The following is a 115,343-nucleotide window of genomic DNA, read 5'->3' as shown; positions in this document are numbered from 1 at the left end:
CGCTACGCTCAGATGCGAGCCGACCCTCCCCCTCCAGGGAAGAGGCGCCGGCATCACCTACCTGAAAACGTGCAGCGCGGCGTATTGCAGCAGCATGATCGCCTTGGCGTCGATGATGCGGCCGTCCGCGATCATCGCCAGCGCCTCGTCGATGCCGAGCTCCAGCACCTCGATGTCCTCGCCCTCATGCGCGAGGCCGCCGCCGTCGCTCACCCGCATCGAAGGCTCGTACTCGGCGACGAAGAAATGCAGCTTCTCGGTGATCGCACCGGGGCTCATGAAGGCCTCGAACACCTTGTGCACATGGTGCAGGCGATAGCCGGTCTCCTCCTCCGCCTCGGCGCGGATGCGCTCTTCCGGCGAAGCATTGTCCAGCACGCCGGCGGCCGCTTCGATCAGGAGATCGTCGTAGCCGCGGATGAATGCCGGCAGGCGGAACTGACGCACAAGGATCACGCTGCGACGGGCAAGGTTGTAGGGCAGCACGGCCGCGGCGTTGTCACGCTCATAGGTCTCGCGATGCTGGGTCTGCCATTCGCCATTGGCGCGGCGGTACTCGAACGTGGTGGTCTTCAGGGGCGTCCAATTGTCCGAGAGCACGCGGACGTCCTTGATGCGGACGCGGTCGGAAATGGTCATGGCTGTCCTTCTTTTCTTCACCTCGCCCCGCTTGCGGAGCGAGGGAGAGCGCAGCTGCGCCCGGGGCCGCAGCTCAGTTGCTTGGCGTGGTCGCGCGCCCGTCGAGCCACTTCTGGAACATCACGGAGGTGGAGAGCTCGAAGCCGAGCGAGCTATAGAACGCATTCGCCCGTGCATTCTCGCGCCGGACGAGCAGCTGGAGCTTCGAAATCCCGGCCGCCCGCAGCCAGTCCTCGGCCGCCGCCATGATGACGCGGCCGTAGCCGCGCTTCTGGCACTCGGGGTCGACGGCGACGTAATAGACCCAGCCGCGATGGCCGTCATGGCCGACCATGACGGTGGCGACGATCGCGCCACCATCGCGGCCGATCAGCACGGTCGAGTTGTCGCGCCGGCGCGCCAGCGCGATGTCGGCATGCGGATCGTTCCAGGGCCGCGTCAGGCCGCAGCGCTGCCACAGCGCCACGACGTTCTCGACGTCGGCATCCCCGATCGCATCGATCGCAAGAATACTCACAGCACCTTCCCCGGATTCATGATGCCGAGCGGATCGAGCATCGCCTTGATCGACCGCATCAGCTCGATGGCGGTCTTGTCCTTGACCTCGGGCAGCTCGTCGCGCTTGAGCACGCCGATGCCGTGCTCGGCCGAGATCGAGCCGCCCATGCGCAGCACGATCTCGAACACCACCGCGTTCATCTCGTGCCAGCGCGCGAGAAAATCCGCCGTGTTGGCGCCGATCGGCTGGCTGACATTGTAGTGCAGATTGCCGTCGCCGAGATGGCCGAACGGCACCGGCCGTGCGCCCGGGATCAGCTTGACGACGGCAGCATCGGCCTCCGCGATGAAGGCGGGCACGGCGGCGACCGGCACGGAGATGTCGTGCTTGATCGAGCCGCCCTCCGGCTTCTGCGCCGCCGACATTTCCTCGCGCAGCTTCCAGAAATTGTTGCGCTGGGCGAGGCTGGCCGCGATCACGGCGTCGTCGACGATCTCCTCCTCCATGGCGCGGGCCAGGATCGTCTCCAGCGGCGTGCGGGCGTCCTCGCTCGGCGAGGACAGCTCCATCAGCACGTACCAGGGATGTTTTTCCGCCAGCGGATCGCGCACGTCGATGCCGTGACGCACCGAAAAATCCACCGCCATCTGCGAGAGCAGCTCGAAGCTCGTCAGCGCGTTGGCGGCCTCGCTCTGCGCGATCGTCAGCAGCTTGAGCGCCGCCTCCGGCGACTTCAGCCCGACATAGGCGGTCTCGACCGCCCGCGGCTTGGGGAACAGCTTGAGCGTCGCCGCGGTGATGATGCCGAGCGTGCCTTCGGCGCCGATGAACAGGTTATGCAGATTGTAGCCGGTGTTGTCCTTCTTCAGCTTCGACAGCACGTTGAGCACACGCCCGTCGGCGAGCACCACTTCCAGCCCCAGCGCCATCTCGCGCGCGACGCCATAGGCGAGCGCGGCGGTGCCGCCGGCATTGGTGGAGAGATTGCCGCCGATGGTGCAGCTGCCTTCGGCGCCGAGCGACAGCGGAAACAGCCGGTCCGCGTCGGAGGCCTTCTGCTGCGCGACCTGCAGCACCACGCCGGCCTCGCACGTCATGGTGTTCGAGGCGGTGTCGACCTCGCGGATCTTGTCGAGGCGGCGCAGCGACACCACCACCTCGCCATTGTGCGGCGTCTGCCCGCCGACGAGACCGGTATTGCCGCCCTGCGGCACCAGCGCGATCCTGTGCTGGGAGACGAGCTTGCAGATTTCGGAGACTTCCGCGGTCGAGCCCGGACGCAGCACCAGCGGCGTGCGGCCGTGGAACAAATTGCGCTCTTCGGTGACGTAGGCCTCGATGTCGGCCGCATCGGTGATCGCGTGGCGATCGCCGACGATCTTGCGGAATTGCTCGATCAGCTCGGGCGCAAGCGGAGGGGCGGCGGATTGATTGATGTTCATGTCGTCTTCTTTCATCCCGCGTTCTAAAGCATGATCCGGACCCGAAGGGCCGCGTTAGCGCAAAGTGCGAAGCCGTTTTCCGGAAAGATCATGCGTAAACAGCAACCTAAAGCGCGATGACGATTCATCCAATGCTCATCGCGCTTTAACGCGCAACTGCCGCGCGCCGCAGCCGGTCATTGATCGCTTCGCCCAAGCCTTCCTCGGGGATCGCCATCACTGCGATCGCCTTCGGTGCCTTCGCATCGAGCGTGCGAAGATAGCCGAACAGATTGGCGGCGGCTTCATCGAGATCAGCCGCGAGCGACAGATTCATGACGGCCGCGGCCGCCTCCATGCCCGGCAGACGCGCAGGCCCGAACGCCAGCAGCGCTTCACCCGGCGCGACGTCCTGCGCGTGCAGCCGCACATGGGCGCGCGGCGCGTAATGCGAGGCCAGCATGCCCGGCGCCAGCGGCTGGCTGTCGTCGCTCTCGGCGTCCGCCGGTGGCCGCGCCAGCGGCGCGCCGAGCACGGCCTCGATCCGCTCGCGCGACAGCCCGCCTGGCCGCAGCAGCATTGGCGCCTTGAAGCAGCCGACGATGGTCGATTCGACGCCGACCGCGACCGGCCCGCCGTCGATGATCAGGTCGATGCGCCCGGCAAGGTCGCTGGCGACATGCGCCGCCAGCGTCGGCGAGACGTGCCCGGAGATGTTTGCCGACGGCGCCACCACCGCTCCGCCAAAAGCGCGCAAAATCGCCTCGGCCACGGGGTGGGCGGGAATGCGGATCGCGACCGTGTCGAGGCCCGCGGTGGCGAGATCAGACACCGGGCAGTTCTCCGTCTTCGGCACCACCAGCGTCAGCGGCCCCGGCCAGAACGCCTCTGCCAGCTTCAGCGCGCGGCCGTCGAGCCGGCCGATCCGGCACGCAGCGGCGATATCAGGCACGTGCGCGATCAGCGGATTGAACGCCGGCCGGCCCTTGGCGCTGTAGATATGGGCCACCGCGGCGGCGTTGGCGGCATCCGCGCCGAGCCCGTAGACCGTCTCGGTCGGAAACGCGACCAGCCCGCCGGCGGCCAAGGTCCGGGCGGCGGCTTCCGCGCCGGCCTCGCCGGCCGGCAAAATCAGTGTCTCGAGACCCGTTCTCACAGGGACAAAATTCCTCGGCTCGGCCGCTTGCAGTGCGTCAAACCCGACGCTATAAGCCGCCTTCTTGTCGGAGTGTGGCTCAGCCCGGTAGAGCACTGCGTTCGGGACGCAGGGGTCGCAGGTTCGAATCCTGCCACTCCGACCAGAAATCATTAGGTTTTTCCTTCTGATCGCTGGTCCTTCCCGAGTCAACCACCGTTTCAACCACCGAAACATACCGGCCTTTTTGGCCAATGGCGGTGGCCGCCCCCTGCAGAAAGTCTGGGTGGTGGTGGCCGTAGGTGTCCTGCAGGACCTCGGGAGACATGCCCAGGAACCCTGCCGCCTCCCAGATCGCCACGCCACGCTGCATGAGCCATGTCGCAGCCGTATGCCGTAGGGTGTGGGGTGTCACTTTCCCCGGAAGGCCAGCAAGCCTCACAGCGGTCTTGAAGCCCTTTTTTACCGAGGCGACTGGCTTGCCGTTGAACTCAACGAAGCATTCGGCGATCAGCTTACGGTTCCACCAGCGTCGAAAGTGGGCGAGCAGCCGGGGCGGTATGGGGGCTGGCGTCTGACGCTTCTTGGTAGAGCGCTTGCCAATGGCCTTGCGATAAAAAATGCCGCGCTCCAGATCCACGTAAGAGCGCCCGGTTATCGCATATGGCGATGCCGACGCTATCGCGCCCGCGCGAGTGCCGGTGTACAGGCCGATCAGGATAAACCGAGCAATATGACGCAGAGGCCTTCGGTTCGTGGCGACCGGGCCCCCCTTCGATGCTCCCGAGTGTATCGTCTGCTTCTCACGGTAGCTCCAACAATGCCAAAGCAACGCTGCGGCCTCTTTGCGAGTCAGCCATCGGTCGCGCGCTTCACCTTTCGGCGGGAGCGACACGCGCACGACGCCGCGGTGAAAGCCTTCTTTTGCGTGGTGGTTAATCGCGGCGCGAAGTGTCTCAAGGTCGCGGCGAGCACCGCCTGGACCGCCACGATGCTTGGTATACCCCGCACAGGTCTGGGCGTTAACCTGCGCGAGCATCTTGCCACCCCAATACTCGTTGAGACGTTCGATCCTCGGCTCAATCTCGTGTTGCTCGCCTGGCTCGCCAATGTCCGTCAGATAGATTGAGAGTACATCGGCGCAGTCGATGTCCTCTATGTCTCGTCTGCTTCGCTCCGCTTGGTACTTGCGCGCGATGTAGTCCGACAGCGCTTGCTCTGCTTCTCGAGGCGGCTTTGTTCCAGACGCGTTCGCAAGGCATCCTGTGGCGATATGGCGGCCGCCGTCCTTGATGATCCAGACGGCTTGGGCGACGAGCTTGCCGTCTCTGTATCTGGGCTTACGTTTGAAGAGCCGAGCTCCCTTGCTTGGACGCGGCATAATTTCCTCATTCTCTCTATATAAAAGAGCGTTGTGTAGTCCTTACCCGCAATGCGCTCGATAACGAGTCGTCCACGGGCTCCTTCTCTGCGCAATCCGGAAGCGGTCATCGAACCGTCGGGAAATGCCAAGGCCGCTGCTACAGCAAGACGGAGTGGATCGTGGAGACCAACGCCCTTTGGGCGCTTCCATACATCGATCATGTTAGCAACGTCGCAATCTGCGAAGCGCTAACGACGATCGATTCTTATGTGGGCGGCATTGTCGCGGTTCTATTTGTCGGAAGAATGCGCTTGCCGCGAGGTGTCGAGTCGGTGTGGAGATTAGAAGTGTTTGGCAGCGCTGAGCAAGGGTAACATTCTGCTCATCGCCGCGGCCTTTAAGAATCCTTCCAGTGTTGCTGTTCGCCTCGAGATCGTCAGTGCCCATTGGCACATACAATCAACGCGTGGGCGATAGCTCAATTGCGACGAGCGGCTGTTTAGGCCGATATGGGCCGGCGCGGAGAATGCCTAGGGCGGCCGCGCCAACGTCATCCTAGGTAGGGGTATCGATCACTTTTGCGATATGCTCCATTGCTTTTCGGTCCAACTGAGCGTGGTTGCTTAGCGCTCGCTTACGCCACAGCCCACGTATTTGTGCGAAGCGGGACGATTGGTTTGCTATTGATAGCGACCCAGCTGCTGAAGCGGCCAGCCCAACAGTTTTCGCCGGTCGCTCGACATAGCTCCTTGATTCTATTGGGTCGGACGGCTGGCCGATACTGTAAGATTTAACAGGTTGTGGATTGTCTCGGCGAGGCGCCTGGAGTCTTGGGTCTGGATCTCAGCACGGTATCCGTCCTGTCGTTGCCCCCGAACGCGATCTTTCTGGGACGAACGCGACAGTTTGCCGGAGTCAGCGGCCGACCAATACCTGCGCGGCCCATTTTTCTGCATCTCTGGCTCGTGCGGCAATAGCCGCACCGGGCTCTCGTGTTGGGGTGGACGGCCCCCTTCCGCCAAACTGCGTGGCAAGATGAGGTCGTCGCTGACCTCAACGAAGGAGCCGCCCGTGGAAACGATTGTGCGCATCGGTTTGGATACGTCAAAGAGTGTTTTTCAGTTGCATGGCGTTGATGGCACCGAGCAGCCGGTTTTACGGCGTAAGTTGAGGCGCGGGCAGGTTTTGGAGTTCTTCCGTCGTTTGCCGCCTGCGCTTGTCGCGCTGGAGGCTTGCGGGGCATCGCACTATTGGGCGCGGGAGCTTCAATCGCTTGGGCACCAGGTGGTGATGATTCCGCCGCAATATGTCAAACCGTATGTTCAGCGCGGAAAATCGGACGCTGCAGACGCCGAGGCGATTTGCGAAGCGGCAAGCCGGCCAAAATTGCGCAAGAACTTTGTGCCTATCAAAAGCCCCGAGCAGCAGGTGTCAAACGCCATCCGGAACTGCCCCCTTTGCGTCACGAAGAACTGCCCCCACCATCGGGATTATGATCTCGGTTGAAGGTTGTTTCCGCCGGTGACGGGCCGGAGGGAGGCGGAGCCGACCGGAGGGCCGTCACCGGCGGTCGGCGTCTTGATAAGGCCGCTTTTGCGCTTGGCGCGGAGCCGGTAGCTGTCGCCGCGGATCGTCAGCACGTGGCTGTGATGCAGGAGCCGGTCAAGGATCGCGGTGGCGACCACGGGATCGGCGAACACCGTACCCCATTCGGCAACGCTGCGGTTCGACGTGATCAGCATCGCGCCGGTTTCGTATCGCCGGCTGACTAGTTGGAAGAACAGATGGGCCGCGTCAGGTTCCAGAGGCAGGTAGCCGAGTTCGTCGACGATGAGCAGCTTTGGCTTCGACAGCGCGAGAAGTTTCTCGTCTAGGCGTCGCTCGCCGTGCGCCTTGGCAAGGCCAGCGACCAGCGTCGTCGCCGTGGTGAACTGTACCGTGTATCCGGCCAGGATCGCCTCTCGCCCGAGCGCGATCGACAAGTGCGTCTTACCTACGCCTGGCGGGCCGAGCAGCAGCACGTTTTCTCCGTTGGCTATCCAACGTGATGCGGCAAGATCACGGATCTGCTTTGGATCAATTGACGGCTGCGCCTCGAAGTCGAAGCCAGCAAGCTCCTTCACCGCCGGGAAGTGTGCGAGCTTCAGCGCCATCTCTATGCGGCGATGGTCCTTGCGTGCGATCTCGCGCTCGCACAGCAGGATCAGCGTCTCACGCGCCGACAGGTTCGCGCGCGCCGCCTCGTCGAGCAGGCTGTCGAGCTGATCGCGGATACCGGAGAGCTGCAGTCGCGCCAGCATGGCATCGAGCGGATCGGTCGTTGCTTCCATTATCTTCTTTGCCCGCGCCATCAGAAGCTTCCTCCGACCACGGCTTCGTATTCGGCAAGAGGGCGCAACAACGACGGCGGTGAGGACGGCCCCAGCACCGCCGCCGCGATCTCAGCCCGGCGGACCGCGCCGCTGTGACCAGCAACACCATCGAGATGGGCGGTGTCGATGATCCGCAGCCGGCGTCCATCCGATTGCTTGTGGATCGCAACCTGGTGCAATCCATGGCGGATCCGCACTTCCCCGGCCGCGATCGTTACCGCCACGCGCTCGCCAATCAGGCGCCACGGCACTGAGTAGCTGTTCGTGTCGATCTCGACGGCACAATCATGGCCGACGACGCGGGTCAGTTCACGCAACGATCCGAACGACGGTTGCCCGCTAAGCGGCTTCAACCGGTGGGCCTCGTCACGCGCAAAGCGAGCAATCGGCGCCTCGCCGGTCGTGCCGTGGATTCGCACGTTCGCCACCTCACGCTCCCACCCGGCCAGATGCGCCTCGAATGCCTCCCAGCTCGCGAAGGAATGCCCCGCGATCGCGTTCTTCTTCACGTAACCGACGCCATTCTCCGTCTTGCCCTTCGTCCGCGCCCGATACGGCGCGCAGGCGCGAGGACGGAAGCCCCAATGCTTCGCGAACGCGATGAGCTTGTCGTTAAATTGGACCGACCGGCTCACTGCGTCGTGGCGCACCACCAGCGCGCGTGGATTGTCCATCAGCACTTCCTCAGGCACACCGCCGAGGGTCGTGAATGTGCTCTCGAGCCCGGCAAACCAATGCTCCTGCTTCTCAGCCCGGAACGCACGCACATGGAGCCGCCGCGAATGTCCGAGCGTCGCCACGAACACGAACGCTTTTATCTTCGCCCCGCTGATCTCGACCAGACGCTCGCCGAAGTCGATCTGCAGCTGCCGGCCCGGCGGCGTCTCGAACCGCGTCGTCGCCAGCGCCTCCGCCTTCAGCGCCTGGCGATACGGCTGCACGGCCCGTTGTAGGGTTCGCCGGCTGACCGCCACGTCTTTCTCGGCCAACAGGTCCTGGCGCACCACATCCGCATTGCCCCGATGCCTGATGAACCGCTCGCGCAGCCAACCTTCAAGGCCGTCGAGCCGCTTCGCCCGCTCAGGCGACTTGAACGGCTTCACACCGCCCGCCGCCACGTAGCCCTTCACCGTGTGATGACTGCAGCCCAGCTGCCGCGCAATCCGCTTCAGACCCCACCCGCACGCCCTCAGGCGCAACATCTCCGCCACGTCATCCGGCGTCTTCATCACCTGCCCCCGTGGATCAATCCACGACGAGCTTTCCGCGATTCGTTCCTCTTTCATTCACTCTCTCCTCGGCTATCCAAGGAGGGGGCAATTCCTCATGACGCCGAGGGGGCAGTTTTCCATGGCGCGCGACAAGCAGGGCGCACAGATGCTCGCGCGTGTGCGCAACCAGTTCATCGGCAGGCGGACCCAGCTCGCCAATTCGATCCGAGGCTACGCCGCGGAATTCGGCTTTACTGCGCCCAAGGGGCTTTCCCGGCTTCAGCAATTGCTGATCGACATTCGGGATGACGCGACAGTCCCCAACTTGGCGAAGGAGCTGGTGGAAGCTTTGGCAATAGAGCTGGCGCGCGTCCACGACCAGATCGCCAAGCTCGACAAAAAGCTCATGCAACTCCACCGTAGTAACGAGATGAGCCGGCGACTGGCGGCTATTCCGGGTGTTGGTCCGATCGGCGCGACGCTGCTGTCAATCAAGGTCGTGGATGCACGCGGGTTCAAGTCGGCAAGAAACTTCGCTGCCTGGCTTGGCTTGACACCAAAGAATCACTCGACGGCTGGAAAGAACCGCCTCGGCGTGATTACGCGCGCCGGCGACGGAATGTTGCGAACCGTCTTGGTGGCAGGCGCGACAGCTGTGATCGCACATATGCGCCGACGGGAAGGTCGCTCCTGGCCCTGGCTCAAAGATATCATCGCACGCAAGCCGCCGAAGCTGGTGGCCATAGCGTTGGCAATAAGCTGGCGCGGATCGCCTGGAAACTGATGGTCAGCGGCGAGCGGTACCGACCTGCAAGCAGCGTCGTGCCGATGCCGACATAGCCTTGAACGAAATGCAGAGCTTGGCGCCAGACCGGCAGGTTTGACGCCGGGGGCGGAACTTGCAGGACAGGAAGAGGTGGTACGTTCGGCGCAAGCCGGTCAGTGAAATGCTCCGCTCGGTTTACCGGCAGAAAATGCCGCTCTCGTGTTTGGATCTCACTGTCCGCGAAGCCCATCTTGGCCGGTGGTCGTAAGACCCGAAAACAGGCCGGACATATGAGCGCAAGCGATCCGAGCGTGCTGCCAGAGCCAATCCTTGCAAGTCGGGGGCCCTCCACATATGAACCGAGCCGCGTTGCGTCTCGACCTTCGGCTTAGATCCCTCGCGCAAGCAAGTATATAACGTGTCGCTCGCCGGAGGCACTCGCACGAAGGGCTGCCGCTTCGCGGCACCGCTAGCACTGCCCGTCGCGCGGGTGCCTTTTTAACCGGTCTCGCGACTGCACTCGGTCCCGGGTCCCGCCGCTATGCGTCGGCGCTATGCTGACCCTCTTGCGGGTGCCTCTTTTGATTTTCTCACTCTTGTCTTGTTCCCACCTGCTCTGACTTTCTCAATATTCCAACGCTCGAAATCTCAGGGGCTCCGCCCCTCGCGCGCGCCAGGGTAAAGCGCCGGCTGCCGCCGGTGCCGTCCCGAGCGGTCTCCCCGGTCTTCCGCGCTTCGCTCATCCTGTCGATTTTGACTGCATGGCACACGCGCTTGTGCAGACCCGCTCCTAACGAGCGGCCCTTGCGGGCGGGAGATCCCCCTCCGCTCGGGGCGCCCTGGCACTTGCTACCCCCGGTCTCGCCGACGGGCAGGGGCGCAGGCGCGTGGTGCGCCTTGCACCCATGGAAGCAAAAGGAAGAATGATCATGTCCGCCAAATCAATTGAAATCGTTCCCGCGAGCGGGACGGAGATTTTCATTCCGCTCAACAAGCTGAAGAAGTCCTCGAACAATGCGCGCAAGACGCCCCACAGCGAGGCCGCGATCGAAAGCTATGCGGCGAGTATCGCCGCCAAGGGCATCCCTGCAGAATCTGGTGGTTGAGCCCGAGTTAGACGGAGAGGGAACGGCAACGGGGTTCTATCGCGTGACCATTGGCGAAGGCTGGCGGCTTGCCCAGCTGCTGAGAGTGAAGCGGAAGGAGATCAAGAAGACCGAGCCGATCCGCTGCATCATCGACACTGCGAATGACCTTCACGAAATCAGCCTGGACGAGAATGTCACCCGGGAAAACATGCATCCCGCTGACCAGTTCGAGGCGTTCAGGAAGCTTGCGGACGAGCGTGGCTTCGGCGCGGAGGAGATCGCCGCTCGCTTTGGGGTGACGCCACATGTTGTGCGGCAACGCCTCCGGTTGGGTGCAGTTTCCGGCAAATTGATCCAGCTGTACCGCGATGGCGATCTGACACTTGAGCAGTTGATGGCCTTTGCCATCGACGATCAGGCCCGGCAGGAGGCTGTTTTTGAGCGTCTCTCCTACGACCGTGATGCCAGCACCATACGCCGTCTCCTCACTGAAACCCATGTCGCGGCCACCGATCGCCGCGCGCGTTTTGTCGGGCTGAAGGCCTACATCGAAGCTGGTGGTACGATCCTGCGCGACCTCTTCGCAGAGGACCGCCGCGGCTATCTGGAAGACGTCGCGCTGCTCGATTTGCTGGTGATGGCACGGCTCGGCCGCGAGGCGGACGCCTTGGGCGGCTGAGGGGTGGAAGTGGACCGAATCCCATGTCGACTTCCCGTGCGCCCATGGGATGCGCCGTGCCTACCCGCATCTGGTCGAGCTTTCGGCAGATCGGTCCGCCGTGCATGCCGCTCAAACCGAGTTCGACTGGCTGACCGAACAGCATCAAACAGCCGACGAACTGCCTGATGAAGTGGACGCCCGGTATGGCGAATTGGAGACCAATATCGAGCTGCTGGAGGCGAAACGGCAGGCTTACGGTCCCGGCCACGTCGCGCGCGGCGGCGCGTTCGTGATCCTCAATCATGACGGCACCATCAGGATCGAACGCGACTTCATCTGCCCCGGTGACGACAAGCCCGATGCCGAAACCGGGCAGGACAACGACGGTAAGGCACCGGATGAGGAGGGCGGAGGAGACGATCAAGCCACGCGCGATGGTAAAGGAGAGGGTGGAGAAAACGAGGAGGAAGAGGAGGAGCAGTCGCTGTCTGACACGCTGGTTCGTGACCTCACCGCATCGAACCCTGGGGCTGCGTCTCAATCTGAGTGAGCAGCCCGATGTCGCAATCGTAGCCGTCACCCATGCGCTGGCCGCGCAAATCTTCTATGTCGGAGCCAATACCCATGTGGTCGGCATTCAACCGATCAAGACCGATTTGGCTGTGCATCCGGCCGGAATAGAGGACACGGCGGCCGGAAAAGCATGGTCGGATCGCCATGCCAATTGGGCGGGGCAAATGCCGCGGGACGTCGGCGGAGTGTGGGAATTCGTGACCGAACTCGAACACGACAGCCGCATGGCTCTGCTCGCGCATTGCACGGCATTGACGGTCAATGCGGTCAAATTGCCATTTAACCTTTGGCCGCGCGATTGACGGCGGCCAGCCGTTTGGCCGAGGCCGTCGTTCTCGACATGACTGGATACTGGCGGCCGACGGTGCAAAGTTATCTCGGCCGGGTCACCAAGTCGGGCATTCTCAAGGCCGTCAGCGAAGGCGTCGGCGAGAAAGCCGCCGCACGCTTGTCGGATTGAAAAGGCCGAGATGACAGCAGCCGCGGAGCAGCTGTTGGCCGCAACCGATTGGTTGCCGTCGTTGCTGCGCACAGGCAAAACGGAGGAGCAAGCGGGGTGCGCCAGATGAGGTGCAGCGCAACGATTTCCGCTCGCAAGCAGCCGAGTAGGAGGCGAGCCGGGGTCGGGAGAACGCCCCGGCTCGTCGAAAAATTGCGGCCGCGCACCTGACGGCACGCGGTCGGTTCAGTTGAAGGGAAGCGGGCGATGACTCACGCGAACCCCGTCTCCAAATGCGGGCTACGATCCGTTCCGATTTGCGGAGGCCAGTGAGGTTGCGCCAGGTCTACTTTTGCGTTGGCGAGGCGATCAAGCTGGGACCCCGATCGAATCCGGACCTCGCGTATTCGACGCGCAATCACGCAAATAATTCTGGTCGGCGCCGTCGTTCCCTCATGCGAAAATGCGGTCGGGTCCGCTTGGTTTGTCTGGTGCGTCGTGCTCGCGAGTGATGCGCAGGCGTCGCTTTTTTGATCGATACGCGCCGTTTTCTGATGCTGCGCTGGGCGTTGGAAGTCAGGGTAATCGCCGTCAGTTCGGTCACGGCTCGCGTCCAACGCATCCACGAATGGCTCATTAGGCCCGAGGGACGGCAAGAGCCTCGATCGCCTTCCCGCAACAGCTCACGCCTGCTTTTTTCCCTGCCGCCGCGCGGCGGCATTCCTCGCGCAAGTCAAAAAAGGCAGGCTTTCGCCGTCCTCCGCTGCGCTGTGGGCCCAAGGGCTGCGGGCCGATCGCTCCCCGGGCCAAGGATCGCCATCGAGGCTGCGATGGGCGCGGCCCGAACAACAGACAGACGGAGATTACCATGGCGACCATCGGCACCTTCACCACTTCGGACAACGGCTACACCGGTTCGATCAAGACGCTGACGCTGAACATCAAGGCCAAGTTCGCGGCCTCCGAAAAGGACAAAGACAACGCTCCCGACTTCAGGATTTTCGCAGGTAGCACCGAGTTCGGTGCCGCCTGGAAGAAGAGCGTCCGCGACAGCGACCGCGAATATCTCTCGGTCAAGCTCGACGATCCGAGCTTCCCGGCTCCGATCTACGCCTCGCTGGTCAAGGTCGAAGGCGAGGAGGGCTTCAGCCTGATCTGGTCGCGCCGCAACGGCGACTGACGCCGGGGATCATCGGCCCCGCCTCCTCGGAGGCGGGGCTTTTTTGCGTTTCCTACGCGCTTTGAAGGAAGTCAGGAGAGCATTTTCTTGCCCAAAAGGCAGCGCGCACCTTCGGATTTGCGGGCCAGCTCAAGCACGATTTGCGGTCTAGAGGTGCGAATTTCGACAAGCTTTTTGGCTTCGTTTTCGTTGGGCGGTTCGCGAGCTCAATAGCCGTGTGAGCGGCCAACTGAGTGCGCTGCATTCGACTTATTGGCCGGCACCAGGACCACGTCTCAGATGTGAAACCGAGCCGCTTGCCACGCGAATAGTCTGGTCTGGACGCGAGAAACTGGAGGCGACACATACGCCGGAAAGTGGCCCAGGCGCCGTTCGTGCGGAGACTGGCGCTCTGCGGCAACGGCTGTTTCATTCGTCTGAAGGGGACGATTCCCTGCTTGTGGCGCCACGACCTATGGCAGCCGTCCCCCATCCGAAACCCTCGCACGCTTCCTTTTTTCCCCGCCGGCAGGCCGGCTCCTCGCCGCCGCTTCGCTGCAAATAAGGAGCGGGCTCAGGTGCTTCGCTGCGCTTCGCCCCAAGGGTTCGGATGCGGGCCGCCCGCCATGACGGTCTCGTCATCGCAGGGCATCGGCCCTGCGGCAACGAAGGAGACAGACCATGACCGCGATCGGATTCGTCACCCGCACAGTTCACGGAGGCTTCAGGGGCCAGCTAAAGTTGCTGCCCGTCTGCGCCGACATCGACATCGTTCCAAACCGCGACAAGTCCGGCGATAAGCCAGCAGATTTCCGCATCTTCGCGCATGGACTCGAGGTCGGATCCGGCCGGATTTTGACCGGCGAGAACCGCGGAACGGACTACATCAGCCTGTCACTCGCAGCACCTAGCCTTGGAGTCCGTAGGCTCTGCGCCCACCTTGGTCGAACGGTCGGCCTTAACGGTGACGGCAGCTTCTTCCTGATCTGGAATCCTGTCGATTGACTCGAAATGTTGGCTCTCGCGCATCGCGCGGGAGCCCCTTTTTGTATCTCGGATAGGAGGCTTTAGATATTCCCGATTGGTGCAAAAGCGCCCGCAGCTGGGTGCGCGGAGAGGCGAGGGTTGGTTGGCCAGTCTGCAAGGCATCGCATTTCGATCGAAGAAGCGCTCTGGCACGCCGTGGAATTTGCCTGGAGCGAAGGTCGTTCCGTGGCTTTTTCTCTTCGTTCCGACGCCAAAAAATCGCTCCATCTGCATTGGAATCTGCTCCAACCGATGGGCAGAAGGGAGGCTGGAATTGATGGCCTAGAAGCGCGCCTAGTACGCGATTTTTGTGCGTCAATAGCGTGCTGATGGCATACGGGCGATGCCTTCGGCCCGCGCTCTACTCGTCGCTTCGCTCCTCACCGAGCCACCCTACGGGTGTCTCGGCCCTTCGGGTAACGATCGCTATCGCAAATGAGCGCAAAGCAAAAAAGCAGCGGGAGTGAGGGCTCTTCGGCCGTGGCCGAATCCGGAGCCTGGTGCAACGACTTAGAAGGTCGTTGCCACAAGGGAGAGCTCCGATGAAACTGTACGTTGGATTGGACGTCGGCCTTGAAGAAACCAGCGTTTGCATCGTCGATAGCCAAGGTCTTACGGTCCGCGAAATTAAGGTCAGCACGGAGCCAGAGGCGATCCGCTCCGCTGTAGAGGGCTACGCGGATCGCCTCGATAGAGTAGGGGTCGAGGCGTCATCGCTAGGCATCTGGCTGTATCGCGAATTACAGCCAGTCGGGCTTCCAATCATTGTCGTGGAGGCGCGCCACATGCGCGTTTCGCTGTCGACAATGCGCAACAAAACCGACCGAAACGATGCGCGCGGCATCGCGCAGATGATGCGGTTGGGCTGGTACCGCGCCGTGCATGTCAAGAATATCGACATGCAAAAAATGCGCACATTGCTGACCAACCGGAAGCTGCTTAAGCGCAAATTGGTCGACCTCGAGAACCATGTTCGGGGCGCGCTGCGGGCCTATGGATTGCTCGTCGGAGCAGTCGCTCGAGGCGCCTTTGAGGCCCGCACCCGAGAGCTGATCGAGCACAGCGACCCGATTTTTGTGATGTCGATCCAGGTCATGCTGGACGTGCGCCGCGCGCTCCTCGGGGGCTACGATCGGCTGCATCGCGTGCTTCTACAGGTGGTCCAGCATGATCCTGTTTGCCGGCGTCTGATGACGGTTCCGGGCGTTGGTCCGGTTGTCGCCTTGTCATTCAAGGTTGGCGTTGATGACCCTCATCGCTTTGCCCGATCACGCACAGTGGGCGCCCATTTTGGCTTGACGCCGAAGCGCCATCAGTCTGGCACATCGATCGATTTTGAAGGTCGCATCAGTAAACAAGGCGATATCTCCGTGCGGGAGGCGCTGTGTGAAGCGGCTGCAAGTCTGCTGCTACGGGTCAGAAAATGGTCGGCGTTGCGGGCTTGGGGCCTGCGAATTGCCAAGCGGTCGAGCATGCTGTGTGCGATTGCCGCGGTCGCGCGAAAGCTCGCGGGTATTCTCCACCGGATGTGGGTCAGCGAGACGGATTTCCACGTCGGATTCGGTGCCAAGGTCACGCAACGGCTGCGGCTGAAGCCGGCGCAGCAATAGCTACGTAGACGAGCGTAGGAAGGCGCTGGGATTACTCCCAGCATGTTGAGGAGGAGCGAAATTAGAGATCCGCGCGCGCGGTGAGCGTCCCCTGGCGGGGCCGCGAAACGGGGAATGTCCGCTATCTCTTGCCTGCTGCCGTCCTTCGGGAACGAGAGCGCCAGACTGCTTGGACAGCCCTGTTTACGAACCTGATGAAGAGCATGCGACGGCTGAAGTGCTGAACGCGAAGGAACGCATGGACCCCGCCTGGTGATGCTGATCGCAAGCGTTGCGGTGACGCGTGCGCGTTGTCGATGCAGGGAGTCTGTCATGGCTGAAGTGCGAAGAGTCGAAGAAAAGCGTAGGAATGAGTTGACTTTGCCCGCCCGATTAGGAAGGCAAGATAAAAGCACTGGCGCTACGGAGCGCCTAAGCTGTTGTCTGCACATCCAAGAGTTGGCGGCGCCCCTGGCTACGATGTCGCCAAATGCGGCCTATGCCGAGGCTCTCCCTCATTGATTGCGTCTGCGTTTGAACCTCCTCCGAATGAGTGGACACCTGTAGTAGGCTCATTGAGCCCGGAAGTGTCGAATGCTACGTCAACGTCGGTCATTTACCGAAGGGTACAAACGTCAGGCCGTTGAGCTGGTGGTGTCGAGCCGCCGCTCGGTCCCGTCGGTGGCCAAGGAGCTCGGTCTGCGCGACTCGGTGCTGCGGCGCTGGGTGGCGGCGTGGCGCCTCACCACGCAGGCGACGCCGATATCGGCGGCTCAGGCTTCGGAGATCGCCCGGCTGCGCCAGGAGAAACGAACGGCTGCGCATGGAGCGCGCCATTTTAAAAAGTTGATCGCGATCTTTGCTGGAACCAGGACATGAGGTTCCGCTTCATTGAGGACCACCGCGACGTCTATCCAGTGCGGCTGGTGTGCGCTGTGCTCGAGGTCTCGCCGACCGGCCACTACGCCTGGCGCGAGCGCCCGGTGAGCGCCCTCCGCGCTGCTGGATGCGGTCCGGTAAGTCCATCACGACAGCAGCGGGGCTACGGCAGTCCCCGCCTCCATGCCGTCCTGCGCAGGCAGGGCCGTGGCGCCAGCCGCGGCCGGATCGAGCGGCTGATGCTTCGGCACGGCATCCGCGCCATCATGGCGCCGCCGCGCAGTGTGCGCACTACCGACAGCCGTCACGACCTGCCGATCGCCCCGAACCTGGTCGCGCGCGACTTCACAGCGGAAGCCCCGAACCGGATCTGGCTCGCCGATATCGCCTACATCCCGACCGCGGAAGGCTGGCTGTATCTGCTGGCTGTCATGGATCTCTTCAGCCGAAAGATCGTCGGCTGGTCCATGCGGGATCATATGCAAGTTCGAACTCGCATCCGCGGCCGATGCGGTGATGCCCGCGCCCGTGAGAGCGTCGCGATAGGCGTGTGAGGCATACTGCACGTCGCGGATCGGAGTGGTGGATCAATCCGGCCTGCGGCCGTTGCTGCTGGATGGGCATCATCAGTGTCGTAGCAATCGGCCCTGCGGCTCATCAATGCCCCATGGAGAAACTCCTTCCATACCCTGAAGACCGAGCTCGTTCACCATCGCGACTACAAGACCCGCATCGAGGCCCAGCGCGATATCTTCGCCTTCATCGAGGGCTTCTACAACCGCACAAGGCTTTATTCCGCCGCGGGATATATCGCCTCGATCGAGATGGAGCTAAGAGCTGCCTAACCCGTCTACTTTTTCGGGCGAAGATCAGCCTTCGTGTTGCCGACCGCTCGCTGGCTTCGCATATCCGCGGTCTTCCTCAAGAGGAGCTTGCGTCATGCGCGCCGTCGACGAATTCGATGTCAAGCTTGGCCGCAGAGATCCTGGATACGCGAAGGTGCAGTGCTGGCTGGACGGGGGAAAGAAGGGCCAGCGCCGGGCTGTGATAATAAGGCCCGCATTGTGCGCATCAAAGCGGGTGATCCCGGCGCTGTCCGGGCGCATCTACGTTACGTCGACGCGACAGTGTCATGCGAGACGACGAGCCAAGCGAGCTCTACAATGCCGCCGGCGACCGCGCCGAAGCCACTTGTCCGTGGCCTGATGCGACAGATGGAAGGCGATCTGGGCACGCGGCTCGACTGGGTCGCGGCGGATCATTTCAACACGGGGCATCCGCATAGCCACATCGTGCTTGCGCGGAAAGGATAGCGATGGACATCACCTCGTGATCGCTCACTCACGGTTGCGGGGCGCGGGCGGCAGACTTCATCACCCGGGAGCTTGGTCCAGAAACCGAAATCCAGGCCGCTCGTAAATTCCAGCAGGAGGTTACAGCCGAGCGGTCTACGCGACTTGACCTGGCCATCCAGCGCGATGCGCCGAATGGTGCCCTGGAACTCAACGTGCACCCCGCGAGAGATTCAGCCTGGCACGGCCGCGAACGCTTGAACGAGTAATCTCAGCGGCGGGACTGCCTAACCGGTCTCAAGCTCGTTGCGATGACCCCATCGATCTACATCGCCGCGAGGGCAACCTTCACCCGCTGGATGGAAATCTCGAGCGCTCGGAGCAAGGTGCGGAGTTCGTGCCGGCCGGCCTCTTCCATCCGGAGGTTGTCGACGTCGAGAGCTGCTTCAATCAAGTCTATCAGGGAAACCTCTTCGGATTCGCGGCTAGGCGTGCCGCGACCGATGTCTGGTAGTTGAGCGTCGACGACGATCTTTCCGTCGATCGTCATTCGAGCGGAAACTTGCAATGGAACGAATTGAGCTACCGCCGTAGCTGCGATTTCAACGATAGCGGCAGGGACGCCTGTCTGCTTGCATCGGTAGCCAAAGCGATATGCATCGCAATCGTGCGCTGGGAGTTCAATGAAAGGTTCGAAATCAGCCGGCACAAGCCGTCTCCTTTTTGTTGAGTATACTCAATTGATGAGTTTACTCAACAAGAAGCATCTCGCCGTCGATGGACGAGATGAAGCAGATTGTCGCTCGGAACTTGAGGCGTCTCCGCCACGAGAGAAAGTTGAGCCAGGAAGAGCTTTCGTTTCAGGCAAAAGTGGATCGCAGCTACATCAGCCAGCTGGAAACGGGTGTTTACAGCGCATCAGTCACGATGTTGGCAAAGTTGGCGAAAGCTCTCGGCGTGGAGGTCAGCGAGCTATTGAAGCGGTAATGCGGCGGAAGCTCGCCGCTAGAAGTGCATAGATCGCAATATGATCGCGCGGGCTCCTTCGTCGCCAGGCAAGCGAAGGCTCACCGTGAGCGTCCCAAACGGTTGTAGGTGAAATCACTGCGATTCGGTTTCCGGCATTTGGGCGGTCAACTGCAGCATTGCACACGGCGCCCACCCGGGACACTTTGGAACATCGCCCAGACAGGGCTCTCCGGACGAACAGGCGTCACGTAGATCTGCTGATCTTGCGCCAAGAACGCCGGCACGGTGCCGAAGGAAATAAGCCCCCGTCAGCAGTCCGGCCCAGAACGAGACGAGGTCGGAATGGGGGCGTCGGTGGGGTCGTCGTCGGGTGCAGGCACTCGGCGCAACCGTCCGTGCCGGGCACGTGGAATGATGCCATGGCGGACCAGTGCGTCGTTGCACCGACGCCGAGCCATGCCGTCGACGCGCGCTGCACGAACCACCGCGAGGGGTGTCGTCGACGCCCACCAGCACGACCTCGCGCAAGCCGACCGAGTGGCGGTCTCGGGACCAAATCGCTCCGGGATGGGCGTGAGCCAGACCGGTTCCCGTACACATCTCTTCGAGGTCTTTGGCCTTTTGCGCATCGCAGTGGGATCGCAGCAGCAGCATGTAGCGATTGAGGTTGGTCAAATCGGCGGAGTCGGGCTTGATCACGCGGCGCCCTATTGGGATCCGCGCGGCAAGCATTGCGGGCGCGACGTTCGCCCCCGGCACGGCGGGCGTTGGCTAAGGCCTGACCACCTATGACCTCAAAGGTGGACTTGGATCCGCAAGCGCAGTCACGTCTAACGGCTTCGGAGTGGGCGCGCTGGTTGGCGTGAACGCCGTTGGACGCGCCACACGCGGCGGGGTCCGCATTTCTGGGCGGCCCCATACAAGCGCGCGGCGGAGTTCGGCGGCCTTGGGCAGGGCGGCGAATCCACGCGGGAAAGATCTGCGAATGAGAATTGGGCAACGCACCGGCCAACTCGACCATCGGCATGGTCGTCACCGGCGCGGCCCTCACCAAGGCGCAGATGAAGCGCGTCGCGATCATGGCCCAGGATGGGTTTGCGCTTTCGCTGCGACCGGCTCACGCCCCGATGGACGGCGACATCGTGTTCGCCGCGACTACCGGTCGGGCCGCGCGCACGCCCGAGCTCGCTGACCTCACCGAAATCGGGATGATGGCCGCGGAGTGCCTTGCCCGTGCCATCGCGAGGGGCATCTATGAAGCAACGCCGCTGACGGTGTGGCGCCGCCCAGCTGGCGTGAGGTTCATACACCGTCGCGCCCTAGAAGCACCCGAAGCAATCCGTGCGGCGAAGCTCTCGATGAATGGACGGACCGAGCAACGCCACCAAATCTTCGAACGTCACACTAGTGCTCGCGAAAGCTAAACTGGCCTCGAGTTCTGTGCGTCAAGTTCAGCAAAATTGATCATGGGGTCCGGCCGAGCCATCCCCTCGGAGCCGCCGTCGCTCGCTTGCCCAAAGCGTAGCGCTGGCGAGCGACGGCGGCGGAGAGGGGTGGCGTGCATCCCCTTGGTGGGCCTGAGCATCGTCAGGCCGCTTGGCGTAGTGCCTCCTTCTTGTGTTCCTTCAGCAGGTCCATGTTCAGATAGCGATGATCCTCGAGCCAAGTCTCGTGACGCTCGACGGTCAAGGCGCGCACCAGCCGCAAGCAGCTCTCGGCATTGGGGACGATCCGCACCACATAAGTGCGCCGCCTGATCTCCTCGTTGAGCCTCTCCAGCATGTTGGTCGACTTCATGTGCTTGCGGTGTGCCCGCGGCAGGCGGAAGTAGGTGAGCGTCTCCTCGATGTTCTCTTCCACCCAGCCGGTGAGCTTGGGGTATTTGCCACCCCATTTGGCGAACCAGGCGGCAAGATCGCGCCGGACCTCCGCGAGGTCGCGCCGGTCGTACATCCATCTGAGCTCGAGCAGGCAATCGTCATCGACCTTGCGGGGGACATAGTCGAGCGCGTTGCGCAGGAAGTGCACATAACAGCGCTGCCAGAACACGCCGGTGAGAACTTCGGGGATGGCCTTCTTCAACCCCGGATGATCATCGGAGACGACGAACTCGACGCCATGCAGGCCACGGGCCTTCAAGGCTTCCAAAAAATCCTTCCAGCTCGATCGGCTCTCTCGGTTGGCGAGTTCGACCGCGAGCACCTGGCGCCGGCCTTCCCAGTCGACCGCGATCGCGATCAGCACCGCTTGGCTGGCAATGATCCCATCCTCCCGGATCCGCTCGTAACGGGCGTCCAGGATCAGATAAGGGAACGGCTCCTTGAGCTTGCGTTCGCAGAACGCCTTCAGCGACGCATCCAGCCGCTTGTTGGTGGCACTGATTGCAGAGGCCGAGAAGGCATGGCCCACCAGTTCCTCGGTGACCTGCTTCACCTTTCGCGTCGAGACGCCCTGCACGTACATCTCGGCCAGGGCCGCAACCAGCGCCTTCTCCGAGCGTTGGTAGCGCTCGAACAACTCGGTCGAGAACCGCCCCTGCCGATCCTGCGGCACCTTCAACTCGATCTTGCCGATCCGGGTGATCAACGAGCGGGAATAGTAGCCGGAGCGGTAGCCAAGCCGCCCCTCGCTGCGCTCCCCTTTCTCCGCACCCAGCGTCTCCGTCATCTCGGCTTCCAGAATGTCCTGCACCGCACCCTGAATCAGCGGCTTCAGGAACTCCTTGTCCGACCTCAACAACTCTTTGACTGCAGAGACATCCGTCCTAATCTTCGTCACGGTCATGGCGGGTCCAAGCTCCTCTACGAGCGGTGATCTTCGCAATCACCGGACTTACCGTGACCGCTTCAGCCTCTCAGCTTTTGCAGAACTTCCAGGACACTACCCTCCTTTGTCGGTCGCGCTGGTCTTTTAGCTTCCGCAGAGCAAGGCAAGCTGTTACCATTCTCGAAGGCCTGCTCGCTAGAAGCATGAAGCCAACCGATAGCTCCCAATCACGCCACTCTACGTGCAGTGATGTGCGATGGTTCCGAAAACGCGGTACGCAAAGAGCGGTGATATTAAGATCGCCTATCAGGTCGTGGGGGATGGGCCGTTCGACCTTGTGTTTGTGCCTGGCTTCATCTCGAACTTAGACGTGGCCTGGGACGAGCCTCATCGTGCCCGCGTTTGGACGCGTCTGGCTGCTTTCTCCCGGTTGATCATGTTTGACAAGCGCGGCACTGGTCTCTCTGACCGGACTGTCGGCGTGCCGACTCTCGAGGAACGTATGGACGACGTTCGGGCTGTCATGGATTCCGTCGGCTCGCAACAGGCTGCGCTATTCGGCATCTCTGAAGGCGGCGCGATGTCCGTGTTGTTTGCAGCCAGCTATCCAGAGCGCACGCGAGCTCTGGCGCTTTATGGAACGTACGGGCACTTCCGATCGTGGGTGCTGCCACCGGATAGGATCGAAGGTGCGCTTGAGCGCATGGAGAAGGCGTGGGGGACTGGTGAGAGCCTTGCGTTGTTTGCTCCAAGCGTGGCCGCTGATGAGAATTTTCGACAGTCCTGGGCACGTTTTGAGCGGCTTGGCGCAAGTCCCTCTGCTGTTGTGGCGCTTATGCGAATGAACAGTGAAATCGATGTTCGTCCCATTCTCCCGTCCATTCGAGTGCCGACGCTCATCGCTCATCGCCAAGGCGACGTTCGGGTCAACGTTGAGGCCGGGCGATTCATGGCGAAGAAGATCCCGAATGCGAAATACGTCGAACTACAGGGCAATGACCATTTGTTGTGGACCGGTGACACGGATCGCGTACTAGATGAGGTTGAGGAGTTTTTGACTGGGTCGCGATCGGCCGCCGAAGCTGACCGCGTCCTCGCCACTGTTCTGTTCACCGATATTGTGAACTCAACCAAACGCGCGGAGAAGATCGGCGACCGCGCATGGCACGACCTGCTGGGTCACCACAATGCGATCGTGCGACGAGAACTGTTGCGGCATCGCGGCCGTGAAGTGAGGACATTGGGTGATGGGTTCTTAGCAACTTTCGACGGTCCGGCCCGATCGATCCGGTGCGCTCTTGCAATAAATGAAAGCGTCGAACCGCTCGGGTTGCAGGTGAGGGCCGGCCTTCACACGGGCGAGATTGAAGTTGCCGATGACGATGTCAGCGGAATCGCCGTGCACATCGCATCGCGCGTTGCGACGATGGCGAAGCCCGGACAGGTTTTGGTCTCGAATACCGTCCGTGACCTGGTGGCAGGATCAAACATTCGGTTCCATGACGAAGGTCATCATTCCCTAAAGGGCATTACTAACAGCGTCAGATTATTCGCGGTTGAACGGTAGAGAGAAGCTCAACGCGCAATTCGGATAGGGTGATCGACTTTGCCTTAAGGCTATCGCTCGACTGGGCCGTTCTGTAGCGAGAGGTCCGCTCCATTGGCAGACCTTCGATAGGCTCTCATCTAGCCCTTCGTCATCTGCGCCAGCCTTGTATCAAGTTCTGGTAACAAGACGATGCCGTCCTGATCGCTACCTGATGAGTGCACCACGGCCCACCTACAGAGTGCTCCACTCTCGTTGCACGGGGCATGAGGTACGTCCTCTCGCACATAGACTTGATCACCCGCGCTGACTGCGATGCGGTGCTCAAGCTTGTCGCCGTAGTACACGGCACATTCGCCTTCCAAGAGGTACGCGATTGTCTCGATGCCCTTGTGGTAATGGACCTTTGCTTTAGCTCCCGGCAGCATTGGTAAAATATTCAAGCAAACCTGCTTTGCTCCTACGGCTTCCTTGGATACACCGGATCCGTACGTAAAGCCCTGCTTGCCCACATAGCTTTGGCCGGGCTTTACCACTGCGAGACCATCGTGTGCTGATCCAGACAGACATGTTGCCTCACGGATTCGCTCTACGCAGTCACTGCGATGATGCTGGCAGGAAAATATTCGTTACGGTTAGGGACTCATCGACTTAGAGCAGAGAAACACTTCGAGGTTCCGCTCCGGGGCACACTGCGGCTTCAACCCTGTCGCGGGGCTGGTCCCGGTCTACCCCGGATACCTGACGCTGCGGTCGTTCGCGCGAAGGTCAGCAGCGGGCCAGAAACACACATCTAAGCGGTCGCCGCAAACAAGTCCCAACGGCCAGGTATGCCCTTCAGCTCATGCGAACCACGATCAGAGAATTTCAAACCGGCTCCTGCAACTAGGTCGGTCACAACTCTCGAAGCCAGCACCTCGTCAGGCTGGCACTTTCCCATCACGCGAGCGGCCGCGTGAACCGCGATACCGCCAATATCCCGATCACGCAGCTCAATCTCGCCAGTATGCAGACCCGCTCTGACACGCAGTCCTAGCTGTTCTGCTGCCGTTCGAAACGCCAATGCGCTCCGAACAGCACGACCCGGCCCATCAAAGGTCGCCAAAATTCCGTCCCCCGTTGATTTCACAAGATTGCCTCGGTGTCGCTGAACGATCTGCTTTGCCGCCTCATCGTGTTGATCAAGCAATCGACGCCACGCAAGATCGCCCATTTCCGTGGCGCGGCGCGTGGAATCTACGATGTCCGTGAATAAGACTGTCGCCAGAACACGCTCGACTTCACCCGAAGAATGCTCCCGGTGGCCCGTTATAAACTCCTCGATATCGCCAAGAAGCGGCTCGGCGTCCCCAAACCAGAAAGCATGACCGCCGTTCGGATACTCGATGTACTTTGCGCCATGAATGCGCGATGCCAAATCGCGTCCTAGCTCGACCTTCAGCATCGCATCGGTCGCACGGTGGAGAACAAGCGTCGGGACGCGTATGGTAGGGAGGATCGATTTGATGTCGATGTCAATATTCATTAGGGCAATCGCCCTATAAGCACCGGGGCTGGCGGATAGCCGCTCGAACTTTGCGTATTGCGAAAGCAGCTCGGGAGTGTGATGTTCGGCAGAAATAATGCGCATCAAAAATTTGCCGTCGCCCCAAGAGCTCGCTCGTTGAGACATTATTTCCTTAAATTCCTCAACACTCGGGAAGTTGTCGGCGAAACGAGCAAATCCGCCAAACATAATCAGCTTGGAAACGCGGTCTGGATGGGTCGCGGCAAACATCGCACTCATCGCGCAGCCTTCTGAGAAACCCAGGAGTGTCGCCTGTCGAGATCCAACTGCGTCCATTACCGCGCGGACGTCGTCGATGCGCTGTTCCAGGCTAGGTACGCCCGCAACACGGTCCGACAGTCCTTGTCCTCTCTTGTCAAATGTGACGACGCGACCGAAGGAGGAGAGGCGTCGAAGGAATGGCGTGTAGCCGGTCAACTCATGCATATGCTCGACGTGGGAAACGATGCCAGGAACGAGAATAATATCGACTGGGCCATCTCCCATCGTCTGGTACGCGATGCTGACGTCTCCGCTGGACGCGTACCGCGTAACTGGCAAAGCAAGTTCTTCCATTTGACCCCGCCAAAAACACAAAAGAATGCCTGGAGCATATCAGATTACAAACATCCCGCTACGGGGTAGGTCGCCTTTGGGTCAAATCGGTCCTGCCATCGCTCGAATTGGACGCAAGTACGTCTCCAACGCCTAGAAGCGGACGCCGGATTGGAAGGGCTCCGGGCTGAAAATGACCAGCCTCACTAGCTGAGGAGGTCGACATGACCGTTACCCTAAGCACCATCTCCGCCGTCTCGAAGCACGTTCCTTGGAACAAGGGGAAGATTGTCGGCGTAAAGCCGCCGCTCCGTCCGAAGCACGTCTGGTCAATCCGAACCAAGCTCCAGGCCGAATGCGCGATCTGGCGCTGTTCAACGTCGCCATCGATAGCAAGCTGCGCGGCTGCGACGTCGTAGCCTTGAAAGTTGATGACCTTGCGCCGGGCGGATATTTGGCCGACGCGCGACCGTCCGACAGAAGAAGACCGGCCGGCCAGTCAAATTTGAGCTGACGGAATCGACCCGGCAGGCAATCGACGATTACCTGCGCTTTACGGGCAAGAAGTCAGGAGAATACCTGTTCACTGGCCGGCTGTGTGGACATATGACGACCCGCCAGTATGCCCGCCTTCTATCACGCTGGCTCGCCGACATCGGATTGGACCCGCATCTGTTCGGGACACATTCCCTTCGCCGGACCAAGGCGACTTTGATCTATCGCCGAACCGGCAATCTGCGAGCCGTACAGCTCCTTTTGGGGCATACCAAGATCGAGAGCACCGTTCGAAATCTCGGCATCGGGGTGGACGACGCCCTCGCGATAGCAGAACAAGTCGACTTCTGACGTCGGGGGCAGAGCAGACGCGCTCTTCGCTGCCCTCACAGACGGCTCTGGGCACATTAAGCGAGACATTGCCAAGTCGAGGCTATCGATTGAACCGCGGGCGTAGGGCGGCGCCGTAGGGCGCGGCGCGCTGATATGTGCTAAGCTTTTCTGGCCGGTTATGCATCGGGAGAGGATTGTGACGCGACGCGAGTTCATCGCACTCGTCAGCAGCGCGGCGGCAATCCGACCGCGCGGTGCGCGTGCAGAGCGCCCGCCAGAACGTGTCCTCTATTTCACATACTCGGCCGGCTATCGGCACGACGTCATACCACTTTCCCATGCAATCCTGACGCAGCTTGGAAGGAATTCCGGTGCCTTTGAAGTCATCGGAACGGAAGACTTGTCTGAACTTTCGACCGGAAACCTCGAGCGGTACGCCGCTGTGATGTTCTACACAAGCGGTGAAATTCCGATGAGCGCCGCCCAAAAGATAGCACTTCTCAACTTTGTGCGCTCGGGCCGTGGCTTTCTCGGCGTTCACTCGGCCACCGACACATTCTACACTTGGCCAGACTATCTCGATCTGATCGGCGGCTACTTCAATGGTCATCCCTGGCATCAGGGTGTGACCATCGAGGTGGCTGATGTTGCAGATCCACTGGTGGCGTTTCTGGGGAATTCGTTGCAGTTGAACGATGAAATATACCAGATCAGCGACTTCGACTATCGCGGATCACGCGTGCTCCTGCGCCTCGACCAAAGTTCGGTGGACCTCAGTAAGGCCGGTGTGCATCAACGCTTCTATGGTTGGCCGCTCGCCTGGAAACGATTTTACGGCGAGGGGCGAGTATTCTATTCGGCGCTTGGCCACGAGGCGTCGGTCTGGCAGGACCCGCGCTGCCAGAAAATCCTCACTAACGCTATCCTCTGGTCTACGAGAAGGTCGGCCTAGTGCTATGCCGCTTGTGCCTTTCCTACAGACAAATATTGCGGCAGCTATCGACAATGCCGCTCGCCTTTGATCGAGGCTGGCTGTCGCCCGGCATGTCGGATTCTTGGAAGTATCCGACGCTACAAAGAACTGGAAGGCAAGAACATAGGCCACTGCGCGCTCAATGCTGGTTATCACTTCGGGTTTGGTCAATCGCGTCGGTTCGGTTTGGTCAAGGCCGCGTCCAGTCTACCCCTCATCGCCGACAACAATGCACCGGTCGAGTTTGTCGCGATGGGTCAGAACCAGAAGTCTCGCACGTAAGCCCCGTTTGTCTGGGGAATACACGCACGATCATTCGGGCACACCCGCGGCGCGAAATGCGTGCGCTCGAAGGCGGTTCGAACCCAATCGCATTGACCGAATGCGCTATCGAGGTTGCCGACTAGCAGCATCGACGCCGCCTGGCTGCAAATACATCCTGCAGCGCAGCTACGGAACAACATTACATCCGGGAGATTCGCGGAACGAAACGCGTGGTCAGTCTTTCTCTGGCCTTTGGGAGGTGCACATGACTTCTCAGACCATAGAAGGCGCCTGTGCGTTCGCTTGGCGGAACTACTTGCTGCTTCACAACGACATCAGCGAGAACGATACTCGGCGTTCTGCCCTCTACCGCTACGTCGTCAATCTTGGTGATACCGGCCAAGATGATTTCGATCTCTTGCAAATAGCGGCGGTCGCTTACTTGAAAAAACTAGACGAATTGCATGACGACCGATCTGCGAGACTCGCGGTAGATCAGATTTTGGCCGAACGTTTAGAATCCCGCAGTGCACAACCCGACACTTAGCTTCAGGCAATAACACTAAAGGAAGGAGCGGCCAGTATGGCAGACAAATCCGCTAACTCAAACCGTTTCGCGCGCGAACCACAAAGACGCATCGCCGCAGCGACAGCAATCGGCATGAATGCCTTGAGCCCAATTATGCAGTTTCAGGTCTCAATGCTGAGGATGTGGGCCGATAGTATTGAAAGGTTCGCGGGCAATTACAAAACGAGGTTGGAAGAAACCGCGACCGCGGTAGAGGAACAGTCAGACAAGGAGCGCGCCGCGTAGATCAACGCGAATGGTCACGTGGAGTCCGGCTCGTTCGGCGCGCGTTGCGCGGCGCGCTCCCCGAACAGTCGGCTCAGGGTCAAACTGCGAAGAACTCAAGCTGCGCAAATCTGGGCTGCTCTGGCGCGGTGAGCGGACCTCGCCCGGGCCTGCGCAACTGCGCAGATGGGTCGATACTGTCGAAAAAGGACTTGAGGAGCCGAGCGAACAATGATTCCTGCTCAGGAGGCGGCAGGAGAGTCGGCGATGATGGGGCGGCGGGACCGAGATCAGGGGCAGCTCTTTTATGAGTTTAGCCTCGACGAGATGATCCCGACTGACCATCTGTTGCGACGGATGAACCTGTTTGCGACGGCGGTTCTGGCCGATTTGCACCACCAGCTAAAGCCCTTTTACAGCGACATCGGCCGGCCCTCGGTTGATCCCGAGCTGATGATCCGGATGCTCCTGGTCGGTTACTGTTATGGCATTCGTCATGAGCGCCGGCTCTGTCAGGAAGTGGCGCTGCACCTTGCGTATCGCTGGTTCTGCAAGCTCGATCTCGACGACAGGGTTCCGCACCATTCGACGTTCTCGGTAAACAGGCTGGGCCGCTTCCGGAGAGCGAGATCCTGCGCCACATTTTCGAGCGCGTGGTTGTGGCATGCATGGCCGCGGGCCTTGTCAAGGGCGAAGGGTTCGCGGTGGATGCGAGCGTGATGGAGGCCAATGCCAGCCGCTATCACGGTAAAGCGCCGGGCGAGCTGGACTGGACCGATGCGCAACGTCAGAAGCGTGCCGTGGCCGAATATCTTGCCGGACTTGAGGCCGAAGCGCAGGTCCAGGAAGGCGGGGATAGGGGCGCTGGCGGTTCTGATGGGACGCCGACCGCATCGTCCGATCGCAAGCCACCGAAGGTGATCTCGCCTTCTGATCCGTCGTCGGCATGGACGGCGAAAGCCAACAAGCGGGTGCAGTTCGGATACGGGCTCAACTATCTGATCGATGTTGAGCACGCGATCATTGTCGATGTCGAGGCGACGCCGGCACGCACCTATGATGAAGTCGCGTCTACCAGGACGATGATCGATCGCACCGAACAACGGCTTGATCTAAAGCCTGATTGGCTCACGGCCGGTACCGCCTACGGCACCGGCAAACTGCTTGCATGGTTACTGGGCAAAAGCATCACGCCGCATATTCCCGTGTGGGAAAGATATCCGTCGTCTGACGGCATGTTCTCCCGTGGCGAATTCACCTACGACGCTGAGCGAGACGTCTATGTCTGTAATGGCAAGCTCTTGCGAACCTCGGGAACGGTCCATGATGGCCGCGCCAGGAACTACCTGTCACAACCTCAAGAGTGCCGTGCTTGCACGCTCAAGCAACGATGCACGCGCGCACCGTTCAAGAAGATCGCTCGCGACATTAATGAGGATGCGCGCAACCATGCCCGGTCACTGAAGGGCACGCCGGAGTTCGAACGATCGAGCAACGCGCGCAAAAAGGTGGAGATGCGTTTTGCACACCTGAAGGTCCAGCATGGCTTTGAGCGTATGCGCCTTCGCGGTCTCACCGGCGCCCGTGACGAGTTTCATCTCGCTGCCATTGTGCAGAACCTCAAGACAATGGCGATGTGTCTGGTCGGCCCGCCAACAAAGGGAGCCTGTGCGGCGATCACCTAAGAGGCTCGCCAGCTGGTCGCGGGGCCTGCCGATCCGGCTCTGACGTCCAGCCAGGAACACGCCGAAAGCGCCCCCGAGAGCAAAACCAACTATGCCACGGCGTTTTTCGACAGTATCGGCCAAAAGGCGACATTCACTGTGCTAGGGGCGACGTTGAGTGAAGCGGCCGTATGTAAGACCCGTTCCGAGCAAGCCGCGCTGTCGACGTTGGAAGGAAGACCGCCAAGGCGGGCGGCCTCTTGGACAGTTATTGCGGCACGCGGTCTGGGGGTTATTTCTCGATTTCGACGGCATACCTGCGCACGACCTTAGCTGCCTTGTCACGCTGGGGAGCAAGGTCCGCCCACGCTTTCGATTGTAGACTGCAACCGCGTCATCTACGCTATCCCATTCGGTGAGTGCTGATCCTTGGGGGGTGCGCCCCCCTCCATCTGAACAACCCTTCCAACCGCGGTACGCAAGGCGCAACCATGACTGCTTTTTAAGACCGTGCAGTGAGCATCTAGCAGGCTGTTGAAGAAGTCGGTAGCGAAGCGCTTCGTATCGTGATTCCCTAGGACCAGGATTTAACTGGGGGAGCGCGCGATGCGGGGGAGTGACGAACGGCCCGGCTCGTTTTTCAGTTATGTGGACCTGGAGGCTCGAGTTCGCGTCGACCATCCGCTACGGGTGATCCGAGACTTGGCGAATGCGGCGCTGGGCGAGCTTTCTGGGGAGTTCGGCAAGCTCTATACGCACCTCGGTCGCTCCTCGATCGCACCGGAGAAGTTGCTTCGGGCGATGCTCCTCCAGGCGTTTTATGGCGTTCGCTCGGAACGGCATCTGATGGAACGGATAGAGTTCGATCTTCTGTTCCGCTGGTTCGTTGGGCTTGGGGTGGACGATGCGGTTTGGGACCATTCGACCTTCTCCAAGAATCGCGACCGGCTGTTAGAGGGTGAGATCGCCGTCAAGTTCCTTTCGGCGGTGCTGGCTCAGCCGAAGGTGAAGCGGCTGTTGTCGAGCGATCACTTCTCGGTCGATGGTACGCTGATTGAAGCCTGGGCTTCGATCAAGAGCTTCCGAAAGAAGGATGGCGTATTGCCTCATGTACTGATGCTCCCGGGTGCGATCGGTTGCCTCATTTATTTTGCTCCTGGCTTGAGTTGAGGAGGAGGCCGGGTGCGGAATGGCCTGTCTTGCCGGAGAGCCCTTACGTGTTCGCCGAGTGGCGGATCTGCCGAGTCAGCATCGACTACCACGTCGAGGTCGAGGCGCATTACTACAGCGTCCCGCATCGCTTCGTCCGCGCCGAGGTCGAGGTGCGCTTCACCGCCCGCACCGTCGAGATATTCCACAAGGGTGAGCGGATCGCCGCGCATCAGCGCATGAGCGGCAACCACAAGCACACCACCCTGCCGGAACACATGGCGTCCAGTCATCGGCGCTACGCCGGCTGGACCATCGAGCGCATCCGCAAGGATGCCGCCTCGATCGGATCGGCCACCGCGGCGCTGTGCAACCTGATCCTCGATGAACGCACGCACCCCGAGCAGGGCTTCCGCGCCTGCCTCGGCATCATCCGGCTCGCCAGATCCTACGGGCAAGAGCGGCTCGATGCCGCCGCCCTGCGGGCGATCGACATCGGCACCCGCACCTACGGCTCGGTCAAATCGATCCTCGCCAACAATCTCGATCGGCGTCCTTCCCCCAAGCGCTCCGCGGACGATGCGCCAATCCTTCATCCCAACATCCGCGGGCCGCGCTACTACAACTAGGAGATCACGCCTTGCTCACGCATCCGACCCTCGATCAACTCCACGCGCTCGGCCTTCATGGCATGGCCAAGGCCTTTGCCGACATCGAAGCCGGCGGCGATGCCGCAAGCCTCGGCCACGCCGAATGGCTCGCGCTGCTGCTCGAACGCGAAGCGTCGCTGCGACGCGACAAGCGGCTCTCGAAGCGGCTGCAATACGCCAAGCTGCGCCAGGAGGCCTGCGTCGAGGACATCGACTATCGCACCCCGCGTGGCCTCGACCGCAGCCTGCTGACGATGCTGGTTGAAGGGCAATGGATCGACGACCACGCCAACCTTTTGATCTGCGGACCCTCCGGCGTTGGCAAGAGCTGGCTCGCCTCAGCGCTCGGCAACAAGGCCTGCCGCGACAATCGCTCCGTGCTTTATCAGCGCGTCCCGCGGCTGTTTAGCGATCTCGCTTTGGCGCGCGGCGACGGCCGCCATCCCCGTTTGCTGCGCGCGCTCGGCCGTGTCGATCTCCTCATCCTCGACGACTGGGGCCTCGAGCCACTCGACGCCGCAGCCCGCCACGACCTGCTGGAGATCCTCGAGGACCGCTACGGCCACCGCTCCACCATCGTCACCAGTCAGCTCCCGGTCGACCAATGGCACGCGCTGATCGGCGATCCCACCTACGCCGACGCCGTCCTCGACCGCCTGGTCCACAATGCTCACCGGATCGATCTCAACGGCGAGAGCCTGCGGCGAACCCGTAAGCCCGGCCGAAAGACCTGAGCCCGTGGCGCTGTGGACATGCCGCTGCGCTTGGACAACGCGAAGGGCGTTGCCCACATGCCCACAGCAGGAGCAGCAAAAAACAAGTCCTTCGAGCCGCGATTCAAGATTGACCACGCGGCTTCGTCGATGCCAGAAACCAGACAGCCAGAACGCCTCGCGCCCCGGGCGACATCAAATCGGAATGGTGGGCGAGATCATCTCGGAATCCTGGGCGAGATCAAATCGGTACACCCGGGCGAGATCATCGGAATCCGCAGCCTCAATGCCTGCCTTCGCGCGTGCCACGCTCGCCAAGCACATCCTCTCCCTCGCTGAAAACATTTACAGGCTCACGGGAATGAACGAGGCCGAGTTGCGAGGAGCAGAGGTTGAGCTGCTGATGCGCCGATTGTCAGAGCGATTCAGTATTCGCTTGGGACTTGACGACCAAAGACCAGATCGCTCGGGCCCCTGCGACGACTGGCGCAAGAGCAAGAACCCGTTGAGCGTCGGTGTCGGGCGGGAGGCCGAGGAGGATTGGGGACGCCGTTAGTCAATTACTTGGGATCGGCAGTAGCCCAATGCTGAACGATCATGCAATTTCAGATTGACCGCCGGACGTGCACGCGCGCAAGATCACCTTCCCGCATTCCAGCTTGAGGTTGGGCTGGCGACTATTCGGATTTGCTAAAACTGACTGTTGCTACGGATACATTCTGGGAAACAAATAGATTCCATCCTGGGAGGAAGCAATGGCGAGGTTGGTAGCATTTGTCGTGCTCTGGGAGATTGTTTCGGCTCTCTTTGCTCAAAGTACGTCCGCGTATGACCTCTACAACATCACTAAGCGAGAACATCGGGTCGGTATATCTGGGGATGCACCTTCAAATGTGTTCCTGGGTCAGGGTCTAATCATGGATAACCCAGCTAGCCCAATTCCAGCCACGTACTCTCCGTTTGCCGGTACCGGGCCACGCGCTGCTCTTTCTGACGAAAAGGCCCCGATAGATGTGCCTACTATCATCCACGCAGGGACCTCCTACGTTGAGGATGTATCTGAATACGAATTCGCCTCAGCCCTATATGCAAACATGGGCGGACATTATGGTTTTGCGTCTTTCGACCACGCTTATTCCTACACGAAGAATGTAACGACAAAGAACGACGTGATTATCGCTTGAGCTGCTGCCGGTTTGATGGACACCGAGATTAGGTGTTTCATGGAGCCGGAGGTGGGCGATGAAGAGACGGAAGTTCAGTCGCGAGTTCAAGATCGAGGCGGTCAAAACTGGTCAGGGAGCGTGGGGTGTCGGTGGCGCAAGCCGGCCGCGACCTGGATGTTCATGAGAACGTTCTGCGCAAATGGGTAAAGGAGTTCGGCTGCGACCCGGCGCAAGCCTTTCCTGGCCACGGGCAGGTGAAGCCGGAGCAGCAGGAGATCGAGCAGTTGCGCCGTGAGGTCGCCAAGTTGAAGGCCGAGCGGGATATCCTAAAAAAGGCCGCAGCCTTCTTCGCGAAGGAAGCGACATGAAGTTCGTCTTCATCGCGAAGCACCGGGCGGTCTGGCCGGTGGCATGGCTATGCGATGCGCTGGGGGTGTCGCGGTCGGGCTTCCATGCCTGGCTGAATCGCTCGCCCAGCGCCAGATCCCGCAGCGACGAAGAGCTCGGCGGCAAGGTGAAGGCCAGCTTCATGGCGAGCGACCGCACCTATGGTGCGCGCCGGGTGTGGCGTGATCTGCTCGCCGATGGGGCGGACTGCGGCCTGCACCAAATCGAACGGCTGATGCGCTTGCAAGGTTTGCGGGCGCGGCCGCGACGTCGGCGCTTGCCGAAGGATGCCGGCGATCGACAGCTTGAGGCCGTACCGGCGAACCTCCTTGACCGGCAGTTCGCCGCCGAGCGTCCCAACCAGAAATGGATCGCCGACTTCACCTATTTCTGGACGGCCGAAGGCTGGCTCTATGTCGCAGCGGTGATCGACCTGTTCTCACGTCGGGTGGTCGGCTGGTCGATGAGTGCCGCCATGACAGCACAGCTCGTCACGGACGCATTGTTGATGGCCGTCTGGCGACGCGGCAAGCCGGACGCCCTGTTGCACCACTCCGACCAGGGCAGTCAGTACACCAGCGAGCAGTTCCAGCGTTTGATGGCCGACCACGGCATTGCCTGCAGCATGAGCCGCTCCGGCAACGTCTGGGACAACGCGGCGATGGAGAGCTTCTTCTCGTCGCTCAAGACCGAACGGACCGCCAACAAGATCTACCGAACCAGAGACGAGGCACGAGCCGATGTGTTCGACTACATCGAAAGATTTTACAACACGATCCGCAGGCACTCGACCATCGGCTATCTCAGCCCGGTTGAGTTCGAGCGCAAGGTGGCTTTAGCTTAACCCGGTGTCCATCAAACCGGCAGCAGCTCATTATTCCATAATCTATGATAGGCGAAAGGCCGATCCTCAAGCGATTGCTCACCTTCCGCCGTAGCCTGTGATTAGCACTCGCCGCTTAAGGTGTAACAGTCACGCTGGCGGGGCGTCCACAGATGAGTACGCGCCGTAGGCAACTGCAAGACCGGTGGGGCCGTCGTCGCTGGCGCCAATGCATCGGGACTACTGCCGGCTTTTTCAACGGAATCGGGCAAGAGGGGGCGTTTTCGGATCCAGAACCTCGCCGTCATTGTAGCACCTTAAGTACCTTGCTCGGAAGAGACGCGGTATCGTGAAAGTGCTATAAGCCTCTGATACTCGGCGTTAATGTACGGAGCATGCCATGCTTGATCTCCGACCATATCTGCGAAGGCCCATTTCGACCTTGGTAGCGATCGCAGCTGATCCGATTGAATCGTGGGCGCGGTTTCGTGAGCAATACGCGGCGCATCGTGAGGACCACACGCCGCCGGACCTCTATAAGCCCGACGAGGATTGGGAGATGCGCCTATATTCACTCATTGGTCTCTCCTCATCCGGTGAATTGCTGTCGGAGTTCTGGAACTTGTGGGCCAGCGTCGTGAACGAACTCAAGGCAAAGGGAATTCAGGCTGGCCCTGAGAGCTTCAAGGGTTGGAACGACGGTGATGCCGGTTTCGTGCGCGCCATCTGGTGTCTGGTCCGCCATCTGAAGCCGACAGCGGTTATTGAGACCGGCGTTGCTCATGGCGTCACGTCGCGCTTTGTTCTTGAGGCGTTAGAGAGAAATGGAAGTGGCCATCTGTGGAGCATTGATCGGCCTCCAATGGAGCCCGAATGGAAGCAGCAAATTGGAATCGCTGTGGGCTGCAGACTTCAGGAACGGTGGTCGTACATCCGTGGCTCAAGCAGGCGACGCTTGCCCAGCCTCTTGGCGCAACTTGGACCGATTGACCTGTTCATACACGACAGTTTGCACAGCGAACGGAATGTTCGCTTTGAAGTAGATCTTGCTTGGGCTGCGTTGCGGCCAGGCGGAGTGATCGTGGTCGATGACATCGACGTGAATCGCGGCTTCCATACTTTTACACAATCCAATTCCGGCCTTTGTTCGTTGGTCTGCGAGGCAGAACCACTCCGTCCTGATTTCCGACGATTCAACGGAAAGGGTATGTTCGGCATCGCTCTAAAGGAGCGAGTTGCTCCATGCGAACATTAATCTAAGGGTAAGGGATGAACCTGCGCCGCTAGAGGCACACGTCAGGCCTGATAATGTCGCACTCGCGCTACCGCGCGTCGGGTAACGCTATCGAGTCGTCCGTAAGAAGGCGAATTGAGCGTGGCGGGACGGCCGAGGTGCGCCATAGCTGGAGCAGGATGAGGCACAAGAGTTCTCTGAGCCGGGCGAGGATGCAGCGGAAGCTGTGGCCGACGGCTGAGAGGATGACGTTAGCCGCATCGCCGGCGCGGCCTTTGAAGTAGCAGCGGCCCAGGTGACCATCGGTCTTCAGGTGTCCGATGATGGGTTCGATGGCGGCGGCGGCGCAGCTCGCGCTTGATGACACCGAAAACGCTGCGCTTCTGGCCGGAGATGAAGACCCGGCGGGGATTTTGTGCGTCATGGCCGCGGTACCCCTTTTCGACATAGGCCCGCTCGATCGCACAGCCGGTGAGTGTCTCGCTGCGGTCGATGACGTCCCGTGAGGTGTGACCGTCGTACGGGTTATCGGGGAGCGCACTGGCATGCAGCACGAACAGGCCGCCGGGAGCGCGGCGGTTGTTGGTGATGATGGAGGCTTTGACGCCGATCTATGGACCACGGCCGCGTTGCAAGAGGATCGACAAAGGGATGTAGCGGTCTGCGCCAATCTATCCGGCTTCGATTTGAGGCTCTCGCCTCGAGCCAGTATGGATATCCGCCCACTTCTGTGCTCGATAACTCGCCGGTCTCAAGAAGGGCCATGGCGTCGAATCAGGCTTCAGAAGTGTCGGTGCAACCGTTGCTCCATTCGTCCTTTCCGTCTCGCAAACCTCGGCGGGATATTGTGCCTTTCCGGGTGGATCGTGGATCTTCTTGCTTCCCGGCCCTGTCTTACGCGGCTTGGCCCGTGAAGTTGGCGTCGTAATCACGGCCCTTTGCGAGCCATGCTCCAGGCTAGGCGCGAGTTTTGCGGCCGGGGCGACAACCAGTACATTCGAGTGGAGCCCGCTTGGATGCTGCTTCCAACCAGGCTCCGAAGCCATGCCTGGACCAACTCTGACGCCTTAGAAGTACGGCTCTGGCCCCTTGAATGAACAGCGTTCGCAGGTACCGGTTGCCACGCCTCGATATGCGGCCGAGAATGGTTCGATCGCCAGTCGAGATTTTTTTCGGTACGAGCCATACCGCAAAGTCACGACCCGTATGGAAGGCATCACCAGTTCCGATCGCGGCGATCATCGCACTTGAGATGATTGGTCCGACACCCGGCGCATTCATCAGGTGGCGAACAGTGTGCGTCTTGATCAGCGAGTTCGTCAATTTCCTTTGTGATCGATGCGACCCGCCGCTCGAGAAAGCGCTAGTCCTCGGCCAAGTCCTGAATGAGCCGAACCACTCGAGGCGAAAGGTTATCGAGAGCATCAAGAGAATCTGTGGAAGTGCCAATCGGAGTGCTGCCGCTCCCTGCCGAACTGGCAGCCCTCGCTCAAGCAAAAAACCTCGGATTTGATTGATGACCGCGGTTCTCTGTGTGTCACCAATCGACTGCGAACTCTGTGTAGCGCCTGCAAGTCAAGTTGCTCGGCCGATTTCAACGGGACGAAACGCATGGTCGGGCGCTGCGCCGCCTCTGCGATGGCTTCGGCATCACGGACGTCATTTTTGTGGCTTGAGGCAATGGCTTCACATACTCTGCCGCCAAGAGCCGTACTTGATGGCCTAATTTCTCCAGCTTGCGAGCGAGGTGGTGTGCTCCTGCACAGGCCTCCATTCCGATCAGGCAGGGCGGAACATTGGCCAGCGACTGCTCAAGCTGATTTCTCGATCGCTTCTTGCGTAGGATGATTGCACACCGTGGCATCGAACCCCACCACATGGAATGTGTTCTTGCCTGGATCGATGCGGATCGTGACAATGTTCGTATGGGACATGGTACGCGCTCCTTCTCTTGTCGGGGTTCTATGTTGCCGTTGAGAGCGGCGGGCGTGGTCCATGCCATTAACTCGCAAGGCGCGGCTGCTTTGCCCTTGCCGATGCACTCCGCCTCCGGGGCGTGGAAGGAATAAAGCTTGAAGCCGCGCCGGCGCTGCTGCTGCGAGCGGATCTGCGAGGCCCGGCTGAGCGGGAGGGCGAACGTGTTCTCAAGCACAGCCTGTCCTTCGATCTTGCGGCGGATAGTGCGGATGATCCGGCCCAGTCGGCTGCGCAGGATGCGCAACTGCCACCGATGCCGCTTGAATTGCTTGGCATGGGCGTAGCGTCCCGCCATCATCCGCCGCGATCTTGGCAATGCGAAGATAGGACTGCCGCAGCTTGATCCGGTGCTTCCGCGCCAGACGGTTGAGCCCCTTGATCGCTGCGAAGAGCTTGGCATCGGTCGGGAAGGTGATCGCCTTCGGCTGCACGGTGGTATCGACTGTGACCCGCTGAGGTCCTGGCTGCGTAACGCGCCGGCCTCGTGTGCCACCCGCAAGCTCTCGGCCAGCAACAGCTCCAGGTTGTCGCCGAGCCGCTTGCGCCAATGGCTCAGGTCCGAGCGCTCGTGCGGGAATGCGTGCTGGAAGAACTCTTCGCCGGTGAAGTACTGGAAATAGGGGTCGTGGACCCAGCGCTCGCACACCCCCTCGTCGGACAGCCCGTAAATGTGCTTGAGCAGCAACAGCCCGATCATGAAGCGGGTCGCGATTCCGGGCCGGCCGTTCTCGCTGTAGAGCGGCGCGATCTCGCCGTCGATCCAGTCCCAATCGACCTTGCCGGCGAGCTGAACCAGCTCGTGCTTCATGTTGATGATTTGGTCCAGCCTGGCCCGGAACAGATCGCCCGATCCCGTCGTCCTGTGCTTCTTCGGTCGCATCGCCACCTCCGATGCGACGACGGAATCATGGTTGGCGATTCGACGGAATCCTGAAAATAAACTTGCAAGGTTCCGACGCCCGAAGCATCAAACCCCTGCAAACGCAAAACAGTCCACAACGACAAAATGCGATTCTAGCTCAATCGCTTAGCCACTCTTCACGGACGACTATCGACGCAGCGAATCGGACCGCTCCTTCGCTTCCTTGATTCCGCCGGCAAGAGCCCTGGCGTAGAGATCAAGTGCCCTCTTTGTATCGCCGCGCGTGCCGTAAGCTCCCCATTTGGAAAGATTGAGCGGGTCATAGGTTTCTGCAAGCGTGAAGGTTGCCAGGGCATCGCCCATTTCGGCGGCGCGCTCAAGCACGGTTCGCGCTGAAACGATGTCACCACGCCCGAGCAGCACATTCGCGCGCGCCAGCAATCTCGCGACTTCCGCAGCATTCTTAGGGTCTGCCTGCGGATCCGCTCCCACATCTGCGATGGCGACCTGCCCGGCAGCTACTGGCTTTGCCCCGACCTCGCTTTGCGTGTCGATCCGATCGGTGGCCGCGATGGAGGGCGCGACCACGTTCTCTTTGGTCCGCGCCAAGGCATCGCGCTCTAGCTGAGCCACCTTGTCACGCTCCCGTTGCAGCGATTGGCGCAGTTCCGCCGAACCGCTCTCAGCGACCTGCTTGACCCGGCTGGCTTCGGCGTTCGCCTCGATCGCTAGGGCCGTTTGCGTCTCGACGTTGCGCCGTGTCGCGGAAAGCTCCCGCGCCAGCGCCTCCGTCCGCTCACGTTCCTGCTCGAGAGACTTTTGCAAATCCCTGCCGCGTTCCGTTGCGTCCTTGAGCTCTGCCGCCTGATCGCTCGCCTGAGGCACTTGAGTTTCATAGGCGTATATCTTGCTTCGCGCCATCGAGAGCTCCTGTGCCAGAGCCTCGGCCTTATCGTGCTCCTGCTGGAGCAATTGCCTCTGCTCGGCGGAGCCTTTTTCCGTCACCTGCTTCAGCTGCGCGGCTTCCTCGCCCGCCTTGGCTACCAGCGCGGTCTGCGTCTCGACATCGCGCCGCGCTGCGGCAAGGTCCTGCTCCAGCTTACTCGCCCGGTCGTGCTCCTCCTGCAGGGATGTTCGCAAATCCTCCGTGGTCTTCTTCAGTTGGGTTGCTTCGGTGCCTGCCTTGGCTGCCAGCGCGGTCTGCGTTTCGACATCGCGACGTGCGGTCGCGAGGTCTTGTTCCAGCTTGCTCGCCCGGTCGTGCTCCAGCCGGAGGGATTTTTGCAAATCCAGCGAGCCAGATTCCGCAGTCTTCTTCAATTGGATTGCTTCGCCGCTTGCCTTGGCTGCCAGCGCGGTCTGCGTTTCGACATCGCGCCGCGCGGTCGCGAGGTCTTGTTCCAGCTTGCTTGCCCGGTCGCGCTCCTGCTGCAGGGATTTTTGCAACTCCGCAAAAGCTGCGTTCGCCGGCTGTTTTATCGGGTTGGCCTCGTCAACTGTCCTCGCCGGCGTGGTCCGGTCGGGCTCCTCTCGGAGGGACTGAGCCACCAGAATGCCGAGGTTCCACGTTGCCGCGAGGACGGCTGCAGCGACCCACACCGTCCTGAACGCGGCTCCCTTCCACTTCCTCCGCATGGCGATAGGCCAATCTTGATCAGTCGCAACCTTACCGAACCCTAATCCTCGCAAATACGGCCTCGGCTAACTCTTTGGGATAAGGTGCCGGCGATAAAGAGGGCGTCCTTGAGCATGGGCCGGTCATGGCCACAACGAGTGGCGCAACACTTAGATCCTAGCATATTCGCAGATTGCGATCGGCGATGCCCTTGACCTGCTCGGACCCTACTCGCGGACGCGGGCGCGGACAGCACACCGGCCATGAAGCCTGAGATGACACAGCAGAGTCTTAGTTGTCGCCTTGGACGTGCCGGCGACCGCCTGCGCCGAACCCACCTAATCTGAGTTCGAGGAAGCATTGAGCCTGTCATGGGCGTCCGTAGCGAACCCTCGATAAGCCGGAACTAATGTTGATTGGATCGGCAACACTGATCCGCTGCTGGTGGCGGTACAGGAGTTCCTGACGTGCGAACCTAGAGGCATATCGTGTTCTTGCAACCGTCCTCCTTCATTGTACAGTCGGCGGGCAACAGCGATCGGGGGCGCGCGAACTTCTGCTAATCGGATGGTCCGGCCGTGCTCCGGCCCTGCCAGCACGAGAAGTTGGCAAGGAGGCGGTCAAGACGAGGAGCGCGCGCTATGCCGCCGCCGGATTGCCGGTGCGGGGGCAGGATGCGGTGTCCGAGAGCACCGACATTATTCTTCGTCACGCCGAAGCCGGCGAAGCCGCTGTCGACGCGGGCGCCGGCCGAAGACGCAGCCCTGATGGAGCTCGCGTGATGGCCGCGACCAAGCTCAGCGCCCGCGCCAAGCGGATTGTCGCCGCCGGCAAGCTGGCTTACGGCGAAAAGCGCTGGCAGTCGCCGCTCGCGAGGGCCGCGGGTCTTTCGCCGGCGTTACTGCAGAAGATCGGCGACGGCAGCCGTTCCGTCACCGACGAGGTCGAAGACCAGATTGTCGCCGCGCTACTGGACGAGGTGGCACGTCTGGAAGGCGCCGCGCTCAAATTGTCCGAACTAACCCGCCGGATTCTGGCAGCCAGGAAGAAGTGAGATGAGCGCGAAGAGCATTTGAGAGAGCGTATCCGTCGGGCGGCCACCGTCAAGAGACAAAGAACCCGTGGGGCGCCCTCGAGAGTTTCCAGGAGGCCGGCCGGCACGACAACGGCGGCGGCATCTACAGCGCGACCTACCCAGCTGCCGGTCGGCCCTCGCGGAGGCCGCTGCCGCGATCAACACCCGGGAGATCATGGTTTCCACGGAGTGGCCGCGGACAAGGACTACCGATGGACCAGATCGTGACCCGCGACGAGCTCGTCGCCACGCCGACCCGTCATCGCTGGCGCGAAGTGGCGCCTGAGATCTACAACATCGCTGCGGTCCTTGGGCACCGACCTGATCAAAGAGGAGGTCTTGGGCCGGTTCGATCTGGACGGCCGGCAAGCAGTTCCTGCGCATCGCCCCGCACGATCGCTAGGCCTCCACGGGCGCGGAGGCTTCCGCCAGCCTTGTCTCAAACGCATCGGCCAAAGGGCCGGCGACGGCCACGCCCATTTTTCCTCTGGCGATGGCAGGCGAGGATCCTTCTCGATCTGATACGCGGTTGATGGACTGAGCGACGCCTAGGCAGCGGGCACTTGCGGGCCATCGGACTGATAGTACTATGAGAGCTTCATCTGGTGATCATTGATGTGTCGGCCGGGCACGCAAGTGTTTCCTTTTGGCTGAAGAACCACTTGTATAACCGGCTAGCCGCGATCACCAGTCGGCGCGGTCCCCTCTGGATTGCGCCGACGCCGGGCTCGTAACTCCGGCCGGGCTACGCCCTCCCTGCGTCACAAGCCGGCGAAGCTCTCTCATACCGATTGACGCTACGCTTCCACCCTAATTGCCGCGGGCAACTGGTGCCCAGTTCTTACAGACTCGCGCTCCGCACATCCCTGATGACGAGGCAAGAACGTCCGTTGGATTACTCCATAATAGGAGTCTCCCAGTCCGCCCTTTTTTTCGCGAATGCCGCATCATGCAGGCACTGATCGCCGACGGTCTATGTCAAAAGGCCAACAACCTTTCGTGTGGCCACCGCCTATCATTCTGCGGGGCGAAGACAAGCCCAAGGTCGAGAGTCTTGGGTGCTCTGGATCGGCAGCTCGCGGTATGGCTGCGAAAGGGCGGCCGTTTTTCGGGGACGGCGGCAAATAATGCCCTGAAAGGTCCAACTACGTGCGTTGCAGCTGGGCAGAAACACTCTCGATCGCGATCTAAACAAGATCCACACCGTTGCTTCCTGGGGAAGGGCGATCGCACTGCAGATTCAACCAATTCATGGCCATCCAGGAGATATTGGCGTGAACCTTCGGAACATAAAGCTGATTATCTGGGACTTGGATGAAACCCTTTGGCAGGGCTCGCTCAGCGAGGAGGGTGTCCACGCCATCGAGGACAATATCAAGCTGGTGATCGATCTCTCGAAGCGAGGAATCGTCAACTCGATCTGCTCGAAGAACGATCTCGAGCCGGCGATGCGCAAGTTAGCGGATCACGGCTTGAGCGACTATTTCGTCTTCTGCTCGATCGACTGGACGCCAAAGGGAGAGAGAATCAAGATGATCGTCGATAACATGGGCCTCCGCTACGAGAATGTGCTGTTCGTCGACGACAACATCTCCAACTTGAAGGAGGCGGAGTTCTACTGTTCCGGGCTGATGACCGGCTTGCCCTCGATCATCACTGACCTGAGGGACAATGTGAGTCGGCTCGGGAAGGATGACAGTGCGCTGGAGCGCCTGCGCCAGTATCAGCAGCTCGAGGACAAGCACGTCAAGAAGGCCGCCTATTCCTCGAACGAGGAGTTCCTATTCGATAGCGCGATCCGGGTGAATATCTGCCGGGACGTGATTCGGAACGAGAAGCGGCTCTACGAGCTGATTATGAGGACAAACCAGCTAAACTTCACCAAGAAGAGGGAAACGCTCGAGGATTTCCAGAGACTTCTGAGGTCAGCCGATGTCGACAGCGGGTATGTGACGGTCATCGACAAGTACGGTGACTACGGCATCGTCGGATTTTTCGCGGTCGAGAACGACGCGCTCGTTCATTTCGCATTCTCATGCCGGACGATCGGCATGGGCATCGAGCAGTTCGTTTACGATGAGCTGAACTGTCCCTCCATTGAGATCGCGGGTCCTGTGTCGGCCACCATCCTCCGCGGCGAGCGTCCCGGCTGGATCAACCATGAAAAGGGCGCGACGGAGGAACGCGATCAGAGCGATGCGATCGATATTCGGGTCCTGTTCAAGGGACCTTGCGACTTGCAGTCGATCGTTCAGCTAATGAACGTCGACAACATCGACACCGAGCTCGTGCATGTGGACGACAAGGGGCGCCAGATCGAGATTCAGTGTGCGACGCAGAACGTCGTCAATTCCTGCACCTTGACCAAGCGCGATTTGGGCTATCTGCGCGACGTGATGCCGTTCTTCGAGGACGAGGTCTTCGACACCGCCATCTTCGACAGCAAATATAATGTGGTTGTAATTTCCCTTCTCGCCGACTTTAATTTCGGCGTCTATGAGCATCGAACCAAGAAGCTAAGGATCGCGCTCGGCCAGAATTACAAGGACATCACGGACCCGAAGAATTGGCAGGACTATATCGACGGTCGGATCTACAACGGCAATTACGATCTGACTGTGGGCCAACTGAGCCGCTTCGCGGAGGACTTCGCGAAGATCGACTATGGCATCGACGATATCATCGACAACGTCCGGTTTATCCGGAGCAGGATGAGGCCTCACGCCAAGCTGGTCATCCTTCTCGGCTCGGAGCGTGAGATCGAGAAATACAATGTCGGAAACTATCTCGGTAGGGCCAAGGCGCACAAGGTGACAAACGAGGCGCTCAAGGACCGCTTTAAGGATGACAAATCCATCATCTTCATCGAGCCCTCGAAGTACATCTACGGGGAGGATGACTATGTCGATCACATCAATCATTACTCGAAGCGGGTGATGTTCAATCTGGCCAAGGAGATATCGGGCACGCTGAACAATTTCGGCGTCACCGCGCGAACGCGATCTTGGGCTGAGGTCATTGCAAATAAAATCCTTAAGAAGGTTCGCAGCAACTTGCCTTGGCTCAGTCAGGCGAACTGACGATCTCACAGGAGCGCGGATGTCCCGACGCTTTCGACATCCGAACTCCGGCGGCTGCGAGGTCATGCACAAGGTCCCATGAGTAACTCATCTGGGCGCGCAATCAGGGTATCCGTCCGGTGAAGCTTTCACTACCATCCCATAACCTGGACCACTCGGCTGATCCGCTGATCGGCGAAATCTTGAATCGAAAGAATCACTTGTGATTCCTTTCTGAGCACCTGATTGGCGAAGGGTGCTCTATGCGGCTGACATTGAGGGATCGATCGGCAAAAGGCTGTTTGCGGTCCTTGGAAGGTGAATGCTGGATTGATCGAGAGAGTAGTGGATGCGAGTTTAGGGATGCGCGGCTCGGCGACAGATCCCGCAACCTGCTCTCGCAGATTGGAAGCGCCATGGGACAAAGCATTCCGCTCGTCTGCCAGGATTGGGCGAATACCAAGGCAGCTTACCGCTTCTTCTCTAATGAGGGGTCAGCGAAGCGGACATTCTGGCCGGCCATTTTCAATCGACACGCGATCGTGCCACCGCCACTGAAGGTCTCGTTCTTGTGCTGCACGATACAACCGAGTTCAGCTATCAACGCGAGAAGTCACAAGCGATCGGCATCACCAAGAGCATAAACAGTGGACGGGATAAGGCAGGTCGCCTCAGATCGCACACGGCTTGCGGCATCCTTGATGCATTCGAGCCTCGCGGTTACAATCGAGGGGGTGCCGCTGGGGTTGGCGGCCGTTAAGTTCTGGACCCGGAAGAAATTCAAGGGGACGGCAGCGCTTAAAAAGAAGATCAATCCGACCCGGATTCCCATCGAGAAAAAAGGAAAGTGTCCCGTGCTTGGAAAATCCCAAGCAGTCCACGCAACTCTTGGATCATCCGGAACGATGCATCCATATTGGTGATCGCGAGAGTGACATGCTCGGCCACGGCACAGTCTAACCGTGCTGAGCTCCCACCGATGACGACAGTGCCACCTCGCCAATTCGAGAACCGAGCAGTCGCTTGAGAACGATTTCTGATGTTAGGCCATACTGAAATGACCACGCTGATTGCCCTATCGCCTCTCCGGCCAAAACGAGCTAACCAAGGGCCTCGCGCTGGAGGTCGTCGTCGAGTAGTAGCTCGGCCATTTGGTTTGCCCTCACAGGTCGGGACGGGCGGCTTTCTTCCACCTAACAACGATTGCTTCCGTCTCGAGCCCTGGTGCCATCTGGACCGCCTGCAATCCCTTCAGGATGCGCGAAAGACGATAAGGCCCGTCGCCCACCTGTGCTGGTCATCGGTCTGGACGGGAATTGCAGCCGCGGCGGTGGATCAGGCACAGCGCTTCGTTTAAGGCCGCCTGCGGAGCCGCAAGAAACAAGAGAAGAGCGGCATAGAGCCTCCATAGCGAATCAGATGCCCAGCAAGAAATCAGAGGTGATTCTTTCGGCTCAAGATCTCGCCGATCGGCGAGTGGTCCGACCTATTGCTAATTAAAAGCCTCCCCGCAGGGTTACGAGTAGTCGGCTACCGAAGACGATCCAGATCGATCAGGCGAGTTCGTGTCCTGGCGCCAGCATTTCAAGTGTTGCTAAGCCGCTTCTTCACTCGCGCCGCTAACGACAGATATCACGGAGAGATGGACCTTTGTGAGCACGAACCCAAGCAGCACGGTCGTCACATAAGCCGAAGACTTCGCCACGAGTCGCAGAAAAACGGATGTGTCTAGCTCGGACGAGACGATGTGAGCGGCGAGCACACCGACCGCGATCACAAAGGTGACTTTCAAGGTCTGACCCATCGGTACCAATTTAGCGATGCCGGTTCCGAGCGCCTTGGCGGCTTTGGTCAACGACCACCACTCCCAAAGAACGAGACTACCGATGCTTCCTGCAACCGCACCGGCAAGGCCGAATAACTGGAGACCAAGGATGCTCAAGGCAATTGACAGCAAAAGTGATATCGCGCCGACAGTCGCGGCCTGCCGGCCGAATCCAAGCGCCCAAAGCAGGTGGCCGGCCCCGAAAACAGTTGCGATCTCTCCCAACGAATAAATTTGCATGAGCGGAACTGCCCCGAGATACTCGCGTGTATAGATCAGTTCCACAAGGTCTTCCGCGGTCGCTATCAGCAACCCGTAGAGTGGCGGCAGCACGCATCCCAGCAGCAGATACGCTTTCGATACCAGCTTGCGGGCGCCATCAATGTTGCCATCGGCCACCAGGGAACTGAAATTGGGCAGAAGCGCATAACCCAGAGGCGTTCGGGTCAAGTTTCCGAGGAGTTTGACCACTGATGCAATCGAGATGAGTGCAAAGGCCGAGCTCGAAAAGTTAGCTGCCACGACCCATTGATCGGACTGCGCGCGCAAAGCGAAAAAACCGCTGGCCATCGCAAAGGGCAGCGAGTACTTCAATTGCGCGCGGACCAACTGGCCGTCGAAACCGAGACCCCGTTCCTGGGCGGCAAACAGGGCATAGAAGACCGCGAGCCCGACCTTCAATATGGCCAGGCCCCACATCACCACCAGAAGCCACCCGACATCGCCAGATGCGACTGCCGCACCTGCCAATGCCGCTGCCCTGATTATCGCAAACCCGATCGTTGCGCAGCCCCCCCACTCAGCCTTTCCGTCCGCCGTCGGCAAGACATCAAGAATCGACGCCAATATCCAGGTACCGACGAAAATCTGAACGAGGGGCGAGTAACGCTGTAGGCCTCCAATCGAACCAATGGGCATCAGCTCTAAAAGCAGAATCGAGAGCCCCCCAAGAGCGAAGAGACTTGCGAACGTATTGCCCACGAGCTTTGGGCGGGTTCCGGGAGCGGCGCGCGGCAGGAAATAGAATAGGGACTGCGGGAGGAATAGGGGGAAGAGGATCAACCCCGTTTGGGCGACCAGCCACATCAGGCGGTAGTCCCCAAACTCCTGCGTGGTCAGGTAGCGGACCAGGATGACAGGCACCACCAACTGCAGAGCATACTCGAGCAGCCCTGCAGCCGCGAGAAATCCCGCCTTACGGCGAATCCCCGATCTCACGCCGCGTCCGCGCGCCTCCTCTGTGCGGCCTCCTTCAGCAGCTGTGGCGGTTTGCTCGACGCGCGTCATTTTTTGCTCGGCGAACCACTCCCTCGATTGCTGCGACGTAGGGCTTCAGCACCACGTCATCGCCATGCTTCCGGTTCATATAGCTCCTGCATCGCGCTGACACCTTTTGCCATTCCATTTCATCGGTGATCAAGCGCTCCGCAACGCAAGCCATCTCATCGATGGACCGGAGCGAGGCACCCAGGCCTTCGCGACTGATAAGTCCATCAGGATCAAAAAATGATATTACCGGAATGCCGCGACTCCAGGACTGAAGAAAGGTATTGGGAAAACCTTCCGTGGCGGAGGTATTGACGAAGACCTTGGCGCGGTCATAGAGGTCACCTACGTCGTGATAAGCCACGCGACCGTAAAACGTCAGGTTCGGCAGTCTCTTCGCGGCGGCCTCGATCCTGTTGTACAGATCGGAAAAGCCCGGTTGTGGACCACCGACCATGTGAATATGCCGTGAAGGCATGTGACGCGCCAACTCGACCGCGAGTTCGGGTCGCTTGAAGGCACTCAGGTTACTGACCCAAAGAATTTCCAAGTCGCGCTTCTCACGATCCAGCTGCCGACCCGGAGGATCCACCAGCGGGTCTGCGACCACGCTGGTCACCTCGTAATTTTTCATGAGCGCGCGTTGCTGGCCCGCGTGCTGGCAAAGGATAGCATGAGCGTGTCTCAATCCATATTTGTACAGTTGTTTGTCTCGCGTATAGCGAATGAACAGTCGTTTAGGATCGGCATCGGTGTCGTGTGCCAATCGGTGTATGAAGCCACGTCCATGCCGGCGGCAGAACATCGCCACCAAGCCAACGTGCATGCCCGCACAACTCGTGTAGTAAACGTCGGCATCGGCCCTCCTCAAGGCCGCCCACGTTGCGGTCCAACGGGGATAAAAAAAACGAAATACCGGAAGACCCACATCCGGACGATACGCCTTGTAGGTCGTGACGCCGTGCCAGACCGCTGCGTCTGGCTGACCGTAATCCCCGACGACCATGGAAATCTGGTATCCGCGGGCAACGAGTGCTTTCGCGAGCAACGTCTGTTGTAACTGCGCCCCGCCATTGCCATGGTGGTTGTATTCGCGGGCAAGGACCGGAAGATTTTCGAAACCGACGAAACACACCTTCATGGCTGCGGTCTCGTGTTGGAACGCGTTGACTGGGCCTGGCCGAGGGCGAGCCCGTAACACAGCCATAGGGCAGTCTGCGGGGGAGTCGGCGTGAATCGATCATTTGTGAGTCCCTGAACTGCAAGGAACAACAGGCAAACGATGCAGCCTTCAAAGACACCTCGCCATTGCGGATCGATGTGGTGCTTGGATAAATCCCTAAACATTGTCCAGACAGACCAGAAGAAAGCCGCCGCAACCACGATACCCAGTATCCCCAGGTCAAGGGCGACGTCCAGATAAGCACTATGGGCTTGGCCGACCGGGAGCATGTTACCACGGAGGTTCGGGGTCGCCCACAGCGTCGAATGGAGGCCATGACCAATGATAGGCGCCTCCCAAAAAGTACCTATCAATGGGCGCCAGATTTGGTCGAGCCGACCAGCGGTAATCGCCTGCTCGTCCCCGGTTGCCAAGCCGGTCGATGCCCGTTCAAAGAACGCGTCGGGCAATAGCAATGCAACCGCGGCGATTGCAGACAGCACAAGCAAGAACCGCCCCATGCTTCGCTGCTTCCAAACGAAATAGCCTAATATGATGCCAATCCCCACGAAGGCGGCGCGCGAGAAAGTCAACGCGGCCATCGTTGCCGCAGCACCGGCGCATGCCAGTAGTATTGCTCGCGGCCAAGGTGCAGAGGTGGCTAGCGCGGTGAAGAGGAGGATCGCGAGCCCAATATTGGCCAGCTCGCCCACATCGTTGGCATGCAATCCTGTCCAATTTAGAAATTCTCGGTCGCCGGCAGCTAGGCCCTGCAGGCTGGTGCCATTGATAACCAGATAACCGGCAATCACGAAGAAAAAGGTAACATAAGCGGATGCTAGAGCCCAGATTACAGAGCGTCCATTGCCGTTTCGGGAAAGAACCGCCGCCAGCCACGCCACGGCGAGGATCATCAATGGCTTGAAAAAAGCGTCAAGCAAATATGTGGTTTTTGTCAAGGGTTCAGAGTGAGGAAGGACTCTTGCGCCTTCGACCGAACCGGCGCCCACATACGCGCCAACTCCCATGACGGCGACATAAACCCAGAATGCGGTTGGCAAACTGACGAAGCGAATGTCCTCTCGCCTGAATGCGGAAGCCGCAAACAAGGACAAGAGCGTCAGCACAAATAAGATATTGAATGGGTTCAGTCCGATCACCCCGAAAAGTTCGCGTGGAACGAGGTGGGTCGAGGCGAATGGCAACAGTAATGTGAGCAGCCAAATGCCATTCCGGTAGTTAGCAAAAATAATTAGTGCGAATACAAAGGAGCAATAGAGAAGAGCGCAGGCAAGCTCGCCGAGAAATGCTATCACGCAACCGATCAGCGCGGCGGAAATGCCAAGGAACATTAGAGTTAGAACTTTAATCCTCGATTGAGAGGCATAGTCGAGCGTCGAATTCGTTGACATTGGTTGGTTTACCGACATCCCAGGTATGCCGACTGGTTTCGGCTTGGCAAAATTGTCCTGCAAGTATGTGCTCGCTGTTGCAGGTATGTGCTCGCTGTTGCAGGTATGTGCTCACTTCGCCCGAATTGATGATCGGGCGCTGTGCCGAACCGGAGTACCGATAGGCGGCAAGTGCAATAACGGGCGACAGCCAATGGCGTCCAAGCATAACGCTCCGATCATCGCGGTCAACTCCACCACGACTTCGCCAAATATTCCAACAAATAGAACCATGAGCGAAGCGCGCGGGTACTCCCGCCTGTGTACCCCAGAGGAGCGTAGGTGATAATCCGGTTTCTTCAGCAGCGCGCGGCCAAATCGGTCATTTCGACTGAACGCACGATGACCGTCTTGCGGCTTCACTTCCGGGCCAGTGAGCCGGCTCGCCACTGGTGTTCTTGCGAATATCTACGAAAGTCAGCTCTACACTCGTAGTTTCACTCACCTCTCCCGGACTCAACATCTTCAGTATCAAAGGTACTTCCACTGAGCTAAATCGTAGCAAAAAAGTTGACGCGGATTAGACGAAACAAAGAATCGAGGGACACAGGTTGGCACAGAGTTCTAGCGCCCAATCGTTATCTTGAATGAACGCAAGATGGGGAGCCGTCAAAGAAGCAGCCAACATGGCGAATTATCGACGACGCGCAAATTCAGATCGCGAAAGATGGCCCGCCGCTCGGCGTCATCGGGCGATATTGGCGCGGTACGGAGTAATCCCTCTATAGACGGGTCATTGTCCCCTTGGAGACGCACGTTAAATTGGCGGGCGGTGCTCCAGGCCGGCAAGCTCGCGCTCGTCGAGATGCCGTTGGCTATGACGAGCTCGCAATGCCGCGAGTTGAATGGGATCGCCGAAGAGCGCAAGCGTGTGCTGATGGTCGGCATACGTTCGAGTATCACCCGGCGGTGGGTTTCATGCGCTAGATGATCGAGAGCATCTCTCTCAGCGAGCTTTACAAGGATCCGGCCGGCTTGGGCGAAGAAACCCTTCTCGGACGACCCCGTGCCCTCATACAAGCTGCCAGACGATCCTCGCGTGACGCGCGTGGGGCGTTGGGGCGGAGGCCAGGACTCGACGAGCTGCCGCAACAAGTTGAGGAGTTGCGCGTGCGCGGCCGGCGGCTGGCAATTCGGTTAAGCTGCACATTCAGCAGAACACGGCATACAAGTCGGCTCCCGCAGCCTGAGTGATCGGATCTGGCACGTTGGGATCGGTGAGCCAATATGTAAGAGAACCGAGAGTCTTGTTGACCGCCGAGGCTCGTCGATCGCGATAGCCCTCCGGCTGAAACTGCAGCCGGAAAATTCTCCGCTCGACTGTAGCGAATTTGCGCTTGAATCGCAGCAATCCGGGTTGATCGAGGTCAGATGCGCCAAAGTCGAGCAGCTTAAGGCCACGGCGCTGTCCAATTCTGATGCCTTCCCAGACAAGAAGGTCATTCGGACACAAGCCTCGTTCCAGGGAAGCGTTGAACTTATAATAAAGCGTGTCCCTGCATTCGAGGAATACAGTGGCGGCGACCGGGGATCCGTCAAGCTCGGCAAGAAGCACCGTCAGGTGACCATGTTTCGCAAACGAAGCATGGAGATTTTCAAAAAAAGCAAAGGGCTGCGGAAGGAGACGATATTTGGATTTTCGAACATGACAATGCATCTCATAGAAGACATGAAGGTCATGGAGCTCTTGGCTCGCACGGACCTTGATGCCGCTCCGTTGAGCCTTCCTGATATTCTGACGAGCCGCCCCCAAGAAGCCGCCCCATATTTCAAGCTCCGGCCGAGCGAGGTCGACACTGTGCCAAGCCGCTTCGCCGACCTTCACAAAGCGCTCATCTCTTGCGGGCAATTGGTTACTAAGACAGCGAAGCGTGATCGGAACGCCCAAGGAAATCAACGGGGCAACGAGCTCGTGCCAAGTGTCGACATCACTAACTAGTGGATCGCAATAGTCTGAGAATGGTCCGCAAACAATCCGCTCGCCCTTGAGATCGCAGAGCTGACAATACAGGATGGCGCCGTCTGCTTTGCCGTCATTCTGAATACCTTTCATAGATACCGAGACCTTGAACCCGTACGTCCGGGCTACCGCCTCCGTCCAACGCTGCGAGGAGAACAAACTGTTTAATGGATGATGCGCAATCGCGCGCCACATTTCGGCCTGTCCATCCATATCCTCAAGCATGGGTATCCTTCCCCATCCCTGCTAATTCCCCGGCTCTGCCGTTCGTCGATTCACCTGGCGGTTCTATCGAATAGAACCGCTCCAGGAGTGCGGCAAAGGATCCAAAGATCGAGCCATAGCGATCGTGATCGAGCATAGACCAGGTCCAGTGCCAGCATTTCCGGCATCGATAGCCGGTTGCGCCCATTGACTTGCCACAATCCTGTAATGCCGGGGAGACAGTCGTGCCTCTTGCGTTGCTCGGCTGTGAACAGCTCAACTTCCCACGGCAATGAGGGCCGAGGCCCGACCACTGACATGTCGCCGCGAAGCACATTGAACAATTGTGGGAGCTCATCCAAGCTGAACCGCCGAAGAAGGCGGCCCACGTTCGTAATTCGCCGGTCTGCCTCCAATTTGAAGACGCCATCGCTGGTTCCTGGTTGCCCGCCCAACAGCTCTCGGATGTTCATTTGCCGCAGAGGCGTGTCGTCAGCGTAGAGGTACATGGTTCGGAACTTGAACATTGTGAACGGTCGCTCGTTCCGGCCTATGCGGATCTGCCGAATGATGGCCGGTCCGGGGCTGCTAAGCCGGATCAGGATGGCCAATCCAATCATAGGTAGTGCACATAACAAGAGCAGGGGACAGGCGACCGCCAGGTCAAGAACGCGCTTTCCGCGTCCCTGGTTGGGCTTTGGATCTGCCGGAGCCGGCGCGTTTTGCTGTTCTTCCCGGATCGCGCCGACCCTGGACTGCGCTTCCTGATCGCTTTCGTCGAAGCCGCCCATCAGCTACACCGATCCGTCTCATCTGGCGGGCTGACTGCGCGGGTGCCAGGAGCGGCCACACGATCACTGCGCCGAGCAGGGATAATGAACTCGCATCGCCTTAATTGTAATAGCATCATGCTGGGTCGAATTGCCCTTGCGCCTTTGGCTTAATCCGGTTTGAGGAGCGCTTGCTACGCCGGAGCAGTATAAGAATTGCCGATCATCATTCTTCGGCGGCAAGGCCTGGGCATCCCGCATATCGTCCGCGACCTCGAGATTGTGCTCCTCTTTGTGAAGTCCTATACGAAACGTCGCCTGGTTTCCCCGTGACGGAGGTAAGGCAGTGGTTCTGTCGGCCAACATATCTGCGGGAGGTGATGCGGTCGGCGGGGTCCTTATCATCGTCGAAAACCTGCCGGTGCCGGCCGATGCCCGGGTCTGGCCCGAGGCCACAGCGCTGCACCAGGCTGGTTACACCGTTTCAGTCATCTGTCCGAAGGGGACGGGATATGAGAAGGCATACGAGCAGATAGACGGTGTGCATATCTACCGCCATCCACGGGGTGTGGAGGGTTCGGGCGCCGTGACTTATCTTCTCGAATATACTGTCGCCCTTTTTTGGCAATTCGTTCTGTCGTTGAAGGTGGCGCACAGGCATGGATTCGATATTCTTCATGCCTGCAATCCACCGGACTTGATTTTTTTGATCGCGATTTTTTACAAGTTCTTCTTTGGCAAGAAATTTCTGTTTGATCAGCATGATCCAGCGCCCGAACTCTATGAGGTCAAGTTCGGCGGCCAGGATTTCTTCTATCGTCTTCTGTTGCTGCTTGAACGCTGGACGTTTCGATCGGCCGACGGGAGCCTCGCGACAAACCCTACGCTGAAGCAGCAAGCCGTGCGGCGAGGCGGGATGCGGCCAGACAGAGTCTGGATCGTCAGAAGCGTCCCCGATCTTGGTCGCTTCAGGCAGGTCAAGCCCGATCTGTCAGTCAGGCGGACCTTTCGATATCTCGTCGGCTATGTGGGAATGATTGCCGAGCAGGACGGTGTAGACCTGCTGGTCAGGGCGATGGAACATATCGTCAAGCGGCTGCATCGAACAGACATCGCCTGCCTGATCATCGGCGATGGCCCGGAAGCAGGCCGCCTCAGGACGCTCACAGGTGAACTTGGGATCGCCGACAATGTCCAATTTGCAGGTTACATTTCGGGCGATGCGCTTCCCGCCAAGCTGACGGCTTGCGATATCGGCGTCGTTCCCGATCCGCCCAATGCCTGCAACGTGATCATGTCGATGATCAAGGTCTTTGAATACATGGCCATCGGGCTCCCGTTCGTCCTGTTCGACTTGGCACAGGCGAAGCGTGATGCAGGCGGCGCCGCCCTGGTCGTAGCGGAGCCGACACCGCAGGCGCTCGGCGAAAGTATCGTAGCGCTGCTTGAGGACGAGGCCGGGCGCGAGCGTATGCGGAACTACGGCAGGGAGCGCGCCCATGGCGAATTTCAGTGGGAGGTCGAAAAACGTTCCCTTCTCGCCGCCTATGCCACGTTGGCGTCGAGGCGCGCACGTGCGCCTGCGAGGAAAGCAGGGACATCAGCCGATACGGATGCTCCCTGAGAGCGGAAGCAATCAACGACTGTGCGGTGGAGTGGGTACTGCTGTGACCGATCGCTGGGTCGGCGAGAGTGTACCGGGGACCAGCCCCTGCATCGAGAGCGTAGTTTCCGGATCTTGGCTCCCGGCTGCGGTGAGACCGAGCTGCATGGGGTGCGCGCAAGGGGCTAGACCTCGCGTCGCGATCGTGGGGACGCGCGCGCGAGCAAATTGCGGTTTCGAAGACCCGGGCGCCGATCCCGAGGGTGCATTCTTGTTCGTCCAATTCAACGGGAGACTCGCGCGGCGGCCTGCCGCGCGCCAATGAGCACAGAACAGGTAGCCGAGCTGTCCTTGGCCTTGAATGAGTTGCGGAACTTCAAGGTTGAGCCATTGGGAGGGTAGCTGCCAGCCCGCGCTACAGAACGACGGCGTGGATTTTGTCTGCGCTGTCGGATGTTTTTGTCTACGCGTTTGGGGCGATACCTCTTTTCGTCTACCTCTTTCGATTCTTGTCCGCGTAGTTTTAATGCGTCGTAAATCGCATTGTCCTGTGTTAACCTCATCGAGACGCTCCGCGCGCGGACGTCTTGCTCGAGCGCAGCAGACGGCGTCCTCGGGAAGACAGAGCGAACGGGTACGAGCCGGTCCTGTTGAGAAAGCGGAGCTTTAGGTGGAGCTGCTGCTTGCTGCCAAGCTTCTGATTGCCGCACTGCGGCGCCGCAAAGTCGTGGCGCTTGCCGTCTTCCTGACGGTGTTCGCCGCGTCTCTTTCAGCCTATCAGCTTGTCGGGCGGCGTTACAACGCCGAGGCCCTGCTCCTGGTTGGCAATGGTGTCAAGGACTCAGAACCCCGCAGCGTCGTCGACGCCCGCAGCATCGTCGACCCTACCGGTATCAATTCGCTCGCCCGACTTGCGGAGACAGAAGACGTTGTGCGCGAAGCGGCGAACAAGGTAGGTCTTCAGCGCCTTTTTCCTGACCTCGACCGGATGCAACTGAACGGTGGCCGATTGATTTCGATCTTGCGCGAAGCGGCAGCTAAATTAAGTCTTGAGAGCTTGCTTCCTGCTCATCAGACCCGACGTGGGGACGGCACACTGATTTTAATGCTGCGGCGCTCCATGTCCGCACAAGCAGATGGCAAAACCGACCTTCTGAAGATTTCATTTCCTCACCGCGATCCGGTGATCGCGGCCGAGTTCGTCAATGCGCTCGCTGACGCGTTGGTCGCCAAGCAGGCTGAGCTTCTCAACGTGCCGGGCGCCTTTCAATTTTTTGACGTGCAGAGAAAACAGCTGCAGGAAGAGGTTCAGAAGGCGGCCTCTAGACTTGAGAGCTTTTCGGCTGCAGTCTCGATCTATTCCATCAACGATCAGCGTACTCTCCTTCTCAACCGTGCCGACCAACTTACCCAATCCCTCAGTTCAACGCAGGGCTCCATCGTGGAGCTGCAAGGTCGGAAGGAAGCATTGACCGAGCAGTTACTGAGGCTGAAGCCGGTCACCCAATCGCAATACGTCTCCGGGATTGTGAGTAGCTTGGGAGCAACCAACGTTGAAAGGACTGAAAGTCGTGCCAGGACGAGCCCGGCCGAGCGATCTCTCACCGAGGCTCCGCCGCTCCTTCTTGTCCGCGTCTATCAGGACACAATGGCTGCTCTTTTCAAGGTTGACGCGGATTTTGCGGGCGCAAAGAATCGCGAGGCACACTTGGGCACAGAGCTTCAGCGTATAAACGAGGAACTTGCCGCTCTCTCGTCGAGAGAGGCGGAATACAATCGGCTGAGCCGGGAACTGACGCTGGCGGTGAGCGCTGCCGAGAGTTATGCGAAGCGAACCACCGAGGAGCGGATCAACACGAGTCTTGCGAACGCACGCGTATCGGGCTTGCGAATTGCGCAATTTGCCAGCCCGCCAGCTTCTCCCGCTTTTCCCCAACTGATCATTTTCCTGGCGCTGGGCGTGGTTGGGGGGATCGTTTTGGCATCGGCTGCGGTTCTTTTGCCGGAAGCGTTGGCTAGCGTCGGCACATACGATGCCGTATCGCCCGTGTCCGCGGAAGCCGCGACAGACGTGCGGTCGCGCGTCGAAACCACGCAAAATCTCAGGTCGTTTAACCTCCATGCGCCAGCACAAGCGCTATCGGCGGTGCCACCCTCTTCGTCAACATAGTTTGCCGTATTCATTCCGCGTAAGCCGCAGGGCGGTACCCGAGCGGTTCCGGGATTGTCTTTGCAGAACCTGATAAGCTTAATCGGGTTTTCGATTCCAAACTCGGTGAACGCCTTTGACGCCGTCTTCTCTGATGCCCCCAGACTCTGATAACCTCGTCCTCGATCTCCATTTCAATCGAGATCTCGCGCAGCCGATCTTCGTCTTCACCGAGCTCTTTCGCGACCTGGGTGACGGTGGTGACGTGATGGACCTTGACGCGCGTGGTGTGCCGCTCGACCGCAGATTGCTGATGCCGGCGTCCAATCTAGGCCAGGAGCTCGCCCAGCTGATGAGCTGGGATTGCCGCGACGCGAGCAAGGACATCGGCCAGCCAGCTTGCGCATCGACGCCGTTCATTTTGACCCGTGACGATCAAGCTGTACGTGGCTGCGGCGCGCCGCCCGCCGCGATCAGTTTCGCAGAACAGCCGGGATTTTCGTCCAAGGACGATGCCTCGCAAGCCCCGTTTGGTCCGTGGACAGGCACACACGTCCTCAAGGAACGGCGTGAAGCCTCGGACATCCCTTCGGGAATAGTTGAAGACTTTGGCCAGGTCGTGTGCACGGGAGAGGTTGACCACCTGCTCCCGCATATAGAAATCAAGTGCTCGACAACTGTAGCATCTTCAGATGCTCTTCGCCGCTCCTGGCATTGATGGAGTGCTCTAGCGCCTGCGGCTGGCTATCTTCGCAGTCGCGGTATGTGAACTTCTCGCGCGCCGTCTCGATCACTTCCACTGACGCGGCGAGCATTCCAACGTCTGCATCACGTATTCGCCGAGTTTACGTAGGCGATCAGATTGGATGCGTTGGGGCTTTGCATGACGCGGCGCTTGTCAGTGTGGCCAGTCGCAATGCAGGCTTTGACGCCGCTCGGAAATCGGGATCATCGTCGTCGCAGGAGTTTAGGAACACGCCGCAGGGCTGCGGCACTACGTCCTGGTCAACTCGAAGCGAGAGCAACCGCCAAGTTCAATCGCGATGATTCCAGCTCACAGTCTTCCCGGCCTGCAACGTCTCCTCAACCAGACGAACCTTCGCGCCGCAAGTCCATCGGCGCCGACGTTCAGCGCCGACACCTTAACCTGCATGCGCCGATGACCTTAAGGCTAGAAGTCCTCAGCCCGCCGTTTATTGGTCTTTTATTGATCAGCGAAGAAGCCACCGGTTGCGACGCGGTAATTTCACGCTGCCAACTTTAGGGTTAGCCCCCAATAGTGCGCTCTACTGGGCTGGCGAGAAAGGCCAGTTGTAGTAAACGGCATTGTAGTAGTTTGTCATACACGGCGTGGAAGCGGTATTCACCTACTGCGTTCGCTTTTGATGGAACGCCCCCTGCAATTTCTGATTCGAAAAACAGTGTGAACCTAAGGAGGGGAGCATGACTCGTTCGATAGTGATGCGTTCCAAACTCGTCCCTCCCTTACTCGATACTCCGAACCAAGCCGAACACGCGGAAGTTCAGACCGCGAAAGACGGCCCGTTGCTCGCTGTCATCGGTTGCGGCTACTGGGGTGCGAAACACATCCGTGTCGCCTGCGATGTACGCGCCGCAAGGATGTCGATGGCCGCCGATCTACGCACTGACAGATTGGAATATGTCCATTCACAATATCCTTCTATCGCTGTTTCGCGTGATATCGGCGCGGTACTGAGCAATCCTTCTATAGACGGGGTCATCGTCGCCACCCCCGCGGAGACGCACTTTAAATTGGCGCGTGCGGTGCTCCAGGCCGGCAAGCATGCGCTCGTCGAGAAGCCGTTGGCCATGACGAGCGCGCAATGCCGTGAGTTGAACGCGATCGCCGAAGAGCGCAAGCGCGTGCTGATGGTCGGGCACACGTTCGAGTACCACCCAGCGGTGGGTTTCATGCGCCAGATGATCCAGAGCAGCTCTCTCGGCGAGCTTTACTACATTGATTCGCGGCGCCTGAATCTCGGTCTCTACCGACAGGACGCAAATGTCCTTTGGGACTTGGCGCCGCACGACCTCTCGATCATCTTCTTTCTCCTGGAGGACGTGGTGCAAACCATCGGCGCCTGGGGTTGCGCGCACGTTCTGCCCGACGTTGAGGACGTTGTTTACGCCAAGATGGGCTTCAAGAGCGGAGTGGCCGCTCATGTGCATGTTTCCTGGCTGGACCCGGTCAAAGTACGCCAGATCACGATCGTCGGCAGCGATGCTATGCTGGTGTTTGACGACGTGCAGCCGTCCGAGAAAGTGCGCATTTACCAGAAGCGCTTCAGGCCGCAGATCGACGGCAACTCCTACGCCGACTTTCAGTCCGCATATCATCATGGTGACGTTCGTATCCCAGCGATATCCAACAGCGAACCGTTGAAACTCGAGATACTCGACTTCGTCAACGCGATGATGACGGGAGAACGGCCGCGCGCGGACGGAATGCATGGGCTGCGCGTTGTCGAAGCGCTTGAGGCGGCATCAGCGTGCCTACGGCGCAAGCACAAACACCATAGCAACGGTAAGGATCAACTGACGTTTCGGCGGCGGAACGTGTCGGTGGGAGGTTCGAAAGGTGCTGTCACGTGAAGCCACGCGACGGAAGGCGATCCCCCAGGAATTCGGCAAACGGGCGCTCGATGTCGCGATCAGCGTTCTCGCGATCGTGGCGCTGGCCCCCGTCTTCACGGTGGTGTGGGTAGCAATCCGTCTCGACAGCCCCGGCCCTGCGATCTTTCGCCAACGCCGGATCGGGCGAGACGAGAAGCCGTTCAACTGCTTCAAATTCCGGACGCTCCGCCACAACGCCGACGAAACCATCCATCGCGAGGCGGTCCGGCGGGTTTGGGCGAAGGAACCCCTCTCGGACGATCCCGATGCCCCATACAAGCTGACAGACGATCCTCGCGTGACGCGCGTGGGGCGGTTGCTGCGGAGAACTAGCCTCGACGAGCTGCCGCAACTCCTCAACGTGTTGCGGGGCGAAATGAGCATCGTTGGTCCGCGGCCGGCGATCCCTTATGAACTCGAATACTTCCATGACTGGCACCATAAACGTCACTTTGTGAAGCCCGGAATAACTGGAGTTTGCCAGGTGCACGGCCGGGGTCGCCTCCGCCCCGAGGTGATGCTCGAGATGGATGTCGAGTATGCAATGAACTGGACCTTATGGACGGACCTGAAGTTGATTGCCCTTACGTTTCCAGCGGTGCTGCGGGGGCGCGGCGCCCGATGAGGTTCCCGAGTGACATTCTCGTGAGGTTCGAGAAATGCACATTCCGTTCGTCAATCTCAAAGCGCAATATGAGACGCTGAAGGACGAGGTGGCCGAAGCAATTCGGGGCATTCTCGAGTCCGCGCAGTTCATCGGCGGCGAGGCGGTTGCCTCCTTCGAAAGAGATTTCGCCGCGTATTGCCACGTGCGCTATGCGCGCGGTGTCGCGAGCGGCACGGACGCGCTTCATCTGGCGCTGCGGGCCTTGGGTATTAGTCATGGCGACGAGGTAATTACAACCGCCACCACCTTCATGGCCACCGCGGCTGCCATCGTTGCGACAGGAGCGCGGCCCGTGTTCGTCGATATCGATCCAGACACCTACACGATCGATCCCAGAATGATCGAGCGCGCTCTGACGGGTCATACAAGAGCGATCATCCCAGTCCACCTCTTCGGGCAGCCGGCTGACATGGATCCAATCAATGAGATCGCGCGGCGGCGCGCCCTCTATGTAGTAGAGGACGCGGCCCAGGCGCACGGCGCGGAATATCACGGGGTCCGAACTGGGGCGCTCGGCGATGTCGCATGTTTCTCGTTTTATCCGGCAAAGAATCTCGGGGCCTATGGCGACGGCGGAGCGGTCACCACCAACAGTACCGCGATCGCCGAGCGCATCGAACGACTGCGCGACCACGGTCGAACTACCCACTACACCCACGCCGAGATCGGGTTCAACAGCCGGCTCGACGCTCTCCAGGCGGCAGTTCTGCGGGTCAAGCTCCGGCGCCTCGATGAGTGGAACGCCAATCGACGGCGCGCTGCGGACTGGTATGCCGCGGAGTTGGCGCAGTCGGGGATCAAGACACCGTTCGCTCGAAAGGGGTCGATGCATGTCTATCATTTGTATGTGATCGCCACGAATGAGCGGGACGCAATGCGGAATAAGCTCGACGAGGCCGGTGTGGCGACTGGCATCCATTATCCGTTGCCGCTCCACCTGCAGCCTGCTCTCGCCCATCTCGGCTACAGGCGGGGCGACTTGCCGTGCTGCGAAGCGATGGCCGCTCGAGCATTGTCCCTGCCCATGTTCGCTGAACTCGCACGCGACCAAGTGCGCCATATCGCCGCGATTGCTCGTGCTGCGACAAAGCGGGACGGCCACACGAAATTGCGGCGAAAGTCAACCTAGTCGCGCACCGCGCTGCGCGCCGATGGTCAAGGCCCTGGCGATGAATCGAAAGGATTAGCGATGAATCGAATCAGCGCATGGGCGGTGGTAGAGACCGAGGCGATCGGCACGGCCGTGGCGATCGCCGAGTTCGCTGTGGTGCGGCCTGATGTTACGATAGGCGACCGGGTGGTTATTCATCCGCATGTCGTGATCGAGAGCGGCGCGAGAGTCGGGGACAACGTCGAGATCTTTCCCGGAGCCTATATCGGTAAGGCGCCCAAGGGAGCCGGCGCGTTGTCGCGCGCGCCGCATTTCGAGGCGTGGGTCGACATCGGCGCCGATTGTTCTATCGGACCGCACGCGGTGATCTTCTACGACGTCTCACTTGGGGCGGGGAGCCTGATCGGCGACGGCGCCTCGATCCGTGAACAATCGCGGATCGGCTCGAAGACCACCATCGGACGTTACGTCACGGTCAATTACAACACGCAAATCGGGGATCGCGTTCGGGTGCAGGATCACACCTGGCTGGCGGGCAATATGACGATCGAAGACGACGTGTTCATCTCGGGCTGTGTCGGCACTTCGAACGACAATGCGATCGGTCGCCACGGCTACTGCGGTTCGACTATGCTGGGGCCCAATATCGCACGCGGCGCGGCTATCGGAGTGGGAGCCAACCTACTGCCAGGCGTCAGAATCGGCATTGGCGCAGTTGTCGGCGCTGGCGCGGTGGTGACGAAGGACGTGCCCGACGGTGCGCTCGTGATGGGTGTCCCGGCAGAGATCCGACGACGGATCAAAGCGACTACCGGCGCAGTGGAGTGAACACTTATCGTGAGGAGCGTCTTTGTCACCAACATGTATCGGCGCCTAATTGAGCGCCAGGGCTATGGGCATAACGGTCGGGTGATGGAATGCTGAATTCGTCAAGGTCCGCGATCAGGATACTGCATATAACCGACACGTTGGCCTCCGGGGGAAAGGAGCGGCAACTGGTCGAATTGTTGCGCGGGTTCAGCAAACTAGATGGGTTCACTAATGAATTGGTCGTTCTTTCAGACGTCATCCACTATGACGAGGTCAAGTCACTGGGAATAAAAATACACATCCTCAAAAGAAGCCGACGATGGGATTTTCGTATTCTCGAAAAGTTATATCGCCTGGCGAGGCAATACCGACCGAATATAATATATTCGTGGGAGTCGATGTGCTCGGTGTATGCGTCACCAATTGCGTTGATATCTAGATCGGCTTTGATCAACGGGATGATACAAAACGCTCCGCTCTTTGTGAACTTGAAAGACCGCGGGTACCGGCGTTTGCTTCTGACAACTCCATTTTCAAGTGTAATATTGGCGAATTCATTGGCGGGACTCAGAGCTTTTCGAGTACATGGCAAAAAAGGTGTTTGTATACATAACGGTTTTAATTTCGATCGAATAGATAATCTTCCGGACGTCAACCAGGTCAAGCGTTCGTTGGACATAAGGACAAAACACGTAGTCGGGATGGTCGGAAGATTCCATCGAGAGAGAGACTATAGTACGTTCTTCAAAGCGGCGAAATTGCTGTGCAGTGAGCGGAAGGACATCACGTTCGTTGCTGTGGGCGAAGGACCGGATCTGGAAAGGTTCAGGGTGCCTTTAGAGAGTGACTCTCACGAGAATATACGCATTCTGGGAGTCAGAAAACGGGTCGAAGAAATCGTAAAAACGTTTTCTGTCGGAGTCTTGTTGGCGGACTCAAGATACCACGGGGAGGGAATAGCGAATGTAATTATGGAGTACATGGCGCTGGAAAAGCCGGTCATCGCCACGAATGCGGGGGGCAATCGCGAAATCGTCAAGGACGGAGAGAATGGATTCCTAATACCCTCCGGAGATGAAAATGCGCTGGCGTGGCGGATAAGGGAAATTGTCGACCGTCCTGATATTGGAAGCGCGTTCGGTCGTGCAGGACGGGCGCTCATCGAGCAGGAGTTCGGGATTGAGCGAATGGTGCAGAAGCACGTTGAGCTGTTTCGGCGATTGGCTAGCGGGAATAGGGCGCTTTCCTTTGAAGTGTGATTGCGAGGTGGGGCCTCAGATTGGTCGAACGATCATATTAGGATACTGCTGAGAGGATTGGTCGCTATGTGCGGGATTGCAGGTTTGATTGACCCTAGTCTCGCTGCGCAGCCGGAGGCCTTGCGACGTTCGGCGCGCGACATGGCGAATGCGATTGCGCATCGCGGGCCAGACGGTGAGGGGGTGTGGATTGATGCAGCGATTGGCATCGCGATTTCACACCGCCGACTTGCCATAATTGATCTAAGTGAGGCCGGAGCGCAGCCCATGATGTCGGCAGATGGGCGGTGGGTCGTGAGTTACAATGGCGAAATATATAATGCGGAAGAAATTCGTCGGGAGCCGAGCGTTGCCTGCGTGAATTGGCGAGGTCATTCGGACACCGAGGTTCTGATCGAGTCCGTTGCAAGTAAAGGAATAACGGCGGCTATAAGGTCGCTCAACGGCATGTACGCGATGGCACTTTGGGATCGCCGAGAGCGGGTGCTGCATCTCGTACGTGATCGACTTGGAATTAAACCGCTATTTTTTACCTTGCATGGAGGAAAGATCGCGTTTGGCTCGGAGATAAAGGCCTTGCTGAGACTGGGATTTGTGCCAAGGAAAATAGATACGGCAGCAGTAAGCAGTTATCTCAAATTTGGTTATGTTCCGGCACCAGGTGCAATATTAGGCGGCATCGAGAAGGTGATGCCTGGTGAGATCGTATCGATTGGCGTCAATGGGCGTATTTCCCGGTCGCGGTATTGGCGCTTGGAAGATGCCGTCGCACAAGGCTTCGAAGCGCCGCTGGAAGTTGGTGACCGAGAGGCAATAGAGACATTTTCGTCGTTGCTCGCCGATGCAGTCAGCAAGCAAATGATTTCCGATGTGCCGCTTGGCGCTTTTTTGTCAGGAGGCATCGATTCCTCTTCAATTGCGGCTTTAATGATGGCAGCTGGGAAAGGGCCCGTCCGTACATTTTCGATTGGATTTCCCGACCTAGGGTTTGACGAGTCGGCGTACGCCGCCCGCGTTGCTCGTCACATAGGGAGTGTACATTCGGAATTGGTCATTACCGCTGCTGATGCGCTTGCGACGGTACCTCTGATCCCTGAAATGTATGACGAGCCATTGGCAGATGCTTCGCAAATACCGACTTTTCTTGTGTCGAAGCTGACGCGAAGTCACGTCACCGTAGCACTATCCGGCGATGGCGGCGATGAACTGTTCGCCGGATATGATAGGTACAAAATTTTGACGTGGTTCTCGCGGTACGCTGGCCTGATACCTATTCGATTTCGAGAGGGCGCCGGTGCCGTTTTGGGCGCTGTGCCACCCCCCATCTTAAATCGTTTATCGCACCTCCTTCGTGGCGGCAGGATTCCGCCACGACTTGGAGACAAGGTGCGAAATCTATCTTGTGTGCTGTCGTTGGATCCGGATGGGTTTTACACTCGGCTCGTCAGTCTGGTCCCAGATGTGGGACTTCACATGGCTGATCGGAAAAATCCCCCTGGGCTGGGAGGGGCGCCACCAGGACTTGGGGTTTTGGACCGCGCTCGTTTTGTCGACACAGTTACCTACCTTCCGGACGATATACTGCAGAAGGTCGATCGGGCGTCGATGGCAGTAGCCTTGGAGGCGCGTCCGCCACTCCTGGACCATAGGATAGTCGAATTTGCGTGGCGCCTTCCTCCACGGTTTTTGGTGCGGAACGGAGAGACGAAGTGGCTGCTGCGACGGGTCCTCGACCGTTACGTTCCTCGCCATCTGGTCGAACGGCCGAAAATGGGCTTCGGCGTCCCGATAGGCGAATGGCTTAGAGTACCGTTACGCGATTGGGCCGAGGATCTGCTTGCGCCTGCCAGATACGGCGGTGGGATCCTCGACGTAAAACCGGCGCAAGAGATTTGGCGGAAACATATCTCGGGAGAAAAGGATTATGGGTACCAGCTATGGACCCTTCTTTCCTTCGAGGCGTGGCGAAGACAATGGGCCGAGCAAATGCGACGGCAGCCGGCGCATGCCAGTAATGCGATGAGAATTCCTGCCGGGCGCTGAGGGAGAACGCAGGATGGTGAGGAGCGTCTGCCAACGACCTGTTCCGAGTCCGCAGAGACGGCTCCGGAGCCTTCGTGCGCCAGCAGGAAGAGGAGCTGCGCGGGTTCGGCCACACGGTCGACGTCATCAATATTCTCGGGGCCAGTCCAAGCGCATTACGTTACCGTCTTCCACCCGGTCCGGGCATGCTGTTCAGAAGAGAAGGCGGAGGCCGAGATCGCAGGATCAAGGTCAGATCTTCAAACCAGGCGCGGAGACGAGGTGTATTGCGCTGGCCTATCCAGAGGGCGACTATTCCGAACGCAAGCTACATTTGGGGAGAGGGCGAGGAGAAATCAAAGCTGTCCTCGATGCATCAAGGAGAAGAGTGCATGACACAAAGGCACATTGCTGACGGGACAGTGCGCCTCATGCCCTTAATCTTCGGCAGGAGCGGACCGCAGGCGTCGAGCGGGCGACCTTGAATTGAGCCGAGTCGATGAGCGTAGCCTCAAAGAGCATTGCAGCGCAGACGAACGCCATGATCGTGGGAGGCGGCCTTGGCGCTTAGGCAGCCTGGCTCGGCAAGGTGCATCATGAGTCAAATTGACGTTGCGATCATTGGGGCCGGGCCGTACGGCCTTGCATCGACGCTAGCCCTTCGACGTGCCGGGTTTTCCGTAAAGGTGTTTGGCGATCCTTTGCTGTTCTGGAGGTCGCAAACTCCCAAGGGCATGTTGCTCCGGTCTCCGTACGAGGGGAGCAGCATCGGTGACTGGAAAGGTCCCCTGACGCTCGAGGCATTCGACGCTGGTCGCGTCCACCCTGTCAGCCGACCTGTCACCGCTGACGAGTTCATCGAGTACGGGCTTTGGTTCCAGCAGAAGGCGGTTTCAGACCTGGACCGCCGAGAGATCCGTTCCGTCGAGCGGGCTGGCGCTGGTTTCCGGTTGGTGGCTCAGGATGGTGAAGAGTTCGAGGCGGCGAGGGTCGTCGTGGCGGCGGGAGTTGGAGCACTCGCCTGGAGGCCGCCCCAGTTCGATTCTCTCAACCCTTCGCTCGTTTCACACAGCTTGGACCACGACGACCTCGGGAAGTTCGCCGGACAGCGGGTGACGGTGGTGGGCCGTGGTCAGAGCGCGCTCGAGTCAGCCGCCTTGCTGCACGAGGCGGGATCTGAGGTGGACGTCCTCGTGCGTGCGCCCCTCGTCAGGTGGCTTCACAAGCGTCCATGGTTGCACGAGCAGTGGCCGGTCAAGCAGATGTTATACGCCCCGCCTGATGTCGGTCCCGCCGGCGTGAGCCACCTCGTCGCGCATCCACGCGCATTCTGCGCCCTACCTCGTCGCGTGCAGGACCGGCTGGGGCCGCGCGTCATTCGCGCAGCGGGAGCGAATTGGCTCATCCCCCGCCTCACCGATGTCCCTATCCGGCTCAACACGGAGGTGCGCGATGCCTGCAGCATGGGCGAGCGCGTACGGCTTGTCCTCAACGATGGCACGGAGAGCACCGTGGATCACGTGCTCCTGGCCACCGGCTACCAGGTCGACCTATCGCGCTACTCATTCCTGTCTCCATCAGTGCTCGCGGGCATCAACACTGTCGCAGGATGGCCCCGCCTGTCGCGTGGCTTCGAGACGTCCGTCCCTGGCCTCCACATCGTGGGCGCCCCTGCGGCGTGGAGTCATGGCCCGCTCCTGCGGTTCGTTGCCGGCAGCGGATACGCATCGAGAACACTCGTAAAAGGCCTGCAACGGTGACCGGCGCGCTGGTCATCGGCGGCGACTACCGCGGGCTCGGCGTCGTGCGGAGCCTCGGCCGCCATGGCATCCCCGTCTGGGTTGCTGCAGAGCGGTTCTCGCTGGCGCGGGCGTCGCGGTACGCAACAGGACGGACGGTGTGGCCAGCGGCACTGGAGGAGCAGCTTACCTGCCTCATAGACCTTGCTGACCGGCATGGGCTCCACGGCTGGGTGCTGTTCCCGAGCGGGGAAGAGACAGCATCCCTGGTCGCGCGGCACGCGGAGAAGCTTGCACAGTGCTACAAGCTTACGACGTCTCCGTGGGAGTTGCATCGATTCGCAGCCGACAAGCGACTGACATATGGCCGTGCAGAAGCACTCGGGATCGGCTGCGCTGCCACCCACTATCCGTCCACACTCGAGGAGTTGGAGCAGCTTGAGCTCTCGTACCCGGTGATTCTCAAGCCCGCGCGCAAACCGATCGCCTCGGCATTCACCGACGCAAAGGCATGGAGGGCCGACAACCGACAGCAGCTACTCGATCTCTACCGAGCGGCCAGTACGCAGATCGATCCTGACCTCATCATGGTCCAGGAGCTGTTGCCCGGTGGCGGAGAGACGCGCTTGTCGTTCGCGGCTCTTGTAAGCGATGGACGCCCTCTTGCGTTCGTCGCCGCCCGACGCATGCGCCAATTTCCAGCCGACTTCGGAAGGGCCAGCACCTTCGTTGAAACGATCGAGGACCTCGACGTCGTTGCGGCGGCCGAGATTCTGCTTCGGAACCTGCGACTCTCCGGGCCGGTCGAGGTCGAGTTCCAGCGTGACCCGCGGGACGGCCGGTTGAAGCTGCTCGATGTCAATCCTCGGATCTGGGGATGGCATTCTCTCGGTCGTGCCGCAGGCGTGGACTTCCCCTACCTCGCCTGGCTGCTCGCCATGGGGAAGCCTGTCCCCGAGGGGCGGGGCAAGCCCGGGTGCCGATGGGTTCGGCTGTCGACGGACGTGCCCACGTCGGTCGCCGAGATAGCCGCCGGTCGGCTGGCGCTCAGGCCGTACTTGCGATCGCTGAAGCCGCACGTTGAGGGCCCCATCGCTGCATGGGACGATCCGCTCCCGATCGCCGCGGAGCTGTGGCTCATCGCCAGCAGGCTTGCGGGACTAGCGCTCGGAGGCAAAGGAGAGGTCGCGTGAGGCTCCGCCGATCGTGCAGCGCGGCGTCGCGTTTGCATCGTTCGGCAGATTGACGTCTACGAGACGATGATCTCTTCCGGTTGACGAGATCGCAGCACAACTGCGATGGTGGAAAAGTTTATCGAGGTTTAGAGCGTATCGCCATTTCCGGAGGCCAAAAGGAGCAAGCCGCGATGAGGGTTCTGCATGTTACGGGCGCATACCCTACTGAACAGAATCCGTCTGAGGGCGTTTTCATCTGCACTCAGGTGCAGTCGCTGGCGAGGCTTGGGCTTGATGTTGACGTTTGCCGGCTCAAAGGCACTGGCGTTGGCAAATATATCATGGGCATTGCTGAGATACGGAAGGCTGCGCGTTCGAGGCAGTACGATATCGTTCATGCGCATTATATGTACTCAGGCTGGACTGCCAGATTCGCTACTATCCTGCCGCTCGTTGTGTCTTTTATGGGCAACGACGTATATGGAGGTTGCAACGAGTGGGGACAATATTCATTCCCTAATCGAGTGTTGCACGGACTATTCTCCCGTTTGTTGTCGTACGCGACAGCTCACAATATTGCGAAGAGTGCCGGCCTTGCAAAATATCTTCGCGCCAAAACAACGTCCATTATCCCCAATGGGGTGGATCTTGATATCTTTTATCCCAGAGCAATCGCTAAGCGCGAAGTAGGTTTAAAGGAAGACGAGCAGCACGTCCTATTTGCCGGCAGGCCCTCAGCAGGGGGTTATAAGAGATATCCGCTCGCCGAAGCTGCTTTTGAGTTGGTTCGAAGATCCAATCCATCTGCCCAATTGGTCACACTCGATAAGAGACCTCAACAAGAAGTAGCACGATTCCTGAACGCCGTCGATTGTTTGCTCCTTACGTCTGCTCATGAGGGGTCTCCGAACATTGTCAAAGAAGCTCTTGCCTGCAATCTACCGATTGTTTCCGTCGATGTTGGCGACGTGGCCGCGCGAATTAAAGAGTTCGAAGGATGTTACATCGTACCTGACGAACCGGCCTTTATCGCGGAAGCTGTAGCGAAGGTACTGGCTCGTGGAAAGCGTCTTTCCGGCGGGTATGCCGCGGTCGATGAGCTTTCGCTCGCAAAGGTCGCAAGGCGAATACAATCCGTGTACGAGCAGGTTCTGTCGTGAAGCAGGGCGCGCGGATGACGATGAACAGCACACCATCGCCAACGAACACTTCAACGCCGATGGTCACGCCGGCGCCAGCATTGAAGAAACAATTTGGGAAGCCCTCTATATGAAAGGTATTAACGAAGATCTTCGCGCATCGATCCGGTGAAGCTTTCAATGACCCACAAGTTCTCCTCCGAAATGGCGCCCAGCCCGATCCACGCACCGTGGGGCCAGTCGGAGATGTCCGAGCGCTTGACCTGCGGCTGCGCGACGAGCAAGCGCTTCGAACTCCAACTGAAAGGATTCCACCATGTGCGGGATCTGCGGGCAGTTTAACTTCGGCAGCGGTGCGCCCGTCAGCGCTTGCACCATCGAAGCGATGATGGGCACGATCATCCACCGCGGCCCCGACGACGCTGGCCAGCATTTGGACGGGAATCTCGGCCTGGGTTTCCGCCGGCTGGCGATCATCGATCTGTCACCCGCCGGCCACCAACCGATGTCTGACCAAGCCCAGACGGTGTGGGTGGTCTTCAACGGGGAGATCTATAACTATCAGCAGCTCCGGCAGGAGTTGCTGGGGCACGGCCACGTGTTTCGTTCGAGCTGCGACACTGAGGTGATTGTGCACGGCTATAAACAGTGGGGAGACGCCGTGCTGAACCGCTTCAACGGCATGTTCGGCCTCGCCATCTGGGACGTGAAAAAGCGCCGGCTGCTGCTGGCGCGCGATCCGATGGGCATCAAGCCGGTCTACTGCGCAATCCACAACGGATCGCTCGCTTTTGGTTCGGAGATCAGGTCCGTCTGCGTTGCTCTCGGCGAGGCGCCGGGCGTTGATCCCGAAGCCGTCGCTCTTTTTCTGCGCTATCGCTACGCGCCCGCCCCGCGCACGATGTTCAAGGGGATCCAGAAGCTCGCCGCGGGTGAAAAACTCGTCGTCGAAAAGGGCCAGGTGCACGTCTCGCGCTACTACCAGTTCGTCCCGGAGCCATTCGCCCCGCAGCCCCGCCCGGAGGAGGCGACGGAGAAATTGATCGAACTCTACAAGGCGGCGATGAAGCGGCATCTCATCAGCGACGTTCCGCTCGGACTGCTGCTCAGCGGCGGCCTGGATTCGGGCCTGTTGCTCGCGCTGATGAGCTTGTATGGACGCGACTGGCACACCTTCAGCGTCGGGTACGGATCGTCGTTCGTCGATGATGAGCTCGAGGATGCCGCCAAGACGGCCCGGACCTACGGCGCCAGGCATAGCGCGGTTCATCTCACCCGGGAAACGTTTGAAGACATTCTGCCCCGCATCGTGGACGTCCTCGAGGAACCGGTTGCCTCGTCATCGATCGTGCCCATGTACTTCGTCTGCCAGCGGGCTCGTGAAAACGTGAAGGTGGCGCTCATCGGCCAGGGGCCCGATGAGCTGTTCGGCGGATACACCCGACACCTTGGCGTGCACTATGGCGCCGCCTGGCGCGCGCTGCCCGGCTGGTTGCGGACACCGAGTGCGGCACTCGCGCGCGCCCTCCCGCGGAACGATACGATCAAGCGTGGCCTTTACTCGCTGCACGAGCCCGACCGGCTTCGTCGTTTCCAGCAGGTATTCTCCCTGGTTTCGGACAACGCGATGCAGGGGCTTTTTCGCCCCGAGCTGATCGCTGACGGGGAAGCCACCGTGGCCGCCCGCTGCTGGGAGGAATACCGGCCGGCCCTCGAAAAGCTGGACGACCTGAACGCCTTTCAGTTGCTCGAGCTGCGCTCGTCGCTGCCGGACGAGTTGCTTATGTATGGCGACAAGCTGTCCATGGCGCACGCTCTCGAGGTTCGCGTACCCTATCTCGATCGCGAAGTGGTCGAGCACGTCCAGCAGTTGGGCGCGTCCTTCAAGGTGCGTCATGGCGTTCGCAAGTGGCTTCATCGCGAAGTGAGCAAGCGGCTGTTGCCGTCCGAAATCATCCATCGCGAGAAGCGCGGATTTGCGGTGAATGTGGTCGATGGGTGGTTCCGCCAATCCCTCGACGGACTGATGCAGCAATACCTGGCCGATCCGCAGTCACGGGTCTACCGGTTCCTGGAGCCGGTTGTGGTGCAGTCCATGCTGAGGGACCACGCGGCAGGCCGGGCCGACCACCACAAGATATTATTTAGTATCGTTGTGCTGGAGCAATGGCTCCGCGGCGTCCATCTGATGCGGCGAACGCGACCTACACATGCGGTACATTAATGGATTGGATGCCTTGCCCGCGAACGCCGTGACCCACCGCCAGCTACACCACGTTGAAGCACGATCTTCAGAAATTCTACAGATAGCTATTTCTAATTTCTAAGATTTCAGAGGAGTTTTAGTGATGCGGTTTGAAGAATCCGAGAGTTTTTGGGTGACATACCGTTTATTAGTCCCGAGCGCGGACATGTTACTCTATGAACACATTCGACGAAGTATGCCTCAACACGTTCTGGAACTAGGCGTCGGTCATGGCGTCAGTGGCTGTTATAAATGAGCCGACAAAGTCAATCACCGCGGTGTCGGGCTTGGGGCTGCATCAGTTGGTACACCGTAGAAGACGCCCCGTCCGTCGGTCCCGATGTACACACGGCCCCAAACCTGCCGGTCGCCCGCGATGGACCCAGCTCCCATCACGAGATCGCTCATCTGGTGCTGGGCGTCGTTGATGAGAACCCAACTGGTGCCCAGGTTGTCGGACCGAAATATCCCCTTCGTGTTTTCTACTGTGCCGTAGAGGAAGACAGTGGGGACTTTCGACCCGATCGGGGGTGCTCCGAAACTGAACATGAAGGCGGTGTCGACATTGGCAACTTTGGCGAAGGTCTCACCTGCATTCGACGAACGATAAAGGCCCGACGCACCGTTGCTGATCCAAACCTCCCCGTTCAATCCTGGGGCGGCCTCTACGACCTGCTGTCGCCAGCCCAACGACGGAATGGTTGAGATGCTCTCGAATGTCGCCCCACCATCGGTCGAGCGGTAGAAATGCTCGCTGTTGTAGTCGTACAGGTAGAACTTGCTCCCATCTATGCGGTCCGCGGCCAGTGGCTTGTTCTTGCTCCAGTAGTCGGCTCCTTCCACGGCACCCGATGGCGCTCCAATCGACTGCGTCCATGAGGCGCCCAAGTCCGTCGAGTAGTAGGGAATGCTTCCTTTCGGCAGCCACACGATCCGCCGTGACGTGGCCGAAACCGCCACTCTGCCGTCGAAGTTTCTGTTTGGGTTGGATGAAAAGGCCGTGAAGGTCTGCGCATTGTCGATGGAGTAGCCACCAGCCGGCGAGGTGTCTCCAGGATGTCCCACCCGCACGACGAAGTTTGGATCAGCCTCTTCGAAGTCGATTCCGGTGGAGTTGCCGAAGGGCGTGTATCCCATCTCGTTTGGTGGTGGCGTGGTGAGAGAGGCGTTTCGAAACCCTATATGGTCAGCCACACCGGAGAGCAGTGGAGCGCCCCGGGGCGGGGACTTGACGTCGAAGACGACCATCTCTTCCAGCCCATTTACGTAGCTCTGCCAAATCTGGCGCTTCGCGGTGATGTCGTCAGTGCGCCACACCCCGCCGGTGTCCGTGAACCAGACCCGCTTCGGATCGGCCGGATCAATTAACATCGCCGACGGCCCATCGGCGAACTCGCTGTTGGGCAGCCACGGAACCGAAGAAGTGGCGCTCACGTTCCAAAAGGTCCAAGTGGCGCCGCCATTTGTGGAGCGGTACCAGCCATATCTGTTCTCCATCGTCACCACGACGTTCGGATCGGTGGGGTCAACGCTGATGGCCGAAAAGTTACGCCTGTGCTGAGGCGGCGAGATGTCGGTCCAGACGCCGCCGGAAAATTTGGCGACGCCGTCGTCATGGGTCACGTAGAGGGCTCCATCAGAGGCGATGGCTTCACGGTGAGGGTCAACTGGGCTGCCGGCCATGACGGCCCACGAGAGCCCTGCGTCCATGCTTCGGTAGACTCCGTGGCCACGTACAGCGGCATAGATCGTTGAAGAGGGCGACCCCGCCCTGCCTGTCGTACCGTCGATGGCCACGAAGGTGATCCCGACCCCCGCCGTGCCTTTGGGAAGACTCTCGACCCGCTGCCAACTTGCTGCGGCGTTTGTGCTCTTCCATAAGCCGTCGTTGCGTGAACCAAAGTAAAGGATGTTGCCGTCGTTCGGATCTACAATCAGGCGCTCCCCGTTGAGCGCGCCGGGGAAATCGTTGCCGTTCATTGCGACGTTCAGATTAGTGCGCTCCCATGTCTTGCCTTGATCCGTAGACTTAAGCACATCCCACGGACCGCCGCGCCACCAATTGTACATCCCGGCAGCAAAGTAGACGTTGTTGGGGTTCGATGGATCGATCGCGATGCTTTCTCCGCCGAACAGATTCTCTTCCGCGAGTGGGAGCCAGTCGAGCAACGGAATCCACCGCTGGTTGGCAGCATCCCACCGGTAGCATCCACCGACATCGGTGCGGATGTAGAGCAAGTTGGGCGCGGATGGATGTGCGACGATCCCGGTGACGTACCCACCGCCGCCCCACTTCACGTTTGTCCAGATGTATGGCTCGCTTCTGACAACGGCTGCATGCCCGGCAGCGAAGCTCAAAGTGGCCAGTAGCATTCCTAGATGCGCTCGATGAATGAACCATGCGCTCCAGGCCATGAGAGATCCTCACGATCCGTTATCCTGTAGCTCTATCCTGTAGCATCATCAAAACCGCGAACCGCTTCGACGTATTCCGGCATATGCTGTCAGACTTGGGATTCACGATCCAGCCGAATATGAAGGTGCTGGACTTCGCAGCCGCAGCGTGCGGACAACATGCGCACGATCGGCGGATTTGCGTGCTAGCCCCGGCGATGGCCGGCAATGTGCCCGCCAATCACTGCGCCGTCGTCTCAAGGCCTCCTCGCCAACGCGGAGACTGATGTGCTCGCCTACACGTGTCGCCGCAGTAATGAAGTACCTCTTTCAGGTCGGCGAATCTGACGGATTTCGCGGGAAATAGTGTCGTGTCCAGGGAAATATCAGGGCTGCATACATGTGCATAATTTCACAGTTTGAAATTTTTTTCGCCATTTTTGCTTACTACCCAACCGACCAGCAGTGGGGGGCAACCTTCCAAATCCTACTGCTTTGAAATCCGCTCGCGGCCTCGCGCTGCGAAGCGTTGGAATCCGCTCGCGGCACGTGTCGCGAGCATGTGGTATGTCGCGTCTTTGCGATACGCGGCAGTGGAATTCCCTTGTCAACGCAACCCCAGAACGAAAGAATGGGCATGTCGTTCAATCTGTCATCTACTCCGTTTTCCTCGACCTCGCTTTGGAACCAACAGGTCCCGACCGGAGCAACATATACGTCGCTTAACTGGGACTCCTCGACCGGATGGAACTACGGCGTGACCTGGTCCCAAACCGGGTTTCCAGTCTACGTCGCCTCGTCGTCGGACCCGGTCGTGCAGGTGTCTGTTCCCGCCAGTTGGGGATGGCCGGGAGGGACCGTGAGCGTCCATGTTCCGGCCGGGGCGACCGGCGCGGTCGGCTCGGGCGGCGACGCCCCGATCATCGTCGTCGACGGCGACACTGTCTACAATTTCTGGCGATTCAGCCGCACGAGCGACACGACCGCGACGGCCCAGTCGTATGGCGAGGCGAGCGTATCCACGGGCACCGGCTGGGGCACCCTTCAGACACCCACTGCGGCAAACAATTGGCAGTCCTCGCTTGGCGCAGGAGTCGGTGCAGCCGGCAATAGCGAACTTGGCGGTCTCCTGGTTCAGGCGCAGACGGACACGGGCACGATCGATCATGCCCTGCAGCTCGCCGTCGCCGGCACGCAATTGAAGCCAGGATATGTCTCCCCCGCCATTGCCACCGACGGCACCAGTTCCGGCGGCATCGTGCAGGAAGGCCAGCTTTTGGCTATTCCGAAGGGAACGCCGATGCCCTCCGGCCTTTCGCCGCTTGGCCAGGAGGTGTTCCGCGCCCTCCAGCAATACGGCGCCTACGTCACTGAGATGGGAGGCGATCAGACCGTCCTTCGCGCCCAACAGAACGCCTATGATGCGACGACGATAAGCGCCCTAAATACGGATTTGAATAAGCTGCTTCCAATGCTCAACGCCGTGAGCGGGGGCTCGCCCACGACGACCCCGACAACCCCGACCACCCCCATCAACGTCGCGCCGACGGTGACCCAGGCCTCCGCTTTGCCGGGGACGGGAGTCGAGCATGTCGGCGATACCATCACAATGACGCTCGGCTTCAGCGAGGCCGTGACCGTCACCGGCACGCCTACGTTGTCGCTCAATGATGGTGCTAAAGCCACCTATGTGAGCGGCACCGGGACGAACGCGCTCACCTTCAAGACGACTGTCGCGTCGACCGACACGAATACTTCGGCACTCGCCATCACCGGAGTCAATCTCCCGAGCGGATCGAGCATCAAGGATGCCGGCGGTCTCGCCGCGGATCTCTCGGGTGCGGTGAAGACATTCGCCGGACTCCAGATCTCGACGGCATCGCCCACGACCCCGACTACCCCGACCCCATCCGTGACCACGCCGGTCCTTTCGGTGGCGCATAACTCGCTCTGGGTGGCCGGGAGAGGCGGCACGGTCGACCTGGGAACAACGGTGACAACGACTGACACCAATGATCAGGTCACCTTGAACATCAAGGGGCTGCCGAGGTACGAGACGATCACCGACAACCTCGATGGCCAAACGTTTAGGGGCAGCGACATCACCTTGACCTCCGCGCAGGTCGACAGTGGATTGACGTTGACATCGAACTACCGGGGCGGAGGTCAACCGGTCGCAAACCTCACGCTGACCGCGCGCGCAAAGGACCCGATCACCGGCGCTGTGACGTCAGCGGCGCCGCAGACCATCACCGTGACGGATCCCCGGCCTGCGACGGCTGCGACCACAACGTCGCAGCAGACCTCGACCGTGACGACCCCTCAGCCTACGAGCGTCACGACCGCAACGTCGCCGCAGACCACCCCTGTGACGGATCCTTCGCCTTCGACCGGGACGAACACAGGATGGTGGGGCGAGCATCGCGACTTGATCTCCGGCGGTGGAACGACCACGCCGCCGGATGGCCAGGGCTATGCATCGTGGGGCCAACATCGCGGCTCGATCGCTAGCGATGGGACGCCTGCAACCGGCACGAGCACGTGGCTGGCAGGCCAGGGGTCTGCTCTGCTTAGCGAGATTAGGGACCTGATCGCCAACAGAGGCGTTGCAACCTCTGCATCGCCGATCACCGTGACGGATACTCCGCACGCGACCGGCACGACCACGGCTTCCCTGGCTAGCCAGAGCTTTGCACTCCTGAACCAGTATCTGGCGGGTAGCACCGGTCGGGTCGAGCCCGGTCAGATCGTGGCCGCCGTCTCGAATGGAAACGCCTGGGCACAGGGCTCTTCGTTCCTCACCAAACCTCAACATTGATCCACTGCCGCACCCAAGCGCTCGGCGCCTGGGTGCGGCATCATCAATTTTGAAGATGCAAAAGGAACGAACGCGGCCGGCAAGCCAAAGGTATCGATCGTCACCGTGCGCGTTCGTCTCGACTGGCTCCGCCGCTCGCGATCTTTCCGAAACTCCGACGATGACGTAACAGAAGAATCGAGCGTGTGTTTTCCGATTGATCGGGCATGTGCCGGTGTTTTCCGATTGATCGGGCATGTGCCGGCGCAAAAATAGATGAGTATAGGGCAAGTGCGGCGCTACATACGTGAGTATATAAACCATATCTCGAAAGTTTTTTCGCCATTTTTTCTTGTTAGCTAACCGGTTCAGCAGTTGGGGGCCAGCCTTCAAAGTCCGACTGCTCTATCTCCTCGCGGTTCGAGGCTGCAATGCTTTGAAATCTGCTCGCGGTTCCTAGGCTGCGAGCGTGCGGTGTGTTGCGCGTCTTCGCGACGCGCGGCGGTGGAACTCTTCCATCGTGGCGGTGTCGAATGGCTTAGCTGGCGTGAAGAACCATTCCTGACTAGGCCGCAGCACTGATCCGCTTCGGCAGCGAGGCGCCCGGTGCTTGGGTGCGGCACCACCAGTTTTGGAAATGTATGAGGAACATCGAAAGCGGTCGATAGCCGCGACGGAATGAGTAAAAAATGGCGATCGAGAATGGAAATGCCCATGCTGCAGATCTTGGGCTTCGGGCCCTGGCTCTGTTCCTGCACTTTCATGGCGTGAGCACCGAGCCCGACCAGCTCCGCGAGCGCTGCGGGAGCGATGAGGTCGGCATTCGAGCGATGCTTCGCTGCGCGCGCGAATTTGGAGTGAATGTCCGTTCGCGCACCACGCAATGGACGCGACTTGCGAACATTCAGTTGCCCGGTATTGCATCGCTGCGTGACGGCGGATTTCTGCTTCTGGGGAAGGTCGACGATCAGGCGGCGCTTGTGCTGCACCCGGCGGCGTCGCATCCGAGGCGGATGACACGCGCGGAATTCGAAGAGATCTGGGACGGCCGTTTGATCCTGCCCGGATCACAGAGCCTCCTGGCCGGATTACAGGGCCTCGCACATCGAGCGCAGGATGCGGTTTTGGGTCGACCACATCAGGCGATTGCCGGCATGAGTGCCCACCTAGTTGACCTGCTGCGCCGCGCCAGCCACGCGTGGATGCATGTCCGCGATACCTTGATGAAGGCCCGCGACACCTTGATGCGCGGGCATTTCTCGGTTCGAAGCGATCGTGCTGACACGCCTGCGAGCGGCGATGCTCCGGCCGCGAGTCCTGAATTCGACGATGACGATAAATCCGGGATTATTGCGACGGCAATTCTGCTCCGCTGCCATGGCGTTGCGGCCGATCCAGGCCAAATCCGACATCGCATGGGCGCGCCGCGCTTCGGCCCCACCGAAATCCTGCGCTGCGCCAAGGAATTCGGGCTCAAGGCAAAGGTTCAGAGAACGAGCTGGAATCGGCTTGCTATTACGCCACTGCCGGGAATCGCGATGCTACGTGACGGCGGCTTCCTGATCCTCGGCAAGGTCGTCGAGGACACGCTCCTCGTCCAGCGCCCGCTGTCGCCCCGCCCCGAAACGATGACGCAGGCCGCACTCGAGGCCATCTGGGACGGCGAGATCATCCTAATGACGAGGCGCGCGGCGCTGACGGATCTCTCGCGGCGCTTCGATATCGGCTGGTTTGTCGGCGCGGTTCACAAGTATCGCCGTCTTCTCGGCGAAGTGCTGGTCGCGTCGTTCTTCCTCCAGATCTTTGCCCTCATCTCACCGCTGTTCTTCCAGGTGGTGATCGACAAGGTGCTCGTGCATCGAAGCATGAGCACGCTGGACGTTCTGGTGATAGGCCTTATCGTCCTGACCGTCTTCGAGACTGTACTCGAGACGCTGCGCGTCTATCTGTTCGCGCACACGACCAACCGCATTGACGTCGAGCTGGGCGCCCGGCTGTTTCGTCACCTAATGGCGTTGCCGATCGCCTATTTCCAGTCACGTCGCGTCGGCGATTCGGTCGCACGCGTCCGCGAGCTCGAGAATATCCGCCAGTTCCTGACGAGCTCGGCGCTCACGCTGGTGATCGACCTGTTTTTCACCGTCATCTTTCTTGCAGTAATGTTCTGGTACTCGACGGCGTTGTCACTGATCGTGATGGCCTCGTTCCCGTTCTACATCGGCATTTCTACTCTGGCTGCGCCGTTGTTTCGCCGGCGCCTTGATGAGAAGTTTAATCGGGGTTCCGAGAATCAGGCTTTCCTGGTCGAGAGCGTCACCGGCGTCGAGACGCTGAAGGCCATGGCGATCGAGCCGCAGATGCAGCACCGCTGGGAGGAGCAGCTTGCCGGCTATGTGGCTGCGAGCTTCCGAGTGCTTAGCCTGAACAATACGGCGAGCCAGGCGGTCCAAATGATCAACAAGCTGGTCGTCGCGGCAACCCTTTACTTCGGCGCCAGGCTCGTGATCGGCGGTGACCTGACCGTCGGGGAGCTCGTCGCGTTCAACATGCTGGCCGCGCGCGTGAGCACGCCGGTTCTGCGACTGGCGCAACTCTGGCAGGATTTCCATCAGACGCGTCTATCGATCGATCGCCTTGGTGACATTCTCAATACCCTTCCCGAGCCGAGCTTCAATCCCGGCCGCGCCGCTCTGCCGCCAATTCGCGGACAGGTCACGTTCGAGCATGTCTCGTTCCGCTATCGCCTCGACGGCCCCCAGGTGCTGCACGACGTGTCGTTCAGCGTCCGGCCCGGTCAGGTCATTGGCATCGTAGGCTCCTCCGGCTCGGGCAAGAGCACGATCACCAAGCTGATTCAGCGGCTCTATGTGCCGGAGAGCGGCCGCGTGCTGATCGACGGCACCGATCTCGCGATGGTCGATCTGGCCTGGCTTCGACGCCAGATCGGCGTTGTCCTGCAGGAGAACGTGCTATTCAACCGCTCCATTCGCGAGAACATCGCGCTGGCCGATCCGTCCATGCCCATGGAACGTGTCATCGAGGCAGCATCGCTTGCCGGCGCTCACGACTTCATCCTGGAGCTGCCCGAGGGCTATGACACCATTGTCGGCGAGCGCGGCAGCAGTCTGTCCGGCGGGCAGCGCCAGCGTGTCGCGATCGCGCGCGCGCTCATTAACGATCCGCGCATCCTGATACTCGACGAGGCCACCAGCGCGCTGGATTACGAGAGCGAACGCGCGATCCAGCAGAACATGAAACGAATTTCGGCCGGACGGACCGTGTTCGTCATCGCGCATCGGCTGTCGACCGTGCGCAATGCGAACCGGATCATCACTCTCGAGCATGGCCGCATCGTCGAGGACGGCAGCCATGATGAGCTGATTCGCACAAACGGCCGTTACGCAAACCTCCATTATCTGCAGGCTGGTGTCCATGACGTCCGCTAGCCGAAATGTCGTCCCGTTTCCGAGATCCGAACCTCGCCGCCGTGAGCACGAGATTGCATTCCTGCCGGCTGCGCTCGAAATCACCGAAACGCCTCCGTCGCCGATCGGGCGCGCGATCGCCGCGAGCATCATCGCGGTATTCTGCATCGCCCTGGTGTGGGCGGCACTCGGCAGAGTTGACATCGTCGCCACCGCGACCGGCAAGATCGTGCCGGGGGGACGTACCAAGCTGATTCAGCCGTTCGAGACGGGCGTTGTCCGTGCCATCCACGTGCGCGACGGTCAGAGCGTCAAGACCGGCGACGTCCTAATCGAGCTCGACCCGACGATCACGGAAGCCGACCAGGAGCGCCAGAAGAGCGATCTCCTTGCGGCCGAACTCGACGTCGCGCGGCTGCGCGCGGCGCTGGCGGAGGATCCGCTCGCCGCCTTCCGGCCGCCGCAGAGCGCAAGCGCCGCCGAGATCGAGATGCATCGCCAGTTCCTGATCAGCCAGCGCGCCGAGCAGAATGCCAAGCTTTCCGAGATCGAGCGCCAGCAGGGTCAGAAGGAAGCGGAATGGGCGACCACCTCGGCGAGCGTTGCGAAGTTGCAGGCGACGATTCCAGTGCTCCAAGAGCGGGTCGACATCCGCAAGGGTCTCGTCGACAAGGCTCTGGCGTCGAAGGTAGTCTATCTGTCCGAATATCAGGAACTGATCGCTATGCAGCAAGATCTCCTCCTGCAACAAAGCAGGCTGCGCGAAACCGATGCGGCTATGGCGCTTCTGAAGGAAACGAAGGACAAGACCGCCGCAGAGTATCGGCGCACGACCTATGATGCACTCGCGAAAGCCGAGCAGAGGGCTGCGAGCGCTCAGCAGGAAGTGATCAAGGCAGAGAAACGCACGAAACTCCAGCGGTTGGTCGCACCGGTCGATGGCGTCGTGCAGCAACTCACCGTTCATACGGTCGGGGGCGTGGTGACGCCCGCTCAGGCGTTGGCCGTGGTGGTTCCGAGCGAGAGCCAGCTCGAGATCGAGGCGATGCTCTCCAACCGCGACATTGGATTCGTCCATCCGGGACAGAAGGCCGAGATCAAGGTCGATACGTTCAACTTCACTCGCTACGGACTCCTTCATGGGGAAGTGCTCAGCGTGTCGACGGATGCCATCACGCGCGACAGGCAACAGGGCGGGTCCAATGACCGGGCGGCGGGCTCGGCGCAGAGCAGCAGCGAGCCGAAAGGCCAAGAACTGGAATATGCTGCGCGCATTTCACTCGACCGGTCGCACATGCAGATCGAGGACAAGCTGGTCAAGCTCAGTCCCGGCATGGCGGTGACGGTCGAGATCAAGACTGGCGCGCGCAGGATCATCAGCTACCTGCTCTCACCGCTGGCGAGATACAAGCAGGAAGCCTTGCGGGAGCGGTAGCGCCGGCCTCTTCAGGGTGGCAAGACGTCCTATCAAGACCTTGTGTCGGCGCAGTTCGAACGCAACATTGAACGCCGCGCCGAACAATAAAGCTGTCCGGCTTCGGCGGGGGAAAAGCGCTAGCTTCTCCCTCCCTGCCATTCGGCCCCGCTCGCGCGCTGTAAAACCTCGGTCAAGCTTCAATGCTTGCCGTGTTTGACTTTGTCGTGCAAGAATCAGCTCCTTGCGGGGAAGCGGAAGCGGTAAAGACTCCTGTTCTCTTGCGGTGCTCCGAGCCCGAAAGCTCGTTCAGTCCGCCACCTATTTACTACCGCGGAGACTTGCCAATCCGAGAGCCAGGCACTTGGTCGCAGCAATATTCGAAGACACGAAGCTATACTAAACGACCGGAAACGGCCGCGCACTACGAAGTCCGTTGGCGGACCATGGGAGACACCGGAGGGGATAAAGCTTCGGCGCTTGCGCTGGCTCTGGCGAGAGGCACGCACATGAGCGACTAACCCCTCTGGAGCGCGCCGACGCCTGGGCAGTTTGAGCCAATAGGGAAGGTGTCGCTGATGATCATGTTGACGGGCGGGGCCGGCTCCATGGGGTCTCACGTGTGCATCGCGTTACTGGACGCCGGGTTTGACGTCGTCACAGTCGACAATCTCTCCAACAGGAACGAAGTGTCTCACGAGTGGATCCTTAGGCGAATCAAACCTTCAGCCGATGACGTATTACGAGAACAACGTCCTGGGAACGATGCGGCTCGTGTCGGCCATGGTTCGGAATTCCCAGCGGATCTTCGATGAGCCCGCTTTCGTGCGCCCCAACCGGATTGAAGTAGCGCAGAATGCCAATCCGCCATTCGTCGTCTGAACGATAGAGATCGTTCAGCATCTCTTTGAGAAAAGCTTGGTGCGGCCGTACGGATTTACCGTCCGAGAGGATGCTTCTCGTCGAGGGCAGGTACGCAGGTGTCCCGTAGACGCTAGCGGACGAACTAAAGATGAGTTTCTTGACCTTTGCTTTCGCCAACGACTATGACATGCCGGATGGCACCGGAATTCGCGACTTCATCCATGTTGTCGATCTTGCGTCCGGGCATCTAAGTGCTTAGCGCCGACTGGAGCTGCCCGGCCTGCTCTGGTCAATCTCGGAAGGGGAGTCGCCAGCAGCGTCTTGGACGTGGTTCGAACATTCGAGGCTGTGAGCGGCAGGTCAATTCCGTATGTGTTCGGTGAACGTAGGGTCGGCGATGTTGCAATCTATTATGCCGATCCGACGCGTGCGGAAAGTGTACTGGGTTGGAAATCGACGCGGTCTTTGGCGCATATGTGTGCGGACCATTGGCGTTGGCAATTGAAGAATCCCGACGGCTATCGTGGTCTCTAGGACTCGGGGCGGCCGAGCCATTTCTAGCTCACGGCTGAGCGTCGGACCGCTGCATAGTCGTCCGTTAAGGCGAATTGAGCGGGCGGAACGACCGAACGTGCGCCATAGCTGGAGCAGGATGAGGCACAAAGAGTTCTGAGCGGCGAGGATGCGGCGGAAGTTGTGGCCGACGGCTGAGAGGATGACGTTAGGCGCATCGCCGGCGCGGACTTCCAGGTAACAGCGGCCGAGGTGACCATCCGCCTTCAGGTGTCCGATGATGGGTTCGATGGCGGAGCGGCGGCGGACTCGCGCTTGATGACACTGAAGACGCCGCGCTTGGTGCAGCGGTTGATGAAGAATTGGCGATCAAAGGCCGCTCGACAGCTCATCAGCAGCACAGAGATCATGCTATCGGTCCAAGCTTCGTCTCTTAGTATCTAATACCCGACAGGATCTTTCGCCGAATCACCGCAAGCCGCTCGCTCGCTCCGGCGCTCTGGAGGGCGCGCTACGCGAGCGGCTTGCTCCGACTCGCGGCAGCCGACCCAGAAGACGCCAGGGTGCGCTTCGGTAACATTGTCATCTGAGGCAATATGCGGGAGCAGTTCTAGATGGCGTTTGACAGCTGCGACGCGGGCTAACGAGCATGGCGGCCGAAGTGGGCAGGACGGGAGCGGTCGCGCCAGCTCCATACATCGAATGCCATATCGCCAGACTGCCCGAGCCGCTCATATGTTTAGTGTTGGGCCAGCATAATCCCAATTGGCTGGCTCCCGCGTAGTGTAACGGCCCCAACTTAGCCCCCGAGTTGGGGCCGCTTTTGCGAGACGCGAGCCGCGACTTAACAAGCTCCGCTACGCCCCGCTCTTTGCTTCACGATCTCCGAAGTGAAGAAGATCGGCGGAGACGACAGTCCCTGTCCAAGGACCGACCTTCTTGCCGCCTGTTGGTGCATCGCAATAAGCATGTGTGAAGCGTTTTCTCGTTGTGATCTGCTTCAAAACATCGCGGCCGCGCCACCGTCATGCAAATGGACGATGACGATGTGCCCCTCGGTGTCCAGCGTCCGGCCAACTCGGCTTACTCAGCGCGAGGATGGTCTACTTTGACTGCGATCAGTTTCGATCGGACGCGAGGACGATCTTGAGCAATCGCTTCTTAGTGAGGAGCTACCGAATGGACAGGTTGCAGGCCAAGCGGCGCGGCAGCTCCCAAGGCTCGGACTTCCAGCCATTCATTTCGGTCGCGATACCAACCTTCCGCCGTCCAGACATGCTGCGCCGCGCGGTCGAAAGCGTGCTGCAGCAGGACTTCTCCGATTGGGAATTGGTTATAAGCGATGACGAAGGGCCGGCGGGCGAGAGTTGGCATATTTCGTGCGAGTATGCCCACAAGGAGCCGCGCATCCGAGTTATCGAAAATCGCAGAGGCCGTGGTCAGGTCGAGAACACGAACAACGCGATGCTTACGTGTCGCGGCCCCTGGATCAAATTGTTGCATGATGACGACTGGCTAGCGCCAGGAGCGCTCACAACTTTCGCGAAGCTTGCGAGGGCTTACCCAGCCGCAGCATTTATGACCTCCACATGCCATCTCGTTCAGGACAACGGCATAAGGTACCGACGAGGAGGCGAGATTTACTGTTATTCAAGTCAGCAGTGCCTGGCGGATCTCTATTTGGCGGGGAAGACCCGGTTGCTGCGGATGGTCCCTTCCACGCTGCTGGTCAATGGCAACGTCGTCAAAGCCGGCTGCCTGATGCGAAACTACCAGTCGATAAGTTGGGGAGTGGACCAACTGTTCTTCGTTGATCTGGCCTGTCATGGCGACATGGTGGCGATAGACGATGGTCTTATCTTTTACGACATGACGGACCACGCAAGCATCACGGCTTCCGGATCGTTCTCCCAAATTGACCAGGAGACATTTGATCTCAAGCGCCTCACCTGGAGCCTTTTGGAAGATAAGAGAGCGCTTCCCGATCCTGAAACGGTCGTGCGTGCACTACGGGTTGCTCGGCTACGCGGACGGATTCGCCGCCAACCAATCGTCGCAACTATCCGCGATGCAATTCAAATCCTTCGCCCCTCGGTTCTGAGAGCTGCCAACAAGACCGTGCGAGCTTGGGCGCGCGCACCGGGGACAATCATATTCGTGCTTTCTTGCGGAAACGCTCTGGTCGGATGGTGCTCTTAGCCGAAACTCGGCATTTCATCACGGGCCACGCCGCTGGCCGTGATGGCATGGCTAACGGGGACCCCAAATAGAAGCCCCTAGCTGGTCTTTCTTCCCCCTGCGATCACGCGAAACCGGGGAGCCGCCAGCTTGTCGGGCGCGAAGCGGACCGGTGTAAGCTTAGTATCAGTCCGCTGAGCGCGCTTGCAGTTCGGGCAGACGAAGAGGTGAGCGATTATGGCGGGTGAAGTGTCTCGCACTAGTTCGGATCGAAACCAGCTCATGCTTATGTGGCAACTGAGGCAGACAGGAGCTTCGAGGTGCTCCAACGCGTCCTTTAGCCGGTTCATACTCGTCCCCTCCGCCCTGAAAGCCCTAGCAAGACAAGCTGGCGGACGCAGTATGAAATAGCACGCAGCTCAAAGCTATTCAGAGTCGTGCGCCGACCCAACAAGGTTTTCTTACGCTCGCTCTGCCTGCTCCTTTGTCAAATTAGCTGCTACGTCGGTCCCGATTATCGCTGGGCTGTCGCGCGGCGATCAGGATAGAAGGCGACTTCCTACCCAGATTGCCGCGCTACACTGGGCCCCGACGCTCTCGATCGTAAACCATCCAACCCATGCCTCCCATACGAATAAGAAACCTGTTTGTTGGTGGTAGCGCATTTTCACTCACCATCGCGCTCACTTCCTGCGAACCGATGAGTAGGCCGCGCTCATTCCTTGATTGCAATTGTCTACGTGAATCAGCTTGGGAAAAATAGGCAACGGAACTGTGCGAAAGTGAACAGAGGTGTTTCTCGCCATGTGAGTAGGCTCGCGTCTGCTTGGAGACCAAGCACAGCGGCCCCGGCCTACACCCCCAATGCCTCGCCGGCCGGCGGCCGTCTGGCGGTTTAATGCTGAACAATGCTGCTTATCATGACGCCTGGCGGCACTGGTGCATCTCGAAGTCCCGGACTGTACGAATTGCCGGTTTCGCTCGAAGTTGGTGCGAGACACTCCGGATCCGTTAATCGGCCACCTTTTTTGTTTGCCCGAACTGCGAAAGCTTTTACGAATCGGAACCAATCGGTAATGCGCGGGTTGGCGCACTGCTCCGGCCCAAGCCCCCCTGCGTCCGGAGCGTTCCACGGCCCCAGCTCGCCCGATGCTGGGGCCGTCGTTTTAGGTCCGGCGCTTGGTTTCCACGACATAGCCGTCTGGCAGGGGGAGGCCGAAGCGGCGGCCGGGAAGCACGAAGAGCCCCTCTCTCCGAATGTGCATGGCGGTCTGCGGCACCGCTGATGCGAGTCTTAACCCACTTGCCTCTGCGGGAACCTGGGCTACCGGCCTGTGTTGTTCGGCTAAGGCGAACCGGAGGTTGGGTGATGAGCACCGAGACGACGTTCGTCTGCGATTGTTGCCTACGGAAAGCGGATAATCGTATTGGTTGGGCTCATATCAGTGTCAATTGGGCCGATGAGGATTGGCAGGTCATGCCGGACGAAGTCCGCGATCTATGCGAAATTTGTTGGAGCCCACGCCAGCAATTGCTGAAACAGCAGCTTGAGCAACATGCTCGGAAGCGAGATGCATAAACACGCAGATCATAGGATTCAGATCTGCAAAAGGATTGGACGCTCAGCACATTTGTCGGACGGAATAGGGCGGTGTGGCATGTTGATGACGTCTCTAACGTCGGACCTTCGGCAACGTCTTTCTAAACTGTCCTGAGCTATTCTTGTGGCATGGACGACGATGATGTACCTGCGGGGTTTGGGACCCCTCTTCGACGGAGCTATGTTGTCATTCGGCCTGCAATGAAGCCGATTGACAGTCATCCAACTTCTCCGGCTCCTATGTCGGGTTGGTCTGATAATATGGAACCGTTCTGAAGCGCTCGTCAGGAAGACTGCCGCCGCCCCGGTTGTGTTCTTGCGTGCGGGTCCACTGGCGGCACGAGGCTTTCCTAGATTTCAGAATCTGCGGGAGGATCTTCGATCACCATAGGCGGCCGATAGCGTGCAACTTTTGTCAGTTTCTCCGAAGAGCTCCACATGAAGCGTCGTGCAGACGTAGCCTCCAAAATAAGCGTCTGATGAGCCAAACGGAGCTTCTCAATGTTTTCGAAGAGAGCGTTCCTCGGCCGGCGCAGCTTTGCGATAGCCGCCCGACTTTCGTCTCGCTGCCGGCGAGCCTCTGATATAATCGTTGCGGCGCGATCCAAGAGGTCATGTCCTTCATCCCACGCTTCGGAACGATGGGTTGCACTAGAACAAAGGAGCAAGAAGAGCGCGCGATCCGCTTTGTAACGTGCTCCCGCTCGAGTATGCTCCGAGCCTGACATAAGAAGTTGTCCCGCTGCTGCGTTGACGGCCCATTTCCAGCGGCTTCGCCCGCACTTCTTCAGCACGACGGCGAAATGTGCGAACGGCGGATATTCTCGCATGGCACGCCCCCAAGGACTGTTCAGAGAGCAGTTTATGGGACCGATCTGATCAGGCAAGGTCGACTCTTGCAGAACAATTTATCGCCCTTGTGGCATCCGTCGGCCCGGCCATAGGTGGTTCTTGCCCATTCCACTCAAGGACATCGCGGACCTTCAGAACTTTTGCAAGTCGGTTTGGCGGCACCAACGGAGCCATCCCGCTTAACATGAGTTAATGCCCAAGCTGCCGCACCGAGGCCTATGCTGCTAGACGACCGGAAATGCTGCGCGAGTACATCAAGAACCGAGTGGCTTGGCACGGCGTATGAAATGACGCAGGATATGCTGCGGCGCTCGCGGCAAGCTTTGGCGAGATCAGAGGAGTTGCTGAATCTTCCGGTGCCCGTCGTCGGGCATCCGGAGCCGCCCATAGCGTAAGTCCATCACCAGTGGCAGCCTGTGCCGATGTCGGCTCTTGGCCCAGGCCGTGTAAAAACTCAAAAATCGAAACGCGGCGAAGAATGATATTTCCAGTCCCACCCCTAAGTTTAATCCGCTTGCGCGTTGAGCGACTAAAGCGGTCTTGGACGGCCCGTGGCTGACCTTTCTTCTTGACGTCGCACGTCACCTTCCGACAGCTGAGCGGAAAGCCATCGTGGAGCGCGATCGCCAGCACTGCGGACTCATCAATGCGCCGGTGCCGCGCCTTTTTCCTACTGACGCGCTGTTGAAGCTGCAAGAATAAGGCGGGCCGCAGGCGGCAGGTCGTAGCGGGGCTCGATGCCGAGAAGCGTTCCGATACGAGCGGTGACATTGCCCGCGGTCGGAACGGCGTTCCAGCCCGACGCGATCTGGCCGTAGGTCTCCTTCGGCTGCGGCTCGTCGAACATGATCAGAAGCTGATATGTCGGCTTATTCGCCGGAAGGATGGCAGTGAACGCCGTCAGCACCCGCTTCTTGACATAGCGGCCGTGGATTGCGCGTTTGATACGTCGATGCCGCGCGCGATGCTGGACTGGCATTGCCGGCCCGCTCTTCGTTGATAGGCTGTGGGCCGGATTAGATAAGTGGCAAACGCTGATCGCTGCTATGGTCGCGTTGCTGGCGGCCTATTTGGCCGCGCAGCCGGTGTACCGCCAGCTAGCAGAGCGGCGCCGCCAATCGGCGGCCGCTGCGTCTCGATGATCGTGAAGGCGGCCGTATCGCTAGAGCGCGAAGGGGACATCGTCCGAAAGGCCCTCGACGAACTGCGGCTTGATAGTCTTCTGTGGAAGTTTCGATGAGCTTTCGTGGCATGAAATCTATTGGCTCTTGGCCGCAAGAGGCATACGGCCTGATGAACGCCCGCGACGCAGCGTTGCGCTCGATGCACCTCTACGCGGAAGGCAATCCAAATGCCTCGGCGACGCAACGCGATCGCGTTGAAGCAATTATGGCGCTAGAACAACTTCGGGGCGGCTTGAACGAACGCGTCACGATTATGCGCCAGCAGACCTCCGGATTGGCCTACGAGGAAGGGGAGCAGGAGAATCCGGTTGATGAGCATTCGAATAGGCGGCAGCAAGTGAATATCAAGGAAGAGCAGTGGAGGGCTCGACCTGAGGCTTTCGCTGGAATTTGCGAATGCTTGGCGCCGAATACGTCAACTTGAAAGCATCGCGATCGGTGCGTTCCACTAAACTGAGACGCTACTTCCTCAATCCTTTGCCAACATCACTCCATGGCAGCCAGGGTTAGATCACCTTCAAGCATTGGAGTTTGGCTGTCCCCGTGCCATGCCCAGAATTGGTTTACAGTGCCTCCTCCTTGACGTTCGTCCTTGATCCGAGCAGAAGCCTCCGCGACCTCTGGAAGCACGGCGCGCCGGTGGCTTTGTCGCCGGCGAAGAAAAGTCCCGTAGGAACCAAGTGGCCTGCTGTCCGTTGGGCGCTGCGGAGATGACGCGCCTTTCGCGTCATATGGCTTGATTTCTCGGCTCGGCCTCCGTCGCAGGGAAGAGCCATGGTCGATGCCGAAAATCGAATTCCCGACCGTATTCCGATCAATCTTATCGTCAATGGCGAAAGGCGCACGCTCGACGTTGTGCCTTGGACCACGCTCCTGGATGTTCTGCGCGACCGTCTCGCGCTGACCGGCACTAAGAAAGGCTGCGACCACGGACAGTGTGGCGCCTGCACCGTGCTGGTCAATGGCCGGCGCATCAATTCCTGCCTGGCACTCGCCGTCATGAACGACGGCGCGGAGATCACGACCATCGAAGGTCTTGCCCGGGATGGTGTGCTGCATCCTCTGCAACAGGCCTTCATCGATCGCGACGCCTTCCAGTGCGGCTATTGCACATCAGGACAGATTTGCTCGGCGGCCGGTTTGCTCGCCGAAGGCCGCGCCCGGGATGCCGACGAGATCCGGGAGCTGATGAGCGGAAATCTCTGCCGCTGCGGCGCCTATCCGAACATCGTTGCAGCCATCCAGCAGGCAATGGGCCGCCCATGATCAACTTCCAATATTCACGCGCCGCCGACGTCACCGATGCGATACTCCTGCTCACCGCCCATCCCGGCGCCAAGCTCATCGCTGGCGGCACCAACCTGATCGACCTGATGAAGGAGAATGTCGAGCAGCCTTCCAGGCTGATCGACATCTCCCGCCTGCCGCTCCGCAAGATCGAAGAGACGGCCGACGGAGGCCTGCGCATCGGTGCCTTGGTGCCGGACTCGGACCTCGCCTACGATCCGCTGATCGAGCAGCGCTATCCACTGCTCGCCAGCGCCATCTTGGCCGGCGCATCGGCGCAAGCAGCCGTTCGGCACGAGGCGGATTATGTCGTTCCGAGCGAGCATCACAACCCGATGGAGCTCTTTGTCTCCACCGCAGTGTGGGACGGCAGCGGCAGGCTCACGGTCTACGACAAGACGCAAGGCGTGCAGAACGTGCATAAGTTTCTCTGCGGCGTGTTCGGCAGGAAGCCGGACGAAATCCGCGTGCTCTCGCCTTACGTCGGCGGCGCTTTCGGCTCCGGTCTGCGGCCGCAATACCAGGTGGTACTGGCTACACTCGGCGCACTTGCGCTCAAGCGCAGTGTTCGCGTGGTACTGACGCGGCAGCAGATGTACGGGATCGGTTATCGGCCGGCAACGATCGAGCGCGTCGGGCTCGGCGCAAAGCCCGACGGCACGCTGGACGCGGTCGTTCATGAGGCGACCGCCATTACTTCGCGGTATGAGGATTTCTCGCGCAACGACGCGGGCTGGGCGGAGCAGCTCTACAGGAGCTCGAACAGTCGCTGTTCGCACAAGCTCGTCCGTCTCGACGTGTCGACGCCCTGCGACATGAGCGCGCCGGGCGCGGCGTCAGGGGTCTGCGCGCTCGAATGCGCCATGGACGAGCTGGCGGTCGCGCTCAAGCTCGACCCCGTCGACCTGCGGCTGAAGTGCTACTCGGACCGCGACCAGAGCGACGATCTCCCCTACACCAGCAAGCAGTTGCGCGAATGCTACGCCCGGGGCGCGGATGCCTTCGGCTGGAGCCGGCGCAACCCGGCGCCCCGCGCAATGCGCGACGGCAAGGAGCTGGTCGGCTGGGGCATGGCGACGGGCGTATGGGAAGCGCTGCAGATGCCCGTCGCAGCGCGCATCGTGCTAACGGCGAACGGCCACGCCGAGGTGTCCTGTGCCGCGTCCGACATCGGCACCGGCACCTACACCATCATGGCGCAGGTGGCGGCTGATGCACTTGGGCTACCGATCGAGAACATCAACGTCAGACTGGCCGACTCGACCCTGCCGCAGGCCCCCGTCGAGGGGGGCTCCTGGATGGCCGCGTCGAGCGCGCATGCGGTGTTGGGAGCGGCCGAGGACATTCGCCAGGAGCTCGCGCGTCTTGCCGCGGCGATACCCGCCTCACCACTAGCCGATGTGGCCGATGTTATCCTTGTCGACGGCACGATCGCCAAGGAAGGCGACAGGAGCCGTGCGGTTCCGATCGCGGATGCAATGCGCCACGGCAAGCTTGAGCGGATCGAGAAGCAGAAGCTCAACCAATTCGCGGAGGACAAGTCGCACGCGCGCAATACGCATTCGGCAGTCTTTGCCGAGGTGAAGGTGGACGAGCAGCTTGGCGTCATCCGCGTCACGCGAGTCGTGAGCGCCGTCGCGGCGGGGCAGATCCTGAACACCAAGACGGCCCGTAGCCAGATCATGGGCGGCGTGGTCTGGGGGATCGGGATGGCCTTGCACGAGGAGACGGTGATGGATCACCGCTTCGGCCGGATCATGAACCACAATATCGCCGAGTATCACATCCCCGTAAATGCTGACATTCACGACATCGACGTGATCTTCGTCGAGGAGCGCGATGACCGTATCAACAAGCTTGGCGTCAAGGGCCTGGGCGAGATCGGAATCGTCGGCGTGCCCGCGGCGATCGCGAACGCGGTCTATCACGCGACGGGAAAGCGCATCCGATGCTTCCCAATCACGCTGGACAAGCTGCTCGCCTGACGTACTGGGCCAGGCTGCGCCCGCGGTCAGGTTCGAAACGCCAAACCGTCCTGATCGAGCTGTGCCCTCAGCTTGCACCGCTGCCCGTCACTATCCTGAGCCACGTCGACCAGTCGGCAAAGGCGTTGTACCCATTTTGCCGACTGTCCGCCGCCTCGAGATAGGTTCCGCCCTCAACAAATGGTGGAACATCCGCCGATGACGGCTTGGCCATCATCGCCTCCAGCTCGGCGCGCGGCGGAATGCCGGCCGAAACGATGTCGGATCGTTGCATCATTTCAGGACGAGCGTCGATTTCTGAGCGTAAAGCTCCGCTTACCAAGGCTCACGCCTGCCTTATGCGTAAGATTGGAGTGCACCCCGAAGGCGCGTGTCAACAGTGGAGGAAGATTCCACCCAGAGAGTTGTCGATTGATCTGGTAGCTGACGAGCGCTTCGGAGGGCAACTGACGGATCGGAGCCTCGTGACAAAGGCCGTCTTTGGACGGTTGAGCGATCCAACGGGCCGTAACGTGAGTAAAGTCTGAGCAGGCCTCGAAAGTAGCGGTGTGGATGCCGACCTACCTCGAATCTGGGGAAGGCCGTGCGGATAGGGAAGCAATCGAGGGATGCACCTGTCCGGTCCACCGGGGTAATGGACACGGCACGCTGGAAGGGTGATGCGCGTAATCGGGGAGACCCGCTCTGTCGGAGGTCGCGACTTCGACGCTGCTTCTGGCAGCGGACCGGGCGGGAGTCGGACAGGGTCGTACGACCGTTGAGGCCGGGTAATGCCGGTGGAGGAAAGGACCCTGACTTCTGGCATGCTTTTGAAGATGATGAGGATGTGGTGATTGGCGATGAGCCTGGAAACGCCCGAAAAGATCAGGAACCTTCAGAGAAAGCTTTACTGTAAGGCGAAGGCGGAGCCTGCCTTCCGCTTCTACCTGCTCTACGACAAGATCTGCCGCGAAGACATTCTGCGTCACGCTTATGCGTCGGCCCGCGCGAATGCGGGCGCGCCGGGTGTGGACGGCATCACTTTCGCTGAGATCGAAGCGTCGGGCACGGAGAATTGGCTGACAGGCCTGCGCAAGGAACTGCTTGCGAAGAGGTACCGGCCCAGCCGGTGCGGCGAGTGATGATTCCGAAGCCGGGGGGTGGCGAACGCCCACTCGGCATCCCGACCGTTCGGGATCGAGTCGTTCAAACCGCTGCCAAGCTTGTGCTGGAACCGATCTTCGAAGCAGACTTCGAGGATTGAGCCTATGGCTATCGCCCGCGCGGTAGCGGTTGATGCCGTCAAGGAAACGCACCGGCTGATCTGTCGGGGCTATACCGACGTCGTTGACACCGACCTGTCGAAATACTTCGACATGATTCCGCACTCGGACCTCCTCAAATCGGTGGCCCGACGCATCGTTGATCGGAACGTGCTGCGGCTGATCAAGGTGTGGCTACAAGCTCCAGTCGAGGAGCGGGATGGCGGGATTCCATGCATGAGTGGGGGTAAAGGCAGCAAACGCGGCACGCCTCAGGGTGGTGTCGCCAGTCCGCTGCTTTCCGTCATCTACATGAACCGATTCCTGAAGCATTGGCGTCTGAGCGGGCGCGGAGAAGCGTTCCCGATGACTTCGTCATTCTCAGCCGCGGTCACGCCGACGAAGCGCTGACGTGGACAAGAGCAGTGATGACGGCGCTCGGGCTGTCGCTCAACGAGGCGAAAACCTCGGTGAAAGATGCTCGGCGGGAAAGCTTCGATTTTCTTGGCTACACGCTGGGACCACGCCATTTTCCTCAAGGTGTCGGGCGACATGGGAAATTGCCCCCCTCACGACACGAGGAATTGACCCCCTCGCGACACGATCAAAACGGGGGTTTTATGCAGCGACTCAGTTCAGGTCCTCTGCGGTTCAAAGATCCGCGGAGGGAGGCCATGCTGGAGCCGGACGAGGTTTCGGCAATACTCCGGCTCAACGAGCTGGGGTGGGGTAGCAAACGGATTGCCCGGGAGCTCGGGGTCAGCCGCAACACGGTGAAGGAGTACATCGCGGCCGGCGGCTGGACACCCTATCGGCAACCGCGGCGCAAAAAGGCGCTTGAGGGCCAGGAGAGCTGGCTCAAGGAGCGTCTGCGGCAGCACCGCGGCAATGCTGACGTGATCCGCCAGGAGTTGGCAGCTGAGAAAGGCATCGTTGTCTGCCTGCGCACAGTTGAGCGGGCGGTACAGCGCTATCGCCAGGAGCTTGCGGCGGAAGCGCGCGCGACGGTGCGGTTCGAGACGACGCCTGGCAAGCAACTGCAAATCGATTTTGGCGAACGGCTGGTTGAGATCGGCGGCAACAAGGTTCGCGTCTACCTGTTCGTCGCCACGTTGGGCTCGCGCCGGCATCATGCCAGAGCCTTCCGCAACGAACGGCAAGAGAGCTGGTTCGACGGCCTGGAAAGCGCGTTCATGAGGTTCGGCGGCGTGCCCGAAGAAGTGCTGTTCGACAATGGCCGTGCCTTGGTCGTAGAGCATGACGCCATCACGCGCACAGTGGTGTTCAACGACAAACTGAGTGCATTTGCCAAGCACTGGGGCTTCCGGCCCTGTGCCTGCGCGCCATACCGAGCCCGGACCAAGGGCAAGACCGAGAACGGCGTTGGTTACGTAAAACGAAACGCGATCGCGGGCCGCGCCTTCCCGAGCTGGGACGCCCTTGAGGCACATCTTGAGGCTTGGACGCGGGAGGTCGCCGACCTGCGCCAGCATGGCACGACCGGCGATCCTCCGATCGAGCGGTTCAGGCGGGCGGAAGCGCAGGCACTCAAGCCCATCGTTGGGAGGCCGCCCTTCCAGGCTGCACGTGAAGTGATCCGCCGTGTGCAGGCCGACTGTGCCGTCGAGATCGATGGCAACGCCTACTCGGTGCCCTGGCGGCTAATCGGCGAGATGGTGCGAGTGATGATCGCCGACGGGCTAGTGCGCATCCACCATGGGATCCATGAGGTGGCCGTCCATCCGATTTGTGCCGGTCGTCGCCGCCGCGTCGTCGACCCCGAGCATTTTGCGGGCCTGACTGGATCGAACCGGGCTGGCGCGCTCGCAGGATCGTTCGTTGTGCCGCACTCGCCGGCGCTGCTGCGGCCGCTCGGCGAGTATGAGGCAATCGTCGGGGGGAGCTTCTGATGCGCGCCGCTGTCCCCGATCGCCTGAGCGATATGCTGACCCGGCTGAAGCTGACCGCCGTCCGCGACCAGTTGGATGGGCTATTGGACGAGGCCGGCCGACAAGAGCTGAGCCTGCGCGAGACCCTGGCGCTACTGTGCGAGCGCGAGATCGCCCGCGAGGACGAGCGGCGCATCGAGATGACCCTCAAACTCGCTCGCTTCCCGTTCGTTCGCGATCTCTCCGGCTTCGACTTCTCGGCCCAGCCGTCGCTAGACCCCAAGCAGGTACGTGAGCTTGCTGGCGCGCGCTGGATTGCCAATGGCGAGAACGTGCTGCTGCTTGGGCCGCCTGGCGTTGGCAAGACGCACCTGGCGGTCGCGCTGGGGCGTGAAGCGATCCTGGCTGGGCATTCCGTGCAGTTCGTCGCAGCCACGACGGTCGTTGCGCAACTTGCCAAAGGACACAGCGAAGGCAGGCTTGACGAGCGGCTCGCGCAATTTGCCAAGCCAAAGCTCCTGATCATCGACGAACTCGGCTATCTGCCCTTTGAGCCCAATGCCGCACATCTCTTCTTCCAGCTCGTCAGCCGCCGTTACGAGAGAGGCGCGATCCTGCTCACCAGCAACCGCAGCGTCGGCGAGTGGGGCTCAGTCTTCGGCGACCCTGTGGTCGCCACCGCGATCCTTGATCGCCTGTTACACCACAGTCACGTGATCACAATCCGCGGCGACAGCTACCGCTTGAAGGAAAAGCGTCGTAGCGGGCTTTTGCAGAAGGCCGCCGCGCCAGAAGCTAAATCGGAGAAAAAGCCGTGAAGCAAGCCGCTCGCTCGCTACGGCGCTATGGGGGCGCGCTCCGCGAGCGGCTTGCTCCACATCCGCCAAAACAACAAGGGGGGTCACTTCTTCATGTCGTTACCGGGTTAAATCCGGACGTCGCTTGACACAAGGTGGTCGTTGGTATCTTGGCGCAGCACCATCCAGGAAGAGTATGCAGCGGATCAAGACTAAAGTCAGTGACTTGCCGACGCCGGGTAACAAGGGCGCCTGGCCTGAAGTGCAAGCTCGACTGAACCGCCTTTTGCGCGGTTGGTCGGCATACTTCTCGTATGGCGTTCGCGCATCGGCGTACCAGACCATTGACAATCACGTCTATGATCGGGTGCGCAACTTCCAGTGCAAGCGACACAAAGTGCCGGGGCGCGGCATAAAGCGGTTCTCTCGCGAGACTATCTACGAGGAACTAAGGGTGCTGCGCCTTCATCGCGGGCGTGGAATGTCGCCGCTGCGTGCCTCATGATGAAGCCAGTCGGAAAGCCGGATGCCGTAGATCCGCACGTCCGGTTTGATGAGCGGGGAGGGGAAACGGGGCGATGCCGCACGGCCTAAGCAACCGCGCCCTTCCTCGACTCTACTCAGATATCGTAGGTTCGGTTGCTGAGCGGTAGCGCTCCCCTGACTTGAACTCCGACGGTCGGGCCGAAATGGTTGCAGAGAAAGCAGATCGGGAGCTGACCACCGATTGACCACCGAAACGCCGGGAACAAACGGTGATAAAGGTGGTCAATCGCGGGCAAGTTTCATTGTTTTTGTTGATCTTTTCGGCCGCTATTTACGTTCGGGACGCAGGGGTCGCAGGTTCGAATCCTGCCACTCCGACCAAGAATTTCAGGGACTTAGCGTCTAGCACTTTTTGCGGCCCCAGAAATAGCCCCAGATATGAATACCCTCGCCCGCTCCGTTATTTACGCAAGGCGCTAGGGTTCAAAAGCATACGCAATTTGCGGCTCGAACTTTATCCCCAGAGCCCCGGTGCGCTTATCCCTTATCTGCACAAGTCAAACTTGGTTCCGCCGGCTCGCACCTGTTAGGGTTGTGTCGGCTGACGGGTTGAGCGATTGAGGCGGGGGATCAGTGAGAATTGTTCGGGTCCACATCGAGAATTTTCGAGGCATACGGCTTGCCAACATCAACTTTGAAGGCACAACCGTTCTGTTGGGGGACAACAACACTGGCAAGTCGACGGTGTTTGAAGCCATCGAACTTGCGATCGGGGCTGATCGACTAGCCAGATCGCAAGCCATTGATGAGCATGACTTTCACGGAGGCGACTACAGGGCGGCGGATGGCGAGCCTGGAAAGAAGATCAAAGTTGAGGTCGTGATCGCGGGCCTGGACGAACAGCAACAGACAAAGTTTCGCGCAAACATAGAATTTTGGCGCCGGGTGGACAGGGCAATTTTGGGGCCCGGAGAAGTTTGGGGTGTAGCCGGACAGGGTGTCGAAGCGGCTGTACGGATCATTTTTGAAGGCGCTTACGACCCGGACGGAGATGAGTTTGTTGCAAAAACGTGGTTCGCCATCCCGCGTCAGGACGATGGTGTGCCAATGAGCGAGTGCCGCTCGAGCGACAAGCGTGAGTTTGGTTTTCTCCACCTGCGTGCTTTGCGAACAGGAAATCGCGCGCTTTCGATGGAGCGAGGATCACTACTGGATGTGATTCTTAGAACTTACGAAGTTCGTACTCGAATGTGGGAGGGATTGCTGGACCGACTTCGCGGCCTGGATGTCGTTGGTGAAAATGACCCCGAGTTTGGACGCATTCTCACTGCCATCCGCGATGCAATGAGAGAGATTGTTCCCGGTGAATGGGCCGACGCGCCACATCTGCGGGTTTCCGAGTTGACGCGGGATGATTTGCGGCGAGTTCTGAAATCTTTCTTAGCAACAGGGGTGCCGGGCTACGCTGCTCCGTTCCAACATCAAGGATCGGGAACGATCAACGCCTTGGTCCTATCTATGCTTGGTCTGATAGCTCAACGGCGAAATGGTCGTGTCATTTTCGCGATGGAGGAGCCGGAGTTGTCACTTCCGCCGCACGTCCAGAAGCGCGTCGTTGACAAGGTACGTGGGCTTGCAGCGCAAGCCCTTTTTACCTCTCATTCGCCATATGTCATCGAGCAGTTTGCACCAGAGCAAATGACCGTCGTGACCCGAGACAACACGGGCTTACTTACGGCAGCAAGCGTGGTATTGCCGGACAATCTGAAGTTAAAGATATTCCGTGATGGGTTTCGAACCCGCTTCTGCGAGGCGTTGCTGGCGCGACGTGTCGTTGTGATGGAAGGCAAGACCGAACTTGTTGCCTACAGTGCGATGGCTCGTCGCGCGTCGGAGTTGTCGCCTGATCAGTACCAACGTTTGGATTCACCGATTCACTCGGTTGGGTTCCGTTCGATGCGGGCGGAGAATCAGCGGTAGCTTCTTTTGCAGCCTTCTTTCGAGGGTTGGGCAAGACGGTTGCCTCTGTATTTGATCAGCAGAACCCGGCCGCGCGCGCCGCGATAGAGGCCGCGTCACATCGTGCGTTCGAGCAACCGTACGCAGGATTTGAACATCTGCTCCGGGCGGAAATTTGGCCTGCAATGCAGGCGTGGTTCGTGAAATGGTTTGTTCAAGCTGGTGAATGGCCGCAAGCGCTCGCTCATCTGATCCCGCCGGATGGCTCAGCAGACGACGCCTATACTCCACCGTTTTTGGCGTTGTTCAAACACAAAAAGGGCGACGACTATCTCACTGTGTTCTTTGACCAATGCCAAGTCGTTCATTTGCCCCCGACCATGACCCGCATTCTTGCCGAGTTGCGCAATATGGTCGCTCCGCTGCCACCGCCTCCGGCCCCAATGCAGGCCCCAGGCATCTTTGGGTAACGCCATATGCCGTTGATACTGTGCGATCAGCGTCGTCGGTTGCTCGCTACAGACGGACATATCGTAGTTCGTGGCAGCGCGGGCGCGGGAAAGACAACAATCGCGCTGGCCAAGGCGTGCGCGGATCTTACCGCCGGTCGTCTACCTGACCAAAGCAAGGCGCTCTTCCTTAGCTTTGCGCGGGCGACTGTGGCTCGGGTCGCTGAGCAGGCCACGGCCTCCATTCCGCGTGAGCAGGCATCGCGGATCGAAATCAATACTTATCACGGGTTCGCCTGGACGGTCTTGAAGAGCCACGGTTATCTGCTTTGCGCACGTCAGGGCGTTTCGCTTTTATTGCCCGCGCAAGCCCGGAGCCGCTTGGCTGGATTGGACGGGGAGGAGCGCCTAGTGCGGCAGCGGCAGCTATTCGATGAAGAAGGTTTAGTCGCTTTTGATTTGTTTCCGACTTTGCTTACAGAGCTTTTCCGTCGTGTGCCTACGCTCGCAGACGCTTATGGGCGGGCTTACCCGCTTATTATTGTCGACGAGTTTCAAGATACGAACGCCGAAGAGTGGGCCATGATCGCGCAACTCGGTCGTCATAGCAGACTAATCGCGTTAGGCGACCCGAAGCAGCGCATTTACGATTTCAAAGGCGCAGATCCGCGGCGGTTCGGAGAATTTATCGCTCAGTTCCGTCCAACAGAATTCGATTTTGTAGGCGAGAATCGTCGTAGCGCGGGGACGGACATCTTGGAGTTCGCCGACGCGATGATAGAGGGGGCATTTCGACCGAATCCGTATGCCGGTGTTTCGATCACTAGGTATCCTGGCCAGAGCCTGCGTCCACTTAAGCAGGAAGTGCTGCGCAGTATTGGCCGCCTCAGACGAGCGCCAGATTGGTCGCTTGCTATTCTCGTTCCTGCGAACAACCTTGCTGTGCAGATCTTCGACTACATGGCCCGCGCAGATCACGGTCTGCCAGGGTATCCAGTAGAGATCTTGGTCTCGGCAGAGGGCCCAATGCTTGCAGGCGCTCTAATAGCCCTCATGCTCGAACCTAAGACGCCGACGGCGCATTTGGGCGGGCTGCTACTGGATGGTCTCGCCGAGTTTGAACTAGGGCGCTCTGAGGCCGCTTCAGACGTAGCGATAAATAGGGCTTCGCGGCTTCGCGCACTCGGTCAAGCGGTGCGGCGTCGCGGCATTGAAGGCTTCGGCGGTCGAGGCATCGGGGCCGATGTTCGAGGGTTGATCCAAAACGTTGAAGGCATAGCGCTTACAGGCGATCCCATGACTGATTGGCGTGCGGTTAGGGCTGCGTTTGCCGCTAGCCCACGGGCGCAACTGCAGGCGGTCGCAAGGGAGGCCCGTCATATGCGGCTTTTAAGACGAGGCGCTCAGATCGAAAGCCGGTTCGCTGAAGCTTGGCGGAACTACGGTGCATATCGGGATGCTCGAGCTATGTTGAGTGCGGCAGTCGTTGAAGACCAGTTTGCGGCTACGACGAGACCTCATCGTGGTGCGACCGTCATGACCATACACAGGGCGAAAGGAAAGGAGTTCGACGAAGTGATTGTTTTTGAGGGGGCGTTCTTGCGGTACCTCCAGCCTCGGGGACGTGACGCGGAGCGATCGGCGCGCTTCAACCTTCACGTTGCTGCAACGCGAGCAAGAAACGTCGTAACGATCATGACGCCAGCCCGGGACCCGTGCCCACTTCTACCCTTATGAATTCGGTTCGATCGAGAAATCGACGATCTCAGACTATAGGCGTCCGCTATTCCTGCACATTCCCCTTGGAGTAATCTGAAATGCCATCTCCACTCTCTCTAGATTATTTCTCGGGTGGTGTGCCGACGGGAGCGGTATTTAAAAGCATTCTAGACGACATAAGCCAGATAAACGTCTCATCGCGACGAGCGCGCGGCATTGATAGGCTCAGCGAGCTATGCTTCGTCGGAGCGCTTTCTTATTTTGAAGCATTCTGCAAAGACCATGCAGGTTCGATCATCAGCATTGCTCCACAATTGATCGAGCAATTCCGGGCGGCCGGATATGACACTTCGATCGACGCCCACAAGGTCGTCAAACTCGCCGAAAATTTGGAAGCTCGAATTGGATTCTTGATTCTTGAGCCAATCGATTTTGGCGGCGCGCGGAAGATTAACTCGATCTATAGCTGTCTGCTCAAGATCACGCCATTCTCAAAAGCCGACGTCATCCATTACGAGGAACTGCTCCGAGACCGCAATCTGATCGTGCACCACGGCTCCGTTTTCACGACGCGGTACCTTGATCAATCCAAAGCGGGTGGGACACTGGACCTAGCGAGCGACGCTTACATGAACAGCTTGGTCGTGGACGCAGATCGAGTAACCGCCGCGATTAGCTTCCTGTGGGAGATTGCAAGCAAGACGCTGACGGCCTCGCACAAGGTGCTGCAAGCCCAAGCAGCGGAGGGACTTCTTATGCTCGATCCAGAACGGCAGCAGGCGCTTGATTTCTTCAAGTATTGGGGAGGCGACGAGCCGTGACCCCACTTTACAGCCCCAGATTGGCCCCAGAATGACCATGAACAAACGAAGAAGATCTTGAGGAAACGCCTTCGAAAATCCCTGTAAAACAAGGGGTTTCTAACGTGGCGGTTCCGTTCGGGACGCAGGGGTCGCAGGTTCGAATCCTGCCACTCCGACCATTCTTCCAAAAGTTGACGTTTTCCAGAGGCTTGGCGGACCGGCCGCCAGCGCCTCAGGTGTCTTTCTGCAACGATTTTCGGGACGGGTCCACGGCCGATTTGGCATGGGCGGGGCAGCCTGTTGCGGCGGCATGGCTTCCAGCGGCGGCCGAGGCCGCGCGAGCGGCATTGCTATCGCCGCGCCACCAGGACGCCCACCAAGAACGCCACCATCAGCGACGGCAGCGGGGCCTCGCGCACCATGCCGCGAACGATGTCCGTCCAGTGCTGATCCGGCGCCAGTCGCGGCGACCTGACCTCAGCCATCGGCGTCATGCCCCAGTCGGAAGCGAGCTCGGCGATCTCGCTCGACGCCAAACGCGAGCCGTCGCGGATGCGGAAGATGGCGGCATCTGATCGCTCGCGCTCGCCGAGCGCCATCAGCGTCGCGATCGCGCTGCGCAACGTCATCTCGCCAAAGCCTTGCAGCCTCACCGACTCCTCAGGGTCGGATGTCATGCGAAATCCCTCACAGCGCGAAATGGCGTGCGATGGCAAAGGCCGCCGTCGCGCACACGACCAGCGTGGATACCGCGCCAGCCACGCCGCGCGCGAGATCGGCTCGCGTCAGGTGCCTGCTCATGACCTTGCTCCATGCTCTCATGGAAATGGCGGCGGGACGCGTTGGTTCCTGGGCGGCGAGCGAATCGCCGGCTACTTCCGCAAGAGCTCGCTCAGCGCCGCCGTCGCTTCCGCGCAGCGGATGTCGTCGATCTCGCGCGACAGCCTGAGCGCGCTCGATCTCAGCTCGTCGAGCTTCCAGGTCTCCGGATTCTGGCCTTCGAGCTGGCTGAGACGCTTGTTGAGATCGTCCAGTCTCGACTGGAGCTGCCCGATGCTGGCAGCCCCATTCACTTTCCAAACGCGTTGTGCACGCATCGTCATTCCCCTGTCGTCCTCACGGCGTTGTGAGAGCGGTTCGTGGCCGGAATGGGAGTTTGTTTTGTCCGGCTTCAGATCGCGGGGAACCGTTGCAGATCGGCAACGAAAGTTCCGGTATTGTCGGCGAGCCGTCGCACGATGGTCCCGACGGGGGGTCCAAAGCGGCTGCGCGCGGTGCCTGGGCAACTCCAGGTCCGACGCGATCAGAAACGTAAGGAATGAGTCGTGGCGAGATTTGTGACTATTGCAGCCGGCCAGCTCGGCCCGATTGCGAGGAGCGAGACCAGGACCGCGGTGGTGGCGCGGCTGATGGCGTCGATGCGCGAGGCGCGCGCTTGCGGCTGCGACCTGATCGTCTATCCCGAGCTGGCGCTGACCACGTTCTTTCCGCGCTGGTACTTCGAGGACCAGGCCGAGGTCGACAGCTTCTTCGAGCGCGAGATGCCGGGCCCTGAGACGCAGCCGCTGTTCGATCTCGCGCGCGAACTCGGGATCGGCTTTTGCCTTGGCTATGCCGAGCTCGCGGTGGAGGCCGGAATCGTCAGGCGCTACAACACGTCCATTCTCGTGGACAAGAGCGGCGCGATTGTCCTGAAGTATCGCAAGGTCCATCTGCCCGGTCATGCCGAGCACGAGCCCTGGCGCGCGTTTCAGCATCTGGAAAAGCGCTACTTCGAGCCGGGTAGCGGCTTCGGCGTGGTCGATGCCTTCGGTGGCGTCATGGGCATGGCGATCTGCAACGACCGCCGCTGGAGCGAGACCTATCGGGTGATGGGTCTGCAGGGCGTCGAGATGTTGCTGATCGGTTACAACACGCCGGTGCACAATCCACCCGCGCCCGAGCATGACGATCTCTCGTTGTTTCATAATGGTCTGGTGATGCAAGCCGGTGCCTATCAGAACGGCACTTTCGTCGTCGGGGTCGCCAAGGCCGGTCTCGAGGAGGGCGTCGATCAGATCGGCGGCAGCTGCATCATCGCGCCCTCGGGCGAGATCATCGCGGCCTGCACCACCAAGGGCGACGAGATCGCGCTGGCGCGCTGCGACCTCGATCTCTGCAATTCCTACAAGCGCACCACCTTCAATTTCGACGTCCACCGCCAGCCGCGGGCTTACGGGATGATCGTCGAGCGGAAAGGCGTGACGACGATGGCGGATGGGACGCCGGTGCTGTCGAAGGGGTGATGCTTCCGCAGCCCGGATGGAGCGAAAGCGCAGTCCGGGGCCGCTCGCGCGGCATCTTGCACTGTGCCGGATTGGGCTGCGCTCCATGCGGGCTGGGGGACCGGCTGTTTCGCTTCTCTGTCAACCCAGCGGCACAAAAATATTCCGCTTTGCCGAAATTCGGATTTGTCGTATGTGTCGGCCATCCCGGCTCATCCTTGAGGGGCGATCATGAGGTCGTCATTGTCGCGAGCCGGGCTTTGCGGTGGACGCAGCAGCGTCGGGCGCGAGTGGCCAGGGGCAGGGCGGATTGCTCTCCGTGAGCCCTTAAGGCTTCGCGTGGACGGACGGCGCTGTCAGGTCGGTCTCGCCTGTAAGTTTCGCAGCCCCGTCGACAGGGCTGCGAAAACTGCGGCGAAATGGCGGGCCGTGCGTACGGCAAAACCGTGTGGTCCTGGCCGTCGTTGCTACGGTCAAGCTCTTGCGGATGCGGCAGTCGCGTCAACCGGCGCGATGGCCGGTGACTTTCGCGAGAGTGAGGGAGGCCAGAAGGAACTCGGCTCCCGGGAGAGCGCGGCATACGCCGTCCGACCATCGCGCAGGGAAGGCCGAGTGATTGGCACCACCTGTATGCTGCTGTGCGGTCTCCTTTGCGCTATCTCGCGCAGCAGACCGCGGGTGCGAGGTCAGCACCCGGCCTTCCCCATAGGCGTTAAGGTAGCGCAAGCATTGATTGATATTGACGTTTTCGGGGAGGCTCGCGCAGGTGCCGCCCAAGCGCTCGCTTACTGCGGCGCAAGCGGCGGATGGTTGGTTGTGGAATGATTGCTTGCAGCAAGGATGCAACGAGTTGTTGCAAGATACGCCAACCGCCAGGTGTCGTCAGGCGGCCTGCTTCCAGTGGGGAGAGTCCTCGAAGTCGCGGACAAGCGGCTCGAGCAGCAGGATAATCAAGAGGTGAGCCAGCAGGTAGGGCTTCGCCGAACGCTGATCAGTTCCAGGCGGTGTCTTGAGACCAATCAGGCTTTTCAGTCGCTTGAAGCCAAGTTCGATCCGCCATCGCAGTCGATAGAGTGCAAGCACATCCTTGGCGGAGAACTCGTCCCGTGCGAGCGACGTGACCAGAATGACCCAATCCGCGGCTTCCAGAGTCCCTTTGGAGATGATGCGGTTTTCGTCTCGTGCGTCTCGCCGAGCTTTACGACGCGAAGCCGCGGCCGCACCGGTGGGCTTCTTGACCGCAACCAGACGCATAGCCAGAGGCGCCCCGTCCTTGCGTTTGATCCAAATCCTCCGATCGATCAGTCCGCGTGCCTTTGCCGCACGCAATTGGGCCATCAGATCGAATGGAAGGCCTTGGGCATCAAGCCAGCGCGCGTTCTTCCAGCCTGCTCGGATCAGAACGTCGGCACCAGCCGCGCGGACAGCCGCGATGCGGTCAGGTTGCAGATAAGCGCGGTCAGCAATGCGGATCTCGTTCTTGACTACTGGTATCCGGTCAAACGTTTCGCCCTCTTGCTGATCCGTTAGCTCGAAGTGACCAAAGCGCTCACTTGGCAGATCAAATGCACTATGAAGCCGCCAAAGCTCACTGCTCCTGCGGGCAGTCGGCCCGGCCTGAGGTACTGTCGTCGCATCGACGATGCGGATCAGGCGGCCTCGGCTCGCCTTCGGCGCTGCCGCATCGAGCAAGCTCTCCACCAGCACTGCAAACCAATCGCCACATTGACGCAGGCGATAGAACAACGCCACGCTGCTGAGGTCCGCAAGGCCAACAGAAGCCGCCCACGCAGCTGTCGATCTCAATCCTCTTTCCCCTAAACAATAGGCCAGCATCAGCCGAAGCAACGCCACCGCGTCTGGAATTTGGCGCCGCCGCGCGAAAGCCTTCGTCTGGCGCGCGCTTATCTCAAGCTGCTCAGCCCCACCCAGCTGCGCAACCACTCTCGTCCAGTCCTCATTTAGAAGCGATTCGTCTGCCATGCCCCTTGGAATCACGTGTGATTCCAACACTCAAGAATAAACTTAACGCCTATGCGGCCTTCCCTGCGCCCTCTTGGCTTAGAGGGTGGAGAGATCAAGCAAAGCTCGGGCGAATTGGGCCGCGAGGGCGAATACGCATGTCGGTAACCACACGCTCGCTGTCATCGCCCGGCCTCGACCGGGCGATCCAGTATTCCGAGGCGGTCGTGATTGAATCGATAGGCCGCGGCGTACTGGATTCCCCGCCTTCGCGGGGAATGACGGAGTTGGGAGAACGAAGCCCGCGCCGCTTACGAGAGTTGCGGGCTCCGCAAAACGGCCACCTCATCACAACCACGTGTCTTTATTAGGAAACAATCATTCCCTATTATACTGCAATGCAAAAGGCAGCCCGCCGATCCCCGCCCACAGCCCGTCCGCCCGGCCGTCCCCGGGAGTTCGACATGGATACTGCGCTCGACCGCGCCGTGCGCGTGTTTCGCGAGCGCGGCTATCATGCCACCTCGATCGGCGACCTCACCGCGGCGATGCGGCTCGCCACCGGCAGCGTCTACAAGGCGTTCCGCGACAAGCGTGCAGTGTTCCTCGCCGCCTTCGAGCGCTACACGGCGATGCGCCAGGAGCAGACCCGCAGCGCGGCGGCGCGCGGCGAAAACGGCCGCGAGCGGCTGCGCAGCGTGCTGCTGTCCTACGTCGCGCATTCGCAGGGCATCGAGGGGCGGCGCGGCTGCCTCGTGGTCGGCAGTGCGGTCGAGCTGTCGGCGGTCGATACCGCGGTTGCCGCCCGCGTCCGCGCCCAGCTCGAGAGCAATGAGAGCTTCATCGCCGGCCTCATCCGCGAGGGGCAGGCGGACGGCTCGATTCCCGGCCATGTCGAGCCCGACGACACTGCGCGGCTGATGATCTGCATCACGCAAGGCATGCGCGTCGTCGGCAAGGCGCGCCTGCCGCTCGACGGAATGCGCCTCGTCGGCGTCGCGATGAAGCTGCTCGCCTGAATTTATGTCTTATTAGGGAATGATCGTTCCCGATTGGTTGGAGACCACGTGAAATGACGATGAATGCCACGATCGAGATTGCGCCCAGGCCGGATGCGGTGTCGCAGCGACTGACCTTCGTGCTGGCGGCGGCCTGTGGCATGGTCGCCGCCAACATCTACTACGCCCAGCCGCTGATCGCCCCGATCAGCGCCGCGCTCGGCCTGTCTCACGAAGCGGCCGGGCTGATCGTGACCATGACGCAGATCGGTTACGGCGTCGGGCTGCTCTTCATCGTGCCGCTCGGCGACCTCATCGAGAATCGCGCGCTGATTTGCTCCGTCATCACGCTCGGGGCGGCTTCGCTGCTCGCCGCCGCGTTCGCTACCCACGCGATGCCGTTCCTGATCGCGGCGCTGTTCATCGGCCTCGGCTCGGTCGCGGTGCAGATCATCATTCCCTATGCCGCGCACCTGGCGCCCGAAGCGATCCGCGGCCGCGTCGTCGGCAACGTCTCGACCGGGCTGATGCTGGGCATCATGCTCGCGCGCCCGGTCTCGAGCTTCGTCACGGCGGCTCTGTCCTGGCACGCCGTGTTCTTCTGCTCGGCCGCATTGATGATCGTGCTCGCGGCCGTGCTGTGGACGACGCTGCCGAAGCGCAAGCCGGTCGCGCGCATGTATTACGGCACGCTGCTGCTGTCGATGCCGCATCTGGCCCTGACCACGCCGCTGCTCCGGCGCCGCGCGCTCTATCAGGCGAGCCTGTTCGGCTGCTTCACCCTGTTCTGGACGGTGGCGCCGCTCCAGCTCGCCAGTGAATTCGGCTTCACCCAGCGCGGCATCGCATTGTTCGCACTCGCCGGCGTCGCCGGTGTGTTCGCAGCTCCCATCGCGGGACGGCTCGCCGATCGCGGCCACAGCCGCATCGCGACGCGCGTCGCCATGCTGCTCGCCGCCGCCGGCTTTCTCGCGACCTATCTCGGTGCGCCCGGCTCGCTGCTGAACCTCGCCTGCCTCGTCGTGGCCGCGATCGCCATCGACATCGGCGTGCAGGGCAACGTCGTGCTCGGCTTCCGCGCCATCTTCGTGCTCGGGCACGAGCACCGCAGCCGCCTCAATGGCCTCTACATGGCGACGTTCTTCGCGGCGGGCGCAGCGGGCTCGGCGGTCGGCGCCTGGGCCTTTGCGCAGGGCGGCTGGATGCTCGCATCGGCCATTGGCCTTGCCCTGCCGGTCGCGGGCCTGCTCTACGCCGCCACCGAGTAGGGCCGCGATTGGTGCCATGCGGGCGTTTACCAAACCTCGGCCGCAGCCCCAATTTCGATCTCGCGATTCCCGCAGCGCTGTAGTACTTTGGTCGCAAGCGGCCTTGGTTAGCGGGCGGCAGGGGGAGGCTGATGAGGCGTGCGGGACTGTTTGGCGTACCGCGAGTACGGCCATGGTCGTGGCAGGCGTTCCTGCTCGGAATCGGCGCCGTCGCAGCGTCGGCTGCGATTCAAGGCATCTGCGTCGCGCTCGGCGCGAAGCTCTATTTCGCGGCATTCCTGCCCAGCCTGTTCGTGCTCGGCATCGTCGCCGGCGCGCCGGCGGCGGCGTTCGCGGCGCTGCTCACCGTGCCGCTGGTGTGGTGGGCGTTCATCCCGCCCTTCTTCGAGTTCATGCCGCTGACCAGCGCGAACGCGGATTCCATCAACCTGTTCTGCGTGCTCTCTGTGCTCCTGATCGGCCTTGCCGATCTCTGCCGCGAGACGATGGTGATCATCAGCCGCGGCGGGCTGAAGCCGTCGGGCGAAAGCGCGGCAACGAATTCGCAATAGATCGTCGGTGCGCGACCGCGCGCGTGGCACGTGCGCAACAGTCCGGCAACCATCCGCGAGCTTGCCGCGCGCCGCTAACTTTTCGAAAAAGATTTGGCCGCAATTTCTCCCCCGGGAATGACGAGGGAGTTTTCAATGAACGGCCAAATAAACGGTCACGCCATCCTGGAGAATGTGCGCCGCTATCGCGGCATCGCATCGCTCTATCGCCAGACCGCCGCATTCCGCCCGGGCCAGAGCTGGTCGCTGCTGGAGCAGGCGAGGGATTGGGAAGCGCGCGCACTGTCGGAGCTGGAAGCCTATTTTGCCACGCGCGTGGAGTACGCCGCCCCGCTCGCGGCCTGATCGTTAACCGCGCCAGGCGGGGCGCGATCGGTCCGATCAGGGGCGGGCGGCCCGGGGCGACTACGGAGTTGTCTCGATGCCGGCTTGTGCTAGCACCCTATCGATCGATATCCGCTTCACGTCGGCCGGGGGCAAGCGATGACCACCTTCAACCGCATCTTCACGACGGAGCGTCTGCTCCAGATCATCGTGGTGCTGGCGGCGACCGTCGCCATGAAGCTCATGAGCTGAGCGCCGGCGAATTATCGTCCGCCGAATTCGGGCACGTCGGGCAGATAGTTCGAGCCTTCCGAGCCCAGGAAATCGAACATCGCCTGCGCCGGCGGCAGCAGCACCTTGTCGCTGCGGCGGATCACGTACCATTGCCGCACGATCGGCAGGCCGGCGACATCGAGCACGATGAGGCGGCCTTCGGCCAGCTCGTGCGCCACCGTGTGGGCCGAGATGAAGGCGATGCCGAGCCCGGCAATGACGGCCTGTTTGATGGTCTCGTTGCTGCTCATCTCCATGCCGATGATCGGCTCGAGATCCGACTTCTGGAACATGCCCTCCATCAGCGTGCGCGTGCCGGAGCCCGGCTCGCGGGTGAGGAAGGTCTCGTGCACGAGGTCGGTCAGGCTGAGGCCGGAATCCTGCTCCAGCCAGTGCCCCTTGCGCGCGACGATGATGTGCGGATTGCGGCCGAGCTGACGCACATCGACGCTGACATCGGGCGGCGGCCGGCCCATCACCGCGAAATCCAGGTCGTAGCCGTGCATGGCTTCGCGGATGTCCTCGCGATTGCCGATGGTGAGCTTGATCTCGATCTTCGGATATCGCTTCGAGAACGCCGCGATCGCATGCGGCACGAAGTATTTCGCGGTCGAGACCGCGCCGAGATGGACCGTGCCGCCGGTGCGCCCGGCGAGCAGGTCGAGCGCGCCCTGGCAGTCCATGATCGCAGCTTCGACGCGCTCGGCGAGCGCCAGCACTTCCCGGCCGGCCTCGGTCAGCAGCATGCCGTCGCCGGTCCGTTGCACCAGCGGCAATCCTGCGAGGTCCTGGAGCTGCCGCAGCTGCTGGGTCACGGCCGGCTGCGTCAGCCCCAGATGGCTGGAGGCCGCCGTGACGCTGCCCTTGGCCGAGAGCGCCGCGAGCGAGCGCAGCTGCCGGATCGTCAGATGCCGGAGCTGGGCTGCTGCGTGACCGGGGCCATTATAAGAAAATTCTTTGGCACTCATTATGAATAGAAATTTTCCTTATTAAGCCGGCCCTGTCAATCTCATCGTGCTGGGACTGACCGCACCGACCTCCAGCGGGAGGGAACTGGATGCGGCGCCAGCAGGGGGATGGACGCAGATGACCGGGCAACTCAGGCTGGACGACCACCTTCAACGGTATTCCGAGATGGCGCCGCATGGGCCCGCTGTGGCGGCCGCAGTCGACGCCATCGCGGCAGCGGCGATCGAGATCACCGACCTCATCGCGACAGGCGATCTCGCCGACGCCTCCAGGCTGACCACCGGCCGCAACAGCGACGGCGACGTCCAGCGTGATCTCGATGTGCAGGCCGATGTGATCCTGCGCCGCTGCCTCGGCAAGCTCTCGATCGCAGCGCTGGCGTCGGAAGAGATGCGCGAGCCGCAGATCGGCGACCGCGAAGCCAAGATCTGCGTCGCGATCGACCCGCTCGACGGCTCCTCCAACATCGACCTGAACATGACCGTCGGCACGATCTTTTCCATCCTGCCCGCGCCCGACGATCTGAGCCTTGCCTTCCATCAGCGCGGCTCGGAGCAGCTCGCTGCGGGCTTCGTCACCTACGGCCCACAAACCTCGCTGGTGCTGACGCTCGGCGACGGCGTCGACATCTTCATGCTTGACCGCAAGGCCGGCTGCTTCCGCCTCGCCCGCAGCGCCGTGCAGATCTCCGAGGCGTGCGAGGAATTCGCGATCAACGCCTCCAACCGCCGGCACTGGGATCCGCCGGTGCGCGCCTTCATCGACGAATGCCTCGCCGGCGTCGAGGGCCCCGCCAATCATAATTTCAACATGCGCTGGATCGGCTCGCTGGTCGCGGAGGCCTATCGCATCCTCACCCGTGGCGGCGTGTTCCTGTACCCCTCGGACGCGCGTCCCGGCTATGGCGACGGTCGTCTGCGCCTCACCTACGAGGCGCATCCGATGGCCATGATCATCGAGCAGGCCGGCGGCTCGGCCTCGACCGGGCGCGAGCGCATCCTCGACCTGTCGGCGCAAAGCCTGCATCAACGCGTGCCGCTGATCATGGGCTCGAGCAACGAGGTGCGGCGTCTCGAGGAGCTGCATTGCGATCCGCTGCTGGTTGCCAGCGTCTCCGCGCCGCTGTTCGCGCGCCGCGGCTTCTTCCGGCTGTAGGAGGGCGTCCCATGTCCAGGAAGCATCCGATCATCTCCATCACCGGCTCCTCCGGCGCCGGCACCACCTCGGTCAAGAAGACCTTCGAGCAAATCTTTTTCCGCGAGAAGGTCAACGCCGTCTACATCGAGGGCGACGCCTTCCATCGCTACGACCGCGCCGAGATGCGCACGAAGATGGCCACGGAGGCCGAGCGCGGCAACAAGCATTTCAGCCATTTCAGCCCCGAGACCAATCTGTTCGAGGAGCTGGAGCGCGCGTTTCGCGACTATGGCGAGACCGGCACGGCGACGACGCGGCATTACGTGCACGACGCAGAAGAGTCCGCGCTGCACGGCGCGGCGCCCGGCACCTTCACCGAATGGAAGCGGCTGCCGGAGAATTCGGACTTGCTGTTCTACGAAGGCCTGCACGGCGCGGTGGTCACCGACAAGGTGAACGTCGCGCGCTATGCCGACCTCAAGATCGGCGTCGTGCCCGTCATCAATCTCGAATGGATCCAGAAGCTGCACCGCGACCGCAGCGCGCGCGGCTATTCGACCGAGGCCGTCACCGACACCATCCTGCGGCGGATGCCCGACTACATCCACTATATCTGCCCGCAATTCACCGAGACCGACATCAACTTCCAGCGCGTGCCGACGGTGGACACGTCTAATCCGTTCATTGCGCGCTGGATCCCGACGCCGGACGAATCGATGGTCGTGATCCGCTTCAAGAATCCGCGCGGCATCGACTTCCCGTATCTGCTCTCGATGCTGCCGCACAGCTGGATGTCGCGTGCGAACTCGATCGTGTGTCCGGGCGCAAAGCTCGATCTCGCGATGCAATTGATCCTGACGCCGCTGATCATGCAGCTGATCGAGCGCAAGCGCAGCTTGAAGTGAACGAGGAGAGACCCCGATGAACATTTCCGTCCACGCCGAAGCCGATCTCACCGCGGTCACGCACAACGATCTCGCCAATGCCGTCCGCTTCCTCGCGGTCGACGCCATCGAGGCCTCGCAGTCCGGCCATCCCGGCCTGCCCATGGGCATGGCCGACGTCGCGACCGTGTTGTTCCGGCGCTTCCTCAAATTCGACTCGGCCCATCCCAACTGGCCGGACCGCGACCGCCTCGTGCTGTCGGCCGGCCATGGATCGATGCTGCTCTATGCGCTGCTGCACCTCACCGGCGGTGCGGTCAGCCTCGACGACATCAAGTCCTTCCGGCAATGGGGCTCGAAGACGCCGGGGCATCCCGAATATGGCCACACGCCGGGTGTCGAGACCACCACGGGACCGCTGGGACAGGGCATTGCGACGGCCGTCGGCATGGCGCTCGCCGAGCGCATGGCCAATGCGCGGCACGGCGATGGCCTCGTCGATCACTTCACCTATGTCATCGCCGGCGACGGCTGCCTGATGGAGGGAATCAGCCAGGAAGCGATCTCGCTGGCCGGTCATCTCAAGCTCGGCCGCCTAATCGTGCTGTTCGACGACAACGGCATCTCTATCGACGGGGCGACCTCGCTTGCGACCTCGGACGATCAACTCGGACGCTTCGCCGCCTCCGGCTGGTCGGTTCGCCGCGTCGACGGGCACGATCCTGAAGCCGTTGCGCAGGCGATCGCGGAAGAGCGCGAAACCGCAAAGCCGTCGCTGATCGCCTGCCGCACCATCATCGGCTACGGCGCGCCAGATAGACAGGGCACCGAGAAGGCGCATGGCGCGCCGCTCGGCGCCGAGCAGACCGCGGCCGCGCGCCGAACTCTCGGTTGGGACTACCAGCCCTTCGTGGTGCCGATTCCGGTCGCGAAGGCGTGGCGGATGATCGGGCAGCGCGGGCAGGTCGCGCGTCTCGCCTGGCTCGACCGTTATGAAGGCGCAACGCCCGAGCAGCGTGACCTGTTCGTCGAGGGCAAGGCGGTTGCCTTGCCGAACGCCTACGCCCAGGCCTCGGCGAAATTGCGCGAACGCTTTGCCAGCGAGCGGCCGAAGCTCGCGACGCGGCAGGCATCGCAACAGGTGCTCGACGCCATCGCCGGAACCATTCCCGGGCTGATTGGGGGCTCTGCCGATCTGACGCATTCGAACCTGACGCACGCCGAGGCGCAAGTCCCGATCAAGAGTGACGCATTCGCCGGCGACTATATCCATTACGGCATCCGCGAGCACGGCATGGCCGCGGCGATGAACGGCCTCGCGCTGCATGGCGGCTTCATTCCCTATGGTGGCACCTTCCTCGCCTTCTCCGATTACAGCCGGCCGGCGATCCGCCTTGCGGCCCTGATGCGGCTGCGCGTCATCCATGTGATGACGCACGATTCCATCGGCCTCGGCGAGGACGGACCGACGCATCAGCCGGTCGAGCATCTCGCCGCGCTGCGGGTGATTCCGAATCTTCTGGTCTTCCGGCCGGCCGACGCGGTCGAAACGCTGGAGGCGTGGAACTGCGCACTGGAAGAGGAAGACCGTCCCTCTGTGTTGTGCCTGTCGCGGCAGGCGCTGCCGACCTTCCGTAGCGATGTCCGCGGTCGGAATCGGGTCGCCCGCGGCGCCTATCTCATCGTCTCGCCCGATGGCGGGCGCGACGTCACGCTGATGGCGACCGGCTCGGAAGTGTCGATCGCGTTGGAAGCGGCCCGGCTGCTTGCGACCGAGCACGTGCGTGCGGCCGTCGTTTCCGCGCCGTGCTTCGCGTTGTTCGAGGAGCAGCCGGACGACTACCGCGCCGCCGTGCTCGGCACCGCACCGCGAGTCGGCGTCGAGGCAGCAGTCGCCGGCGATTGGCATCGCTGGATCGGCAGTGACGGCGAGTTCGTCGGTATGCGCGGTTTCGGTGCTTCGGCGCCGGCGCCGGTGCTCTACCGCGAATTCGGCATCACGCCGCAAAGCGTTGCCGAAGCCGCCCGCCGGGCGATCGCCCGCGCCCGCAAGCAATAACAGGAGGATCTGTCGTGGCCCGTATCACCCTTCGCCAATTGCTCGATCACGCCGCCAGCCACGGTTACGCCGTGCCGGCCTTCAACATCAACAACATGGAGCAGGGCATTGCGATCATGCAGGCGGCGGCCGAGGTCGATGCGCCCGTCATCATCCAGGCCTCGCGCGGTGCGCGCAGCTATGCCGGCGATCTGATGTTGTCGCACATGATCGACGCGCTGGAGCGGACCTATCCGGACATCCCGTTGTGCATGCATCAGGACCATGGCAACGACGAGGCGACCTGCGCCTCCGCCATCGCCCATGGCTTCACCTCTGTCATGATGGACGGCTCGCTCAAGGCCGACGCCAAGACCGCGGCGGACTACGACTATAACGTCGCGATTACGCGCCGTGTCGTCGATCTCGCCCATTGGGTTGGCGCTTCCGTCGAAGGCGAGCTCGGTGTGCTTGGCTCGCTCGAGCATGGTGGCGGCGATCAGGAGGATGGTCACGGCGTCGAGGGCAAGGTCAGCCACGACCAGCTGTTGACCGATCCCGACCAGGCCGTCGAGTTCGTCCGCGCCACCAAGGTCGATGCGCTCGCCATCGCGATGGGCACCTCGCACGGCGCTTACAAGTTCAGCCGCAAGCCCGATGGCGACATCTTGGCGATGCGGGTGGTCGAAGAGATCCATCGCCGGCTGCCGAACACGCATCTGGTCATGCACGGCTCCTCCTCGGTGCCGCAGCCGCTCCAGGACATGTTCAACCAGTTCGGCGGCGAGATGCCGCAGACCTGGGGCGTGCCGATGGAGGAGATCGTCCGCGGCATCAAGAGCGGTGTGCGTAAGGTCAATATCGACACCGACTGTCGTCTGGCCATGACCGCCGTGTTCCGTAAGGTCGCAACGGAGGCGCG

81 protein-coding genes, 1 tRNA gene, 16 pseudogenes and 1 other annotated feature (1 of these 99 cut by a window edge) are annotated in these 115,343 nt (G+C 60.4%); of the genes and pseudogenes, 67 read left to right on the top strand and 31 right to left on the bottom strand.

Annotated elements, in window-relative coordinates; all coding sequences use genetic code 11:
* Nucleotides 1-57: 57 nt before the first annotated feature.
* The 4 genes from ACVWY3_RS20555 to ACVWY3_RS20540 all read right to left on the bottom strand — a co-directional run bounded on the left by ACVWY3_RS20555 (nt 58) and on the right by ACVWY3_RS20540 (nt 3,715).
* Entirely contained in the window at nt 58-639 is a 582-nt protein-coding gene (locus ACVWY3_RS20555; protein ID WP_456840100.1) for a GDP-mannose pyrophosphatase, read from the bottom strand.
* 73 nt (nt 640-712) lie between these two features.
* Complete coding sequence (locus ACVWY3_RS20550) at nt 713-1,156, bottom strand: GNAT family acetyltransferase (RefSeq protein WP_456840099.1); 444 nt, start codon at nt 1,154-1,156, stop codon at nt 713-715.
* Nucleotides 1,153-2,580 (bottom strand): FAD-binding oxidoreductase, encoded by a 1,428-nt coding sequence (locus ACVWY3_RS20545; protein WP_456840098.1) that lies wholly within the window; start codon nt 2,578-2,580, stop codon nt 1,153-1,155. Before ACVWY3_RS20545 ends, ACVWY3_RS20550 begins: the two co-directional genes overlap by 4 nt.
* Nucleotides 2,581-2,725: 145 nt before the next feature.
* Nucleotides 2,726-3,715 (bottom strand): L-threonylcarbamoyladenylate synthase, encoded by a 990-nt coding sequence (locus ACVWY3_RS20540; RefSeq protein ID WP_456840097.1) that lies wholly within the window; start codon nt 3,713-3,715, stop codon nt 2,726-2,728.
* Nucleotides 3,716-3,783: 68 nt separating this feature from the next.
* On the opposite strand from ACVWY3_RS20540, the gene ACVWY3_RS20535 reads away from it, so the two are divergent.
* Nucleotides 3,784-3,860 (top strand) — tRNA-Pro (locus ACVWY3_RS20535).
* 174 nt (nt 3,861-4,034) lie between these two features.
* On the opposite strand, the pseudogene ACVWY3_RS20530 reads toward ACVWY3_RS20535, so the two are convergent.
* Nucleotides 4,035-4,589, bottom strand: a pseudogene (locus ACVWY3_RS20530) (site-specific integrase); the annotation flags it as partial.
* Here ACVWY3_RS20530 and ACVWY3_RS20525 point away from each other — a divergent pair.
* Both ACVWY3_RS20525 and ACVWY3_RS20520 read left to right on the top strand, forming a co-directional pair.
* Complete coding sequence (locus ACVWY3_RS20525; RefSeq protein WP_456840096.1) at nt 4,515-4,823, top strand: hypothetical protein; 309 nt, start codon at nt 4,515-4,517, stop codon at nt 4,821-4,823. The pseudogene ACVWY3_RS20530 and the gene ACVWY3_RS20525 overlap by 75 nt on opposite strands.
* A gap of 1,305 nt (nt 4,824-6,128) precedes the next feature.
* Nucleotides 6,129-6,491, top strand: a pseudogene (locus ACVWY3_RS20520) (IS110 family transposase); the annotation flags it as partial.
* 56 nt (nt 6,492-6,547) lie between these two features.
* Here the strand turns inward: ACVWY3_RS20520 and istB (ACVWY3_RS20515) are convergent.
* Together istB (ACVWY3_RS20515) and istA (ACVWY3_RS20510) are read right to left on the bottom strand one after the other, a co-directional pair.
* Nucleotides 6,548-7,408, bottom strand: coding sequence for an IS21-like element helper ATPase IstB (gene istB, locus ACVWY3_RS20515; RefSeq protein WP_456836904.1), 861 nt, complete (start codon nt 7,406-7,408; stop codon nt 6,548-6,550).
* Entirely contained in the window at nt 7,408-8,715 is a 1,308-nt protein-coding gene (istA, locus tag ACVWY3_RS20510) for an IS21 family transposase (protein ID WP_456836905.1), read from the bottom strand. The genes istB (ACVWY3_RS20515) and istA (ACVWY3_RS20510) overlap by 1 nt, the downstream gene beginning before the upstream one ends.
* A 64-nt stretch (nt 8,716-8,779) precedes the next feature.
* Here istA (ACVWY3_RS20510) and ACVWY3_RS20505 point away from each other — a divergent pair, with 64 nt between their 5' ends.
* The 7 genes and pseudogenes from ACVWY3_RS20505 to ACVWY3_RS20475 all read left to right on the top strand — a co-directional run bounded on the left by ACVWY3_RS20505 (nt 8,780) and on the right by ACVWY3_RS20475 (nt 18,133).
* Nucleotides 8,780-9,424, top strand: a complete 645-nt coding sequence (locus ACVWY3_RS20505) for an IS110 family RNA-guided transposase (RefSeq protein WP_456840095.1) — start codon at nt 8,780-8,782, stop codon at nt 9,422-9,424.
* A 911-nt stretch (nt 9,425-10,335) separates the two neighbouring features.
* Nucleotides 10,336-12,297 (top strand): annotated as a pseudogene (locus tag ACVWY3_RS20500) (ParB/RepB/Spo0J family partition protein).
* A gap of 738 nt (nt 12,298-13,035) precedes the next feature.
* Nucleotides 13,036-13,347, top strand: a complete 312-nt coding sequence (locus ACVWY3_RS20495; protein ID WP_456840094.1) for a DUF736 domain-containing protein — start codon at nt 13,036-13,038, stop codon at nt 13,345-13,347.
* Between the two features lie 660 nt (nt 13,348-14,007).
* Nucleotides 14,008-14,331: a DUF736 domain-containing protein gene (locus ACVWY3_RS20490; protein WP_456840093.1), complete on the top strand. Its 324-nt coding sequence runs from the start codon at nt 14,008-14,010 to the stop codon at nt 14,329-14,331.
* Nucleotides 14,332-14,894: 563 nt separating this feature from the next.
* The gene (locus ACVWY3_RS20485) at nt 14,895-15,962 is read left to right on the top strand and encodes an IS110 family RNA-guided transposase (protein WP_456840092.1); all 1,068 of its coding nucleotides are present in this window, start codon (nt 14,895-14,897) and stop codon (nt 15,960-15,962) included.
* A 573-nt stretch (nt 15,963-16,535) separates the two neighbouring features.
* A pseudogene (locus ACVWY3_RS20480) lies at nt 16,536-17,665 on the top strand (IS3 family transposase).
* 318 nt (nt 17,666-17,983) lie between these two features.
* Entirely contained in the window at nt 17,984-18,133 is a 150-nt protein-coding gene (locus ACVWY3_RS20475; protein ID WP_456840091.1) for a hypothetical protein, read from the top strand.
* A gap of 304 nt (nt 18,134-18,437) precedes the next feature.
* Here ACVWY3_RS20475 and ACVWY3_RS20470 read toward each other — a convergent pair whose 3' ends face one another.
* A complete protein-coding gene (locus ACVWY3_RS20470; RefSeq protein ID WP_456840090.1) occupies nt 18,438-18,821 on the bottom strand; it encodes a hypothetical protein in 384 nt (127 codons plus the stop codon).
* Nucleotides 18,822-18,889: 68 nt separating this feature from the next.
* Here ACVWY3_RS20470 and ACVWY3_RS20465 point away from each other — a divergent pair, with 68 nt between their 5' ends.
* The 3 genes and pseudogenes from ACVWY3_RS20465 (at nt 18,890) to ACVWY3_RS20455 (ending at nt 20,505) form a co-directional block, all read left to right on the top strand.
* Nucleotides 18,890-19,099, top strand: a complete 210-nt coding sequence (locus ACVWY3_RS20465) for a helix-turn-helix domain-containing protein (protein ID WP_456840089.1) — start codon at nt 18,890-18,892, stop codon at nt 19,097-19,099.
* Nucleotides 19,100-19,859: 760 nt separating this feature from the next.
* Nucleotides 19,860-19,946: pseudogene (locus ACVWY3_RS20460) on the top strand (hypothetical protein); the annotation flags it as partial.
* A 127-nt stretch (nt 19,947-20,073) separates the two neighbouring features.
* Complete coding sequence (locus ACVWY3_RS20455) at nt 20,074-20,505, top strand: P1 family peptidase (RefSeq protein WP_456840088.1); 432 nt, start codon at nt 20,074-20,076, stop codon at nt 20,503-20,505.
* A 163-nt stretch (nt 20,506-20,668) separates the two neighbouring features.
* Here the strand turns inward: ACVWY3_RS20455 and ACVWY3_RS20450 are convergent, their stop codons facing one another.
* Entirely contained in the window at nt 20,669-21,865 is a 1,197-nt protein-coding gene (locus tag ACVWY3_RS20450; protein ID WP_456840087.1) for an IS256 family transposase, read from the bottom strand.
* 238 nt (nt 21,866-22,103) lie between these two features.
* Between ACVWY3_RS20450 and ACVWY3_RS20445 the strand changes: the two genes are divergently transcribed.
* Nucleotides 22,104-23,414, top strand: a complete 1,311-nt coding sequence (locus ACVWY3_RS20445; protein ID WP_456840086.1) for an alpha/beta fold hydrolase — start codon at nt 22,104-22,106, stop codon at nt 23,412-23,414.
* A 119-nt stretch (nt 23,415-23,533) separates the two neighbouring features.
* On the opposite strand, the gene ACVWY3_RS20440 is transcribed toward ACVWY3_RS20445, so the two are convergent.
* Together ACVWY3_RS20440 and ACVWY3_RS20435 are read right to left on the bottom strand one after the other, a co-directional pair.
* Entirely contained in the window at nt 23,534-23,929 is a 396-nt protein-coding gene (locus tag ACVWY3_RS20440) for a cupin domain-containing protein (RefSeq protein ID WP_456840085.1), read from the bottom strand.
* Nucleotides 23,930-24,186: 257 nt separating this feature from the next.
* Nucleotides 24,187-25,515, bottom strand: a complete 1,329-nt coding sequence (locus tag ACVWY3_RS20435) for an adenylate/guanylate cyclase domain-containing protein (protein WP_456840084.1) — start codon at nt 25,513-25,515, stop codon at nt 24,187-24,189.
* A 203-nt stretch (nt 25,516-25,718) separates the two neighbouring features.
* Between ACVWY3_RS20435 and ACVWY3_RS20430 the strand changes: the two are divergent.
* The 12 genes and pseudogenes from ACVWY3_RS20430 to ACVWY3_RS20375 all read left to right on the top strand — a co-directional run bounded on the left by ACVWY3_RS20430 (nt 25,719) and on the right by ACVWY3_RS20375 (nt 36,159).
* Nucleotides 25,719-26,340: pseudogene (locus ACVWY3_RS20430) on the top strand (tyrosine-type recombinase/integrase).
* A 178-nt stretch (nt 26,341-26,518) separates the two neighbouring features.
* A complete protein-coding gene (locus ACVWY3_RS20425; RefSeq protein ID WP_456840083.1) occupies nt 26,519-27,274 on the top strand; it encodes a ThuA domain-containing protein in 756 nt (251 codons plus the stop codon).
* Nucleotides 27,275-27,824: 550 nt separating this feature from the next.
* Nucleotides 27,825-28,106: a hypothetical protein gene (locus tag ACVWY3_RS20420; protein WP_456840082.1), complete on the top strand. Its 282-nt coding sequence runs from the start codon at nt 27,825-27,827 to the stop codon at nt 28,104-28,106.
* A gap of 36 nt (nt 28,107-28,142) precedes the next feature.
* Nucleotides 28,143-28,373, top strand: a complete 231-nt coding sequence (locus tag ACVWY3_RS20415; protein ID WP_456840081.1) for a hypothetical protein — start codon at nt 28,143-28,145, stop codon at nt 28,371-28,373.
* A gap of 246 nt (nt 28,374-28,619) precedes the next feature.
* Nucleotides 28,620-30,037, top strand: a pseudogene (locus tag ACVWY3_RS20410) (IS1182 family transposase).
* A gap of 585 nt (nt 30,038-30,622) precedes the next feature.
* A pseudogene (locus ACVWY3_RS20405) lies at nt 30,623-31,114 on the top strand (transposase); the annotation flags it as partial.
* A 101-nt stretch (nt 31,115-31,215) separates the two neighbouring features.
* Nucleotides 31,216-31,794 (top strand): annotated as a pseudogene (locus tag ACVWY3_RS20400) (Mu transposase domain-containing protein); the annotation flags it as partial.
* Between the two features lie 11 nt (nt 31,795-31,805).
* The gene (gene istB, locus ACVWY3_RS20395) at nt 31,806-32,549 is read left to right on the top strand and encodes an IS21-like element helper ATPase IstB (RefSeq protein WP_456840080.1); all 744 of its coding nucleotides are present in this window, start codon (nt 31,806-31,808) and stop codon (nt 32,547-32,549) included.
* A gap of 265 nt (nt 32,550-32,814) precedes the next feature.
* A complete protein-coding gene (locus ACVWY3_RS20390) occupies nt 32,815-33,084 on the top strand; it encodes a hypothetical protein (protein WP_456840079.1) in 270 nt (89 codons plus the stop codon).
* A gap of 199 nt (nt 33,085-33,283) precedes the next feature.
* Entirely contained in the window at nt 33,284-33,712 is a 429-nt protein-coding gene (locus ACVWY3_RS20385) for a hypothetical protein (protein ID WP_456840078.1), read from the top strand.
* 58 nt (nt 33,713-33,770) lie between these two features.
* Nucleotides 33,771-34,925 (top strand): annotated as a pseudogene (locus tag ACVWY3_RS20380) (IS3 family transposase).
* A gap of 379 nt (nt 34,926-35,304) precedes the next feature.
* Nucleotides 35,305-36,159, top strand: coding sequence for a class I SAM-dependent methyltransferase (locus tag ACVWY3_RS20375; RefSeq protein ID WP_456840077.1), 855 nt, complete (start codon nt 35,305-35,307; stop codon nt 36,157-36,159).
* Nucleotides 36,160-36,263: 104 nt separating this feature from the next.
* Here ACVWY3_RS20375 and ACVWY3_RS20370 read toward each other — a convergent pair.
* From ACVWY3_RS20370 to ACVWY3_RS20355, 4 genes and pseudogenes are all read right to left on the bottom strand, one after another.
* Nucleotides 36,264-36,746: pseudogene (locus ACVWY3_RS20370) on the bottom strand (IS5/IS1182 family transposase); the annotation flags it as partial.
* Nucleotides 36,747-37,066: 320 nt separating this feature from the next.
* Nucleotides 37,067-38,072: pseudogene (locus ACVWY3_RS20365) on the bottom strand (IS110 family RNA-guided transposase).
* A 71-nt stretch (nt 38,073-38,143) separates the two neighbouring features.
* A pseudogene (locus ACVWY3_RS20360) lies at nt 38,144-38,995 on the bottom strand (IS5 family transposase); the annotation flags it as partial.
* 168 nt (nt 38,996-39,163) lie between these two features.
* Nucleotides 39,164-40,612, bottom strand: a complete 1,449-nt coding sequence (locus ACVWY3_RS20355) for a hypothetical protein (protein WP_456840076.1) — start codon at nt 40,610-40,612, stop codon at nt 39,164-39,166.
* Between the two features lie 659 nt (nt 40,613-41,271).
* On the opposite strand from ACVWY3_RS20355, the gene ACVWY3_RS20350 reads away from it, so the two are divergent.
* The 3 genes from ACVWY3_RS20350 to ACVWY3_RS20340 all read left to right on the top strand — a co-directional run bounded on the left by ACVWY3_RS20350 (nt 41,272) and on the right by ACVWY3_RS20340 (nt 45,370).
* Nucleotides 41,272-41,646, top strand: a complete 375-nt coding sequence (locus tag ACVWY3_RS20350; protein WP_456840075.1) for a hypothetical protein — start codon at nt 41,272-41,274, stop codon at nt 41,644-41,646.
* A gap of 1,295 nt (nt 41,647-42,941) precedes the next feature.
* Entirely contained in the window at nt 42,942-44,747 is a 1,806-nt protein-coding gene (locus tag ACVWY3_RS20345) for an HAD-IIIC family phosphatase (protein WP_456840074.1), read from the top strand.
* A gap of 242 nt (nt 44,748-44,989) precedes the next feature.
* On the top strand, nt 44,990-45,370 hold the full coding sequence (locus ACVWY3_RS20340) for an IS4/Tn5 family transposase DNA-binding protein (RefSeq protein WP_456840073.1): 381 nt from the start codon (nt 44,990-44,992) through the stop codon (nt 45,368-45,370).
* Between the two features lie 950 nt (nt 45,371-46,320).
* Here the strand turns inward: ACVWY3_RS20340 and ACVWY3_RS20335 are convergent.
* From ACVWY3_RS20335 to ACVWY3_RS20315, 5 genes are all read right to left on the bottom strand, one after another.
* Nucleotides 46,321-47,838 (bottom strand): lipopolysaccharide biosynthesis protein, encoded by a 1,518-nt coding sequence (locus tag ACVWY3_RS20335; RefSeq protein WP_456840072.1) that lies wholly within the window; start codon nt 47,836-47,838, stop codon nt 46,321-46,323.
* Nucleotides 47,804-48,958 (bottom strand): glycosyltransferase family 4 protein, encoded by a 1,155-nt coding sequence (locus tag ACVWY3_RS20330; RefSeq protein ID WP_456840071.1) that lies wholly within the window; start codon nt 48,956-48,958, stop codon nt 47,804-47,806. The genes ACVWY3_RS20335 and ACVWY3_RS20330 overlap by 35 nt, the downstream gene beginning before the upstream one ends.
* On the bottom strand, nt 48,955-50,454 hold the full coding sequence (locus ACVWY3_RS20325) for an O-antigen ligase family protein (protein ID WP_456840070.1): 1,500 nt from the start codon (nt 50,452-50,454) through the stop codon (nt 48,955-48,957). The genes ACVWY3_RS20330 and ACVWY3_RS20325 overlap by 4 nt, the downstream gene beginning before the upstream one ends.
* A 337-nt stretch (nt 50,455-50,791) precedes the next feature.
* Nucleotides 50,792-50,890, bottom strand: a sequence feature (16S ribosomal RNA rRNA prediction is too short).
* A gap of 690 nt (nt 50,891-51,580) precedes the next feature.
* The gene (locus ACVWY3_RS20320) at nt 51,581-52,615 is read right to left on the bottom strand and encodes a lipid II:glycine glycyltransferase FemX (RefSeq protein ID WP_456840069.1); all 1,035 of its coding nucleotides are present in this window, start codon (nt 52,613-52,615) and stop codon (nt 51,581-51,583) included.
* A gap of 50 nt (nt 52,616-52,665) precedes the next feature.
* A complete protein-coding gene (locus ACVWY3_RS20315; protein WP_456840068.1) occupies nt 52,666-53,385 on the bottom strand; it encodes a sugar transferase in 720 nt (239 codons plus the stop codon).
* Between the two features lie 325 nt (nt 53,386-53,710).
* On the opposite strand from ACVWY3_RS20315, the gene ACVWY3_RS20310 reads away from it, so the two are divergent.
* Both ACVWY3_RS20310 and ACVWY3_RS20305 read left to right on the top strand, forming a co-directional pair.
* A complete protein-coding gene (locus ACVWY3_RS20310) occupies nt 53,711-54,988 on the top strand; it encodes a glycosyltransferase family 4 protein (protein WP_456840067.1) in 1,278 nt (425 codons plus the stop codon).
* A 649-nt stretch (nt 54,989-55,637) separates the two neighbouring features.
* On the top strand, nt 55,638-57,137 hold the full coding sequence (locus ACVWY3_RS20305) for a GumC family protein (protein ID WP_456840066.1): 1,500 nt from the start codon (nt 55,638-55,640) through the stop codon (nt 57,135-57,137).
* A 307-nt stretch (nt 57,138-57,444) separates the two neighbouring features.
* On the opposite strand, the pseudogene ACVWY3_RS20300 reads toward ACVWY3_RS20305, so the two are convergent.
* Nucleotides 57,445-57,847, bottom strand: a pseudogene (locus tag ACVWY3_RS20300) (transposase domain-containing protein); the annotation flags it as partial.
* 712 nt (nt 57,848-58,559) lie between these two features.
* On the opposite strand from ACVWY3_RS20300, the gene ACVWY3_RS20295 reads away from it, so the two are divergent.
* From ACVWY3_RS20295 to ACVWY3_RS20255, 9 genes are all read left to right on the top strand, one after another.
* Nucleotides 58,560-59,729 carry a Gfo/Idh/MocA family protein gene (locus ACVWY3_RS20295; RefSeq protein WP_456840065.1) on the top strand — a complete coding sequence of 390 codons (1,170 nt, stop codon included), beginning with the start codon at nt 58,560-58,562 and terminating at the stop codon, nt 59,727-59,729.
* Nucleotides 59,716-60,375 (top strand): sugar transferase, encoded by a 660-nt coding sequence (locus ACVWY3_RS20290; protein ID WP_456840064.1) that lies wholly within the window; start codon nt 59,716-59,718, stop codon nt 60,373-60,375. Before ACVWY3_RS20295 ends, ACVWY3_RS20290 begins: the two co-directional genes overlap by 14 nt.
* A 34-nt stretch (nt 60,376-60,409) precedes the next feature.
* Nucleotides 60,410-61,546 (top strand): DegT/DnrJ/EryC1/StrS family aminotransferase, encoded by a 1,137-nt coding sequence (locus tag ACVWY3_RS20285; protein ID WP_456840063.1) that lies wholly within the window; start codon nt 60,410-60,412, stop codon nt 61,544-61,546.
* Between the two features lie 60 nt (nt 61,547-61,606).
* Nucleotides 61,607-62,356: a hypothetical protein gene (locus tag ACVWY3_RS20280; RefSeq protein ID WP_456840062.1), complete on the top strand. Its 750-nt coding sequence runs from the start codon at nt 61,607-61,609 to the stop codon at nt 62,354-62,356.
* Nucleotides 62,357-62,445: 89 nt separating this feature from the next.
* Complete coding sequence (locus ACVWY3_RS20275; RefSeq protein WP_456840061.1) at nt 62,446-63,597, top strand: glycosyltransferase; 1,152 nt, start codon at nt 62,446-62,448, stop codon at nt 63,595-63,597.
* 66 nt (nt 63,598-63,663) lie between these two features.
* On the top strand, nt 63,664-65,640 hold the full coding sequence (asnB, locus tag ACVWY3_RS20270; RefSeq protein WP_456840060.1) for an asparagine synthase (glutamine-hydrolyzing): 1,977 nt from the start codon (nt 63,664-63,666) through the stop codon (nt 65,638-65,640).
* Nucleotides 65,641-66,215: 575 nt separating this feature from the next.
* The gene (locus ACVWY3_RS20265) at nt 66,216-67,379 is read left to right on the top strand and encodes an FAD-dependent oxidoreductase (protein ID WP_456840059.1); all 1,164 of its coding nucleotides are present in this window, start codon (nt 66,216-66,218) and stop codon (nt 67,377-67,379) included.
* Nucleotides 67,376-68,551 carry a carboxylate--amine ligase gene (locus ACVWY3_RS20260; RefSeq protein ID WP_456840058.1) on the top strand — a complete coding sequence of 392 codons (1,176 nt, stop codon included), beginning with the start codon at nt 67,376-67,378 and terminating at the stop codon, nt 68,549-68,551. Before ACVWY3_RS20265 ends, ACVWY3_RS20260 begins: the two co-directional genes overlap by 4 nt.
* A 173-nt stretch (nt 68,552-68,724) precedes the next feature.
* Nucleotides 68,725-69,693: a glycosyltransferase gene (locus ACVWY3_RS20255; protein WP_456840057.1), complete on the top strand. Its 969-nt coding sequence runs from the start codon at nt 68,725-68,727 to the stop codon at nt 69,691-69,693.
* A 119-nt stretch (nt 69,694-69,812) separates the two neighbouring features.
* On the opposite strand, the gene ACVWY3_RS20250 is transcribed toward ACVWY3_RS20255, so the two are convergent.
* A complete protein-coding gene (locus ACVWY3_RS20250) occupies nt 69,813-69,956 on the bottom strand; it encodes a hypothetical protein (protein WP_456840056.1) in 144 nt (47 codons plus the stop codon).
* Between the two features lie 32 nt (nt 69,957-69,988).
* On the opposite strand from ACVWY3_RS20250, the gene asnB (ACVWY3_RS20245) reads away from it, so the two are divergent.
* Nucleotides 69,989-71,896: an asparagine synthase (glutamine-hydrolyzing) gene (gene asnB / locus ACVWY3_RS20245; protein WP_456840055.1), complete on the top strand. Its 1,908-nt coding sequence runs from the start codon at nt 69,989-69,991 to the stop codon at nt 71,894-71,896.
* A 291-nt stretch (nt 71,897-72,187) separates the two neighbouring features.
* Here asnB (ACVWY3_RS20245) and ACVWY3_RS20240 read toward each other — a convergent pair whose 3' ends face one another.
* Nucleotides 72,188-74,332, bottom strand: coding sequence for a hypothetical protein (locus ACVWY3_RS20240; protein WP_456840054.1), 2,145 nt, complete (start codon nt 74,330-74,332; stop codon nt 72,188-72,190).
* 838 nt (nt 74,333-75,170) lie between these two features.
* Between ACVWY3_RS20240 and ACVWY3_RS20235 the strand changes: the two genes are divergently transcribed.
* The 4 genes from ACVWY3_RS20235 to ACVWY3_RS20220 all read left to right on the top strand — a co-directional run bounded on the left by ACVWY3_RS20235 (nt 75,171) and on the right by ACVWY3_RS20220 (nt 82,762).
* Nucleotides 75,171-77,129 (top strand): hypothetical protein, encoded by a 1,959-nt coding sequence (locus tag ACVWY3_RS20235; RefSeq protein ID WP_456840053.1) that lies wholly within the window; start codon nt 75,171-75,173, stop codon nt 77,127-77,129.
* A gap of 668 nt (nt 77,130-77,797) precedes the next feature.
* Nucleotides 77,798-80,554, top strand: a complete 2,757-nt coding sequence (locus ACVWY3_RS20230; RefSeq protein WP_456840052.1) for a type I secretion system permease/ATPase — start codon at nt 77,798-77,800, stop codon at nt 80,552-80,554.
* Nucleotides 80,541-81,968 carry an HlyD family type I secretion periplasmic adaptor subunit gene (locus ACVWY3_RS20225; protein WP_456840051.1) on the top strand — a complete coding sequence of 476 codons (1,428 nt, stop codon included), beginning with the start codon at nt 80,541-80,543 and terminating at the stop codon, nt 81,966-81,968. The genes ACVWY3_RS20230 and ACVWY3_RS20225 overlap by 14 nt, the downstream gene beginning before the upstream one ends.
* Nucleotides 81,969-82,525: 557 nt before the next feature.
* The gene (locus tag ACVWY3_RS20220; protein ID WP_456840050.1) at nt 82,526-82,762 is read left to right on the top strand and encodes an NAD-dependent epimerase/dehydratase family protein; all 237 of its coding nucleotides are present in this window, start codon (nt 82,526-82,528) and stop codon (nt 82,760-82,762) included.
* Here the strand turns inward: ACVWY3_RS20220 and ACVWY3_RS20215 are convergent.
* The gene (locus tag ACVWY3_RS20215) at nt 82,665-82,988 is read right to left on the bottom strand and encodes an NAD-dependent epimerase/dehydratase family protein (protein WP_456840049.1); all 324 of its coding nucleotides are present in this window, start codon (nt 82,986-82,988) and stop codon (nt 82,665-82,667) included. The genes ACVWY3_RS20220 and ACVWY3_RS20215 overlap by 98 nt on opposite strands.
* A gap of 453 nt (nt 82,989-83,441) precedes the next feature.
* Nucleotides 83,442-83,668 (bottom strand): annotated as a pseudogene (locus tag ACVWY3_RS20210) (IS5/IS1182 family transposase); the annotation flags it as partial.
* Nucleotides 83,669-84,503: 835 nt separating this feature from the next.
* On the opposite strand from ACVWY3_RS20210, the gene ACVWY3_RS20205 reads away from it, so the two are divergent.
* Nucleotides 84,504-85,523, top strand: a complete 1,020-nt coding sequence (locus ACVWY3_RS20205) for a glycosyltransferase family 2 protein (RefSeq protein WP_456840048.1) — start codon at nt 84,504-84,506, stop codon at nt 85,521-85,523.
* Nucleotides 85,524-88,624: 3,101 nt separating this feature from the next.
* Here ACVWY3_RS20205 and ACVWY3_RS20200 read toward each other — a convergent pair.
* Nucleotides 88,625-88,897, bottom strand: a pseudogene (locus ACVWY3_RS20200) (penicillin-binding protein 2); the annotation flags it as partial.
* A gap of 293 nt (nt 88,898-89,190) precedes the next feature.
* On the opposite strand from ACVWY3_RS20200, the gene ACVWY3_RS20195 reads away from it, so the two are divergent.
* The 3 genes from ACVWY3_RS20195 (at nt 89,191) to ACVWY3_RS20185 (ending at nt 92,410) form a co-directional block, all read left to right on the top strand.
* Entirely contained in the window at nt 89,191-89,562 is a 372-nt protein-coding gene (locus ACVWY3_RS20195; RefSeq protein WP_456840047.1) for a hypothetical protein, read from the top strand.
* Nucleotides 89,563-89,912: 350 nt separating this feature from the next.
* Nucleotides 89,913-90,404 (top strand): (2Fe-2S)-binding protein, encoded by a 492-nt coding sequence (locus ACVWY3_RS20190; protein ID WP_456840046.1) that lies wholly within the window; start codon nt 89,913-89,915, stop codon nt 90,402-90,404.
* On the top strand, nt 90,401-92,410 hold the full coding sequence (locus ACVWY3_RS20185; RefSeq protein ID WP_456840045.1) for a molybdopterin cofactor-binding domain-containing protein: 2,010 nt from the start codon (nt 90,401-90,403) through the stop codon (nt 92,408-92,410). The genes ACVWY3_RS20190 and ACVWY3_RS20185 overlap by 4 nt, the downstream gene beginning before the upstream one ends.
* 67 nt (nt 92,411-92,477) lie before the next feature.
* Here the strand turns inward: ACVWY3_RS20185 and ACVWY3_RS20180 are convergent, their stop codons facing one another.
* Nucleotides 92,478-92,732: a hypothetical protein gene (locus ACVWY3_RS20180; protein ID WP_456840044.1), complete on the bottom strand. Its 255-nt coding sequence runs from the start codon at nt 92,730-92,732 to the stop codon at nt 92,478-92,480.
* A gap of 511 nt (nt 92,733-93,243) precedes the next feature.
* Between ACVWY3_RS20180 and ACVWY3_RS20175 the strand changes: the two genes are divergently transcribed.
* The 9 genes from ACVWY3_RS20175 (at nt 93,244) to ACVWY3_RS20135 (ending at nt 101,771) form a co-directional block, all read left to right on the top strand.
* Nucleotides 93,244-93,531, top strand: a complete 288-nt coding sequence (locus ACVWY3_RS20175) for a hypothetical protein (RefSeq protein WP_456840043.1) — start codon at nt 93,244-93,246, stop codon at nt 93,529-93,531.
* A gap of 126 nt (nt 93,532-93,657) precedes the next feature.
* Nucleotides 93,658-94,062: a reverse transcriptase domain-containing protein gene (locus tag ACVWY3_RS20170; protein ID WP_456840042.1), complete on the top strand. Its 405-nt coding sequence runs from the start codon at nt 93,658-93,660 to the stop codon at nt 94,060-94,062.
* Nucleotides 94,063-94,325: 263 nt separating this feature from the next.
* Nucleotides 94,326-95,561, top strand: a complete 1,236-nt coding sequence (istA, locus tag ACVWY3_RS20165) for an IS21 family transposase (protein ID WP_456840041.1) — start codon at nt 94,326-94,328, stop codon at nt 95,559-95,561.
* On the top strand, nt 95,561-96,358 hold the full coding sequence (gene istB / locus ACVWY3_RS20160; protein ID WP_456840040.1) for an IS21-like element helper ATPase IstB: 798 nt from the start codon (nt 95,561-95,563) through the stop codon (nt 96,356-96,358). Before istA (ACVWY3_RS20165) ends, istB (ACVWY3_RS20160) begins: the two co-directional genes overlap by 1 nt.
* 175 nt (nt 96,359-96,533) lie before the next feature.
* Nucleotides 96,534-96,842 (top strand): group II intron maturase-specific domain-containing protein, encoded by a 309-nt coding sequence (locus ACVWY3_RS20155; protein ID WP_456840039.1) that lies wholly within the window; start codon nt 96,534-96,536, stop codon nt 96,840-96,842.
* A gap of 614 nt (nt 96,843-97,456) precedes the next feature.
* The gene (locus tag ACVWY3_RS20150; protein ID WP_456840038.1) at nt 97,457-98,803 is read left to right on the top strand and encodes an ATP-dependent nuclease; all 1,347 of its coding nucleotides are present in this window, start codon (nt 97,457-97,459) and stop codon (nt 98,801-98,803) included.
* Nucleotides 98,804-98,829: 26 nt separating this feature from the next.
* A complete protein-coding gene (locus tag ACVWY3_RS20145) occupies nt 98,830-99,252 on the top strand; it encodes a hypothetical protein (protein WP_456840037.1) in 423 nt (140 codons plus the stop codon).
* 6 nt (nt 99,253-99,258) lie between these two features.
* Nucleotides 99,259-100,968: a UvrD-helicase domain-containing protein gene (locus tag ACVWY3_RS20140; protein WP_456840036.1), complete on the top strand. Its 1,710-nt coding sequence runs from the start codon at nt 99,259-99,261 to the stop codon at nt 100,966-100,968.
* Between the two features lie 80 nt (nt 100,969-101,048).
* Nucleotides 101,049-101,771 carry a hypothetical protein gene (locus ACVWY3_RS20135; protein WP_456840035.1) on the top strand — a complete coding sequence of 241 codons (723 nt, stop codon included), beginning with the start codon at nt 101,049-101,051 and terminating at the stop codon, nt 101,769-101,771.
* A 332-nt stretch (nt 101,772-102,103) separates the two neighbouring features.
* On the opposite strand, the gene ACVWY3_RS20130 is transcribed toward ACVWY3_RS20135, so the two are convergent.
* Complete coding sequence (locus tag ACVWY3_RS20130) at nt 102,104-102,430, bottom strand: hypothetical protein (protein ID WP_456840034.1); 327 nt, start codon at nt 102,428-102,430, stop codon at nt 102,104-102,106.
* 195 nt (nt 102,431-102,625) lie between these two features.
* Nucleotides 102,626-102,850: a hypothetical protein gene (locus ACVWY3_RS20125; protein ID WP_456840033.1), complete on the bottom strand. Its 225-nt coding sequence runs from the start codon at nt 102,848-102,850 to the stop codon at nt 102,626-102,628.
* Nucleotides 102,851-103,078: 228 nt separating this feature from the next.
* Here ACVWY3_RS20125 and ACVWY3_RS20120 point away from each other — a divergent pair, with 228 nt between their 5' ends.
* Nucleotides 103,079-104,038 (top strand): N-carbamoyl-D-amino-acid hydrolase, encoded by a 960-nt coding sequence (locus ACVWY3_RS20120; protein ID WP_456840032.1) that lies wholly within the window; start codon nt 103,079-103,081, stop codon nt 104,036-104,038.
* Between the two features lie 861 nt (nt 104,039-104,899).
* Here ACVWY3_RS20120 and ACVWY3_RS20115 read toward each other — a convergent pair.
* Complete coding sequence (locus ACVWY3_RS20115; protein WP_456836948.1) at nt 104,900-106,000, bottom strand: IS4 family transposase; 1,101 nt, start codon at nt 105,998-106,000, stop codon at nt 104,900-104,902.
* A gap of 443 nt (nt 106,001-106,443) precedes the next feature.
* Between ACVWY3_RS20115 and ACVWY3_RS20110 the strand changes: the two genes are divergently transcribed.
* The 4 genes from ACVWY3_RS20110 (at nt 106,444) to ACVWY3_RS20095 (ending at nt 109,141) form a co-directional block, all read left to right on the top strand.
* A complete protein-coding gene (locus tag ACVWY3_RS20110; RefSeq protein WP_456840031.1) occupies nt 106,444-106,998 on the top strand; it encodes a TetR/AcrR family transcriptional regulator in 555 nt (184 codons plus the stop codon).
* A gap of 53 nt (nt 106,999-107,051) precedes the next feature.
* On the top strand, nt 107,052-108,245 hold the full coding sequence (locus ACVWY3_RS20105) for an MFS transporter (RefSeq protein WP_456840030.1): 1,194 nt from the start codon (nt 107,052-107,054) through the stop codon (nt 108,243-108,245).
* 131 nt (nt 108,246-108,376) lie between these two features.
* Nucleotides 108,377-108,796, top strand: coding sequence for a DUF4118 domain-containing protein (locus tag ACVWY3_RS20100; RefSeq protein WP_456840029.1), 420 nt, complete (start codon nt 108,377-108,379; stop codon nt 108,794-108,796).
* 135 nt (nt 108,797-108,931) lie between these two features.
* Nucleotides 108,932-109,141, top strand: a complete 210-nt coding sequence (locus ACVWY3_RS20095) for a hypothetical protein (RefSeq protein WP_456840028.1) — start codon at nt 108,932-108,934, stop codon at nt 109,139-109,141.
* A gap of 242 nt (nt 109,142-109,383) precedes the next feature.
* Here ACVWY3_RS20095 and ACVWY3_RS20090 read toward each other — a convergent pair whose 3' ends face one another.
* The gene (locus tag ACVWY3_RS20090) at nt 109,384-110,361 is read right to left on the bottom strand and encodes a LysR family transcriptional regulator (protein ID WP_456840027.1); all 978 of its coding nucleotides are present in this window, start codon (nt 110,359-110,361) and stop codon (nt 109,384-109,386) included.
* A 118-nt stretch (nt 110,362-110,479) separates the two neighbouring features.
* Here ACVWY3_RS20090 and ACVWY3_RS20085 point away from each other — a divergent pair, with 118 nt between their 5' ends.
* The 4 genes in view from ACVWY3_RS20085 to fba are tightly spaced (at most 16 nt apart) and all read left to right on the top strand, a layout consistent with a single transcriptional unit that may run on beyond the window.
* Nucleotides 110,480-111,517: a class 1 fructose-bisphosphatase gene (locus ACVWY3_RS20085; protein WP_456840026.1), complete on the top strand. Its 1,038-nt coding sequence runs from the start codon at nt 110,480-110,482 to the stop codon at nt 111,515-111,517.
* An 11-nt stretch (nt 111,518-111,528) separates the two neighbouring features.
* The gene (locus tag ACVWY3_RS20080; RefSeq protein WP_456840025.1) at nt 111,529-112,404 is read left to right on the top strand and encodes a phosphoribulokinase; all 876 of its coding nucleotides are present in this window, start codon (nt 111,529-111,531) and stop codon (nt 112,402-112,404) included.
* Nucleotides 112,405-112,420: 16 nt separating this feature from the next.
* On the top strand, nt 112,421-114,442 hold the full coding sequence (gene tkt / locus ACVWY3_RS20075; RefSeq protein WP_456840024.1) for a transketolase: 2,022 nt from the start codon (nt 112,421-112,423) through the stop codon (nt 114,440-114,442).
* 14 nt (nt 114,443-114,456) lie between these two features.
* A protein-coding gene (gene fba / locus ACVWY3_RS20070) for a class II fructose-bisphosphate aldolase (protein WP_456840023.1) crosses the window boundary here: on the top strand, nt 114,457-115,343 show its 5' portion. 199 nt of this gene lie beyond the right edge of the window; the window shows 887 of its 1,086 coding nt (coding positions 1-887); the start codon lies at nt 114,457-114,459; its stop codon lies off the right edge, out of view.

The sequence above is a fragment of the Bradyrhizobium sp. USDA 4486 genome (assembly GCF_054057995.1).
The sequence above is the reverse complement of the archived record's forward strand: the minus strand, read 5'-3'. Positions and strand labels throughout refer to the sequence as shown.

Bases quoted from the DNA above. Each gene is read 5' to 3' on its own strand.
- ACVWY3_RS20555 (WP_456840100.1), bottom strand. From the start codon at position 639: ATGACCATTTCCGACCGCGTCCGCATCAAGGACGTCCGCGTGCTCTCG.
- ACVWY3_RS20545 (WP_456840098.1), bottom strand. From the start codon at position 2,580: ATGAACATCAATCAATCCGCCGCCCCTCCGCTTGCGCCCGAGCTGATC.
- ACVWY3_RS20525 (WP_456840096.1), top strand. From the start codon at position 4,515: ATGCCAAAGCAACGCTGCGGCCTCTTTGCGAGTCAGCCATCGGTCGCG.
- istB (WP_456836904.1), bottom strand. From the start codon at position 7,408: ATGGCGCGGGCAAAGAAGATAATGGAAGCAACGACCGATCCGCTCGAT.
- istA (WP_456836905.1), bottom strand. From the start codon at position 8,715: ATGAAAGAGGAACGAATCGCGGAAAGCTCGTCGTGGATTGATCCACGG.
- ACVWY3_RS20505 (WP_456840095.1), top strand. From the start codon at position 8,780: ATGGCGCGCGACAAGCAGGGCGCACAGATGCTCGCGCGTGTGCGCAAC.
- ACVWY3_RS20495 (WP_456840094.1), top strand. From the start codon at position 13,036: ATGGCGACCATCGGCACCTTCACCACTTCGGACAACGGCTACACCGGT.
- ACVWY3_RS20490 (WP_456840093.1), top strand. From the start codon at position 14,008: ATGACCGCGATCGGATTCGTCACCCGCACAGTTCACGGAGGCTTCAGG.
- ACVWY3_RS20485 (WP_456840092.1), top strand. From the start codon at position 14,895: ATGAAACTGTACGTTGGATTGGACGTCGGCCTTGAAGAAACCAGCGTT.
- ACVWY3_RS20475 (WP_456840091.1), top strand. From the start codon at position 17,984: ATGCCGCCGGCGACCGCGCCGAAGCCACTTGTCCGTGGCCTGATGCGA.
- ACVWY3_RS20465 (WP_456840089.1), top strand. From the start codon at position 18,890: ATGGACGAGATGAAGCAGATTGTCGCTCGGAACTTGAGGCGTCTCCGC.
- ACVWY3_RS20450 (WP_456840087.1), bottom strand. From the start codon at position 21,865: ATGACCGTGACGAAGATTAGGACGGATGTCTCTGCAGTCAAAGAGTTG.
- ACVWY3_RS20445 (WP_456840086.1), top strand. From the start codon at position 22,104: ATGGTTCCGAAAACGCGGTACGCAAAGAGCGGTGATATTAAGATCGCC.
- ACVWY3_RS20435 (WP_456840084.1), bottom strand. From the start codon at position 25,515: ATGGAAGAACTTGCTTTGCCAGTTACGCGGTACGCGTCCAGCGGAGAC.
- ACVWY3_RS20420 (WP_456840082.1), top strand. From the start codon at position 27,825: ATGACTTCTCAGACCATAGAAGGCGCCTGTGCGTTCGCTTGGCGGAAC.
- ACVWY3_RS20415 (WP_456840081.1), top strand. From the start codon at position 28,143: ATGGCAGACAAATCCGCTAACTCAAACCGTTTCGCGCGCGAACCACAA.
- ACVWY3_RS20390 (WP_456840079.1), top strand. From the start codon at position 32,815: ATGCCTGCCTTCGCGCGTGCCACGCTCGCCAAGCACATCCTCTCCCTC.
- ACVWY3_RS20385 (WP_456840078.1), top strand. From the start codon at position 33,284: ATGGCGAGGTTGGTAGCATTTGTCGTGCTCTGGGAGATTGTTTCGGCT.
- ACVWY3_RS20375 (WP_456840077.1), top strand. From the start codon at position 35,305: ATGCTTGATCTCCGACCATATCTGCGAAGGCCCATTTCGACCTTGGTA.
- ACVWY3_RS20355 (WP_456840076.1), bottom strand. From the start codon at position 40,612: ATGCGGAGGAAGTGGAAGGGAGCCGCGTTCAGGACGGTGTGGGTCGCT.
- ACVWY3_RS20340 (WP_456840073.1), top strand. From the start codon at position 44,990: ATGCGGCTGACATTGAGGGATCGATCGGCAAAAGGCTGTTTGCGGTCC.
- ACVWY3_RS20335 (WP_456840072.1), bottom strand. From the start codon at position 47,838: ATGACGCGCGTCGAGCAAACCGCCACAGCTGCTGAAGGAGGCCGCACA.
- ACVWY3_RS20330 (WP_456840071.1), bottom strand. From the start codon at position 48,958: ATGAAGGTGTGTTTCGTCGGTTTCGAAAATCTTCCGGTCCTTGCCCGC.
- ACVWY3_RS20320 (WP_456840069.1), bottom strand. From the start codon at position 52,615: ATGCTTGAGGATATGGATGGACAGGCCGAAATGTGGCGCGCGATTGCG.
- ACVWY3_RS20315 (WP_456840068.1), bottom strand. From the start codon at position 53,385: ATGGGCGGCTTCGACGAAAGCGATCAGGAAGCGCAGTCCAGGGTCGGC.
- ACVWY3_RS20295 (WP_456840065.1), top strand. From the start codon at position 58,560: ATGACTCGTTCGATAGTGATGCGTTCCAAACTCGTCCCTCCCTTACTC.
- ACVWY3_RS20285 (WP_456840063.1), top strand. From the start codon at position 60,410: ATGCACATTCCGTTCGTCAATCTCAAAGCGCAATATGAGACGCTGAAG.
- ACVWY3_RS20280 (WP_456840062.1), top strand. From the start codon at position 61,607: ATGAATCGAATCAGCGCATGGGCGGTGGTAGAGACCGAGGCGATCGGC.
- ACVWY3_RS20275 (WP_456840061.1), top strand. From the start codon at position 62,446: ATGCTGAATTCGTCAAGGTCCGCGATCAGGATACTGCATATAACCGAC.
- asnB (WP_456840060.1), top strand. From the start codon at position 63,664: ATGTGCGGGATTGCAGGTTTGATTGACCCTAGTCTCGCTGCGCAGCCG.
- ACVWY3_RS20265 (WP_456840059.1), top strand. From the start codon at position 66,216: ATGAGTCAAATTGACGTTGCGATCATTGGGGCCGGGCCGTACGGCCTT.
- ACVWY3_RS20255 (WP_456840057.1), top strand. From the start codon at position 68,725: ATGAGGGTTCTGCATGTTACGGGCGCATACCCTACTGAACAGAATCCG.
- asnB (WP_456840055.1), top strand. From the start codon at position 69,989: ATGTGCGGGATCTGCGGGCAGTTTAACTTCGGCAGCGGTGCGCCCGTC.
- ACVWY3_RS20240 (WP_456840054.1), bottom strand. From the start codon at position 74,332: ATGGCCTGGAGCGCATGGTTCATTCATCGAGCGCATCTAGGAATGCTA.
- ACVWY3_RS20230 (WP_456840052.1), top strand. From the start codon at position 77,798: ATGGCGATCGAGAATGGAAATGCCCATGCTGCAGATCTTGGGCTTCGG.
- ACVWY3_RS20225 (WP_456840051.1), top strand. From the start codon at position 80,541: ATGACGTCCGCTAGCCGAAATGTCGTCCCGTTTCCGAGATCCGAACCT.
- ACVWY3_RS20220 (WP_456840050.1), top strand. From the start codon at position 82,526: ATGATCATGTTGACGGGCGGGGCCGGCTCCATGGGGTCTCACGTGTGC.
- ACVWY3_RS20205 (WP_456840048.1), top strand. From the start codon at position 84,504: ATGGACAGGTTGCAGGCCAAGCGGCGCGGCAGCTCCCAAGGCTCGGAC.
- ACVWY3_RS20195 (WP_456840047.1), top strand. From the start codon at position 89,191: ATGAGCTTTCGTGGCATGAAATCTATTGGCTCTTGGCCGCAAGAGGCA.
- ACVWY3_RS20190 (WP_456840046.1), top strand. From the start codon at position 89,913: ATGGTCGATGCCGAAAATCGAATTCCCGACCGTATTCCGATCAATCTT.
- ACVWY3_RS20185 (WP_456840045.1), top strand. From the start codon at position 90,401: ATGATCAACTTCCAATATTCACGCGCCGCCGACGTCACCGATGCGATA.
- ACVWY3_RS20170 (WP_456840042.1), top strand. From the start codon at position 93,658: ATGGCTATCGCCCGCGCGGTAGCGGTTGATGCCGTCAAGGAAACGCAC.
- istA (WP_456840041.1), top strand. From the start codon at position 94,326: ATGCTGGAGCCGGACGAGGTTTCGGCAATACTCCGGCTCAACGAGCTG.
- istB (WP_456840040.1), top strand. From the start codon at position 95,561: ATGCGCGCCGCTGTCCCCGATCGCCTGAGCGATATGCTGACCCGGCTG.
- ACVWY3_RS20155 (WP_456840039.1), top strand. From the start codon at position 96,534: ATGCAGCGGATCAAGACTAAAGTCAGTGACTTGCCGACGCCGGGTAAC.
- ACVWY3_RS20140 (WP_456840036.1), top strand. From the start codon at position 99,259: ATGCCGTTGATACTGTGCGATCAGCGTCGTCGGTTGCTCGCTACAGAC.
- ACVWY3_RS20135 (WP_456840035.1), top strand. From the start codon at position 101,049: ATGCCATCTCCACTCTCTCTAGATTATTTCTCGGGTGGTGTGCCGACG.
- ACVWY3_RS20130 (WP_456840034.1), bottom strand. From the start codon at position 102,430: ATGACATCCGACCCTGAGGAGTCGGTGAGGCTGCAAGGCTTTGGCGAG.
- ACVWY3_RS20125 (WP_456840033.1), bottom strand. From the start codon at position 102,850: ATGCGTGCACAACGCGTTTGGAAAGTGAATGGGGCTGCCAGCATCGGG.
- ACVWY3_RS20115 (WP_456836948.1), bottom strand. From the start codon at position 106,000: ATGGCAGACGAATCGCTTCTAAATGAGGACTGGACGAGAGTGGTTGCG.
- ACVWY3_RS20110 (WP_456840031.1), top strand. From the start codon at position 106,444: ATGGATACTGCGCTCGACCGCGCCGTGCGCGTGTTTCGCGAGCGCGGC.
- ACVWY3_RS20105 (WP_456840030.1), top strand. From the start codon at position 107,052: ATGACGATGAATGCCACGATCGAGATTGCGCCCAGGCCGGATGCGGTG.
- ACVWY3_RS20100 (WP_456840029.1), top strand. From the start codon at position 108,377: ATGAGGCGTGCGGGACTGTTTGGCGTACCGCGAGTACGGCCATGGTCG.
- ACVWY3_RS20095 (WP_456840028.1), top strand. From the start codon at position 108,932: ATGAACGGCCAAATAAACGGTCACGCCATCCTGGAGAATGTGCGCCGC.
- ACVWY3_RS20090 (WP_456840027.1), bottom strand. From the start codon at position 110,361: ATGAGTGCCAAAGAATTTTCTTATAATGGCCCCGGTCACGCAGCAGCC.
- ACVWY3_RS20085 (WP_456840026.1), top strand. From the start codon at position 110,480: ATGACCGGGCAACTCAGGCTGGACGACCACCTTCAACGGTATTCCGAG.
- ACVWY3_RS20080 (WP_456840025.1), top strand. From the start codon at position 111,529: ATGTCCAGGAAGCATCCGATCATCTCCATCACCGGCTCCTCCGGCGCC.
- tkt (WP_456840024.1), top strand. From the start codon at position 112,421: ATGAACATTTCCGTCCACGCCGAAGCCGATCTCACCGCGGTCACGCAC.